This is a genomic window from Paenarthrobacter sp. Z7-10, from assembly GCF_026932795.1.
GTDB lineage: Bacteria > Actinomycetota > Actinomycetes > Actinomycetales > Micrococcaceae > Arthrobacter_M.
This window is the reverse complement of record NZ_JADPVH010000010.1, coordinates 1-81,049: the sequence shown is the minus strand read 5'-3', so window position 1 is coordinate 81,049 and position 81,049 is coordinate 1. Positions and strand designations below refer to the sequence as shown.

Here is an 81,049-nt window from a genome sequence, read left to right as displayed (position 1 = left end):
TAGACGGCAGCTGCGGGCGCCGCGTAGACAGCCGGTGCGGCAAACGCGGTGGGGACCGACGCGCCCGCCGCTCCGGAGATCCTGATGCTTTGTCCGGGATAAATGGTGGAGTTCATGCCCAATGAGTTCAGGGCAAAAAGGTCATTCAGGCTGACGCCATGGCTGGCGGCAATCGAGCCCAAAGTGTCACCGGATTGGATCGTGTAGCTGGAGCCGGCGGCTGGCCGGACCGAACCAGCGGCGGACGCCGGAGCGGGACCATTGGCCGTGGCCGAAGCCTGGGCGGGCGCTCCCACCCCCAGCATCAGCGCCGAGACCGCGGCCAGCGCAGCCACCGGACGGCCAATCCGGCCGGCGTTGGAGGCGACGACCGTGGAGATTTTGGTTAGCGGGCCGGTCTGAACCGGAGTGGCTCGGTGGCGCGGGGTATGAGAATTCCTGGACAAATGAGTACCTCTCCCAATGCCTGCGGGGTGAGCTGTCGGATTCGGATGGGAGCCACCCGGCCACGCAGTCTCCGGCCCAATTTGGCCCGGACGTTTGTGCGGCTTAACCCCTAGGGCTCTCGCGGAGCCCGATGTTGGTTCCCCCGTCTCTGCCGCACGGATGGTGCGAACGGAACCTTAGGACAGCGGCAGAGCTCGGCAATCCACCCAAGGGTGTCGTCAACTGTTGGAACGGCACAGTGCCCAAATTTACCTGTCGCTGCGGGGAATGTCACATTCCGATTACGGTACATATATGCCGCAGCCAAGGAGCTCCCTGACGCAGCGGAAGTCCGATCAGCCGACCTTCCAAGGGCCCCCGCACGCCTCCGATGCATCTGCAAATAATGCTCTCAGAGTGCATAAAAATGCGAACCCACGCTAAGGAAACCTTGGGATTCCCGGAATTATCGGTGACCTCGGCCACCTCAACCCGGTCGGCCTTTCCATCCGCCGACCTGAATCCGGCGCGCCGTCGAAGCCGTCGATTAGGCCAGATTCCTGCAGCGGTTCGGATTTCAGCGTCCAGGTTCCTGAAAACGGCAAAGCCGTTTCACCAGGTCTTATCCTGCAAATCCTGCCATTGGATCACTTCTACTGGTAGCTCTGCGTTTCAAGTTCAGAGGTATTTAGCGGGAGCCGGCCTGGTTGGGCCGAGATTACGGCCTCTCAGCTGTCCTTGGCTGGTCATGGCGAATGCGTTGCTGAAACGTCCCCTTTGCCGGGTGTTTCGTGATGCGTGTCCTGCCCAGTTGTGTGGTGTCCAGTCCGCTGGGTGGCGGCATTCGTCCTTCAAGAGGAGGATCGGTTCGGGGCGTTCCTTCGGCCAGAACGTCCAACACCCGCTCGGGTCGGTGGTGACGATCGCGATTTCCGAGGCCCTGGGTGGGAACAGGTTGCGTCGTTGTTTGTCGAAGGCCTCCTTGACCCGTTCGCTACCCCCTTCACGCCCGGGGCCCACCGTGGCTATGCCATCGAGTCCGTTTACAGGAGGCGGAGAAGGGGATTTGTGCTCAGGCCCAGTGCCAGCGAGAGGATGGCGAGTGCGACGGCGGTCCGCCCGCCCCAGGTACGGGCGGCCGCCGTCGTCGTGCCCGATGTGGAAGCAGGCGGAGCCTGGAAGAGACGGTGGATCCAGCGCAAATAGTAAAAGACACTGGCCACCGAATTGGCCAGCGCCAAGATGACCAGCCAGCCGAGCCCGGCGTCCAAGGCGGCGGTGAAGGCAGTCAGCTTGCCGACGAAGACCGCGGTGGGGGGCGTGCCGATCAGTCCCAGCAGGCTAATGATGAGGCTTAGCGAGAGCCAGCGGTGCCGCCGAAAGAGGCCCGTGTAGTCGTTCAGCGTGCGGTGATCGGGGAAGGCGCAGACGACGGCGAAGACGCCGAGATTCGTCACGGTATAGGCGAGAAGGTAAAAGAGCAGGCTGGGTCGTGCCAGGGTGGAGTGCCCCGCAGCGGCGACGATCATGAGCAGGTAGCCGACCTGGCTGATGGTGGAGTAGGCGAGCAGCCGCAGGACGCGGTCCTGGAAGAACGCGGCGAGGTTTCCCAGGGTCATAGTCGCCGCCGCCAGCAGCGCCAGGATCAGGGGCCATCCGGGCGGCAATCCGGCCAGAGAGCTGATCCGGAACAGTGCCACCAGAGCTCCGACCTTGGGGATGGTGGAGATGAACGCGGCGGCCGGGCCCGTTGTGCCGTCGATGGCGTCGGGGACCCAGAAGTGTGCGGGCACGGCGCCGGCCTTGAACAGCAGGCCTGCGGCTACGGACAGCAGGCCGACGGCGGCCACACCGGTAGGTGCGTACGGCAGGGTACGGGCGAGGTCCGCGTAACTGGTGCTGCCGCCGGCTCCGAGCAGCAGGGCGATCCCGAAGAGCAGCAGTACACCGAAGAGCGCGCCCATCAGGTAGTACTTGAGCATTCCCTCGGTGCCGCGGGAATCCTTGGCGTAGCCGGCCAGGGCGTAGAGGGGGATGCTGGCCAGCAAGTAGCCGGCCCCGAGCACCAGCAAATCGCTGGCACCGGCCAGCACCAACGTGCCGAGGGCCGCAAGCAGCAGCAGCACGTAAAACTCGGATTCCCGCTTATCCCCGGCGAACCGGTCACCGGCGAGGAGGATAACGACGGCGGTTCCTGCCAGCACCGCGATCCGGACCAGATTCAGGGAGACGTCGATGCTGAAGGTTCCGGCGGCAGTGAGTTCCGCTGGCCCGGTAAGCCGGGCCATGGAAAGGATCAGCGCGGCCACGACGGACGCCAGCGCACCCCATCCGGCCAGGTACTGGCGGCGCCGGGGGAGCCAGCTGCCCAGCAGCAGCACAGCGACGGCGGCCAGCGCCAGTACCAACTCGGGTGCCACCGCATCGAGGCTGATTTCCTCTCCGGAGGATACAGTGTTCACCGTGCGACCAAGTGGATCAGGGTTTGCGCTGCCGGTTCGATCAGGTCCAGCAGGAACCGGGGGAAGATGCCGATGAGCATGGCGAGTGCCAGGAGGGGTGCGACCGAAAGCACTTCACGCGTCTGCAGATCATGCAGCTTCGCTCCCTGAGGGCCTTTGGCGGGGCCGAGGAAAATCCGCTGCAGCATGTGCAGCAGGAGGGCCGCGGTGATCAGGATTCCGAGCAGGGCCAGCGCCGTGGGAATCGGGGCGGCGCTCAAGCTGCCGGTGAAAATTTGGAACTCGGCAATGAACCCGGAGAGTCCTGGCAAACCCAGCGAGCCGAAGACCGCAACTGCGGTCAGGCCGGCAAACCGGGGCGCCGGATCGGCCAGGCCTCCATAGGCAGACATCTCGTACGTCCCGCCCCGGTCGTAGAGCACGCCGGCCAACAGGAACAGCGCCCCGGTCAACAGGCCATGGCTGACCATCTGGGTCACGGCACCGGTTACCGCCAAGGTGGCGGCGGGGCCGCTGTTACCGCCTAGGATCCCCACCGCACCGAGCGCCAGGATGATGTAGCCCATGTGGTTAACCGAGGTATAGGCAACCATCCTTTTGAAATTGGTCTGCGCCATCGCCACCAGCGCACCGTAAAGCACGGAAATGACTCCGACGATCACAAAGACCATCGCGTACGTGCGCCAGGCGTCCGGCAGGATGGGCATGGCAATGCGGATGAACCCGTAGGTTCCCATCTTCAGCAGCACTCCGGCCAGGATCACCGAGCCCGGGGCCGGGGCATCGGTGTGGGCTGGCGGCAGCCAGGTATGAAAGGGAACTGTTGGTGTCTTTACCGCCAAACCGACGCTGATGGCCAGCAAGGCCAGGCCGCCAAGCAGCGGGTCATTTTTCAGCGGATCCACTCGGATCAGCTCGACGATGTCGAAGGTGTGCGGATCACTGGCGAGGTAGAGCACGAGAAATCCCAGCAGCAGGGCCAGCGAGCCGAGAAAGGTGTAGAGAAAGAACTGCAGCGCGGACCGGGCAGCGTTCCCGTGGCCCCAGACGGCGATGATGAAATACATGCCGACGATCGAGAGGTCAAAGAAGACGAAGAACAGGATCAGATCCAACGAGACGAACAGTCCCAACGAGACGCTCTGCAGGAACAGGAAAAGCGCGGCATGGGCGCGCGGGCGGTGCTCCTGACGCCCGGAGTAGATGGCGCACGCCAAAAATAGGACGGCCGTCATCGCTGCCAGCGGCAGGGACAACCCGTCGACACCGATATGGTAGCCCGAGCCGAGGCTGGGCATCCACGCGATGTTCTCCTCGTAGCCCAGTGCGCCTATGGCGCCGCGTCCCCCTGCGCCGTGGTCAATTGCTCCGGCGTTCAGTGCGTAGCCGATCCACAAAGCGATGATCAGGGCAAGGTCGACGGCGGCCGTCGCAATCCAAGTCCACGCAATGAGCAGGCGGCGCCGCTGGGGAACAAGGAGCAGCACGAGGCCCACGAGCACCGGCAGGAAAACCACAAGAGAAAGCACAGTCACCTCAGGACGATGAAAAGGGCGGCAAAGACAATGAGCACAACGATGGCTTGCGCGTAATACTGGTGAACCAGGCCCGTTTGCGGGCGCCGGGCGGAGCGTCCCATGGCCCGCACGGCCCCCGAGATTCGGCCCACGGAACCGGTAAGGCCGTCTTCGATTACGGCATTAATGTGGTGCGCGCTCCGCAGTGTCAGCGCCCCGGCAGCACCAACCCCGCGGGCCAACACCCGGTCATCGAAGCGTGCCAACGCCACGGCAAACGCCATGACCGGGCCGGTGATAACGACTGTCGCGGCGCGTTCCAAGCCCAGCCAGTTCTGCAGCAACCCTGGTCCCGTCAGCACGGCCCCGCCGTCGGTCGCATCCACACGATCAGCCTTGGATCCCGTGCGGTCCACGTCGCCCGTGGCGAGCCGACGGGCCTGCAACCACCACACCGCGGCCAACGCGGCGAGGGCCAAGACCCCCGAAAGCAGCAGCTCCCACGGCTCCGGCGAGGGGGATACCCGTTGGCCCAGCAGCTCCTCCCACCAGCCGCCGACAGAAGGCAGCGCCTCGACACCGAGCAGCACGGCGGCAGCAGCGAGCACCGGCAACGGCAGCAGCCCAGATACCGGCACGGAACGCCGTCGTCGTCCGTCCACGGTACCGGCAGCAGTCTGGCCGTCAATGGACGACTGATCCGGGTTGCCCCACACCACGGCCAGGGCCTTGGCCGCATAGGCTGCACTCACCACGGCGGCGGCAAGGCCGACGGCGTACAGCGGCCCAGACCGTTGCAGTGCGGCACCAAGAATCTGATCCTTGGCGGCCCAGATGGACAACAGCGGTATGCCACCCAAGGCCAAGGCTCCAATGGTGAAGGTAATACCCGGGACCCGGTACCGGCGGCCAACGCCACGCAGTTCCGCCAAGTCCCTGGTCCCCAGCGCCGCCAGCCAGGCGCCGGCCACCAGGAAGAGCAGGGATTTCACCGCGGCGTGGGCGACGAACTGGGCGGCGCCCCCCGATACGGATCCCACCCCTGCGGCGAGCACAATAAAGCCGACCTGCGAACAGGTGGAGGCAGCGAGCAGCTGTTTGAGATCGCGCTGCGCGAAGGCCACAGCGCCGAGCAGCAGCGCAGTCAGGGCTCCGACCCAGGCAACCACCTGCCCCAGCCATATCGTGGCTGCCAGCCCAGGTTCAATGCGAAGCAGCAGGTAACCTCCGGCGGCGACCATGGTGGCTGAATGCAGCAGGGCGGACACCGGCGAGGGGCCGACCATGGCATGCGAGAGCCAGAAACTGAACGGCAGCTGGGCAGATTTTCCCAACGCAGCCAGCGCCAGTCCGGCCAGAGCAACATCGCGCCACGGCCCCTGCATGCCCGCCAGTTCCGCCAGCCGCAGCCCGCCCGCACCCCCGGCAAGCGCAGCACCCGCGGCCAGGTACATGCCCAAATCCGCGCTCCGCGTGGTGATGAACGCCAACGTGGCCGAACGGACCTTGGAGGCGTCGGGCCACCAGTAACCGATCAGGGCATAGGAAATGGCACCCATCACCTCCCAGGACGCCAGCAGCACAAAGATGCCCGTCGACGTGACGGTGATCAGCATGGCGGCCACAAAAAGCAGCATCAGTCCAAAAAATCGAGCCCGGGCTTCGCCGGCCCCGATGTCGGCGCTGGCGAAAACCACGACGGCGAGGAAGACTGCGGCGACGGTGAGCACGGCCGCTGCGGCAAGCCCGTCCACGGCCAGGGCGGCAGGGATTCCTTCCAGGGCGCCAACCTCGACGGAGGGGCGCAGGACAGCAGTGGCGATAGCCAGTCCCAGCATGGCCGCGGCCGCGGCGATGGCCAAGGGTGCCGCGGCCTTGTCAGACCGGCGGCCGGAAACCAGCAGGCAGCCTCCGGCCAGGGCCGGAAGGGCGATCAGCAACCAGAGAACCATGGTCCTATTCCGCCTATCCGACCAAGTCCGACGCGGAATCGGCCATGTCCACATCGCGCGCACGGAAGATCGCCGTCGTAATGGCAAAGCCCATTGCCATTTCCACCGCCATGGCACTGATGGCCAGCAGGACCAGGACCTGCCCGTCGGGCCGGTCGGCGGAGAGGTAGAACCAGAACGCTGCCGCGGCCACAATGATGCCGTTAATGGCCAACTCCAATCCCATCAGGATCATCACAATGGACTGCTGGCTCAACAGCCCGTACAGCCCAGTGGCAAAAAGCGCCGAGGCAAGCAGCAGGAACAATTGCAAGGTCATCGGCCCAACCCTCCACGCACCGGGTCATCCGGGCTCCGGCGGCGCAGGTCATCGCCGAACCGCTCATACCTCCCGCGGTCCGTGGCCAGCACGACGACGGCGACCATGGTCGCGAACAAAACCATGCCAATGACGATCATCACCAGCATGTGCGGTCCCATCAGATCCATGCCCAGCGCCAGCGTTGGATCAGCGTCCGTCCCCATCGCCGTAGTCGCTGCCGCGGTCTTTGCTGCCGTCACGGCCGCGGGCCACGGGGTGAGCAGGACGCCGGCGGCCAGCATGACAAAGACGGCGACAGCGATCCCGATGGACGCCTTGTTGTTATGGACCATTTTCATCGGCATCAGACCGGCCGGATTCATCATGTACATCACCATGAACACCGCCATGATCAGCATTTCCATCACCATCATCAGGACTACCAGTATCCCCAGATAGGACAGACCGAGCAGCAGGATCGGCACCGCGGCGAACAGGAAGGAGGCCAGCAGGGCAAAGGTGGCCCGCGCCATCGAATCCACCCGAAACACGGTTATGCCAGCCACCACCGCACCGAGCGCGCAGATCCCGAAAATGACTCCTTCAAGCATTGACGTCCTCCTCCCATGCGTAAAAATTCAACCCGTTCAGATCCACCCGCTCACATCCAACCCAGCAGGACGAAGATTGAGACCGCCAACGCCTGCACGATGGTCAGGGGCAGCAGCACCAGCCAGCTGATCTCGGTAAAACGTTCCATCCTGACGCCGGGCAGGCGGTGGCCGGCCCCGACCAGCACCGCCAGCACCGCCAGTGTTTTCAGCAGCATCCAGACCCACCCCGGGAACAGCGGACCGGCGCCGCCGCCCAGGAACAGTGGCACCGACATCGCCGCGGCGGCTGCCAGCAGAAGGTAGCGGCCCGTACGCAGCAGCAGCCGGTCCACCCCGGACAGCTGCGCCGCCGCGCCGCCGGCAATGTCCGCGCCGAAGGCCTGCGCAAACGGTGGAGAAAAGGAAAACGCCAACCCGGAGAGTAGGAACACCACGAACGCGACAGGCATGTAGACGGCAAACCACAGGTGTCCCTGATGGTCGGCTATATCGGACACGCGCAAAGACCCGGCCCCCACTCCGGCTGTAATCAGGGCGAACATGTGCGGAAGTTCGTAAGCCAGCCCCTGCGCCAGGAACCGGTTGGCGCCGACCAGGCCCCAAACAGAATTCGAGCCCCATCCCACCATCCAAACTGCGGCCCAGGCCAGCACCTCCATCGCATTGAACCAAACCACACCAACGGATAAGTCGGTGATGGCATTGGTTCCGAGCGGGATTACCAGGATGGCCATCATGGCGGCCATCGGCAGCAGGACGACCCCAATCCTAGACAGCATAGTGTCCGCGCCAGGCGACGCCGTCCGCTGACGTACCAGCAGGCGGGCAGTTTCGCGCCCGGGGTAGCTCCAGGATGCCACCGCCGGCGTGCCTGACGACTTGGCGCGCAGCACGGCCGACCATGCCGCCGTCGCGTATCCGAGCGCACCCAGCAGGATCAGGCCCAGAAGCATCTTCCACAGCATCGGCTCAGTCATTTAGGTGCTCCGCCTTGTCGTGGACGTGCGGGGTTCCAGCCTGCGGTGGCCCAGCCTGCGGTGGCCCAGCCTGCGGTGGCCCAGCCTGTGGTGGCCCAGCCTGTGGTGGCCCAGCCTGTGGTGGCCCAGCCTGTGGTGGCCCAGCCTGTAGGGCTTCAGCTGGCCCGGTGGCGCCGGGGTGAGTTGCCGCGTGCAGGGCGTCAAGATCGGGATCCAAGGAGGCCACAATCAACCGCGCGACCGCCAACTCCTGGCCTGCCAGCAGCGAAGGCAGCATGGTCAGAGACGCCTGGGCAGAGATTGCCCGTTCATCCGCCAGTTGGCTACTGCGGTGCTGCGGGGGCAAGTCATTCCGACCAGAACGGCCGTTCGTAGACGGCTCCGGCACGGACGCCGGCTCCCGGCTGTCCAGCACCGCTGCAACGTCATCGGTCCAACGAAGCCAGCGGGCGGTCACATCGCCCTGCAGACGTGGCGGGGCCGCACCATCAAGCCGTCCCAACCCATTGGTTGACCAGCGCAGCACCGGAGAGCGACGCACCTGCCTGAGCCAGCGGGAGAACCGGGGATTCAGCGGAAAAACCTCGTCGAAGTCCAGCAATTCGTCACGGAGCCAACACCCCGTTCGGGCCGCCGCACTCCAGCCGGCCACCCACAGGAACCGCTGCAGCGAATCCGCCGCCGCGGCTGCCCGGACGCGACCGGTTTCGGCCGCACCGACGGACGCTTCGAGACCGTCCCAAAACGGAACGCCGGGTCCCGGACTCAACGCCGAGACCTCAGCGCTTTGCGCAACATCGCCTTGCACGAGCAGCCGGACGATCAATCCTGCGGGCCAGTGCGGTAAGGCGGGTCCCAGGACCAGATGCAGCTGATCAAGTTTCAGTCCGTCGCGGTCGGGTGCCCGGTCCGCCATTGGCAGCCCTCCCGGCAGATCCATGTCCATGCCGCTCATGTCCATGTTGCCGTGGTCGTCGCCGCCCATGTCCATGTTGCCGTCGTCGTCTCCGGCCCCATCTGTATTAAGGTCGTTGTCGTTAGCCGAGGGTGGTTGCGTGACAGCTCGGTCGGCGTCACTGCGGCGCAATGCAGCCAGGTCGGTGAGCGCAGCCCGGGAGGGGTCCAGACTGGTCCCGACCGCTTCCGGGGCGCACACCTCTGCCCGTGCACGGGGGGCGGGAAACTGCGACCACACTCTCTGGGCAGCGGAATCGAAATCTGCCCCTCCCTGCCCGCACAGCACCAGCAGATCAGCATCCGCCGGACTCAGCGCCTCAGGCCAGCCGCGCTTCCTGAGCTCCTTCTCCACGGCCAGCCGGACCGCCGTCGCACCCGGTGCGGTGATGACAAAGGCGTGCGGAATGGCTAGGACCAGCAGTCGTCGGGTCAACTCCATCGGAAGGCTCCTTCGCGCCAGGCGTAGATGACGGCCGCCACCAGAACCGCGAGGAAGGCGAACATTTCAACCACCGCGCCGGCACCTATCCGGCCGACCACCAGCACCCACGGGTACATGAACACCATTTCCATGTCGAACGCCAGGAAGATAATCGAGACGGTGTACCAGCGCACGTGATACCGCGAGACGGCGTGTTCAAGTACGGGCATCCCTGACAGGAACGGCTCCGTATTCAGGGGCTTACGGACCACCCGCACCAGTGCGGAAAGGCCGTAGACGCCTAAGGTGATGGCCAAGGCTACGACCAGCAGGATCAGGGCCACACCGAATTCCATCTGACTACCACCGTTCCTGTTTTCTCGTCACCTCGGCCTTACCCCTGCCAACTCCTGCTTAGACCAAAGTCACGTCGCTGGCTCCATGCCGTCGCTGGCGATGACGAGGTATCCCGCTTCAGCAACAGCCTCGCCGATTTCTTCGGGCGAAATCGTCAGGTGTGAGGTGACAATGGCGGTCGAGACACCACCCGCGTTCAGGTCGACGCTGACATCGTCCACGCCCTTGAGGGACTGGAGTTCCTCCATCACCGAGGACACGCAGTGCCCGCAGGTCATTCCCGAAATGCTGACGGTTGTTCTTATGGATTCCATGTTCCGGTTCCTTACTCGTTGGTCTGTGGCGCCCATGACAGTGGGGCTTTAGCGCAGCAGTCGGCCGATGGCGTCGCTGGCTTCCTTGACTTTCGCCTGGACGATCGCGGGGTCACCGGTCGCCTCAGACTCGTGCGCCGCCCCGACGACACAGTGGGCGATGTGGTCCTCGATCAGGCCGAGGCTGACTGCGTGCAGGGTCTTGTTGATCGCCGCCACCTGGGTCAGAATGTCAATGCTCATAATGCTTCCTTCCACTGAAGGGAATCTATACCCCTCGGGGGTATTGGGTCAAGGTGCCGTGACCTTGCCGACCAGGGCACAGGGCCGACAAACGACAACGAGACCGCTTCCTGGCGATTCCAACTCGGCGCCATCCACCGACTTCCTGAGTGTCCGCCAGTTAGTGATTAAACTTGGCCCATGCGGATTATGGATCCCGCCAGTATCACCGAGGCATTGGAGCTGGTTGAAGACCATTGGACTCCTCGTATAGTAGGGCGGGTCAACGATCAATACGTTAAGGTGGCCAAGCTCCTTGGCGAGCTGGTGTGGCACGCGCACGACGACGAGGACGAAATGTTCCTCGTTATCTACGGGCGCCTCAAAATCCAGCTCGAGGGGGCTCGAGAAGTGTCGCTGGATCCGGGCCAGTTCTTCGTCGTGCCAAAGGGGATGCACCACAATCCCTTGGCCGAGGAGGAGGTTGGCATCGTGCTGATCGAGACGGTGACCACGGCGCATACGGGGTCAGTACAGTCGGATAGAAGTGTCTCCATTGAACGGCAGCTCCCGGCAGGCTGATCGGCTTTTTGTTACACACAGCTGATTGCCGTTCGATTTACGGGCTGCCTCTCCGGGCCGATTCGTGACCTCCTCATTGGACAGCCCGCCATTCTGTTACTCGCCGGAGCGGTCTTCGTCCTCCGGGAAGCGCTGCCGAGAGCCAGTGGCATTGGGCAAGGGTGAATGATCCGTAGGTGAACAAGTCGTTGGCCTCGGGCGAATGGACCCACGAGGTCGTCTTGCGTGTCACAGGCGGGTGCTGGTGCACCAGAGGGACTGCAGGCTACCGTGGTGAGCATGGATTTCCAAGCTGCGGTTGAGGTTGCCGGCCGAGTCATCGATGCGGCGGGCGTTGCCGCCGTCGTGGCTGGTGCGGTGCTGGCAGCGATCCTGGCCATACCCAGACTTGTGCGTCGACAGGCCGGAGTGTACGGAAGGTTCCGCCGGTTCCTTGGCCGCTCAATTCTGCTCGGTCTGGAACTGCTGGTCGCGGCGGACATCATTCGCACCGTCGCCGTCAGTCCGAGCCTGCAGAGTGTGGCAGTACTGGCCCTGATCGTGCTCATCCGCACCTTCCTGAGCTGGTCACTCGAACTGGAAATCACCGGCAGGTGGCCGTGGCAGGGGAAGGAACAGCAGCCCAGCGCGTCGGCCGAGTCCCAAACGGAGTAAGCGTATATTGGCTGCCGGAATACAGCTGGGCGAGACGTTGGCCGGGCCTGTTCCTGTGCCGGCTCTCTCTCTCCGCTTAGGGCGCGATGGTCGTCTTTCCCCGGTTGGGGAGGGTTATCCTTTTGCGGCGCGTCAAAGCGCTGACACGCGAACATAGGGCTGGAAGGGACACTGTCACGTCCGAAAGCCGACGAGCTTGGGTGTTCCGTCGCCGTAATACAGCACAAGCAGGGGGAATTATCGACAGTTCCAGCAGGAGTCGCCGCGGTTGGGCGAAGTAATCGTAGGCCAGCCGGATCCGTTGGGTGAGGAAGTGCCGTGCGGTCGGCGGCAGTCGGCCGATTTAGACGTCCGGCATTCCGCGTGGGGTTCCGCCGGCAGTGGCGGTTCGCCTGAGTTCCAGATTTTCAAACAGCACGTGAACGTCTTCGCCCTTGGTGGTGAACCTGCCGTTGCAGGTAGTGGGACAGGTGCCGTATCCCCAGAAATCCATGACGTCCGTTGCCAGAAGCACGTCCACGCCAGGGCTGCTGCGGCGCCGAAGTAGACATCTTCCATAAGGGACGGTTCGGCTTCGACGAGTCCATCGGCCAAGCCGCGGCCGTCGATCTGCTCGTGCACGGCGTCGACTTCGACGTGTTCGTCGAAGGACCAGGTGACGCCGTCGTCGAACCCGTTGACAATCCCGACAGCCACTTCGACCGGTTCATGCTTCGCGCTCTTTTGCACGGGACGTCCAATGCAAAGGAGACGGACTAAGCCGAAGGAGTAGAGCTTGAGCGTTCGGCTTGTTCAGCGGACCGCCGATTCACGGAACGAACCGGGTGCCACTGGGAATTGTCGGAAGCAGCGTCTTGTTGTGGCCAATATGACGTTACTTCCTACACAGTCCGCACCCGATCTTTCCCTTGAACTGGTTGGAACGGGAACCACCGCTGACCTGGACCTCGGTACCGGAGACGGTGGCCGCTTCAGCATGATCGTCTTCTACCGGGGTCTGCACTGCCCGATCTGCCGCAAACAGTTGAGCGAGATCGACAGGCGGATTGAGGACCTCAAGAGCGCAGGGATCGGCCGGGTCGTGGCGGTCAGCATGGAAACCGGGGATCGCAGCAAAAGCGTCGTGGAGCAGTGGCACCTGGCCAACCTCCCCGTTGCCCATGGTCTGAGCGAAGAATCCGCCCGGTTCTGGGGCCTGAACCTGTCGCGGGCGATTAAGGATGGCGAGCCCGAACTGTTCAACGAACCTGGCATCTTCATCCTGGATGATGACGGGACACTGTTCTGGTCCAGCACGGCGACCATGCCCTTTGGCCGTCCGTCCTTGGACGACGTTCTGGCCGGGGTACGCTATGCCTATGACCACGCCTACCCGGCCCGCGGCGCGGCCTGAGGACGGCGACGCCTGAAACCGGTGTTGCCTAAGCACCGCGCCGTGAGGGCTTGCGCGGACAAATCGGAGGGCTAAGACCATGAATGCAACCGCAGCGCCAGTCGAGCGTAAACAACTACAAGTTGCCGGGACAGACATCTCCTATCTGCGCAGCGGCGATGACCAGGCGCCACCGCTGTTGTTGCTGCACGGGACGTTCTGGAGCCGCGTCTGGCTGCCGATCATGCCTGAGCTGGGCACCAACAGGCGGTGCTTCGCCTTGGATCTCCCTGGCTTCGGGCGAAGCGGCGGCGAACTGGACCTCGCCGGCGCTACTGTGCCGGCCTTGGCCACGACGGTTCTCGCCGCGGCAGATGCCCTCGGATTGGACAGCTTCGATCTCGCCGGGCATGATATCGGCGGTGGCATAGCTCAGCAGATCGCGGCAACCAGCGGGCGCGTGCGAAGGCTCGTCCTGATGAATTCGGTGATGTTCGATTCCTGGCCGGTTCCCGCGGTGGAGCGGTTCCGCGACCCGGAAATTCGGGCGGCCACCACGGTCCGGGAGTTTCTCGACGCCCGTGAGCTCTCGACCCGGGGAGCAGTCAAACGCACGCTGAATGAGGACGAACTCTCCCAATACTTGTCGCCATGGAGCTCCCCGACGCGGCAACGATCGTGGATGGCCATGGCGGCGGCAGCGGACGCCCGATTCACTATGGATCTTGTGCCGCTGCTGCAGCGGGAAAACATACCGACCCGCCTCGTTTGGGGCCGCGACGACGATTTCCAGAAGGTCAGTTTTGCGCGCCGTTACGTAAAGGAAATCCCGGGGTCTGACCTTGTCGAAGTGGATGGAAAACACATCCCCACCGAGGATTCACCGGCCACAGTCGCACGGGCGATCCTTGACCACCTGTGAACTGATCGGGACACCGCGGCGTGGCCGGGGACTCGGTTGGGCATTAATCACGACGATGCCCAGTTAGCTCAGATGTGGGAGAAACACGCATGCCTATGGCTCAGAATTCCCTGTTGGCGCCACGCGGCAGTTTGAATGCTGCCAGTAGTCGGGATGCAACCAACATGCTGCTCGGAGTTCTCTGGCAGAAACAATGGCAACCCGGAGCGTGGGGTGAGTTCCTCGAAGCTGCTGCACTTCGATCGTTCAGCCAAGCTCGTGCGCGCCCGGGCCCCTTCCTGCAAGTCACCGCGTTGCACCTGGCGATAGGGCTTGCCGCGGACAGGCGGCACGGCACCTGGGTCGCGCTGAGCTGGGCTCTCGCCGGGAGCCACCTCGGCTTGCTGGACGCGCAACAGAATCTTGGCTGGGCCGACACGGTGACCCTGATTCGGGCGAATCTCCCTGTTCTCGAAGACAGACTAGGGCGCTGGATTCCGGTTCTGGCGCTTGCCAGCGACTGGGCCGATGGCAGGATCGCTCGAAAACTCGGTGCCGTAACACTCTTCGGTCAGCACGCCGATTTTCTTGCGGATACCGCTTTTTGGACGTGGTTCATGTTTCAGCACGAAACGAGCCGCCGGGAAAAGTTGCTCACCTTCTTCGCCTGGGCGGTACCGCTTGGGTGCATCGCCGCACGGAGCTTCGCGACAGGCCGAATGGTTGACATACACCGGTCACGCTGGCTGCGCCCGTCCGCAGCGATAGAGGTGCTCATCGGTGCCAGCGCCGTTCGACGCCTGTTCTGCCGCAACGGCGCCGGCCGCAACACCTGACGCGGCGTGCAACGCGTATTGAACCGCTCGCCGGTCTGTCCACGCGGGAAAGGTCATGTTTGGTGTTTCCGGGTCGCGGTGGTCGTTCGGCCTGATGATGATAGCCTCCGAAGGCGTCCGAACCAGGAAATGTTCGTCCGCCTATCCCGGCCATCCCGGCCATCCCGGCCGTCCCGCCCATGTTGGCTATGCCGGCGGACGCTCGGCGATTGTGTGCCGGATCGCAGAACCAAGGAGCAGATTGCCCGTAGGGTGGGTCAGAGCTCAACACACGAAGGTCGGCCGTCAGGCGGAGACCCCGATGGCTCGAGGTGTGCAGGGAGGGACCGTGAAAGGCATTGACGCGGTGGGAGTTGACAGCGGAATCAGCAGGCACGGGATCCGAGCGCGAGCGCGCCCTGTCCGGGATGCCCTGTGACGGGTGGTAGTGGGCTAAGCGGGCGACAGCTGATCTTTCGTGTCGCGATTCTGCTGGTTGTGGTGGCTGCCGTAACCGTGATCGCTCTGGTGTTTCCGCTGCCTTCGGTCACGGAAATCCGTGGCCGCTTTGGCACCAGCGGCTGGTGGGGACCTGTGGCCTTCATATTGAGTTACGCCATCCTGACTTTGGCGCCGGTGCCGAAAAGTGTCTTATCAGTCGCAGCCGGGCTGGTATTTGGGTTGGCCGGCGGGCTGGCCATCGTCTTTTCGGCCGCGATCCTGGGAGCGGCTGCTGCCTTCTGGCTGGGCCGTTGGCTGGGCCGGGAGGCTGTGGAGAAGTTCACCGGGGCACGGGTCGAAAAAGTCGATCGACTGCTGCGGCGGCGCGGACTGGTGGCCGTGATTGGTGTCCGGCTCGTTCCAGTCCTGCCGTTCACGGCGATCAATTATGCCGCTGGGCTGACTTCCATCCGCTGGTGGCCATACTTCCTGGGCACCGCTATTGGGATCCTTCCCGGGACTGTGAGTTTCGTGACGCTGGGTGCGTTTGGCCTGCAGCCAGGCTGGGAGCTTGATGTGGCCCTAGGTACGCTCGGCGTGCTCACTCTGGCGGGGGTGGTTGTCGCTGTTCAACGACGCCGGACAGGGGAGTCCACCGATGTTTGACGCCCGGTTGCGGATCGCTGCCGAACCTGCGTTGGCCCGGGCGGCTCGCTGGCTCGACCGCCCCTTGATCACTCCTAATCGTCTGACCGGACTGAACTTGGTCCTTGGCCTCCTCAGCGCTGCCCTTGCGGCGGGGCAGTGGTGGCTGCCCGCTCTGGCGGGTTGGTTGATGTGCCGCCTCGCCGATGGCCTCGACGGCCCGCTGGCTCGACGCCGGAACCACGAGGCAGGCGTCCAAGATACCGGTCAGGGCGGATTCTGGGACATCTGTGCCGATTTCATCGTCTACGGCGCAACGGTTGTCGGTGTTGGTATAGGCGCGACGACCGCGTTTGATGCCCCGTGGCTGCCGTTCCTGCTGGTCCTTTTCTCCTATTACATCAACGGCACAGCATTTTTGGCTTTTTCATCCATCGCGGAGAAAACAGGACGCCAGCTCCGGGATGGCCGAACCCTTTCCTTCCTGGGCGGCCTCGCTGAAGGTGCCGAGACGGTGGCCGTGCATAGTCTTTGGCTGATCTTCCCGGGCGCTGCATGGGAAATCGCATCCGTCTGGGCGCTGCTGGTTATGGTCAGCGGCGCCCAGCGGATCATCGTGGGCTACCGGTCGCTGCGGTGAGGGGACCTCGTGTCCAGCCGACGGCGCCGGAACCAGACCAGCATGGTCATGGCCAGGCGGGCCACCGGCGAGGCGAGACGTCCCCTGACATCGGCCAGGGCCGCATTCCAGACGCCATCCGAGTAAGTGGGATAGGGGTGCGTTGTGGCGGCAAGGTCAGAGGTTGTCATTCCGTTCTGCACCGCAAGGGTCAGCTCCGCCAGGGATTCTCCCGCCCGTGGCCCAACGATTGTGCCGCCGAGTATCTTTCCGCGGCGGTCCACAATCAGCCGGGTAAATCCGACCGTGTTGTCTTCCGTCACGGCGCGATCGACGTGGATGTGGCTTATCATCCGGGAGCGATGCTTCGGTCCGTCATTGGCGGTGGTGAGTCCGACGGCGGCCAGCTCCGGAGACGTGAATGTCACCCTGGGCACCGTGGCGCTAACCTGGCGTCTGAGTCCGAGTACTGCGTTGGAGGCAGCCACGCTGGCATGAACACCGGCCAGATGGGTGAACTGAGGATTTGCGGTCACGTCTCCGGCAGCCCAGATGAGTGGGTTGGAGGTCCTCATCCGCTTATCCGTCACAACGTGACCGGCCCGGTTCACCGTGACTGCGACCCTTTGAAGACCAAGGCCTGCGGTTCGGGGTGTGCGTCCGGTAGCCAACAGGACTGCGTCCGCGTCAACGACTTTTCCGTCGCGCAGTCGGAGCCGGCACCCCGCGTCCGTGCCCACGGCGTCCGCGATCGTGGTGTTCTCCAGGATGGCCACGCCGTCGTATTTCAAACTTACCCGCACCAGGGCCGCAGCGTCCGGTTCTTCCTTGCCCAGGATCCGGGAGCGGGCGATCATGGTCACCACCGATCCAAGCTGGGCGAAGGCCTGGCCAAGTTCGCAGGCGATAGGACCGCCACCAATAATGGCCAGCCGGGCGGGAAGGGTGTCGAGCTCCCAGATCGTCTCCGAGGTGAAGGTAACCCCAGGGGCCAAGCCCGGGACGTGCAGGGCGGCCGGGGCTGCTCCGGTAGCGATCAGTGCCTGCCGGAAGTGGATGGTCCTCCCGTTGACTTCTGCGACACCGTGTGCACGGAATGTCAGGTTGCCTTTGATGACCCGCACACCGGCATCGTCGAGGGCCGCCGGAGAATCGACGGGTTCAATGGTGTTGATTGCGGCGGATATGCGCTTTTGGACGGCGTTGAATGCCGGTGGTTGCCCGGTGACGGCACGCATGGTCCTGGCGTGTTCGGCCACGGCGAGGAGGGTTTTGGAGGGCACGCAGCCTGTCCACAGGCAATCCCCGCCAGTGCGGGATCGTTCGACAAGGACAGTGCCCGCGCCGAAGCCGGCCGCGGTTTTGGCCCCCACGATCCCCGCGGTGCCCCCGCCCACGACCAGCAAATCAATGATCTTGTTCCCGGCTGCCATGATGGACTCCTCCTGCTCGACCGGCAATGCCAGATTTGAGGCCGGCGAAACTGAGCCTCCGAAACTATCCCGAAGGAGTCCGCCATCGGCGACAAATACACGCACTTTGCCCGGTTGTATGACCTGCTGTCCGGCGAATACCCTGTCTATCATGCCGGAAGGGTGCTCGGTATCACCGCTTTGGCGCCGCGCACGGGCCAGCAGGTGCTGGATGTTGGATGCGGAACCGGGCTGAATTTTTCCCTGCTGCAGCAGCGGGTCGGCACGTCGGGGACCATAGTCGGCATCGACCGCAGCGCCGACATGCTTAACATGGCGCGGCGGCGGGCCACAGCGCGCGGCTGGAACAACGTCATCCTGGTCCAAGCCGACATGGTACTTCTGGATCCCAGATCGATCGCTGCCCGCATTGAGGAGAGCGGGGGATCGGCAGCTTCGGATGCCGCTCTGGCAACGTACTCTCTGTCGCTGATGGGGGATTGGACGCGGGCCTGGGCGAATATGACGGCATTACTGGGACCAGGCGGCCGCCTGGGGGTGGTGGACTTGCAGGATCCGGTGGGAGGTGCCCGCTGGTTGATACCGTCGGCGCGGCTTGCGTGTGCACTCGGAGGATCCGACATCACTGCGGCCCCGTGGCGCGCAATAGAGCAACAATGTGTCAACGTTCTTCGCGGCTCTGCCCGGGGTGGTCACCTCCAGATCCGGACCGGAGACATGCCGGAGGCGCCGGTAATTTGAGCGCAAACGCTCATCCAGGTCTTGGCGAGCCATACCGTCGGAGGTCGGAAGAACTACCAAAGGGGGCTCTTATTGGGCATGATGGGACGCATGTTGTGTGGCGCTATTCTGGGTTTGGTGGCTGTGCCCGTCATCATGAGTTCGTCATGAGCGATTCCTACCGTGCCCGCGCCGGTGACCGCCAAGTCCGGAACGCTGCTTGGTCCTATCCCTGGCCCTCGCCGCTGGCCAGATGGATCAGATCTCACGTCGCCTTCGACAGCGGAAGCGGCACCCATCGATGACAGCATGCCCTAACCTCCCATGACCCCGGCAACCATGCTGCGTCGGGTCTTGGCTGCCGCAGCCCTAAAAAAACTTGACGAGCAGGAGAAATCATGACCATTGCAGCGTTCCTGCGACGCATCGAGCTGGCGACCCGGCCGATCCATCCGGAAAGCAGGACTGCGCTGGCTCGGCGGTGGGCGGAACTGCCGGATCACGTTAAAACGCCGGGCCAGCTTTTGGGGAAGGCAGCGGTGGGGTGTGAAGGTACGCACGGAGTGTTCCCCAAATGCAACCTGACCTGTTCGCCCTGCTATCACTCGGCCGACGCGAACAAGGTTAGGGTCGACGGCAGTCACACGGTCAGGGCGGTCAGGGATCAGATGGAGTATTTGCGCAGCGTCCGCGGGCCGCGGGCACACGCGCAGCTGATCGGCGGAGAGGTCAGCCTGCTCCCGGCGCAAGACCATGCCGCCGCGCTGCTCGCGATGCGTGCCAACGGACGTGAGCCGATGTCCATGACACACGGAGACTTCGACTATCAGTACCTGCTGGATGTCGCACTCGACGGGGACGGTAAGCCACGCTTTGGCAAAGTATCATTCGCCGCCCACTTTGATTCGCTGATGCGGGGGCGTCGGGGAGCAGTGCGCCCGCACAGCGAGGCCGAACTCAACCCGTTCCGTGCACGGTTCGCGGACATGTTCGTCGACCTCAAGCGCGATTATGGCATCAGCTCCTACATCGCCCACAACATGACCGTGACCCCGTCCAACGTCGATCAGGTTGAAGAGGTGACCCGGGCCGTACTGGAGATGCCATACGACATGCTGTCCTTTCAGCCGGCGGCCTACATCGGGGACGATCGCAGGTGGACCGAAGATTTTGGTGACGTCACCATCGACGCCGTCTGGTCCCGGATTGAGGCGGGCGCGGGACAGCGTCTCCCGTGGCAAGGCACCCAGTTTGGAGATGTGCGCTGCAACAGGACGTCGGTGGGACTGCGGGTCGGAGCGGCTTTCACCCCTCTGCTGGATCCGGAAGACCCCGCAGACCTTGCGGCCCGCGACCGGGTCCTTGAGCACTTCGGAGGAATGATTTTCGGGGGCGCACCTAAAACCGTTGTCACGGTCAAAATTGTGCGCGCCGTGCTGGGGCACCTGGAGGACGTCCCAGTTCTGATCCGGTTCGCCGCGCGCATGCTCAAACGTGCCGGCGGTCCGCGCCGTGTGGTGGCGGCGGCATACGGAAGACGGCTGGGCTTTAAAACGTTTGTGGTGCATAACTTCATGGTCGCTGCCGAGGTGCAACCGGCCTGGACACTCATGGAGCAGGGAGTGGTCAGCGATGACCCCAAGATCCGGGAGACCCATGAGCGCCTCGGCTCCTGCATGTACGCGATGAGCCATCCTGAGACCGGACGGTTGGTCCCGGCCTGCGTCCAGCATTCAGCCCTTGATCAAGCCGAAAACGCCGGACTGCGAAAAATGTTGCCCATCAGACCCGTCTCATCAGCGACGCTCACCTCACCGGCCAGCGTGTGAGGGCCGACAGGTCAGAGACAGCGGGCAGGGACAGCGGGCAGAGATGTGGCACGGTGGTCTTGTATCCTTCAATCGTGGCCGCGAAAAATTTCTCTCAGGTTGACGTCTTCAGTCAAATTCCCTTCCAAGGCAATCCGGTGGCGGTCGTCTTCGACGCCGATGACCTGCCAGATGATCAGCTGGCGGCCTTCGCCCGCTGGACTAACCTGTCGGAGACAACCTTCCTGCTGCCGCCAACGCAGCCGAAAGCCGATTACCGCCTGCGCATTTTTACGCCGGGCGGGGAACTTCCGTTCGCCGGGCATCCGACCTTGGGCAGCTGTCACGCTTGGCTCTCCTCGGGAAACGTGCCACAGGCGGCCAGTACCATCGTGCAGGAATGCGGTGCGGGGCTAGTCCGGATTCGCAACGATGCCGGCCGCCTCGCCTTCGCGGCGCCCCCGCTGCGGCGCACCGGCCCGCTGGAGCAGGAAACGCTGCAGCGCGCCGTCCGGAGTCTGGGCATCGCACCGGCTCAGGTTCTGGACCAACAGTGGGTGGATAACGGGCCCGGCTGGTTCGGGCTGCTGCTCGATTCGGCGGCCTCTGTGCTGGCCGTAAGGCCCGATTTTGCGGCCATGCGGGGAATGAAGATAGGGCTGATCGGTCCTCATCCGGCCGGGTCGACGGCGGACTACGAGGTGCGTGCCTTCGTTCCCGATCTGGGCGTAAATGAGGATCCGGTGACGGGAAGCCTAAACGCGGGTCTCGCCCAATGGCTGATTGGCGCAGGCGCCGCCCCGGACTCATATACGGTTCGTCAGGGCACAGTTCTGGGACGTGACGGGCGCGTTCACATCGACCGTGTCGGTGCGGACATCTGGATTGGAGGCAACACCACGACGTGCGTTGCCGGAACGGTGAGTTTCTGATGCCTGGCGGAAACGGCGCTCTTCCGCTGCCGGTTCAGCTGAGCCCGCTGAGTGAATAAAACAGATAGTCCGCGTCGCTGTGCGTTTGGGTGAATCCGGCGTGGGAATACATGTGCTGGGCAGGATTTTTTCGGTGCACACCAAGAGTCAGGGTCCCGAAGCCGCCGGAGTGCGCCTGGCTGATGAAGGACATCAGCAGGATGGTACCCAACCCCCGTCCGCGCCAGGTGGGCAGCACATGAATCGTCGCCAAAACGGCCTTGCCGCCGTCGTCCATCCACAGATAGTAGCCCAGCGGCAACCCGTCAATTTCAATAATCGCTGCACGATCGATGTTGGTGACCCACATTTCGAGGTTCCGGTCCAGGGCTCGCGTCCATGCCGGCTCGCTGGCGGGCTCAAACTCGCGCATATAGCTCAGCTCGCCGCGGTAGATCATGGGCAGATCGGTGATCACCGCAGCCCGCAGGCTGTAATCCGCGGTGATGCTGTGGTCTCCGCTATTGTTCATGGATATCCTTTATCCCTGCTGTGCGCTTCATCGGACCAGGGTGAGGCGGGTTGTGCCCATCGGCCGAAGGGAAGGCCTGTTCATTTCATCGTTTGAGTCAACTCTGCTTCGTTCGGTCCTCATCGGCAAGCTGCGGGCTGCCGGCTGCGTCTTTGCCGAGGATGAGGCGGAGCTGCTGCTTGCGGCCGCACAGAATCCGGCCGACCTTGCCGCCATGGCGGACCGGCGCGTAGCCGGCTTGCCCTTGGAGCATGTTCTGGGTTGGGCGGAGTTCTGCGGCCTGCGGATCACCGTGGACGCCGGGGTCTTCGTGCCCCGGCGCCGCACCGGCTTTTTGGTCCGGCAGGCCGCGGATCTCGCCCGACCCGGTGCGGTGATTGTCGATCTGTGCTGTGGGTCCGGCGCGGTGGGGGCCGCGCTGCAGGCCATCGTTCCGGGGGCACGCGTGTACGCCACCGATATCGATCCCGCTGCGGTCCGGTGTGCCGGAAGCAACCTCGCTGGCGGCGGCGGTCAGGTTTTCGCAGGGGACCTCTTTGAGCCGCTGCCCGCTGCGCTTCTTGGCCAGGTTGACGTCCTGGTCGCCAACGCGCCCTATGTACCAACGGACGCGATCGCCATGATGCCGCGAGAGGCACGTCTGCACGAGGCCCATGTGGCACTTGATGGTGGTGGGGATGGATGTGATGTCCAGCGGCGGGTCGCCGCCGGTGCTGGCCCGTGGCTGGCGCACGGAGGGACTGTGCTGCTGGAGACCAGTGCTGGCCAAGCGTCCACCAGCATGGAGATCTTTGCGCGGAACGGATTCGGTACCCGGCAGGTCAGTTCGGCTGCGTTCGATGCCACGGTCGTTATCGGAACCAAAGCCGGAAGCAAATAATGCCCAGGGGGCCGGCTCGTCCGTCAGACAAAATCCATTTCGACCCGCAGGAAGCGTTCAGCTTCGGCTATGGCTGCCGCGAAGGACTCCTCTTCGGTAGGTGACTGCCGCGGAGACTTGGGATGCCACTCGTGTGGAGCGGAATGCACCCGTTCAAACCCGTCTCCGGGAGGGGCGTAGAAGATGCCAAAACGCTGTACCGGCCACTCCGGGGAAGTCTCCGGAGCCACCAGCAGGGCCGCATCCAGCGCCGGGTTGAACCACTGAGCGATGGGCCTGCGGCGGTCCTCGGTAAAGAGTCCGGCGGCATAAAGGGCAGCAGATTCACGGCTGGTGTTGGCCGACAGGCGATCCCACCACAGCGGTAAAATACCAGCGTCCAAACGCAACCACGTTGCTGGAAGAGAATCTGATGCCTGCCATCCGAGCATAATTGAATTTTATCCCGCCGGCTTTGTTCCCGAACAGAGGCCGGTGCCTATCGGCTGGCACAAGGCCGAGCGATTACCTCCAGCCACGCTGACGTCCGGGTGTTGGAACGATCAGAGGGCGGGCACGGTCCTGGGCCTGACCACCAACCAGAGCGAGGCAATCAGCAATGCAATGCAGCAGGCCATAATGGCGCCCATGGGCGTGGCACTCTTAACACCAAATAAGCCCACCAGCGGGGAGAGTATTCCGGCGAACCCGAAGGTGGCTGCGCCCAGCAGTGAAGCGGCCGTTCCGGCCTGGGCACCGTGCCTGGCCAAACCGAGTACCTGGATGCACGGAAACACGAACCCGGTGGAGAGAATGTAAAACCACAGCGGGATTATGATCCCCCACAGGCCAAGATGAGCGCGGTCCAGGATCACAATCAGCACGGACATGAGCAGCTGCATGGCGCTGGCGCCGGCAATAACCCATTGGGGGCCGATACGGCGCAGCAGCCTGGCCGAAACCTGGACACCCGCCACAATGCCCAGGGAGTTGACGCCGAAGAGCAGTCCATATTGCTGCGGCGAAAAGCCGTAGACGTTCTGGAAAAGGAAAGGGGAGGCGGACAGGTAAGTGAACAGGCCTCCGAAGTTCAGACCCCCCACCAGCAGTGTGCCCAGGAATGTCCGGTCCGCGAAGACGGCCCGGTAGCGCTGGAAAATGGTTGAGCTCGAGCTTCGACGCCGCTCTGCGGGCAACGTTTCGACAATCAGGAACAGGGCGGCCAGCAGCACCACCAGCCCGTAGGCGGCAAGGAACCAGAAGATTCCGGGCCAGGCCATGATACCCAGCAGCTGCGATCCAATGACAGGAGCCAAGATTGGTGCCATGCCATTTACGAGTGCCAGTCGTGAAAACATGCGCACCAGCGGGTAGCCGCTGAAAAGGTCCCGCACCATGGCCATCGCCACGACGCCGCCCCCGGCGGCACCAATGCCTTGAAGCACGCGGAAGATTCCCAGCATGGCGATATCGGTGGACAGCGCCGCGCCCAAGGAAGCGAGAACGTGCACTGCTGTCGCCAGAATCAGGGGAGTGCGCCGGCCCATCTTGTCGCTGAACGGGCCCACCACCAATTGCCCGAGGGCAAAGCCGATGGTTGTGGCAGCGAGTGTGAGCTGCACGGCCGTGGCGCTGGCATGCAGATCTTTTTCCAGGATGGGAAAGGCTGGCAGATAGAGGTCCACCGTGAAGGGTCCCAGCGCCGTCAGCATGCCCAAAATGAGGATGTAGACCAGCTTCTGCCGGCGTGACAGCGCGTCCCCGGGATGGGTGGATGTACTCAAAAGATTTCCTCGGTTGACTAGTTCACTCACGGCTGAGCCCACCATGGTCAGTATGCTTGGCTTGTTGGCTGTTCGCCGGGCGTCGTTCGAGGATCTCGAACTTCTGTGGTGAAGATTCAATGGTATGGCCCGGACCAGCAAAGGAGTTAGTTTGAGACCCGAAGAGCGCGCGTCGGCCCCCAAGAGGGGCAAAGTTATAGGAGTCACGATCGCCGCTGCCCTAGGAGGGTTGCTCTTCGGCTTCGACACAGCGGTTATCAACGGCGCAAATGAAGCCATCCGGTCAGAATTTAATTTGGATCCCGCTGTGCTCGGTTTTGTCGTCGCTGTCACTCTGCTCGGTTGTGCGGCGGGCGCCTGGTTCGCCGGTCAACTGGCGGACGTGTGGGGCCGCAAAAAGGTAATGATCCTGGCCGCGGTGATGTTCGTGGCAAGTTCGATTGGTGCCGGTCTGGCCTTCGCCGCTTGGGACCTGATGATTTGGCGGTTCATCGGTGGGTTGGCCATCGGGGTGGCATCCGTGATCGCGCCGGCCTACATTGCCGAGGTGGCACCCGCCCGCTTTCGCGGGGCTCTGGGTTCGCTGCAGCAGCTGGCGATTACGACCGGGATTTTCCTGGCGCTGCTCTCCGACGCCTTTCTGGCCAAATCCGCGGGCAGTGCCATGGATCAGTTGTGGGCGGGACTTCCCGCCTGGCGCTGGATGCTGCTGGTGGGAGTGATCCCTGCGGCCGTGTACGGCATCCTATCGCTGGGCATTCCGGAGTCGCCGCAGTACCTGATCCGCAATGGCCGGCTGGATGCTGCCCGCGAAGTCATCAGGACGGTGGTTGGCTCTCCGGACCCGGACCCGGACGCGCGCGTCAAGGAAATCCAGGAAAGCTTTGAACGTGAGGACAAGTCGACCTTCCGCGAACTGCGTGGGCCGATGCTCGGGCTGCAGCCAATCCTGTGGGTCGGGATGGCGGTGGCCGCCCTGCAGCAGCTGGTGGGAATCAACGCCATCTTTTATTACTCCACCACGTTGTGGCAGTCCGTCGGTTTCAGCGAGGCCGACTCATTCATAACCTCGGTGATTACCGCGGTGATCAACGTGGCGCTGACGTTTGTGGCCATCTTCTTCGTCGATAAAGTAGGCCGTACCAAGCTGCTGCTCGCTGGTTCCGTGGGCATGTTCATTGGCCTGGTCGCGGCGGCCATCTCCTTTTCGCAGGCCACCGGCAGCGGCGATAATGTCCAGCTAGGCGCGCCGTGGGGAGCCATCGCCCTGGTCGGTGCGAACGTCTTCGTCATCGCCTTCGCAGCCACGTGGGGGCCGGTTATGTGGGTGGTGCTGGGAGAGATTTTCCCGAACCGCATCCGTTCCATGGCCCTGGGGCTGACCGCCATGGTGAACTGGATTTTCAACTTCATTGTGACACTGCTGTTTCCGATCCTCAACGCCAGAATCGGCCTTGGATATGTTTATGCCGGTTTCGCATTCTTTGCGCTGCTGTCATTTTGGTTTGTCAAAACGAAGATGCCCGAGGTCAGCGGCCGCGAGCTGGAGGACAGGGACAAGCTGGCCAGGGCGTGAGTGGATGGACAAAGACGTGTCCCAGCGGCTGGTAACGGTCGGCACAATGGTAATTTTGTCAGGTGAGTTCGCCGGAGACGGCGGCGTTTTCGAATGCGTGCAGCCGCACGCGCGTTGAGAGCCCAAGGAATGAAGGCGGTCCCGATGAGTAGTGCCCGACACGCTAAGGCAGGTCCCATGCAGAGTAGTTCCGCGGTGGGCAACTCGTCCCTTGTTGGGGCGGTGAAGCTGTTCTCCCGGTTGGCACCGAAGCAGCTCAATGATGAGATATCGCTCGCCAAGGCGGAGCTGAAGCGAAAGGGTATTGCCCTCGGCATCGCGGTGGCGATCCTGGTGGTGGCTTTGATCTTTCTCGCTTTTCTGCTGGTGGGTCTCATCGTCGCGGCGATCATGGGTCTGGCTACGATCATGCCGGCGTGGTTGGCGGCTCTGCTGATTTCCGCCGCTTTCCTGCTGATCGCTTTGGTGGCCGCGCTGATCGGGAAGATGAAGCTCAGCAAGGCCATGCCGCTAAAGCCTGAACACGCCATCCTGGGTTTGCGCCGCGATTTGGGAATGCTCAAGGAAGGCCGGGACTTCGATCCGGCCTCGCTTCGTGCCACGCAACTCAGCCGTGCCGAGGCCAAGGCGCGCAAGGCGCAAAAGTCCGAAAAGGCCAAGGCTGCACGGGAGGCAAAGGAGGCTCAGCAGGGCCCGGCTCCCACCGAGGAACAGCTGCAGGTTCGATTGGGCGACAGGCGCCAACACCTTTTGGCCCTCCGGATGGCTTTGGTGGAGCGACTGGCAGTCAGGCAGCAGGCAAAGGCCCTGCTGGACGCCGCAGGCAGGACCGGCCGGAAGATCACCGGAAGCGGCAACCCAGGCGCAGGACGGCTTGGCCAGCCCGCCGCGGAGATGATGACCGCGGCCAAGGAACGCTGGGCACCGCTGACAGTGTTGGCCATCTCGGCAGCGGCTCTGGTCATTCTGCTGCGCAAGCTCGCCGCCCGCTAGCGCAAAACGCCGCAGGGAATGCGTGCCCTTCCAACGGTTGATGGAACCGGAAGGATCCGAAGGTACGAACGAAGGGAAGGGCGTCCGTTGGTACTACGCACTGACCGTCGGACGTGCGCCGGCTTTTCTGCGGGCGGAACCGCGTGGTCTGGCTAGCGGTTGCCTGTGCCGTGGCCGGCGCGTTCTTCCTGGCCTTCGGTGCCCAGCGCCAAGGCAGCGCCGTTCAAGCCAATACTGGAGGCTTGGCGCTGGGCGGCAATGGTTTCCTCAGGCTGCTGCGCAATCCCCGCTGGGTGCTGGGGCTGCTTTTCCTTGGCGCCGGCATGGCATTGAATGTGGTCGCGTTGACCTTGGGGACACTGACCGTGATCCAGCCGATTGGCGCCATCGCGCTCGTCATTACCACTGTCGTTAATTCCAAGGACCAGGGAATACGGCTCAACCGCGGAACGGTCGTCGCAATCTCGACCTGCGTCAGTGGCAGCGGCCTGTTTGTCCTGCTCGCGGTCAATGTGGTGAAGGAAAACACGGCTGTCACGGTGCAGGAGGAGTTGACCATCGTGCTTCTGCTGGCCATCGTCGTCGCCGTGTTCGGCACTTGCCTGGTGCTCTGGAAGCATCGGCTCAAAGCCTTCTTTTACATCCTCGGCGCCGGTGTGCTCTTCGGCTTCGTGGCGGTGCTGACGCGGATCATTTCCAAGCAGCTCTTTGACCCGAATGGCCTGTTCCTGCTCAATCTGCAGTGGTATTCCATCCTGGCCATCGCGGTTGCAGGTGGGCTCGGATCATGGTTCGTGCAGAGCGCCTACGCCAGTGGACCGCCGGACCTCGTCATTGCGGGGCTGACCGTCATCGATCCGATGGTGGGGATCGCCATCGGCATCACCATCCTCGGTGAGCTGCGACCCGACGTGCCCGCCGTAATTGCGATTGCCATGGCTGGGGCGGCTTTGCTTGCTATCGTGGGAGTCGTGACGCTCTCCCGACACCATCCGGACGTCGTCGAACGCCGAAACGAGTCGAAGAAAGCCGCCCGAAAGGACGCCAGGAAAGCGGCCGGACGGTAGGTCCGGAAATCGGGCCAGGACCATCGCCGGAGTCCACAGCCCAGCGCGCGCGGCAAGGCGGGAGCCTGCTGCGGAAGAAGCCACCAGGAGTAACTTTCAGTGACATCGCCCCAGAGTCCCCTGACCATCCTGATCGCCGCGGATACCTACGCGCCGCAGGTCAATGGCGCAGCACAGTTCGGTTACCGCCTCGCCAAAGGCATGACGGCCCGCGGTCACGATGTGCACGTGCTGGCCCCCCGTGGTGATAACGGAAAAAGCTACACGGAGTTCCTTCCCGAGGGAACGGTGCATCGCCTGCATTCCCACTCCGTGCCGACACACGTCTATTTCCGCGTCTGCCTGCCGTGGGAGATCAAGAAGGAAATATCGTTGCTCTTCGACCGGGTCCAACCCGACGTGGTCCATGTGCAGAGCCATTACATGATCGGGGAGCATGTGGTGTACGAGGCGCAGAAGCGCGGCGTGCGAATCGTCGCCACGAACCATTTCATGCCCGAAAACCTGAACCCCTTCCTGCCCTTCCCGCAGTGGCTCAAGGACATCATTGGCAGAGTCTCCTGGCGCGACATGGGGAAGGTGATGGGACGGGCCGATGTGGTCACCACGCCCACGCCGTTGGCGGCCAAGGCGATGCGCGAGCACGCGTTTTTGGGCAATGTCCTGCCGCTGTCCAACGGGATTGAATCCTCTGATTACAGCCTCCGGCCCGGGGAAGCGGTGAAAGCGAACGAATTTTCGACTGTTCTCTTCGCTGGCCGGCTGGCCGAAGAAAAGCATGTGGACGTGCTGATCGACGCCGTAGCCAAAACGCCGGTCCGACTCAATGTGCACCTGGAAATCATTGGCGGCGGTGAGGTCAAGGCCGCGCTCAAGGCGCAGGTGGCCAGGCTCGGGCTGGACGGCCGGGTGAAGTTTTTTGGCCTTGCCAGTGACGAGGAACTGCGCAAGGCGTATATTCGGGCAGACGTTTTTTGCATGCCGGGCACGGCCGAACTCCAGTCGCTGGTGACCTTGGAGGCCATGAGCGCCTCGACCCCGGTGGTACTGGCCAACGCCATGGCCCTGCCCCACCTGGTTCAGGACGGCAGGAACGGGTACCTCTTCCGGCCAATGGACAGCACCGACCTGGCGGAAAAAATCACCGCCATCCTTGACCTGTCCGAGGCCGGCCGTCGGGCGATGGGTCAGGCGTCTTTCGCCATGGTCGGTAAGCACAGCTTGGAAGGAACGTTGGACACTTTTGAGGCGCTGTACCGTGGCGGCAGCTACGAGGATCACATGGTTGCTCCCAAAGACCATTAGGATGGCATGGTCACGTTCCCCGGGAATGGCGTGCGCATGGGGCTATAGCTCAGCTGGTTAGAGCGCGGGACTCATAATCCTAAGGTCCTCGGTTCAAGTCCGAGTAGCCCTACCGGGCAAAGGTCCTGCCGGACGGTCAAACCGTGCGGCAGGACCTTCGGCATTTGCCGCAACACTGAGTTGTCGGCACCGCATTTCAACGACAAGGCAAGGGTTTTCGTGACATCCTGGCTTGCAGCCATACCGGCCATGCTGGCAGCGTTGCTGATCATCGCCACTCCCGGCGCAGTGGTGGTCGGCGCACTCAGGCTCCGTCCGTGGTTGGCGGTGGGGCTTGCCCCTGCAATCTCCGTTTCCATTCTTGCGGTCAGTGCCATTGTCGGCCCGTTTCTGGGTTTGCGGTGGGGATGGGGAGTGGCAGCGCTGGGTACCGCCGTCGTCGTCGTCGTGATTCTGCTGCTTCAGCGCCTTGTTCCAGTCCTGCGCGTTCAACGCGTTGGGAGGCGTCGATACCCGCGGCGGTGGCGTTGGTGGTGGCGCCAATCAATGGGCACCGGGCTCGGTGTGCTGTTGGGATTCCTGATTACGTTTGCCGTTTTGGCCTCGGTGGCGGGGAATCCTGAGCAAATCACGCAGGGCTACGACACTGTATTCCACCTCAATGCCGTTCAGTACGCGCTGGAGCAGGGAAACGCTTCATCCTTTGGCATTTCCACGTTCCTTCTTCCGGACTCACGGACGGCGTTCTATCCGGCCGCATGGCATGCCATAGTGGCGCTCCTGGTCCAGTTGACCGGGGTGAGCATACCTGCGGCAACTAATGTTGTCTGGCTGATCTGTGCCGGCGTGCTCTGGCCGGCCGGATGCATTTTCTTCGTGCACGTCCTTACCGGTCGGGGGAGCGCGACGCTCATCGCCGCCGGCGGGTTGGCCGCAGTCTTTCCCGCATTCCCGTATCTGCTGCTGTATTACGGCAGCGCTTATCCAAATTCGCTGGCCAACGCCTTGGTGCCCGCAGGCCTGGGCCTGGTGGTCCTTCTGATCCGTCAATTCCGCACCGCCGTTGGATCCAAGAGCCTGACGCTGGTGCTGCTGGTGCTTTTCCTGCCCGGGGCGGCCTTGGCACAACCCAACAGCATTTTTTCCATCGCCTTGGTCCTGACCCCCGCGCTGATCGCCGTGGCCTATCGCTGGATCCAAGGTGGGTTTCACCTTTCCACGCGCCGGGGCCTGTTCCGACTGGGCTTGCTGTTTGGGTCGGCCGCAACGGCAGCGGCCATCCTCTTTTCCATCCGTCAGTTCCGCAGCCTGTTTCATTGGACGAGCCCGAAGTCCATGACGGTGCGGCAGGCGATCTGGAGCAATCTCACGCAGGCCCCCGATCCCATGCATGCACCCGCCTGGGCCCTGACCGTGCTGATGCTGCTGGGGCTGGTCATTGTGGTGCTCCGCTACCGGCAGCGATGGTTGATTGCCAGCCTGGCATTGACCGTGCTGGTCTACGCGCTGTCGGCCGGAACCAATAACAAGATCGCAAATTCGCTGCTGGCACCCTGGTGGGATAACCCCGAGCGGATTGCGGCACTGCTGCCGCTGCTGGTGGTTCCGCTGGCTGCGGTGGGACTGGGCTGGCTGTGCACCGGGCTGGTGCAACGCGCCCCCGGGATCGCTCACGTCTTCGCGCGGACCTTTGGCTCCGCCCGCCGCTATGCTGCGCCTGCGGTGGCCTCAGTGGCCGTCGTGGCGTTGGCCATTTTCAACCCCACGCTTGGCGAGATGAAGGCATCCCTGACGGGCGCGTACCGTGTGCCTTCCGAGCCGGAACCCCAGGCCCAGCTGGATTCGGACGAGTTGGCGCTGATCAGCGAGTTGGATCAGTACACCACGGAGGATGACGTGCTTGCCAACAATCCGTATAACGGCTCCGCCTTGGCAATGTCGCTGGCGCACCGGACAATGCTGTTCCCCTACAGTTCGATGAGTGCCTACGACGAGGACCTGGTCCTGCTGAGCCAGGGGCTCAATATGGTCGGGTTCGACCCGGCGGTGTGTGCTGCTGCGCGGCACAAGGGGGTTACCTATCTACTGGATTTCGGCACGGATTTTATTGCAGCGCAAGAGTCCGCCACTGTGACCTTTCCGGGAATTGACCTCGCTGCCAACTCCGGCGCGTTCTCGCTGGTGGCGCAGGTGGGTCACGCCAAGCTCTACAAGCTCTCGTCCTGTGCCGGTGCGCAGCCAACGGTGCGCACGTCCTCCGGAACCGGAGGTACGCCATAGCCTGGCCGTGTGGCCGAGCCAACAGCTGTGTCCTGGCCAGCGGGGATTTGGCCCCGCAGACCGGGGAAGTAAGCCAGAAGGACAGCTCATTGCCTGCAGGAGGCAAATACGATATGTTACTCACGAGTAACTAGTGGGCGCTGCTCGGGGAGCCGCCCGTGAACTGAATCCCGGAACGAGCAAAGGAACCATATGCCCAAGGCGGCAATCGACCTCAACAACCTGCCCTATGCCGACGGTGATTTCTACGGATTTGAGCAGTTGCTCTCAGGACCGGAGCGTGAGCGGCTGCGAGAGGTTCGCGACTGGCTGGCAAAAGAGGTCAGGCCCATCGCGGTGGATTACTGGAACCGCGCGGAATTCCCGATGGACCTCATTCCGAAACTTGCCGAGCTGGACATCATCTCGCCGGTGCGCCGTCAGGGTCACTCGAATCTTTTTGCCGGAATAATGCATGCCGAGTTCACCAGAGCGGACACCTCCATTGCGACCTTCATGGGCGTCCACGATGGGCTGTTCACGGGCTCCATAGAGCTTCTCGCCTCCGAGGAGCAGAAGGCGGCATGGCTGCCAGACATCTACGCGATGCGGAAAATCGGCGCCTTCGGCCTGACTGAACCGCTGGGAGGCTCCGATGTGGCCGGCGGCACCAGGACAACGGCGCGGCGCGAGGGTGGGAACTGGATCCTCAATGGTGCGAAACGTTGGATCGGCAATGCCACCTTCTCCGACTGGGTCCTGATTTATGCCCGCGATGTAGCCGACGACCAGGTCAAGGCATTTCTCGTTGACACGAAGACTGAGGGCTACAGCGCCAGCAAGATTGAGAACAAGATATCGCTGCGCACTGTGCAGAATGCGGACATCACGCTGACCAATGTGGTGGTTCCCGAAGAATTCAAACTTGCTGGCGCCAACAGCTTCCGTGACACCAATAAGGTCCTGAAAGTGACGCGGCTTGGAGTTGGTTGGCAGGCCGTTGGTCAACAGTTGGCCGCCTTCGACGTGGCCCGGCGCTACGCCGTGGAGCGCCATCAGTTCGGACGCCCGCTCGCGTCCTTCCAGCTGGTCCAGGAGCAGTTGGTTCAGATCTTGGGCAATGCAGTCTCGTCGATGGGCATGATGGTCCGACTCGCGCAGCTGGAGGACGCCGGAGTGGCCAAAGATGAACAGTCCGCTTTGGGGAAGGCGTTCAGCACCACCCGGATGCGTGAAAGCGTCGCCCTGGGCCGCAGTATTCTGGGCGGCAATGGAATTGTCACAGACTATGAGATGGCCAAGATTTTTTCGGACGCGGAGGCCATCTACTCCTACGAGGGGACCTACGAAATCAATACGCTCGTCACGGGTAGGGCCATTACGGGAGTCTCGGCCATCGTCTGAGTGGGCCCCGGCCAGATAACCGCCGTCCAGCCCGGCGGCTAAGGTGAAACCAGCGGCAGGAGGATTGATGGCCTCCGATCCAGGATGAATCGGAGCGGGTCGACGTAAAGACCCAAACGGCGGACGCCCCAATGCAGGCAGCTGGAGGGTGGACAGTGCCGGTTCAAAACCACGGTCCCCAATAGTTGGCCCGCTGTCACAGGCGTACCGACGGTCAGCGAGCTGGTAACAGGTTCGAAACTGCTTAGTATGCCGCCTGCCTGCGCTATTGTCAGCACGGGGCGGTCCACCACCCATCCGGCAAAAACTATGTGGCCGGCAGCAGGGGCACGAATGTGTGCTCCTGCCGCGGCCAGCAGGTCAACGCCCCGGTGACCGCTCATCCATGGTTGAGGCGGCGGCTCGAACCCGCGGATCAGGACAGGACGCGGGGACAGCGGCCACAGCCAGTCAGACCGTGATGTGGGAACTGGCTGCGCCGCCGTGGAGCCGGAACCGGCAGCCAGCATTGCCGGCACCGTCAGCACCGCAATAACGGCGTACCGCAGCATCATCGCACCGCGCCGAACTCCGCTCCTGACACCGCGCCGAACTCCTCTCCGAACTCCGCTCCTGACGCTGCTCCTGGCTTCGATCTGCGGCTGAGCCAACTGCCGCCGTCGTGCCGTTCGGTGAAGTGCCATGCCATGAGCCTGCCGTGGTCCGGCGATGAGCGGAAGCGAACGGACGCGCAATGTGGCCGGCGAAGGCGCGCCCTAGGGCTGTGCAGGAGGACTCAGCCGCCGATCCGGTATCGGATCGCGGGTCTCAAATGGACGCCGGGCGTCCGATCCGCGCAGTGCCGCAGCCCCGGTCACCGTTGTAGTAGCATAGGAAGAGCGGTCTGCCATGTGCAGACTGACTACGCGTGCCCAGCCCATGGCAGCCGAGTTATCGGATGACGGTGGATTGTGCCTCTTTCGGTCCGTTGGAAGTCTTCTTCTCAGACTCCGCGGGTGAGGGGCTCAAGGGGCACCAGGAGCATATCCCCGCTGAATCATCTGCCGGGGCCAAAGGCTAATAACCGTTGAATACAGAAGGAGCGCCGGCATGCCCGTCGTCACCATGCGCCAATTGCTTGACAATGGCGTCCATTTCGGACACCAGACCCGTCGTTGGAATCCGAAGATGAAGCGATTCATCTTCACGGAACGCAACGGCAACTACATCATCGACCTCCAGCAGTCGTTGTCCTACATTGACCGCGCCTACGAGTTCGTTAAGGCCACCGTTGCCCATGGCGGCACGGTCCTCTTCGTTGGAACCAAGAAGCAGGCTCAGGGCGCCATCGCCGAGCAGGCCACCCGCGTTGGCCAGCCTTATGTGAACCAGCGCTGGTTGGGTGGAATGCTCACGAACTTCCAGACGGTGTCCAAGCGTATCCAGCGGATGAAGGAACTCGAAGAAATCGACTTCGACGACGTTGCCTCCTCCGGTCACACGAAGAAGGAACTGCTGCTTCTGCGACGTGAACTGACGAAGCTCACCACCAACCTCGGCGGCATCCGCAACCTGACTAAGGCTCCGTCCGTGGTCTGGATTGTTGACACCCCGAAGGAACACCTCGCCATCGACGAGGCCAAGAAGCTGAACATTCCAGTCGTTGCCATCCTGGACACCAACTGCGATCCGGACCAGGTCGATTTCCCGATTCCGGGCAACGATGATGCGATTCGTTCTGTGAACCTGCTGACCCGGGTCATCGCCGACGCTGTTGCTGAAGGTTTGATCGCCCGCAACAATAAGGCAAGCGGAAACGAAGAAGCCCCGGCTGAGCCGCTGGCTGAGTGGGAGCGCGAACTGCTCGAGACTCCTGCCGAGAGTGCAACCGCTGAGGAAGCTCCGACCGCGCCTGCTGCTGAGGAAACTCCGGCTGCGCCTGCCGCTGACGAGGCTCCGGCCGCGCCTGCCCCTGAGGAAACTTCGGCTGCGCCCGCTGCTGATGAAACCGCAGCTGTCGAGGCGCCGGCCGCTGAGGGCGTCAACGAGAAGTAAGACCTTCCGTTCCCTGGCCTGCCCGGGAACATGGATGCCGGCAGGACGGTGGCGGATCCCGCTCCGTCCTGCCGGTCACTTCACCCACAACTTCACAATCTAAAACTGAGGGGTTCATATGGCGAACTACACCGCCGCTGATATTAAGGCTCTGCGCGAGCGCACTGGCGCTGGCATGATGGACGTCAAGAAGGCTCTCGACGAGGCCGACGGCGACGCCGAGAAGGCGCTGGAGTTCATCCGCATCAAGGGGCTGAAGGGCGCCACGAAGCGTGAAGGCCGTTCCACAGCCGAGGGCTTGGTCGCGGCGGCCGTCAAAGACGGCGCAGGCGTTCTGGTGGAGGTTAATTGCGAGACCGACTTCGTGGCCAAAGCTGCCCCGTTCATTGAATTCTCCAACAAAGTCCTGGCGGCCGCTGTTGAATCCAAGGCCAGCGACGTTGACGCCCTGTTGGCCCACACCGTGGACGGCAAGCCTCTTTCCGAGCTCGTGATCGAAGCAGGCGCCCTGTTGGGTGAAAAGGTGGCCGTCCGCCGCATCGCACGCGTCGAGGGAAAAACCGTCGATGCCTACCTGCACAAGACGTCCAAGGACCTCCCCGCGCAGGTCGGCGTGCTGTTCGCCGTCGACGGCGAGGGTGATTCTGCCTCCACCGCCGCTCACGACATCGCTGTTCACATTGCCGCGTTTGCTCCTACCTACCTCAGCCGGGACGACGTTCCCGCCGAGCTGGTCGAGAACGAACGACGGATCGCGGACGAGACCGCGCGCGCCGAGGGCAAGCCCGAAGCCGCGTTGACGAAAATCGTGGAAGGCCGGCTGACCGGGTTCTTCAAGGAGGGCGTGCTGGTTGACCAGGCGTTCGCCAAGGACGCCAAAAAGTCCGTGGCGCAGGTGCTGGACGAAGCCGGAGTCAAGGCGAGTGCGTTCGCCCGCTTCCGGGTAGGAGCCTAGCAACACCTGCCGCCGTGATGTCCGGCTGCGTCCGGACAGAACCGTGCGCGATGAATACCGCAGCAGGTAGTGTTTGAGGGGTGGTCACCGCGGTGACCACCCCTTTTTCTGTTCCTGCTGCTGGAGACCGGAAAGATCCCCATTTCCACAGACAGTATTTCCATTCGGTTCGACGGCCATTGCGCCAACGGGAAGGCCACATGAGCATCGACAATCTAATTTCCGGTGAAGTCCCGGACCGTGTCGCAACCGCGGCCCTGGCGCAGCCGAATCAGGAACCTCGCACGCCCCGCCGGCGTGTGCTGCTTAAACTCTCCGGCGAGGTCTTTGGCGGCGGCAACGTCGGCGTCGACCTGGACACCGTTCGGGACATCGCCGAGCAAATCGCCAGCACCAAGGGCACGGTGGAGGTGGCGATCGTCGTCGGAGGCGGCAACTTCTTTCGCGGCGCCGAACTGTCCCAAAGCGGGATGGACCGCTCCCGCGCGGACTACATGGGCATGCTCGGGACCGTGATGAACTGCCTCGCATTGCAGGACTTCCTCGAGCAGGCAGGCGTTGATACCCGCGTGCAGAGTGCGATCACGATGGGTCAGATCGCCGAGGCCTACATTCCGCGGCGTGCCATTCGCCACCTCGAAAAGGGCCGCGTGGTAATCTTTGGAGCCGGCGCCGGGCTGCCCTATTTCTCCACCGACACCGTTGCTGCCCAACGCGCGCTGGAAGTGCACGCAGACATCGTGCTGATGGCGAAAAACGGCGTCGACGGCGTTTACACCGCCGACCCAAAAAAGGACCCGAACGCGCACAAGCTGGACACGCTGACCTACGGCGACGCCATGCAGCGCGATATCCGGGTGATTGATCAAACCGCCTTCAGCCTGTGCAAGGACAACAACGTCACCATGCTGGTCTTCGGCATGGAGGGGGAGGGCAACGTTGCCCGGGCCATCCGGGGGGACAAGCTCGGAACCCTGGTCACGCCCTAGCGGTCGGTCCTGGTTCGGTGGGTGCCACGCTAGGATGAAGGAAAGGATATTCGCCGTGCGAACCGGGCGAATTGAGTACCGACGTGTTAGGGAGAGATCGTGATCGAAGATACCTTGCTCGAGGCCGAGGAAAAGATGGACAAGGCCGTCGAGGTGGCCAAAGAGGACTTCGCTTCGATCCGGACCGGCCGTGCCAATCCAGGCCTTTTCGCCAAGGTACTGGTGGAGTACTACGGTTCGCCCACGCCGCTGCAGCAGCTGGCTTCCTTTGCGGTGCCGGAGGCGCGGACGTTGCTGATCACCCCCTTTGACCGGACCTCGCTCAATGACATTGAGCGGGCACTGAGCAATTCCGACGTCGGCGCCAACCCCTCCAATGACGGCAATGTGATCCGTGTGGTGATGCCCGAGCTGACACAGGAACGCCGCCGTGAATACGTGAAGATCGTGCGCAGCAAGGGCGAGGACGCCAAGATCTCCATCCGCAATATCCGCCGTCGGGCCAAAGACGAGCTGGACAAGATCGTCAAAGACGGCGACGCCGGTGAGGATGAGGGTGCGCGCGCGGAAAAGGAACTCGATGCGCTGACCAAAGCGCACACCGACAACGTCGATGAACTGCTTAAGCGCAAAGAAACGGAACTCCTCGAGGTCTGATGAGCGATTCACAGCCACCACCGGCCGGTCCTGTGCCCACCGGACCTGACCGGCAGGAGGCTGCGGCTCCGGGTAGTGCGCCTCAACCCCCGATCGAAGAGCCAGCGGTCGTTGCGGAAAAGGTCTCAAAGGCCGGGCGTAACCTGCCGGCGGCCATCGTGGTGGGGCTGGCCATGTTGGTCATCGTGCTGGTGGGCCTGCTGATCTATCCCATCGCCTTCGTGCTCATCGTGACGGTTTTCGCCGTCATTGGCGTCGCAGAAGTCAGCCGGGCGCTGCTGCAGCGCGGCATCGGCGTTCCGCTGGCACCGGTGATGATCGGCACCATCGCCATGCCGGCATCGGCGTACTTCGCCGGCGGTGAAGGTCTGTTGTTTGCCCTGGTGGCCAGTTCCGCTGCCGTCCTGGTGTGGCGGTCCCTGGACTCCGCGGCAGGCGCCATCCAAAGCATCTTTGCGGGTCTCTTTGCACTGACTTGGATTCCATTTTTGATCAGCTTCGTCTTCCTGCAGCTGCGCGGGACGGAGGGGCCGACGACGGGAATCACCTGGGACTGGACGGACATCAATGTGGGGGCACTGCAGGTGGCCGTGATGCTGCTGCTGGTGGTATCCAACGACACGGCCGGCTATCTGGTGGGGGCGCTCTTCGGTAAGCATCCGATGGCGCCCAAGATCAGTCCCAAGAAGTCCTGGGAAGGATTCGGCGGATCGCTGGCCGGCGCCGTTCTTGTCGCCGTTCCGGCAACAGTATTCCTCCTCGACCAGCCCTGGTGGCTGGGTCTGGTCCTCGCCGTGGGAATGGTCGCCTCTTCCACAGCCGGAGACCTCGCGGAGTCCATGGTCAAGCGCGAGTTGGGGGTCAAGGACATGAGCAGCATCCTGCCGGGGCACGGGGGAGTCATGGACCGGCTGGACTCGATTCTCTTCGCCGCGCCGTCCGCCTTCATCATCTTTACCGTGTTTCAACCCTAGCCGCCACGACCGCGCGTACGATGTGTTCCGGATCCCAACAGCATCGACAATTTCCCATTCCGACCAGCAGCACCAGCAAGGAACGACACTGTGACCCTGGAAGATCAGCAGCGGCTGGGCACGCCTTTTGCCCGGGTAGCACGACAGGAACTTGGCTACAACGTCAAGCAGGTGGACCAGTTCCTGGCCCGTGCCCACGACTACTACAGCTCCGAAGACACGTCGGCGAAGGCCCTCACCAGCCACGGTGTTCGGTCCGTGACCTTTGATCCGGCCAAGGGCGGCTACGAGACGCAGACCGTCGATGCAGCCCTGGATCGATTGGAGGATGTGTTTGCCAAGCGGGAACGCGACCGCCTCGTTACCGAGTCCGGTGAGGAGGCGTGGTTGCTTCAGATTGGAAAGATCTCCTCGGCTCTGCGCGGCCGCTTGCATCGGAGCGACGGAAAACGTTTCCGACGGCCTAAGCGCAACGTCCGCAGCTACAGCGTGGTGGACGTGGACCGGTTGTGCGGGGATCTGCTGGCCTATCTGGAATCAGACAAGCCGCTTAGCGTGGACGTGGTCAGGCGGGCTGTATTTGCACCGGCGCAGGGCAGGCAAGGCTACGAAGAGAACCAGGTCGATGCCTTCATGGACCGCGCCGTGGAACTGATGGCCTCCATCGACTGAGAACCCCCGCCCGGTGGTGCTGCGCGGGACGGGAGCTCTCAGTGGTGGTGCTGCGCGGGACGGGAGCTCTCAGTGGTGGTGCTGCGCGGGACGGGAGCTCTCAGTGGTGGTGCTGCGCGGGACGGGAGCTCTCAGTGGTGGTGCTGCGCGGGACGGGAGCTCTCAGTGGTGGTGCTGCGCCGGGTCGTTCAGGACCGGGGTATGGCTTCCGTGGCTGCCGTGCGGAACTGCCGACTGACCTGCGGTGCTGGCTGCCAGGCCGGGAGTCGTGACTCCCGCGACCAGCACAGCGGAGATGAACATCACGGCCAGCAGCCGGCCGGCCGGAAGGGCGTCCGACGACGGTTCGGTGGCCTTCGCGACGGTCGTTTCGGCGGCTGGGCCCGGCTGCAGGAACCGAGCCGGCTGTCGACGCAGCCAACCCAGCGCAGCCAGCATGACCAACTCCAGGACGACGGCGCACGCCGCGGTCAGGTCGAAACTGCGGTTGGCCGCCGGGAGCTTCCACAGACCATAAAGCACTGCGGCCAGCTGGACTGCGGTGGCCGCCGGCAGCAACCGGACCATAACGGCCGGCCAGGCAGGTGTAGTGCCGCGCAGCGACTGAATTGTCCAGAGCAGCAGGAACAGGGCCCAGGCCCCCACAATCAATCCTGCGGCGAAGGCCAGCGCGGGGGATTGTCCGTGCCGGCCGGCCGTCACCAGGTTCGCGCTCAGGGCGAAGACCAGGATCGCGGCGCCGAAGCCGGAGATAAAAACAAAAAGACTGACCGAGTCGCTGCGCATTTTCCGGGCACGCAAGGCCCGGGCGCCGTGTGCCGCCGTCACCCTTGGCGCCCGACTTGCTTTTGCGGCAGAGCCCGGCACGGGGGAGGCTGTCCCCCGTGCCGGATTGCCAATGGCGGTTGCCATGATTAGACCGTCCGGCCAGCCGAAACTGAACCGCGGTGCGCGCTCTTGTCCTGCGAAATGCCAACTGCGAGCAGCAGGATCGCGCTGGCGAGGTGCAGGACGTTGTCCGCACCGTTCAGGGCGATGATGTTCAGCGAGCTGTTCAGCAGGAACAGCCCCAGGATGCCTACCAGCAGGTAGACGAAGCCAACGGTCTGGTTGACGGAGCGGGCCGCCGGGATGGACTTCAAGCCGGCGATCAGGAGTGCGGCGCCGATGGCCAGGTGGATCACGTTGTGCAGCGGGTTAACCTCAAAGACAATGAGGTCGTGGCCCTCGGTGGCGAAGAAGCCGATGCCGGAGGTCACGAAGAACCCCAGGACACCGACCAGGAGGTACACGACGCCGAATACGGTGGCGAGCAGCCTGTTGGGTGAGGTACGCATGATTCGAACCTTTCGTTGTTCACCGGATACCTCCGCTAAGGGACGGCCCGGGATGTCTAAAGCTCCCCAGCGGAGCTTTCAGCAGTAATTCGCCGCCTGCCCGGTGCTGGATGGGTGTACATCGAAGTTTTTCCCGGCGAACGTCCAGCTTCGGCCGTTTAACCCGCGGTGCGCGGCCCTTTAACCCGCGGTGCGCGGCCCTTTAACCCGCGGTGCGCGGCCCTTTAACCCGCGGTGCGCGGCCCTTTAACCCGCGGTGCGCGGCCCTTTAAGCAGCAGCGGTTCCAGCCGGAACGGGATCAGTTCGCCCATCGCCAAGGATGTGTCCGTGCGTTCCACGCCCTCACAGGCGAGAATTTTTCCGTTGATCCGAAACAGGTCCTCCGCATCGGTGGATACCACCCGCACCAGCAGATCGGCCTGCCCGGTCAGACCGTAGGCCTCCAGGACCTCCGGGATTTTGGCCAAGGAGTCGGCCAGCGCCGCGAGTTTTTGCTGCTGGACATGCACCGAGATGAAGGCCATTAGTGGATACCCCAGCACCGCAGGATTAATGCGGCGTTCGAAGGAGAGGAACACATTCCTTTTCTCCAGCGACGCCATCCGCGCCTGCACTGTATTGCGGGACAGTCCCAGCTTTTGCGCCAATGCCACGACGGTGCGCCGGGGATCTTGGGCCATGGCAAGCAGGAGCTTGGTGTCGGTGCCATCAAGGGGTTGCATAGTGCGCAAGACTAGCACGGTGGTTCGGGCCGAAATAGAGCATAATGCTCAGTTTGAAAAGGATCGGTTGTGCCTCCTGATCCTTGTGAGTATCGTCACAGTACATATGGGCAAGGGAGCCCACACCCAACCGGCGGCCACAAACCGCGGTTGGGTCAATGCCGGAGCAACAACAAGGTTCCGGTCCGATCGTCACAATGTGCTGGTCGGTCAAAGTGCTAAGGAGCGCGAGCAACTGTGTTGAGGAACGAAACGGGCCCGGCCGCAGGCTCCAGGAACGAACGCGGGCAGGATTTGGAAACGGTGCAGCTCATCAGTGCAGCCGGCGAGCGGCTCAGCCATCCGGAATTTGATCCGTGGGTGGCGGATGTCACCGAAGCGCAGCTGACGGGCCTCTACGAGGATATGGTGGTGATCCGCCGCATTGACACCGAGGCCACTCATCTCCAGCGCCAGGGCGAACTGGCCCTGTGGCCGCCGCTGCTGGGACAGGAAGCATCGCAGATCGGCTCCGGCCGTGCCCTGCGGGAGGATGACTTCGTTTTTTCCAGCTACCGCGAAAACGGCGTGGCGTACTGCCGCGGTGTCGATCTGACCGACATCATCCGGGTCTGGCGCGGCAACGCCTCCTCCGGCTGGGATCCGTTCGAAATCAACATGGCCACGCCGCAGGTGATCATCGGCGCCCAGACCCTGCATGCCACCGGCTACGCGATGGGCATCCAGAACGACGGCGCCGACTCGGCCGCGATCGCCTACTTCGGTGACGGTGCCACCAGCCAGGGCGACGTCAACGAAGCCATGGTCTTTGCGGCCAGCTTTCAGGCGCCGGTGATCTTTTTCTGCCAAAACAACCATTGGGCCATTTCCGAGCCGGTGGGACTTCAGTCGCACGTGCCGATCGCCAACCGCGCCCTCGGCTTCGGCATTCCCAGCCTGCGCGTGGACGGCAACGACGTGCTCGCGGTGTTGGCAGCGACCCGGATTGCCCTTGAGCGCGCACGCACCGGCGGGGGACCTACCTTCATTGAGGCCGTCACCTACCGGATGGGACCGCACACGACGGCGGATGACCCCAGCCGCTATCGGGACGCCAACGAGCTGGAGGACTGGGCCGCCAAGGACCCGATCGCCCGGGTGGCGGCCCTGCTGCAAAGCAAAGGGCTGCTCACGACGGAACTGCAGGACGCGGTGCAGGCCAAGGCCGACGCCGTCGCCAAGGAAATGCGTGCCGGCTGCATCAACCTTCCGGACCCGGCGCCCATGGACGTCTTCGCCAACGTTTACAGCACCCCCAACTCGTGGCTGGACCGCCAGCGCGAGAACTATTCCCGCTACCTGGCCGGCTTCAGCACGGCGTCCGAAGGAGGCAAATAATGTCGACCATGACATTCGGCCGTGCCATTAATGCCGGTCTGCGCAAGGCCATGGAGGAGGACCCCAAGGTTGTCCTGATGGGTGAGGATATCGGCAAGCTTGGCGGCGTTTTTCGCATCACCGACGGCCTGCAGAAGGATTTTGGCGGGCACCGCGTAATCGATACGCCGCTGGCCGAGTCCGCGATCCTGGGCACCGCCGTCGGGCTTGCCTACCGCGGCTACCGTCCGGTCTGCGAAATCCAGTTCGATGGATTCATCTACCCCGCCTTTGATCAGATCGTCTGCCAGGTGGCGAAACTGCACTACCGCACCCAGGGCAAGGTGCGGATGCCCATCACCATCCGGGTCCCCTTTGGCGGCGGCATCGGTTCCCCGGAACACCACTCGGAGTCACCGGAGGCCTACTTCACACACACCTCGGGGCTGCGGGTCATCAGTGTCTCCAATCCGCAGGACGCCTACACCATGATCCAGCAGGCCATCGCCTCCGATGACCCGGTGCTGTACTTCGAGCCCAAGCGCCGCTATCACACCAAGGGCGAGGTGGATGAAAGTCTCGACCTCAGTCTCGCCCCGTCGATGGAAACCGCACGCATCGTCACGCAGGGAACCGACGTCACGCTGGTGACCTATGGGCCGCTGGTCCCGACGGCCCGCGACGCCGCGGTCGCTGCCTCCGATGAGGGAATTTCGGTGGAGGTGATCGACCTGCGCTCGCTGGCGCCCATCGACTTCGCCCCGATCGAGGCTTCGGTGAGGAAGACCGGCCGGCTGGTGATCACCCACGAGGCGGCGCAGTCAGGCGGATTGGGTGCGGAGATCGCCGCCAGCCTGACCGAACGCTGCTTCAATTATCTGGAGTCCGCACCGGTGCGTGTCACCGGTTTTGATATTCCGTATCCGCCGTCCAAGCTGGAATCGCACCATCTGCCGGACTTGGACCGGATCCTTGATGGCGTGGACCGCGCCATGGGGCGCCCGAACTCGCTCAGCGGGCTGGAAGGCTGATGATGATCAAGGAATTTAAGCTGCCGGATCTCGGCGAGGGACTGACTGAGTCCGAAATCGTCGCCTGGAAGGTGGCGGTGGGGGACAAGGTCACTCTCAACCAGGTGATCGCCGAAGTCGAGACCGCCAAGGCCGTCGTCGAGCTGCCCTCGCCCTACGAGGGCATCATCGCCGAACTGCACGAGCAGCCCGGCACCGTGGTGGAGGTTGGCTCGCCGATCGTCTCCTTCGAGGTCGCCTCCGAGCATGAAACAGACGACGACGGCGGCACGACGGCGGCAGACGGCTCGCCGGATGCGGCAGCTGGCGCGACGAACGACGGCGATGCCAAGGCGGCGGATGAAACGGCCAAACGGATTCCCACCTTGGTCGGCTACGGCGCCGAAGTTGAAAAGGGCGGCCGGCCCGCAAGGCGGCGGCGAATTAGAAGTGCTGCGGCACCGGCCCTCGCACCCAACGGCACGGCCGCAAGCGCGACCGCCCCGTCCGTCGACCCCGCCGCGGCAGGCACCGTGGTGCGTCCTGAAGCCGCTGCCGGCGGGCTGGGGACGACCGCCGGGCAGCGGCCCCGGTCCACTCCGCCGGTGCGCAAGCTGGCACGGGACCTCGGCATCGATTTGGCTGCGGTTTCCGGCACCGGCCCGAACGGTCTCATCACCCGGGACGACGTCCAGGGCGCAACCCGGTCGACCGGTACCGCCGGAGACCAAAGTGCGGACGCCGCCGTCGGCCCGGACACCGTTGCTGTCTCCAATCTCGGACCCCGGAATGCGGACCGCGAAACGCGGACCGCCATCAAGGGCGTCCGCAAGCACACCGCGGCCGCAATGGTGGCCAGTGCCTTCACTGCGCCGCACGTCACAGAGTTCCTGACCGTCGATGTCACTCCGACCATGGAACTGCTGGCCAAGCTGAAGGCAAGCCGGGACTTTGCCGGGTACAAGCTCACGCCGCTGACACTCGTCGCTAAGGCGCTGTGCATCGCGGCCGGCCGTCAGCCGTCGGTGAATTCACGCTGGGACGAGGACAACAACGAGATTGTCACGATGAACTACGTGAATCTCGGCATTGCCGCGGCGACCCCCCGGGGCCTGCTGGTACCCAACATCAAGGATGCGCAGGCGATGAACCTGATGCAGCTTTCCACCGCACTGACCGCTCTGACGGACACTGCCCGGGCGGGTAAGACCGCGCCGGCTGACCTCAGTGGGGGCACCATCTCCATCACCAACATTGGCATCTTCGGCATCGATGCGGGAACGCCGATCCTCAACCCGGGGGAGGCTGCCATCCTCGCGCTCGGCTCCGTCCGACGGCAGCCGTGGGAGTTTGGCGGCGAAGTCGCACTGCGTCAGGTCATGACGCTGAGCCTGTCCTTCGACCACCGGCTGGTCGACGGAGAGCAGGGCTCACGGTTCCTGGCCGACATTGGTGCCATCCTGGCTGAACCCGGGATGGCGCTGACCATGATCTGACTCACTGCTTCGGATGCCTGGCAGTTGATTCGGCTCGAATTGTCGGCAGGAGAGTATACTCAACCAGGTTGGTCAGCAGCCGGCGCACCCCGGCTGGCCGCACCCCGTCAGGCAAGCAGGCCGGCCCGCGCCATCGCTTCAAGCACGGGCCGGGCCGCCCTTGCGTCGACATTGCGGCCCGGGCTGCGCGCGCTGTGCGGGGTGGAATTGATCAGGCCAAAGGTGGCCTGGACTTTCAGGCGCAGCGTGGCTCCGGTGCAGCCGGGCTGGAGGCGGCCCAGCACGGCGACCCATTGGTCGATGTAGTGGCGCTGCAGGGTGCGCACCGACTTCTGGTCGGCCTCGGCCAGGTTGCCCAGATCACGGTCCTGGACCCGGATCACGTCCGGATTGGAGAGCGCAAAGTCGACGTGGAAGCGAATCAGGCCGCGCAGCGCCGCGTCGTCGCCGACGGCCTGTGCCACCACGGCGCTTCCGCCCGTATTCAAGTCCTCACTGACACCGACCAGCAGGGCTGCGAGCACCGCCTGTTTGCCGCTGAAGTGCCGGTAAACAGCCGGTCCGCTGACGCCCGCGGCCGCCCCCAATTCTTCGATCGAGACGCGGTTGTAGCCGTGCTGGGCAAAAAGCCGCGCCGCGGCGTTGAGCATGGCCTGACGGCGGTTGGCCTTGGCCTGGCTGCGCAGGCTGGGCGGGATGGGCTCGGGCACATCGGCAGCGTCCGGAGAAGCAACAGCTGCCGGGGCCGGTCCTCGGATGCCAGATTTCTCCCGGCCGTCCGGGCTGACCGAATTCTGCGGGTTCTCTGCTGGGCCTGCCATTGCGCCCCTCCGCCGGTTGATGTTGCCTGTGGCCACGCCTGTGTTGGACACCACAGTTTAAGCAGACTAACCTAAATCTCAGTTAGTGAGTACTAACCAAGCTGCGGGTCAGCCTGGTTGGACACAGTTCCCAGGATGTTTTTAGGAAGTTGTCGATGGAGACGATCGAAACCCGCGTGGACACGGGCAGTGACGCGTACGCCGAAAACGAGACCGCGCAGCGTGCGCTGGCCCAAGACCTCCGCTCCCGCTTGGCGACGGCGGCGCTGGGTGGTCCGGAGCGCTCACGGGCGCGCCACGTAAGCCGCGGAAAGCTGCTGCCGCGGGAGCGGATTGATCAACTGCTCGACGACGGCAGCCCGTTCCTGGAGATCGCACCGCTGGCAGCGAACGGCATGTATCACGATGACAGTCCCGGCGCGGGAGTGATCACCGGCATTGGTCTGGTGCATGGCCGGCAGGTCCTGGTGATCTCCAATGACGCCACGGTCAAGGGTGGAACGTACTACCCGCTGACGGTGAAGAAGCACCTGCGGGCGCAGGAGATTGCGCTGGAGAACCGGCTGCCCTGCATCTACCTGGTGGATTCGGGCGGAGCCTTCCTGCCAAAACAGGATGAGGTTTTTCCGGACAAGGAACACTTCGGCCGGATTTTCTTCAATCAGGCCAAGATGTCTGCGGCCAAAATTCCGCAGATTGCCTCCGTGATGGGCTCCTGCACGGCCGGGGGCGCCTATGTTCCCGCGATGAGCGATGAAACCGTGATCGTGCGCAACCAGGGCACGATCTTCCTGGGCGGACCACCGCTGGTGAAGGCCGCGATCGGCGAAATTGTCACAGCCGAGGAACTCGGTGGTGGCGATGTGCATTCGCGGATTTCCGGGGTCACTGACCACCTGGCCGAAAATGACCAGCATGCACTGCAGATTGTCCGCGACATTGTGGCCACGTTCCCCGCTCCGGCGGCGCCGGCATGGGACATTGCCACCAGCATCGAGCCGGCGGCCAACCCCGGGGAACTTTACGGTGCCGTGCCCGCGGACCTGAACACGCCCTATGATGCCCGCGAAATCATCGCCCGGCTGGTGGACGGCAGCAGCTTCCACGAGTTCAAGAAAAACTACGGCACCACGCTGGTTACCGGATTCGCCCGGCTGCATGGGCATCCGGTGGGCATCATTGCCAACAACGGTGTGCTTTTCAGCGAATCGGCGCTCAAGGGCGCGCACTTCATTGAACTTTGTGACCAGCGCGGCGTGCCGCTGATCTTCCTGCAGAACCTCTCCGGTTTTATGGTCGGTAAGGACTACGAGCAGGGCGGCATCGCCAAGAACGGCGCCAAGATGGTCACCGCGGTGGCCACTGCGCGCGTGCCCAAACTGACCGTCGTCGTCGGCGGTTCCTTCGGCGCCGGCAACTACTCGATGTGCGGGCGCGCCTACTCGCCGCGCTTTTTGTGGATGTGGCCGGCCAGCCGGATCTCGGTGATGGGCGGTAACCAGGCCTCCTCGGTGCTGGCCACCGTCAAGCGCGAACAGATCGAGGGACGTGGCGGTGCCTGGTCCGCCGAGGAGGAAGCCGCCTTTAAGGCACCCATCAAGGCTCAGTACGAGGACCAGGGCAGCCCGTACTATTCCACCGCCCGGCTCTGGGATGACGGCGTAATAGACCCGCTGGACACCCGCACCATCCTGGGACTGGCGCTGGACGTCTGCGCCCAGGCACCGCTGCCCGAAACCTCCTTCGGCCTCTTCCGGATGTGATCTGATGACAACGTCAACTACCGAAACTCCCGCTCCGGCGGCCTTCTCCACCGTCCTGGTGGCCAACCGCGGCGAAATCGCCTGTCGGGTCATCTCCACGCTGCGGACCATGGGAATCCGGTCCGTGGCGGTCTACAGCGACGCTGACGCCGGTGCCCGGCACGTGGCAATGGCCGATGTCGCGGTCCGCATTGGACCGGCGGCCGCGGCGGCAAGCTACCTGAACACCGAGGCGATCCTTGCCGCGGTCAAGGCCACGGGGGCGCAGGCCGTCCACCCGGGTTACGGCTTCCTCTCCGAGAATGAGGGTTTCGCGCGGGCACTCGCCGGTGCGGGCGTGACATTCATTGGCCCCGGTGTGGATGCCCTGAACATGATGGGCGACAAGATCCGCTCCAAGAATCACGTACGCACCCACGATGTGCCGGTGGTGCCGGGGATCGCCGAACCGGGTCTGACCGATGCCCAGCTGCTGGCGGCGGCCGACGGCGTTGGCTACCCGCTGCTGATCAAGCCGTCGGCGGGCGGCGGCGGCAAAGGCATGCATGTGGTGGAGCGTGCCGAGGACCTGGCCGCAACGCTGGTTACGGCCCGCCGCGTTGCGGCCTCCGCCTTTGGCGACGACACCTTGTTCCTGGAGCGGCTGATCGCCACCCCGCGGCACATTGAGGTCCAGGTGCTGGCGGATAACCACGGCAACGTGATCCACCTGGGTGAGCGGGAATGCTCACTTCAGCGCCGGCACCAGAAGGTCATCGAGGAGGCTCCCTCGTCGCTGCTGGACGCGGCCACCCGCGCCCGGATCGGTGAAGCCGCCTGTAATGCCGCCCGCAGCGTGGGCTACAGCGGTGCGGGAACCGTGGAGTTCCTGGTCTCCGCCGCCGCGCCGGATGAGTTCTTCTTTATGGAAATGAACACCCGTCTGCAGGTGGAGCATCCTGTCACCGAGATGGTCACAGGTCTGGACCTGGTGCAGTGGCAGGTCCGCATCGCGGCCGGCGAAAAGCTCAGCATTGCCCAGCAGGACGTGCTGCTCACCGGCCATGCGGTGGAGGCGAGGGTATACGCGGAAAACCCGGAACGCGGCTTCCTGCCGACCTCCGGGACGGTACTGGCCTTGGCCGAGCCGTCCGGGGACGGCATCCGGGTGGACAGTTCGCTGACAGCCGGACTGCAGATCAGCTCCAACTACGATCCGATGCTTTCCAAGGTCATTGCCTGGGGGCCGGACCGGACCCAGGCGCTGGCGCGGCTGGATCGGGCGCTGGCGGAAACCACGGTGCTGGGGCTGGGCACCAACATCGAGTACCTGCGCCTGCTTGTCACCGACGAGGACGTCCGGGCCGGCCGGCTGGACACCACGATGATCGAGCGCAAGCTGCCGGCGCTGACTTTTCGGCGGCCGGATTCTGCCCTGCTGGCCGCCGCCGCCTTGCACGTCCATGCGCAGCAGCTCCAGGCGCCGGGCAGATCGGATCCAGCCGGGTCCAGCAGGCAAGACGGGCCGTGGCAGGCTGCGAATGGTTGGCGGTTGGGTCTTCCCCGGCCAGTGCGCTATGTCTTTGCGCTCAGTGCCGGCGAATCCGTCACGGTTCAGCTGTCCAACATTGAGCTCGATCCTGCCACTGCCGGCGGCCAGCTCAGCGCCGAGGTGGTCATCGTCGCTGAACCGGCTGAGCCCGGATCCGGGGACAGCCCCAACGACAGCGCCGGATCCAACCCCGGCGATGGCGCACAGCCGGACGCCCCGGAAGCGGTTCGGGCCAGCTTCCGCCCGCCGTCCGGGGAGACCGGCGCCCGGATCGAATACGACGGCGTCACCCGGACCATCCAGCTGGCCACCGGCGGAGCCTCGCTCTGGATTGGCGAGGAAGGTTTCAGCACCGAACTGCGGCTGCGCAGCCGGGCCGAACAGCTCGCCGCGGTTTTGGCCGGGCTGGCCCGGGAGGAAGGCACCGTGGACCCGGAGGTCCGCTCGCCGATGCCCGGCACTGTGGTGAGCGTCAGCGTGGCCAGTGGCGACGCCGTCGAACCCGGCCAGACCCTGCTGGCCGTGGAGGCCATGAAGATGGAACATCAACTGCTGGCCAACGTCGCCGGAACCGTGCACCTCAGTGTGCGCTCCGGCGATCTGGTCAAAGCGGATCAGGTGGTGGCCACTATCCATCCGGCGGTCCCCGATCCCGCTTCAGCGGCAGATACGCAAGCAATGACCGACGCGGCGGAACCGGCAGGCACCCCCGCAGCTAAGCACACAGAAGGAGAAACCGGCAATGCCTGATTTTGAACTGAGTGAGGACTACCAGAACCTCAGCGACACCGTCCGCGAATTCGCCGACCAGGTGGTGGCTCCGGTGTCCGCCAAGCACGATGAGGAGCACAGCTTCCCGTATGGAGTTGTCTCCCAGATGGCGGACATGGGCCTGTTTGGCCTGCCGTTCCCGGAGGAGTTCGGCGGCATGGGCGGGGATTACTTTGCCCTGGCCCTGGCACTGGAACAACTGGGCCGGGTGGATCAGTCGGTGGCGATCACGCTTGAGGCCGGTGTGTCGCTGGGCGCTATGCCGGTGTATCGGTTCGGCAACGAGGAGCAAAAGCGCGAATGGCTTCCGCTGCTGGCCTCCGGCAAGGCCTTGGGTGGATTCGGCTTGACCGAACCGGAAGCCGGGTCCGACGCCGGTGGAACCAAGACCCGGGCGCGGCTGGAAACTGTGGACGGCGAAAAGATGTGGATCATCGATGGGAACAAGGAGTTCATCACCAACTCCGGAACCGACATCACCAAGCTTGTAACCGTCACAGCCGTCACCGGAACCTCCGAACGGCCGGACGGATCGGTGAAGAAGGAAATCTCCACCATCCTGGTGCCCACCAATACTCCCGGATTCACGGCCGAAAAGGCCTACAACAAGGTGGGCTGGAACGCCTCGGACACCCACCCGCTCACGCTGAAGGATGTGCGTGTTCCCGAAGCGAACCTGCTGGGCCAGCAGGGCCGCGGCTTCGCCAATTTCCTCTCAATCCTGGACGAGGGCCGGATTGCCATCGCCGCCCTCGCCGTCGGTGCCGCCCAGGGCTGCGTGGATGAGTCGCTTAAGTACGCCCACGAGCGGTTTGCCTTTGGCCAGGCGATCGGAAAATATCAGGCCATCTCCTTCAAGATCGCCCGCATGCAGGCCCGCGCCCACACCGCGCGGCTGGCCTACTACGATGCGGCCGCCCGGATGCTGGCCGGCAAGCCGTTCAAGACCCAGGCGGCCATCGCTAAGATGGTCGGAGGCGAGGCCGCCATGGACAACGCCCGCGACGCCACCCAGATTTTCGGCGGGTATGGTTTCATCAACGAGTTCACGGTGTCCCGGCATTACCGCGATTCCAAGATCCTGGAGGTCGGTGAGGGAACCACGGAGGTTCAGCTCATGGTGATCGCCCGGGATCTGGGACTTTAGCAGCGCCCGCATTGATGCAGCCATGGCCGGTCAAGGCCGTGCGGAGACCTAGAAAGGTGCACGAATGATTGACAAAGTTGTTGCCTCCCCGGCCGAGGCGGTCCGGGACATAGCCGATGGAGCCTCCCTCGCCGTCGGCGGGTTCGGCTTGTGCGGGATACCCGTGGCGCTGATTGCCGCCCTCCACGACCAAGGCACCAAAGAGCTGGAGACCATCAGCAACAACTGCGGGGTGGACGACTGGGGCCTGGGCATCCTGCTGATGGATGGCCGGATCCGGCGCACCATCTCCTCCTATGTGGGCGAGAACAAGGAGTTTGCGCGCCAGTTCCTCTCCGGAGAGCTCGAGGTGGAACTGACGCCGCAGGGCACGCTGGCTGAAAAGCTGCGCGCCGGCGGGGCCGGAATTCCCGCGTTCTACACCACGGCGGGGGTGGGAACCCAGGTCAGCGAGGGCGGGCTTCCGCGCCGCTATGATGCGCAGGGTCATGTCGCGATTGCCTCCGAACCAAAGGAGGTGCGCAGCTTCGGCGATGAGGACTACGTCCTGGAGGAATCAGTGAACCCCGACTTTGCGCTGGTCCATGCCGCCAAAGGCGACAGGCACGGGAACCTCGTCTTCCACGCCACCGCCATGAACTTCAATCCGCTGTGCGCCATGGCCGGACGGATCACCATCGCCGAGGTCGAGGAACTGGTTGAACCGGGCGAGCTGGACCCCGAGCAAATCCATTTGCCGGGCATCTACGTCCAGCGCGTGGTGCACGTGCCCGCAGGGGCGCCGCACAGCGAAAAGCGGATTGAAAAACGCACCGTTTCCACCCCGGCACAGGAGGCCTGACGATGGCATTGACGCGCAACGAACTGGCGGCCCGGGTGGCTCAGGAGCTGCACAACGGCCAATACGTTAATCTGGGAATCGGCATGCCCACGCTGATCCCCAATTACATTCCCGCCGGAGTGGAGGTGGTGCTGCACTCGGAAAACGGCATCCTCGGCACCGGTCCCTATCCCGCAGACGATCAGGTCGATCCGGACCTGATCAATGCCGGCAAGGAAACAGTGACAGTGAACAAGGGCGCTGCCTTCTTCGATTCGGCGACCTCGTTCGGCATGGTCCGCGGCGGCCACGTCGACGTTGCGGTGCTCGGAGCCATGGAGGTTGCGGAAAACGGCGACCTGGCCAATTGGATGATTCCCGGCAAGATGGTCAAGGGCATGGGCGGGGCGATGGATCTCGTTTTCGGTGCCAAGCGGCTGATTGTAATGATGGACCACACGGACCGCAGCGGGAAACCGAAGATTCTGCCCAGCTGCACCCTGCCCCTGACGGGAAAGGGCTGCGTTGACCGGATCATCACGGACCTGGCGGTCATCGATGTCCGGCCCGCCGCAGAGGGCGGCGGCCTGGTGCTGCGGGAGGTTGCCCCCGGCGTAACGGTCGACGACGTCGTTGCCGCCACGGGTGCCACGCTGATCATTGAGCTGGACAAGGTGGAGCAGATAGAGACGAGCCTGTGAACACCGCAGCGGAACGCGACGGCAACGGCGCCGCAGGCAAAGTCATCGAGCAGCGCGGGCTGTATTTCGATGAGCTGGAAACGGACGCCACCTACGCGCACCGGCCCGGGCGGACCCTGACCGAAACGGACAACGTCCTGTTCACAACCATGACCATGAATAACCAGGCACTGCACCTGGATGCGGCTTGGAGCGCCGGCCAGCCCTTTGGGCAGCGCCTGATGAACTCCATGTTCACGCTCGCCACGCTGGTAGGCCAATCCGTTGCGCAGCTGACCCAAGGAACCATTGTGGCGCAGCTGGGGCTGACGGATGTGACCTTTCCGCACCCTCTCTACCACGGGGATACCTTATATACGGAAACTGTGGTGAGCGAAAAGCGGCTCTCCGCATCACGCCCGGGCCAGGGAATTGTCACCATGGCGCACACCGGCCGGAACCAGGACGGCGTGGTGGTGGCCACGGCCAGCCGGACCTGCCTGATGTGGACCAGGGCGGGTCATACCGGGAGCACGGGGCCAGCCGCATGACGTTTTCACTGGGGCCTGCATTGCTCTTCTGCCCGGCGGACCGCCCGGAACGCTATGCCAAGGCCGCGGACCGCGCCGACGCCGTCATCCTCGACCTTGAGGACGCCGTCGCGCCGGCTGGAAAAGCGGCTGCGCGCAGACACCTGGTCGATAATCCGCTGGACCCGGCGAACACCATCGTGCGCATCAATGCCCTTGGCAGTGCTGACAGTGACCTGGACCTGGCGGCACTGGCGCGCACCCCGTACCGCACGGTGATGGTCGCCAAGACCGAAAGTGCGGCCGCCCTGGCGGCTCTGGACGGCTACGACGTCGTCGCGCTGTGCGAAACCGCGGCCGGAATTCTCGCCGCACCGTCCATCGCGGCCACCCCCAACGTCGTCGCCCTGATGTGGGGAGCCGAGGATCTGGTGGCCTCCCTTGGCGGCAGCTCCAGCCGGCACGAGGACGGAAGTTACCGGGCCGTGGCCATGCACGCACGGTCCGCGGTGCTGCTGGCGGCAGGAGCGTCCGGCAAGACCGCCATCGACTCCGTCTACATCAACATTGCCGACTTGGCTGGGCTGGCCGCGGAGGTGCGTGACGCCGTCGCCTGCGGATTCGGGGCCACGGCGTGTATCCATCCCAGTCAGGCATCCACCATCCGTTCCGAATATGCGCCCACCGGGCAGCAAATCGCCGAGGCGCGCGAGCTGCTCGCGGCGGCACAAGCCTCCGGTGCGGGCGTCTTCGCCTTCGGCGGCCGCATGATCGATGGACCCATCCTGCGGCATGCCGAGCAGACCCTGCGGCGCGCCGACGGCTGAAGCCGGTCCGGCCAGGACGCCGGCGGCTGAAGCCGGCCAGGACGCCGACGCCGACGCCGGCGGCTGCAGCTCTAGCTGCCCCGGCTTCCAGAGCGGCGTCGCCGGAGCTGCCCCGCCGACAGTGCGTTCCTGCAGTGCCCGGCGAATCGGGTCTGCGAAGGTGGGCATGCGCGATACTTGTTATATGCAGACATCTGAGGCGGGACAACCCAGCGGAGTGCGTAGGATCATCCTGCTCGGATCCACCGGTTCCATCGGCAGCCAGGCGCTCGACGTCGTCGACGGTGCCGTGCTTCAGGACGGACGCCCGCGTTTTGAGGTCATCGCGCTCAGCGCGGGTGGCGGGAACCTGGACCTGCTGGCGCGGCAGGCCGTGCACACCGGCGCCGGCGCCGTGGGGATTGCCACCGGAGCGTCCGACGAACTTCACCGCAGGATCTCCGAGGCGGCCAGGGCTGCCGGCCGTGCAGAATATAGCCCGGAGATTTTCGCCGGTCCCGACGCCGCCACGCGCATCGCGGCCTGGTCCGACGCCCAAGGCGGTGCCGACGTCGTACTGAACGGGATCACCGGCTCCATTGGCCTGGCCCCAACCCTCGCTGCCCTCGCTTCCGGAGCCATCCTGGCACTGGCCAACAAGGAGTCCCTGATTGTCGGAGGAGCCCTGGTGAAGGCGGCGGCCGCACCCGGACAACTGGTTCCGGTTGACTCGGAGCACTCCGCGTTGGCGCAGTGCCTGCGGGCGGGAACTGAAGCGGAAGTGGACCGGCTTATTCTCACCGCCTCTGGAGGTCCGTTCCGCGGGTACGGCCGGGACCAACTGCAGGAGGTCACGCCCGCCGAAGCCTTGAAGCACCCCACCTGGGCCATGGGACCGATGGTCACCACGAATTCAGCCACCCTGGTGAACAAGGGATTGGAATTGATTGAGGCGCATCTGCTGTTCGACGTTCCGCTGGACCGGATCGACGTCGTGGTCCATCCGCAGTCGGTGGTGCATTCGATGGTGGCGTTCGTGGACGGCAGCACCATAGCCCAGTGCTCACCGCCGGACATGCGGCTGCCGATCGCGCTCGGCCTGGCCTGGCCGGACCGCGTGCCGCGGGCAGCGATGAGCTGTGACTTTTCGCAGGCCACGAGCTGGACGTTTGAGCCGTTGGATCCTGCCGCGTTTCCGGCTGTGGACCTGGCCCGGGACGCTGCCAAGCAGGGGAGCACCTATCCCGCGGTGTACAACGCGGCCAATGAAGAGGCAGTGCATGCCTTTCATGCCGGCCGGATCGGTTTCCTGGACATTGTGGACACCATCGAAGCGGTGCTCGGTGAGCATTCAGCCTTCTCCCAGCTTTCCATCGAGTCCGTATTGGATGCTGAGAAGTGGGCACGGGCCCGGACCACCGAGCGTTTAGCTCTCATCAGCCACTAGGCGGGGCCCAGCCGAAGGGCGGGCCGGAAAGATCATTGTGACAGTTCTGCTTTTCATTTTGGGTGTGCTTTTCGTCGCGGTAGGTGTTGCGGTCTCCATCGCGCTGCACGAAGTGGGCCATCTGGTGCCCGCGAAGCTTTTCAAAGTGCGCGTCACCAAGTACATGATTGGCTTCGGCCCGACCATCTGGTCCAGGAAAAAGGGCGAGACGGAGTATGGGTTCAAGGCCATTCCGGCCGGTGGATTCGTGTCGATGATCGGCATGTACCCGCCTAACAGCAGCGACGGGAGCGTTCGTCCCTCCAGCACCGGAATGTTCCAGACCCTGGCCACCGAGGCGCGCAGCATGGCGCATGAGGACGTTGGGCCCGGGGACGAGAACCGCGTCTTTTACCGGCTTCCGGTCTGGAAGAAGATCATCATCATGCTTGGCGGACCGTTCATGAACCTGGTGATAGGCGTCGTGCTCACGGGGGTGTTGCTGATGGGTTTTGGCACGCCACAGCCGACGACGACGGTGGCTCAGGTGAGTGCCTGCCAGGTCAAGTACGGCGAACCAGCGCCCGCGGATTTGAGCACCTGCACGAAGACTCCGGCCGCCGCGGCAGGTTTGAAGCCCGGGGATGTACTGGTTTCCTTTGCCGGGAAGCCGGTAGCCGACTGGGACGCGTTTACGGCCTGGGTCCGGGATTCGGCAGGAAAGCCAATCGCCCTCACGGTGGACCGGGACGGACGGCGGATCCAGACCACTATTACCCCGGTTCTTTCGGCGCGGCCAGTGCTGGACGCGGCAGGTGTACCGGTGCGGAACGCCAGTGGCAAACAGCAGACACAGGAAGTGGGCTTCATCGGTGTTGGTCCAACGTCGGCCATGGTGGGGCAGCCTGTCACGGCTGTGCTTCCCGCGGTGGGGGACAATATTGCCAAGATTTCCGGCGTGGTCCTGCATCTGCCGCAGCGGGTGGCCGGGGTGGCCCAGGCGGCCTTCAGCAGTGCACCCCGTGATCCGAATGGACCCATATCCGTGGTGGGCGTTGGACGTGTAGCCGGTGAAGTGGCTGCCATGCAGGACGTTCCCTTGAGCGCCCGTCTGGCTACCTTAATCGGGTTGCTGGGCGGAGTGAACCTGGCGTTGTGCATCTTCAACCTGATTCCGCTGCTGCCGCTGGACGGCGGACACGTCGCCGGAGCACTGTACGAGGCCGTCCGCCGCTCGCTGGCGAGGTTGTTTAAGCGGAAGGACCCGGGTCCTTTCGATATTGCGAAACTGCTGCCGCTCACCTACGTCGTTGCGTCCGGGCTGCTGCTGATGGGTGCGCTGTTGATCTACGCGGATATCGTGAAGCCCATCAATATCCTTGGTTGAGGTTGACTTAATTTTATAAGCCTAAATCGGTTGATGTTTTGTTATCAATCCATTAAGGTTGGATTCATGTTCGTCTTGACTATGGATCAGCGCGGAAGCCAACGCGCTTCCGATCTGGTTCCCACACTGTTGGCTGCATTATCGGACATCCCGGCACGACTGGGCTTTGAACGCTCCGTAGGCGACGAGGTACAGGGGCTGCTTGAAACCCCGGATGCCGTTGTCGAAGTGGTCATGCGGGCGCTGCGCAGCGGTGATTGGTACGTGGGCATTGGCATTGGTCCGGTTGTGCTGCCGCTCCCGGATAATCCGCGCGCTGCCGGCGGACCGGCATTCGTAGCCGCGCGCAGGGCCGTAGACCGTGCCAAAAAAACCGGGGACCGCGTCCCCCTGTCAGTGCAGGCAGCTAAGCCCGCGGCGGAGGCTGCCGAGGCTGCCGAGGCTGTGCTGTGCCTCATTGGCCGATTGGTACGTGCCCGAAGTACGGCCGAGTGGCGGGTCCTGGATCAGATGCAGCCCGGCGTACGCGGTCAGCAGCGGGCCGTCGCGCACCATTTAGGTATAACGCCGCAGGCTGTCAGCAAGGCGGTCCTCCGTTCAGGCTGGCAGGAAGAACAGGCCGGCCGGCACGCGGCGGCCGTACTGCTCGCTCTCGCGGCAACGACGGCTGGGTAGGGGCCGCAACGACGGCAGGGTAGCGACCGCAACGACGGCTGGATGACGGCCGCACCCATGGCCGCAGCGCCTGTCAGCCTGCGCTAACAACGTGGCTCCTGCAGCGTTTCGCTCCGTCGCAGACGTGTCGGTGCGCCGAGCTACGCTGTAGGAGTCCGAAAGCGAGGAGGCCTGAATGCAGGCATTGTGGATTGTGCTCGTCATAGTGGTTGCTGCCGTGGCCGGCTGGCCCGTCACGGCAGGGGTGTTGCGGCTGGCCCGTACCGCGGATGTGCACGGCGCCGCTGAAGCCGGACCGGAGGAGCATAGCGCGGATGACCATGGACCGGATGTGCGCGGTACCCAGGCCTCGTCGACGGTGTCCGAGGCAGCTTCGGAAACGGCGGCACAGGATCCTCCCGTGGAAGTCACCGATGCCGGAGTGCTGCGAGGTGGCATGGTCATCGGCATCCTGGAACGGCTCGCCGTCGTCGTCGCCATTCTTGCCGACCAGCCGGTGGCCATTGCGTACATCGTGGCGATCAAGGGTCTGGGTCGCTATCCGGAGCTGAAGCAGACCCCGGCGGCCAGCGAGCGGTTCATCATCGGCACGCTCAGCTCCATGCTCTGGGCCGCAGGAGTGGCCATCCCGGTGAGATGGCTGCTCCTTGGTTAGGGTTGGAAATAGCACCGGCCTGAGCCGGACGGATAGGGTGAGGGTATGAGCATTTATGCAGTGGAGTATGTATACGGTCCGGATGCGGCGGCGATCCGCGACGAGCACCGGCCAGCGCACCGCACGTGGCTGGCGTCGCTGGTTCAGGACGGCCACGTCCTTGCCTCCGGCCCCTTCGAGGACGGCACCGGTGCCCTCCTGATTTTCAAGGCGGACGACGACGAAGCACTGAATGGGCTGCTCAAACAGGATCCGTTCAACGCCGCCGGTGGCATCGCCGGCCTGAAATCCACTGCCTGGATCCCCGGCATCGGAGCGCTCAGCGCGCACGTAGGCTAGCGCCACGGCCTACACTGGAAGTGAGCCAACCGCGCCCGCACCGGGTAGGTTATGGGTCATGACGGACCGGCCCTTTCGAACTGAAATGGCCGGACAGAGCCACAAGGAGCATACTTTGACCTCGGTCAGCCTCGGAATGCCGGCAGCACCACCTCCAGTCCTTGCTCCGCGACGCAAGACGCGCCAGATCAAGGTTGGGTCCGTGGGGGTCGGCTCGGATTTTCCCGTCAGTGTCCAATCCATGACGACGACGCCGACAACGGACATCAACGCCACTCTGCAGCAGATCGCCGAGCTCACGGCGTCCGGCTGTGACATTGTCCGGGTCGCATGCCCTTCCGCTGACGACGCGGAGGCGCTGCCTATCATCGCCAGGAAGTCCCAGATTCCGGTGATCGCGGACATCCACTTCCAACCGAAGTATGTCTTTGCCGCGATCGACGCCGGCTGCGCTGCGGTGCGGGTCAATCCGGGAAACATCCGCAAATTTGATGATCAGATCAAAGAGATCGCGCAGGCGGCGAAGGATCATGGAACGTCCATTCGGATTGGTGTGAATGCCGGCTCGCTGGATCCGCGGTTAATGCAGAAGTACGGGAAGGCGACCCCCGAAGCGCTGGTCGAGTCGGCCGTCTGGGAAGCGTCGCTCTTCGAGGAACATGACTTTCACGACTTCAAGATCTCCGTTAAGCACAATGACCCCGTCGTGATGGTGCGGGCCTATGAACTGCTGGCCGAACGGGGTGACTGGCCGCTGCATCTGGGCGTCACCGAAGCCGGTCCCGCATTCCAGGGAACGATCAAGTCTGCCACTGCTTTCGGCGCATTGCTCTCGCAGGGGATCGGGGACACTATTCGGGTTTCCCTCTCCGCACCGCCGGTGGAAGAAATCAAAGTGGGAAACCAGATCCTGCAGTCGCTGAATCTGCGGCCGCGAAAGCTGGAAATTGTGTCCTGTCCGTCCTGTGGGCGGGCGCAGGTCGATGTCTACACTTTGGCCGAACAGGTTACCGCCGGGCTTGAGGGGATGGAAGTTCCGCTTCGCGTGGCCGTCATGGGCTGTGTGGTCAACGGACCCGGCGAGGCCCGGGAAGCGGACCTCGGTGTTGCCTCCGGTAACGGCAAGGGCCAGATCTTCGTCAAGGGCCAAGTGGTGAAAACTGTTCCCGAGGACCAGATAGTTGAGACCCTGATCGAAGAGGCTATGAGGATCGCGGAAGAGATGGGGGGAGCCGATGACGCGGACACGGTCAAGGGTAGCCCCGTGGTCAACGTCTCCTAAGAATCCGGCGGAGCGGGTCCAGGTTCTCGGTGCGGAGGACACAGCCGCTCTGCAGCACTTGGTGGAGCAGGATCCGGTGGCGAATGTTTTCATGGCCTCTCAGCTCGAAGCTTTGGGGACGGCAGTGCCCACCGCCTTGGGGTCCGACACACTAGGCTATTTCGACGACGACGGCATCTTGGCCGCAGCGTGCTGGGTTGGCGCCAACGTGGTTCCCGTGCAGGTCACGTCGGAGCAGGCCCCGGCCTTCGGACGCTGGCTCGCCGCTTCCCGGCGCAGGTTTGCCTCCGTTTTCGGTCCCGCCGAGGCCGTGCTAGGGATCTTTGCTGTGCTCGAGAGTTCCGGTGCAACTCCGGTTGAAGTCCGCGCCAATCAGCCGCTGCTGGAATTGCGTGGCGAACCGGCTGTGCCCCCGAACCCAGCCCTTGTCCCGAGCCGCCCCGAGGACTTCGCGGAGATCCTGCCGGCGGCGGCGGCCATGTTCGAGGAAGAAGTGGGCTACTCTCCGTATCTCGGTGGTGAGGAGCACTACCGCAGCCGCGTCGCGGCACTGATCAGGGACGGCCATTCCCTCAGTCATTTGGACGTCGAAGGCAAGGTCATCTTTAAGGCCGATCTGGGTGCCGTCTCCCGGGACGTGGCGCAGATCCAGGGCGTCTGGCTGGATCCGTCCTATCGCGGTCTGGGCCTCAGCGCGGGCTATATGGCCGCCGTCGTCTCTCTTGCCAGGCGGCACGCTCCGATAGCGAGCCTTTACGTCAACGACTACAACTCGGCCGCCCGCGCAAGCTATCAGCGGGTGGGATTCGACCAGGTGGGGACCTTCGCCACAGTCTTGTTCTGACGAGCACACGGGACAGCAGCTAGATCAATGGTCCGGTCAGATAATGCTGCAGGGTCGGCGCCACCAGCGCCACCACTTCATCGTGGCCAGCCGATGCAAGCGGTTCCAGTTTCAGGATGTAGCGGCTGACCATCAAACCGATGAGCTGGCTTACCAGCAGTGCCCCGCGCAGCCGGGTCGTCCCGGCGTCGCCCGGGAGGTCCGACACGGCCAGGATGACAATTCGGCGCGTCAGCACCTCCCGCAGCAAGGCGGCCTGAGATTTTGAGCTTATGGCGCTGCGGACCAAGGCAAGCAATGCAGGCTGCACCGGGGAATCCCACAGCTGCAGCAGAGTTCGCAAAATGGCCTCTCCGCGCTCGGCTGGAGCGGTGGAGACGACACTGGCAAGGACTCTGCGTGGATCCGCCGGCAATTCGATGCAGGCGGCGAAAAGTTCGTCCTTATCCCGAAAGTAGTGATGCACCATGGCCGCATCGACGCCTGCCTCGCGGGCAATCCGGCGCAGGCTGGTGGCGTCGTATCCCAGCTCCGAGAACAGCTCTCTGGCGCTGGAGAGAATCAGCTCGCGGCTGTTGTCAGGACCATTGCGGCGGCCACGCCGCGGCAGGTCCGGCTTCACGGGGTGCGGCGCCGCAGCGTCGGGGATGCCAGCGCCAACACCACCACGACGAAGCCTGCCATGACAACCACGTCGGAGAGTATGGCAGCGGTGGGACTGGCGCTGCGCGCTATTTCCTGCAGGGCGTCCACCGAGTAGCTCAACGGCAGGATATTGGACAGCGATTCCAGCACCGCGTTCATCTGGTCCCTGGCCACGAAGAGACCGCACAATAGGATCTGCGGAATGACCACCACGGGCATGAACTGAACTGCCTGGAACTCAGTGCGCGCAAAGGCCGAGCACAGCAGTCCCAGGGCCACGCCCAGCACGGAGTTGATCACGGCCACCAGCACAACCAGCGCTGGATTGCCATTGATGTTCAGGCCAAAAATCCAGTAGGCCACACCGGTGGCTACCAGCGATTGAAGGGCAGCCATGATGGAGAAGGCAAGAGCGTAGCCGAAGAGCAGGTCCGCTTTGTGAATGGGTGTGGTAAGCAGGCGTTCCAGCGTGCCGGAGGTTCGCTCCCGGAGCATGGTGATGGACGTTACCAGGAACATGACCACGAATGGGAAGATGGCGAGCATCATCAGACCCACCCGGTCGAAGGTACGCGGGGCTCCGGGGGGAAGCGTCTCGTTTTCGAACAGGTAATAGATGAAGGCCAACAGCACCGCCGGGACCACCAGGATAAGGGCGATGCTTCGTGGATCCCCGCGGAGCTGGCGCAGCACGCGGGTCGTCGTCGCGCCCAGCATCGCCGGATTCACGCCGCACCGTCCAGGACCGCCGCAGGGCCCGCCTGAATCAACCGCAGGAAGGCCAGTTCGAGGTCGTCCGTGGCACCGCGCCGGCGTAGCTCTTCGGGTGTCAGCTGAGCCAAAAGCCGCGACTCACGCAGCAGCAACAGAGTATCGCAGTGGCTCGCTTCCTCCATCACATGGCTGGAAATGATCAGCGTTGTGCCCTCGGCGGCCAAGGAAGCGAAACGGTCCCACAGGTCTGCGCGCAATACCGGGTCCAGACCAACTGTTGGCTCATCCAGTATGAGCAGTTTGGGCCTGCCAACCAAGGCACAGGCAAGCGATACCCGGCTGAATTGGCCGCCAGAGAGGTCGGCGGCTCGTCGCTTGGCCAGTTCGGAAAGCCCCACGATCTCCAGCGCCGTCCGAACTGCCTCCCTGCCCCGGCCGTGCATAGCTGCAAAGTAACGTACGTTATCCTCGACACTGAGGTCCTGGTAGACGCTCGGTGACTGGGTGACGTAACCGACCTCGTGCCGCAGTGCAGGGTCGCCGGCCCTTCGGCCCAGCACGGTGACCGACCCGGAAGTGATGATTTGGACCCCGACGATGGCCCGCATCAGGGTCGTCTTACCGCTTCCGGAGGGTCCCAGCAGGCCCGTGATTTGTCCGGTTGGAATGGCGAAGGTCAGCTCCTGAAGCACCGAGACCTTCCCGCGCCGCACGCTCAGTGCGCGGACGTCGACACCCACGTCCAGCTCCGGCGGGGGAGTCCCGGACCCAGGAACGGCGAGATGGGACATCGGCGCACCTCCTGTAAAAAAGTAATTCATCAACTGATGAATTCAAGATAGATCCGTAATCATCGCCTGTCCAGACCTTGGCGCCGAGGGAAAGTATGCTCCTGCAACACTTCGAAGACCTGAGGTGCGTGTAGCGGGTAAACACGCCACGGAAACCATGTTTTTCGCCGTCCAAAGTGGTGCACAGCGAATGTGGTTGGCCGGTGTGGTGGCGGGGGATGGTGGTTGGCCGGTGTGGTGGCACAGCAGGCGGCCGCTGCGCGCGTTCGCGGCCAGCTCCGGGTCAGCCTTGGGGCGGCCGGGCTGGCTGCTCCGTAATGCCAACAAAACGGGTGCCGATTCCCTCGTATTCGCGGCGGCTGCAGCCCGCGGCCGGTGACGGCAGCTCATCCGGATTGTGCTGTGCGCAGATCACGTAGTCGAATGCGGGCCACCATTTCTTTGGCCGTGCGGCTTCGGAGTAGTCGCAGATGTAGCACCGCAATTGGGTCCAGATTGGTCTCTTGCCGGTGCGGTTTGCCCGTGATTGGACCAGCCATGCCGGCGGATTGGCCTCGATGTCGGCAAGTTCGGTTTCGGTCAGCCGCAGGGGTATGCCATGTCGCTGAGCCATTTCAAGCGGAATATCAAGGGAAAGGGCTGCATCTCGTCTGCTGATCATCGTAGTTAACTCTAATCGACCCGCTCGTGCCTGCGCCCGGCCTGAGCGACCCACGCCAGGCCGCTCGTGCCTGCACCGCGCCTGAGCGACCCGCGCCAGGCCGCTCGTGCCTGCACCGCGCCTGAGCGACCCGCGCCAGGCCGCCCTCAGCTCCCTCCGTTTGGAGAGGCCGCGGCTCGGGGTGGCCGGCGGCCCCGGGGCCGGATCCGCCGCTCCCAGCAGCCCTCAGACGGTTAGAGTTATGCCATTAGTTCTCTGGCGCGGTGAAAGTAGGAGTCATGCTGGGTGATACAAAGGCTTTCAGCGGCTTTTCCGTCAATGACATAGCTGCAGCGCGGACGTTTTACGCTGAAACGCTGGGGTTGAACGTAACCGAGGAGAACGGCATGCTGCGGCTGCATCTGGCCGGTGGTGCGGACGTCCTGGTCTAGTCATCCCCGGGCCACGCTACGGCGTCCTACACCGTGCTGAATTTTCCGGTGCGCGATATCGGAACGGCCGTGGACGGTTTGGGCGAGCGGGGCGTGCAGTTCGAGCGTTACCCGCAAATGGTCGGCAAAATGGACGAAAAGGGAATTTTCCGCGGCGGCGGCCCTCTTATCGCCTGGTTCAAGGACCCGGCGGGCAACGTTCTGAGCGTGCTCCAAGACAGCTGACAGCTCCAGCTGGCCGCCCGGTATCGCCGCAGCTGGACCAGCAGGTGTGCGTTGGTGAAGCGGCTCGAACCCTAGCGCTTCTTGATATGGGCGACGGCGTCGGTCGTGGCGTCGGCGGCCCCGGTGGAGCGCTTTTCAGCGCGTTTTTCCTTGATCGTTTTTACCGGTTTTTTGTTCAGATGCCGGTGAGGTGATTTGTCAGGCATGGTGTGCTCCCTAAGGGTGTGGCCGGACGGGCCGCTGTCCATCGAGGCTCTTCAAGTCTCACTGTGAAAGCTACGCCGTTTTGGCAGCATTGCAAGTACTTTTCGCCTGCCCCAAGCCAGCACTGTCAGAAGGTCAGTTCGGAAAGAACCTGCGGCATCGCATCAAGCAGTTCGCGGGCCAGGAAGCCTCCCACCGCACCGGCCAGCACGTCGCCGCTGCCGGAGGTCCCCAGTCCCGGGTTCCCGGCTGCTACCGTCCACACGTCCCCCTCGGGGCTGGCAATGATGCCTTGTCCGGTTACCACCGCCCGGTATTTTTCCGCGATCGCCGGAACAGCCTGCGGCATGGGAACTCCTTCGGAATCCAGTAAGCGCGCGGCCTCGGCACGGTTCGGCGTCAGCACCAGTCGACCGGCCCACGGTTCGTAAACTTCACCGAGCCCGCGCAGCACACCGAGGGCATAGGCGTCCAGGACCAGCCGCGTTGCGGGTCCGGCCAGGGCGCCGACGCACCGCTGCAGTTCCGTAGTTTGCCGGGCGTCATCCAGACCGGGTCCGACGACGACGACGTCAGCCGCGGCCAGTTCCGGGCAAGCACAGCGGCGATCTGCCGGCCCTGGTCCGCTCCGGCCGGCAGTCCGACGACGGCGCTCTCGGGCACGGCGATGGCCGCCGCGACCGCCACGGTTTCGTCCAGCGCCAGCACGAGCCGCCCGGCGCCCGCCCGGAGCGCGGCCAGACCACTGAGGATAGCCGCACCCGGTGTTTTACTGGCTCCACCGATCACCAGGACGGTGCCCCGGACGTCCTTGCCCTGGGCCTCCTTGGACAATTGCCAACCACGCAGCAACGTGGGCGTGACCTCAGTGCGGGAGGGCATCTGTATCACCGGCATGCTGGGTCACGGGGGTTCCTGTCTCTTCCAAATGATCCACCTGGTTGAAGGATGCAAGCTGCCACAGGCCCCGGCCGGACGGGCGGACCAGCCGGGTGATGGAGCCATTGAGCACAGCTGTCGAGGCGGCGAGGGCAAGCAGGTTTTCCTCACTCAGGTCCTCGCAGACGTAGCGCAAGAGCAGAATCACCGCGTCGTGGCATACCAACGCCACCCGACCGCCGTCGTCCCGCCGGTCCAGATCTGCCAGCAGCGACCGGACGCGAAGGACGACATCGGCCCAGGATTCCCCACCCGGGGGCCGGTAGTAGAACTTTCCCAACCACTGCCTCCGCTGCGCCTCGGCCGGATAGCGGGCCTGGACTCCCACGGCGGTCAGCAGGTCGAGAATGCCCAGTTCGCGGTCGCGCAGCCGTTCATCCACCCGCAGCGCATTCGGCTGCCCGAACTTGGCTGCCTCTGCCGTCTGACGTGCCCGCAGGTAGGGGGAGGACCAGGCCGAGGTGGGGCGCTGCGTTTCGGCGAGGCCGGCCAACCATGGAGCGAGAGCCTGCGCCTGCCGCCGGCCGGTGGCACTGAGCGGGACGTCCGCGTCCCGGAGGTCAATGTCGATCGTCTCGGCGCCTGCAGCCTGCGCGGCGGATGCGGCGACGTTGCCCTCGCTTTCGCCGTGCCGAATCAGGATCAGCTCCACAGTTCCCATCCCTGACCTCCTGGATCATTCAGGTTCCGCCCCGGCTGGGCCAGTCGGCGAGCGGAGGGCCCTGATCTCCATCCTAAGCAGGCTTTCCTTTGTGCTGGAGCGGGAACTACAGTTGACCTACCGGTCGGTCGTCTCTCGGTCGGGCCGGCGAGGCGAGGAGGACGACGTGAGCACTGAGGCGAACAACAAGGATCCCGACGACGGCGAGGCACCCGGCGGCAGCGTTCCCGCGGGACAACGCGGTGTGGGCCTGGGTGCCGGTCCCGAACCGACGACCTTTGAGCCCGAGGAAGACCCGGAGGCACAGTCGGGTGACGGTGACGGTGACGGGCGCGGCGACGACGACGACACGGGAACCGGGGCGCAGACTATGGTGTAGCTATGTCGTTGGATGCACCCGGGCTGGCAGCGCATCAGCGCAGGGTATTGATGGTGACCATTTTGGCCTCCTTCGTCGCTATCCTGGACGGCAGTGTGGTCAATCTGGCGCTGCCAGCCATCCAACGGGACTTCGGCGGCGGGATCTTGTCCCAGCAGTGGGTGGTCGATGCCTATTTGCTCACCCTCGGTGCACTGATTCTCGTAGCAGGTTCTTTGTCGGACCTCTTTGGCCGGGTCCGCATCCTGCAATGGGGGCTGATCGGATTCGCTGCCATGTCCGTGCTCTGCGGCTTCGCGGTCAATAACGTCATGCTCATCCTGGGACGGGGCCTGCAAGGGGCAGCGGGAGCACTGCTCGTTCCAAGCTCCCTGGCCCTGATTATCAGCGAATTCTCCGGGCACGCACAGGCGAAGGCGATTGGCCGTTGGACGGCGTGGACCGGGGCCTCCACTATTGTGGCACCACTGGTGGGCGGAGCGGCCGTGGACCTGCTGTCGTGGCGCTTCGTATTCTTCGTCAACTTGATCCCGGTGCTGATCTCGATGCCGCTGCTGGCTGCCCTGCGTCATACCGATGCTCCGCGGGACCCGGGCGTACGCGTCGACATCCTGGGAACGGTGCTTGCCGTCGTCGGGCTGGGAGGATCCGTGTTCGCCCTGATTGAGCAGGGTTCCTTCGGCTGGCGCAGTCCGGTGGTGCTGATCCCGCTGCTGCTCGGACCCGCGGCGCTCGTGGCGTTTGTGGTCCATGAGCGCCGGTCTGCTTCGCCGATGATGCCGTTGGAGCTGTTCGGGGTGCGGAATTTCTCCGCCGGAAACGTGGCCACGCTGATGATTTACGGCGCATTGTCGTTGGGTTTTTTCGTGCTCACCATCTATCTCCAACAAGTCGCAGGCCTGCCGGCCACCCTGGCCGGGATCGCCCTGCTGCCGGCCACCATGGCGCTGCTGGCGTTGTCCTCCCGGTTTGGCGCGCTGGCGGGAAGGCGGGGTCCGCGGCTGTTCATGACGGTCGGGCCCGCCGTCGCCGGAGTGGGTTTTCTGCTGCTGTTGAGCGTAGGGCATCCAATCAATTACTGGTTAACGGTATTGCCCGGCATCCTGGTTTTCGGTTTGGGACTTTCCATCACTGTGGCGCCGCTGACCTCGGCGATCCTGGGCTCGGTGGCACCAGCGCGGGCGGGCATGGGATCAGCCATCAACAATGCGGTGGCACGCATCGCCGGGCTGGTGAGCATTGCGTTCGCGGGTGTTGTAGTGGGTGGCACGCTGGATACTGCGGGGCTGCACCGCGCCGCCATAGTGACGGCCGTGCTGCTCTTTGCCGGTGCCGCGATTTCCGCCATCGGGATCAGCAATACCACCCGCCCTGCGCAGTGATGGCCTGGTGCGGGGTGTCCCCATTGTGGCGCGGTCCCCATTGTGGCGCGGTCCCTATTCTGGCGCGGTCCCTATTCTGGCGCGCTCCCTAATCTGGTGCGCCGCGTAATCTGGTGCGCCGCGTAATCCGGTGCGGCCCTACTCCGACAGGGTGCAGCCCGGGTGGGTTCCCTCTGTACGTAGCCACAGCGAGGCCGTAACTTCGTCCGCGAGGTCGATCTCGCGGTCCCGTTCCGCTTGGCCTATCCGGACCACCAATGCCCCGCCGAACGGCCTGCGGCCGGCAACGCTAAGCCAGGAATCGAGGCCGATGCCCTCCCGGCTCAGGTAGCGCAGCAGTTCGGGATTATCGTCGCTGATCCGCACGAGCCGTCCCGCATGTCCGGCATCCAGCTCGTTCAGACGGTGCGCCGTCGGCACCAGGACGGCACCATCGGCGCCGGGTATCGGGTCTCCGTGGGGATCCCTGGTGGGATGGCCGAGCTTGGCCGACATCCGCTCAATGAAGGTGTCGGACACCGCGTGTTCCAGCAGCTCGGCCTCATCATGGACTTCGTCCCAGCTGTAGCCGAGTTCCTGTACCAAATAGGTTTCCAGCAGCCGGTGGCGCCGTACCATCGAAAGGGCCAGAGTCAGCCCGCCGGGCGTCAGCCGGATGGCGCCATAAGGTCGGTGGGTGACCAAGCCCTGATCCTTCAGCTTTCGGACCATTTCTGAAACGGAGGAGTTTGCAATCCCCAGCCGACTGGCCAGTTCCGAGGAGCTGATGGGTTTGTCCTGCCACTCGGTGAAGGCATAAATCACTTTCACGTAGTCCTCGATACTCGAGGAGGTGGCGGCAGGCTTCACAGCTTCCACAGTACCGGCCCTGCGATCGGGACAGGAATGTCGGGCAAGTCCGACCTGCCAGCTTGAGTCACGGAGCGTGCGTCCCGCCGAGCCTAAGCCGCGGACCGGGAGTCGCGCCGAGCCTAACTCCGTCCCGAAAAGGTCAAGGCCAGCAGCACGAGGTTCAGCGCGACCACGAGGCACACGCTGGCGACGGCGGCAATCCGCAGGAGTGGACCGTCCCGGTACTTACCCATCACCTCCCGGCTTCCGGTCAGACGCAGCAGCGGAATCAGGGCGAATGGGATGCCGAAACTCAGGACCACCTGGCTGATCACCAGCGCCCAGGTGGGGTCCACGCCGAAGGTCAGCAGGGCCAGCGCGGGAATCAGACTGACCACCCGCCGGGTGAGCAGCGGAAGCTTGATCTTCAGCAGCCCCGCCATGATGGTGGCTCCGGCATAACAGCCCACTGAGGTGGACGCCAGCCCTGAGGCGAGCAGTCCGATGGCAAAAATGACGCCGATCACGGGTCCGAGATTCGCCGCGATAGCCGCGTGTGCGCCTTCGATGCTGCCCGTGCCAGGTACTCCGCCGAGGGTGGACGCCGCCAGCAGCAGCATGCCGATGTTGACTATGCCTGCCAGCATCAGAGCCCCCACCACATCCCAGCGCGTTGCCTTGACCACCGAGTCCAGGGTCGCCGCCGACCGCCGTGCGTGCGGGTGCCGGTCCCGGGAGAGCGCGGAGTGCAGGTAGATGGCATGCGGCATTACCGTTGCCCCCAGCATGCTGGCGCTGAGGAGGATGCTTCCGGCGCCCTGGAACCGGGGCACGAGGCCTCCCAGCACTCCGGCAGGATCAGGTGGGCTGACCACTAATCCGGCCAGGAATCCCACCGTGATGATCAACAGCAGGGCCATGATCAGCGACTCAAAGGTGCGCTGGCTTCGCCGGTTTTGCACGGTCAGCATGAGGGTGGAAATAACTCCAACGATCAGGCCCGCCAGCGGCAGCGGCAGACCGAAAAGCAGATTCAGCGCGATGGCCCCGCCGACTACCTCGGCCAAATCGGTGGCAATGGCAACGACTTCCGCCTGCAGCCAGTAGGCGCGGCGATTACCGGTGCGCAACCTGGCGCCGAGAAGTTCCGGCAGGGATTTCCCCGTCACCACACCGAGTTTGGCGGATTGGTACTGAATCAGCATGGCCATGGCATTGGCGGCGACGAGCACCCACACCAACATGTAGCCGTATTTCGCGCCCGAGGTTAGATTCGCGGCGACGTTTCCCGGATCGACATAGGCGATGGCGGCAACAAAGGCCGGCCCCATCAGCAGCAGCAGATTCCTGGCCTTGCCGGCGGCCCTCGGCGGAACCGGCTTATGGGTCGTTACCTCCAGCACGGCCGCCCCTTCGCATTGCCCCGGTTATCTAGGTATGTCTAAGCCTGAAGTTTAGGTATACCTAAACCTTAGCGCGGAAAGCAGGTATGCGCCAAGATAACAGCTCAGACGTGCTTGTCCGCCCGCCATGTATGCGTGAGGTATGGCAGCTGCAGGACATCGTCGACGGCGTGTCCCAGATGCTCGTGCAGGTACCAACGCAGGTTGCCAAGGACCCGGTTGCGGTCCACCACCCCGGCGGCAAGGTAATAACTGCGCGATTGGGCCAGCTCCAGCAGATCAGCCGGAGTCAGCGGCTGCTCCCACTGTGTCACCTGCGCCGCTAGGGACGAAAATTCGGGGCCCACCAGCGGCCGGAAGCCGGGTCTGTGGACGTCGCCGGCGTGCATGATCCTCGACAGCCGATGGACCCATGGCACGCTGACATCCAACTGGTTCCAAATCAGACCCAAGGTTCCTCCCGGCCGGAGCACGCGCGAGATCTCCGCGCTGGCCTGCAGCGGGTCACACCAGTGCCAAGCCTGTGCAACCACGGCTGCGTCCATGTTGGCGTCCGGCAGGGCGATCTCCTCGGCCGCACCATGAATGGTCCGCACCCTCGGATGCCGCCGTGCGAGCTGGGCGAGCATGTCGCGGGAGGGATCAAGGGCCACGACATCCAGGCCGGCCCGCAGTAAAAGGTCCGTGTACTTTCCCGTTCCGGCACCCACGTCCAGCACCGCCTGGATGCTTCGGCCGCCGCCGGCGAGCAGCCACTGCAGCGACGACGAGGGATAGCCTGGCCGCACGCGATCGTAGTGCCCGCCGCCATCCTGGAAGCTTCCCGCCAGCTCCCGGCGGCGCCGTTCGTCGAGATTGGGCCCGTCCCGGGTCGCTGCCATGCCGCTCCTTGAAGTTCCGCCAAAACCTGCGGTTCTACAGTACCGTCCGGCGGCGATGCTCAGTCCTGGCTGCAGGGAGCAGCGCCTGCGGTCCCCGGCGTGTTGGGTGACCATTCGGGGTACTCGCGTTGGTCCACGGCCGGTACCCAGCGGCCGGAATCCACGATGTAGTCGCAGCCCAACCCGGACTCCAGCAGTGTCGCGACGCCCTCGATCAGACGCTGCGCGTCCTCCAGCCTGGAGCCGATGCCGAAGCTTGCGCGCAGCGACCCGGAGGGCAGGCCGAGCCGCCGCAGCAGCGGGTGGGCGCAGAATTTTCCGTCCCGCACGCCAACTCCGTGCTCGGCCGAGAGGTAGGCCGCCGCGAGGCCGGCGTCGTAGCCGGCCACGGAGAAATTCACCACACCGATGGATCCGCTGGACGGGAAGTCCTGTGCATCGGTAAAGAGCCGGTGCACCTTCACGCCGTGCAGCCGCTCCAGCCCGGCGACCAAGCAGCGGCGAAGCGCTTCCTCATGGGACCGCCATTGCGCGTGGTCCAGTCCGGCCAAAACTTCTGTGGCCCTCGCCAGCGTGGCGGCACCGAGCACATTCGGGGAGCCGGCCTCGTGCCTGGCCGGAGAGGAGGCCCAGCTGACCGTTTCCAGCCGTGCCTCCCTCACCGCCCCGCCGCCGGCCAAATGCGGCTCTCCCGCGTCGAGCCAATCAACACGCCCCACTAAAACGCCGGTCCCGAAGGGTGCATAGAGCTTGTGCCCCGAAAACGCGAGGTAATCAATGTCGTCGGCGGCGATGTTTATTCTGCGGTGCGGAGCAAGCTGGGCCGCATCCACCACGATCCGGGCGCCATACCGGTGCGCCAGCGCGGCAAGCTCTTTGACCGGCAGGATCTCGCCTGTGATATTGGAGGCGCCGGAGACTGCCAGCAGGGTGACGTTTCCGTGGCTGAGTTCCGCCTCCAACACCCGCAGCGTTTCGGCCAGCGAATCGCGGGCGACGACGCTGCGGTGCGGCAGGCGCTGCCAGGGGAGCAGGTTGGCGTGGTGTTCGATATCGAGGTAAACCACGTCGCCGGCGTGTCCGCTCAGGCAGCCGGCCAGCAGGTTCAGCGAATCGGTGGTGTTACGGGTAAAAATCACCGCGTCGTCGGGGCGGCCGCCAACGAAATTGCGCACGGTCGTTCGGGCATTTTCGTAGACTGAGGTGCTGACCTGCGAGGTGAAACCGGCACCGCGGTGAACGCTGGCGTAGTACGGCAGGATCTGGGTCAGGTAATCAGCAACAGTTTGAGCGGCGGGGGTGGAGGCGGCATAATCCAGGTTGGCATAACGGACGCTGCCGCCCTTCACCAAGGGAGCGTGCAGCTGCGCTCCGGCCACCTCCAGCAGTGGAAAGGCACCGGGGGTGCTGTCGGCGAATGCGCCGGCATCTGCCTGGTCCGGGCCTTGAGGACGGGTGGGCAGGGCAGTCGTTAAAGTACTCATTGGACCTCGCAAGGGAGGGACCCCGGTGTTGCCGGGTTCCGCGCTTGCCGGGACATTTGTGCCCCGGCCAGGTCGTCACCCGGGGCACCCCACCGCGAAGGAGGGTTGCCGGCCAGCAAACCGGGGCTTAGCACTGGCACTCGTGACCTATCCCCATACGCTAAGGCATTCCGGCGGCCAAGGCGAGTATGACGCTGCCGTATGACGGCCGTGCGGGCGTGGTGCGTCTCAGAGCAGGTCGTCGTGGTCCGGGTTGAGCGCGCGCAGGACCTCCGAATGCAGGATGCCGTTGGTGGCCAGCGCGTTACCACCGAAGGGCCCATCGGCTCCTTCCAGAGAGGTGAACCGGCCACCAGCCTCAAGCACGATCGGCACCAGGGCAGCCATGTCGTACAGGTTCAGCTCCGGCTCGCAGGCGATATCGACCGCCCCTTCGGCGACCAGGGCGTAGGACCAAAAGTCGCCATAGGCCCGGCTGCGCCACACCCGGTCCGTCAGGGAGACGAACTCGTCCAGGTTTCCACGCTCGCGCCAGCCGGTCAGCGATGAGTAGGACAGCGAGGCATCCGAAAGCCGTGAGACATTGGAGACTTTAAGCCTGGTGGCCGCCGCCAGCGACTTGCCCATGAAGGCGCCGGTACCTTTCGCGGCCCACCAGCGCTTGCCCAGCGCCGGTGCGCTGACCAGGCCGACGACGGGCTTGTCCTCGTCCACGAGGGCGATCAGCGTGGCCCAAACGGGGACCCCACGAATGAAGTTCTTAGTTCCGTCGATCGGATCGATGATCCAGCGGCGCGATCCGTGACCGGTGCTGCCGAACTCCTCGCCCAGGACCGAATCGCGCGGACGAACCCGCGAGAGCTGGCTGCGAATGGATTCCTCCGCTGCCTTGTCCGCGTCTGTTACCGGCGTCAGGTCCGGCTTGGTTTCCACCTGCAGGTCCAGCGCGCGAAAGCGGGCCATGGTATGCGAATCGACCGAATCGGCCAACACATGGGCCAGGCGGAGGTCGTCGTTGTAGCTCTGCGGCGGAAGATTCATACGTTCACGCTATCGTCCTTTGACCCGCCCAGCCCGCATCTGCCCCGAATGGGCGCCGGATGGGCAGCGGAAACGGTCACTGCGCCAGCTTGCTCTTAGGCATTCGTGCCCAGCTCCTTAGCCTCGGCCCGGCCCTCCGTTCGGCTTCCGGTGCGCAGCAACCGGCGCAGCGAAGCAAGCCTCGCAGGCCCGGCGTCTCCGGCGTGGCCCTGCGCCACCCAAGGGTCCAGTCCGCAGTTTACTGCGTCGTCGTCGTGCTTGCAGCCCCGTTCACAGGCGTCGGTACCCGGCTGCAGATCCGGGAACGCCAGCAGGATGCGGTCCGGTTCCACATGGGCCAGCCCAAAGGACCGGATGCCGGGAGTGTCGATAATCCAGCTGCCGGGCGAGCCGTTTTCCAGCCGCAGCGCCAGCGCCGATGACGATGTGTGCCGGCCACGCCCGGTGACGGCATTGACGCCGCCGGTGGCTCGTTTGGACCCCGTCAGGGCGTTGACCATGGTCGATTTTCCTACTCCGGAGTGACCCACCAGCACGCTGACCTTGCCGTTGAGGTGTTCCCACAAGGCGGCGACGGCGGTGCCCGCCAACAGCGCCGACTGGCCGTCATCGCTGCGCGCGTCGATGCCGGAGTCCGCGCTGGTGGCGGTTCGACTCACCACCACGGTGAGATCCAGGTGGGTGTAGTTGGCCAGGAGCTCTGCCGGATCTTTGACATCGGCCTTGGTAACCAGCAGCAGTGCGGCGATGCCGGCGTCGTAGGCGGCCACCAGCGCCCTGTCGATGAAGCCGGTCCGCGGCTCCGGATTGGCCGCGGCCACCACTATCACCAACTGATCGGCGTTCGCCACCACCACGCGCTCCACCGGATCGGTGTCATCGGCGCTGCGCCGCAGGACGGTTCGCCGTTCCTCGATCCGAACCAGCCGCGCCAACGAGTCGGGTTCGCCGGAGGTGTCCCCGACCAGGGCAACGAAGTCGCCGGCCACGACGGGATTACGGCGCAGCTCGCGGGCGCGGGCAGCAACCACCAGCCGTTCCTGTCCGGTGTCCTCGCCCACGATTGCGGTGTAGCGGCCGCGGTCCACGGTTATGATGCGTCCGGTAACGGCGTCCTCGTGGCTGGGCCGGTCCTTGGTGCGGGGCCGGCTTCCTTTTTTGTTGGGGCGGATTCGAACATCCGATTCCTCCCAATTGTGCGTGTTGCTTCCCATGGTCAGGAGCCGGCAGTCTGGGGCGCCAGCATGTCTGTCCAGAGCTGGACGAATTCCGGCATCGTTTTGCCGGTGGTCGCGATGTCCTCGACCTCCACGCCCGGCACGGCCAAGCCCAGGATCGCACCTGCCGTCGCCATCCGGTGATCGGCGTAACTGTGGAACAGCCCGCCGTGCAGGGGAGCGGGGGTGATGGCCAAACCATCCACAGTTTCCGTCACCGAGCCACCCAGACGATTGATCTCAGCCGCCAGTGCCGCGAGCCGGTCCGTTTCATGCCCCCGCAGGTGGCCAATCCCGCTGAGCACGGATGGTCCGGTGGCCAAGGCGCATAATGCGGCTACGGTGGGCGCAAGCTCGCTGGTATCGGCCAGCTCCACGCCCTTAATCTCCGGTCCCGCGGTCACGGTCAAGGTTCCTTCATTGAGGCTGACCTCAGCGCCAAATTCCGTGAAAATGCTGCGCCAGCGATCGCCGACCTGCAGCGTAGCCGCCGGCCAGTGCGGAATTCGAACGGTTCCGCCGGCGGCCAAGGCAGCGGCAAGAAAAGGGCCGGCGTTGGACAGGTCCGGTTCCACCTGGACATCGAAGGCCCGGATCGTTCCTGGCTGGACAACCCAATTGTTCGGAACGGAATCGTCGACGGCGACACCCACCTCCCGCAGGACGCTCACGGTCATCCGGATGTGATCCAGGCTGGGCACCGGCTTGCCAACGTGCTCCAGATGCAGCCCGTCCGTGAACCGTGCTCCGGCCAGCAGCAGGGCGGAAACGAACTGTGACGAGCCGGAAGCATCGATGACCAGGTGGCCGCCGCGGACGGCACCCTTGCCGTGGATCCGGAAGGGCAGACCCCCCGCATCGCCGTCGTCGAGCTGGACGCCGAGCGACCGGAGGCCGTGGATCACTGGTCCCATCGGGCGGGAACGTGCCTGCGGATCGCCGTCGAAGACCACGCTTCCGGAGGTCAGAGCAGCCACCGGCGGCACGAAACGCATAACCGTGCCGGCCAAACCACAATCGACGGATGCGCCGGCCGGCAGCATGGCCCCGGCGGCCAGCGGCGTGACCCGAAGATCCGGACCAAAGCCGCCGTCGCCGTCGTCGAGCACTTCAATGACGGCACCCAGCGCTCTCAGCGCGGCAATCATCAGGGCGGAATCGCGCGAGTGCAGCGGCGCGCGAAGCCGGGATGGCCCGTCGGCCAGCGCCGCCAGGATCAGATACCTGTTGGTGAGCGACTTGGAGCCGGGAACGGCAACCGTGGCATTCACAGGGGCGGAGGCCGACGGAGCGGCCCAAGGACGGAGGGGATTTTCTCCCACGGCGCCAGCATTCATCGAGTGCTAGGAACCTGTGACATCATTGGCGATCCGCCGCACGGCCTTGTCGGCATGCTTGAACTGCTTCTTGGTGCTCTTCTTGCCGGCCGCCGCGAGGTGCTCCGCGCGCCACGCAAGGCCGGGCTTGCCGGCGGTGTCGACAGCCACCAGCAGCACTCCGCCGGAGAGCGAAAGATTCTTCAGCAGCTGGTTACGGCGGTGTGAACGGTCTTCGGAGGTGCTGTCATTCGCCGAGCGGAATTCGACGACGGCGTTGAGCGCCGAGGTCAGGGTCAGCAGCAGGCCTGCGACGCGGGAAAACTTGCCCATCGCGAGCAGCAGTCCGGCACCCACCTGTGTGCCGCCCATGACCCGGGCGAGCATCTTCTCATCCGCTTGGAACGGCAGGGCCTGAGAGACCTTGGCCAGCACGGGGGAGAGCTGATTCACGGTCTGGTCGGAGTGGCGCAGCCGATCCACCCCCGCCAAAATGAAGGACGAGGCAAGCATGGGACGGGCGAGCGTTCGGACGATAGACATTGGGGCCTCCTGGCTGGTCCGCGGGTGGTTCTCTTAGTTTTACACTGACGGCGGCGGTTTGCGCGAATACCCTCCGGCCGGGCAGGACCGCCCGGCCGGAAGGTATCCGGATCCCTACAGGGCAGTTCCCATCAGGTGTTCCTCTTCTTCCGACTCGTTTTCAGCATCGCGCATGTACTCGCGGATCTTCTCCAGCGGAAGGTGCACCTTCACCGCGAGGTAGAAGATGGCGACGCTGACGACGGCGTTGACCAGGAAGGCCCAGCCAAACAGATCCGGGTGCGTCTTGGGGTCCATCAGCCAGCTCACCAGGGCCAGCAGGACGAACCACGGCAGCACCCAGATGGCGCCAACCTTGAAGTCCAGCGAGGGCTTCAGTTTCCGGTCTCCAACAAATTGGAAGACGATCAGCAGCAGATAGCCAATGAGGATGGTGATGAACAGCTTTTTGTTCGTGTCCCAGCCGCCCCAGTAGACGATCATATTGGCACAGTAGAACGCCAGGATCGGAATGGTATCCCCGAATGGCAGGTTGAATGGGCGGTGCAGTTCCGGCATGGTGCGCCGCAGAACCGAAAGTACCAGCGGACCGGAGCCAAAGGAGATCACCGTGGCGCTGGTAATAAAGCCCACCAGTTGCTGCCAGCTGGGGAACGGCAGCAGGAGCACGATACCGACCAGGAAAGTAACCACCAAGGACCAGTACGGGACACCCTGCTTATTGTTCTTGGCCAGCCAGCGGGGGGAGTTGCCGTTGCGGCCCATGGCGTACGAGACCCGGGAGGCGATGGTGGTGTAGACCAGACCGGTATCGGCCGGCGAGATGATCGCATCAGCGTATAGAAGGTAGGCAAGCCAAGTCAGCCCCGCGAGTGAAGACAGTGCAGCCAGAGGACCGAAATCGTCGTTGAAGACCAGATTGGCCCAGCTGCCGGAACTCCCCAGGATGCGGGCGGGAACACCAAGGGTAAACGCGAGCTGGAGCAGCGCGTAGATGACGGAGGTGATCAGGACGGAACCGATAATGGCCATCGGGATGTTCCGCTTGGGATTGGTCGTCTCACCCGCAAGTTCAATGCCTTGGCGGAAACCCAGATAGGAGAAGGTAATTCCGGCGGTGGAAATAGCCACAAACACACCGGCCGCCCCGCCGGGTGCGAAACCATGCGAGGTGAAGTTGTCCGTGGTGCCCATGCTGGTGGTGCCGAGGGCCGTGATCAGGAAGACCGCAATAACCAACAGGATGATGGCGAGTTTCCACCAGACCAGCACGTTGTTTACTTGGGCGAAAAGTTTTACGCCGAAATAGTTGATGACGACGAAGATGGCCATCAAAATGATGGCGACGACGATGCCGATCGGAGTGAGGGTATGCACCACCGTGCCGCCAACGTCATTCTTTTGAGTGAAGGGGGCAAACTTGGTGGCGTAGGTCAAGGCGCCCTCAACCTCGATCGCGGGAACGGCGGCCGAGGAGATCCAGGTGATGAACCCCAACGAGTAACTGCCAAAGGATCCCCACACCAGGTGCGGATAGCGGACCACTCCTCCGGAAATTGGGAACATGGGTCCCAATTCGGCATAGCACAGGCCGATCAGCATGATCATGAACCCTGCGATGAGCCAAGAGAAGATTGCGGCCGGTCCAGCAATCACGGAGGCGTTGAAGGCCCCGAACAACCACCCCGAACCGATAATTGAACCTATTGCGGCAAAGAGGATACCTATCGGACCCAGGTGCCGCTTCAGTTTAACTTCGGGGACGCTACCGTTCGGTTGCGCATTACTTGACATCATCGTCTCCTGCGTCGGCGGTGTTTTTCCCAGCTTTGTCCTGAAGCCACATTTTGGCAAGTTTGCTTTCCAACTGCTTTGTCTGCTTCCGGAATATCTGCTGCGAATGCCGGGTTGAAGAAGCTGGAAAACAAATTCGGAAGGACTCCATGGAAACCCTGCTTGCCACACGGCCTCCGGCCGTCGGCACCTGGCCGGTAACAGTAGACTGGTCCCTGATGAATACCACCGAACACGCCGACAGCTTGGCCACCGGAGATTCCGCCGGTCCGCAGACCGGGAAGGGCAACGGGACGTCAGCCCCGGATCCGGATCCGAAGTCATCACCCGAGGCGGTTGTTGACGTTTCGACCGAGTCAGCGGAGGAACGTCGCGTCCGTTTTGAACGGGATGCGATGCAGTACGTGGACCAGTTGTATTCGGCTGCAATGCGGATGGCCAGGAATCCCAGCGATGCCGAGGACCTGGTGCAGGAGGCCTATACAAAGGCCTTTTCGGCATTTCATCAGTACCGGCCCGGGACGAATCTGAAGGCCTGGCTCTATCGGATACTGACCAATACCTACATCAATCTCTACCGCAAACGCCAGCGGGAGCCTCTGCAGTCCAATTCAGACCAAGTGGAGGATTGGCAACTGGCGCGGTCAGAGTCGCACACCTCCAGCGGATTACGTTCGGCGGAGACGGAGGCCTTGGACCACCTCCCCGATTCGGATGTAAAGGACGCGCTGCAGTCCATTCCCGAGGAATTCCGGCTGGCCGTCTACTTCGCGGATGTAGAAGGCTACGCCTACAAGGAAATATCAGACGTCATGAACACCCCCATTGGCACCGTCATGTCGCGTCTGCACCGTGGCCGCAAAATGATGCGTGAGCTGCTTGCAGACTATGCCAAGGAACGTGGTTTTGGCGGTCCAGCGGCATCATCCAATGACCCGGCGGTGGAGACGGCAACACTGGCCGGAGCCGGCACAGGAAGCAAGAATCAGGAGAGCAAAAAATGAGCGACTGCCAGAGTCTGGGCGACTGCGAAGACTCGCGGATTTCGCGAATCTACGAATATTTGGATGGAGCTTTGTCCTGCGATGACCTCGCGGAGATCAAGGAGCATCTGGACACCTGTCCGGAGTGTGCCCAGGAGCACGACTTGGAATGCGTTATTCGTTCGGCCGTCAAGCGGACCTGCAAGGAAGCTGCTCCGGACAACCTGAAAGCGACCATATTGGAGCGCATTCACAACATCAAAGCGGCGGACGTTCCCGCCGGCTGATCGAGGTAAATTCGCTGGGGGTCTGGCCCGCGAGCCGGCGTTGGATCGAACCAGCTATGCGGTCAGCCTGCACTTTGGCCAGCTCGGCCTTCTCGCCCCGGAAGGAAGAGTTCACGGTCAATGCCCACAGCTCGCGCCAACGGTCAAAGTGTTGTTCACCCAAAGGGAACGAAGCGTTGAGGGCCACATGCACCTGCAGGGCATTGCGGTGGTACAGACCCGCGCGGAACAGGACCGTCTCCCAGAAGTCGGTAATGATGGGCAGATGTTGTTCCAGATCCATCCGTGCCACGTCCACGAAAATATGGCCCAGCAGCGGATCCGCAAACGCGCGGGCGTAAAAGGCCTGAACTAATACGGTTACATCAGCCCTGTCCTGCAGATCCCGCAGGTCGATGGCTTCGGTACGGTTCGCCTTGTCCAGGCAGGCGGCATCGCTCATGCCACGACTGCAGCTGTCAACGGAATATCAGCCAGCAGCAGCGCCAGGACCTTCACCGGTTTTGCCGCGCCGCGGTCGCAATGCAACACGTTTGGTTCCTCTCCCGGTAAGGCACCGACGCGATTGCGTGGGCCAATATACATCGCCACGGCCAGCGCCGCCTTGCTTTTGCTCGGCGACCAGGATGGCGATCAACAATCTCACTTTACAACCGAAGCCGACTACCCGCGTCGACATCTAGTTCGGGGCCCCGCGCGAGAACCAGGTGGGGAGCAGGTCGGCGACCGGCGTCGAGAACCAGGTGCGCGGCCCAGGCGGGGAGCAGGTCGGCGACCGGCGTCGAGAACCAGGTGGGCGGCCCAGGTGGGGAGCAGGTCGGCGACCGGTGTCGAGAACCAGGTGGGGAGCAGGTCGGCGATCGGCGTCGAGAACCAGGTCTGGCCACCCAGGTCGGGAGACGATGTCAGCCAGACCGGCTGCGATGCCTAACAGCGGAGCGCTAGGTTGGCGTCTGGGTTGAGGAGCTTTCGGTTGCTTCCCCGGGTGCGAAGGGCTCTGATGTGTGCAAAGCGCCGCAAGGCCTTTGAGTCTGACCCGATGCTGTTCGGGCCGGCGCCCGGTGTCAGACCTGCTGGCTGATGCTCCGTGAAGCGTGCGCTGGGTGGAGGCTGGGTGACAAGTTTGCCGGACGGTGATCCTGTCAAACCTGTGCTGGGTGGCGACCCACTCAGACCTGTGTTGGTCAGGGGTGTGCCGGGTGGGGGTGGTGTGGAGTGTTCCCGTTTTTGTGGACTCGGGATTATGCCGCGAGTTCGTGAATAGATTTATAGCCTAACTCAATTTCGGCTGGCGTCAAATAGCCGAGCGTTGAATGGCGGCGACGTGTGTTGTAATAGCCTTCAATCCAAAGAAACG

At 63.8% G+C, this 81,049-nt stretch carries 86 protein-coding genes, 1 tRNA gene, 2 pseudogenes and 2 riboswitches; of the genes and pseudogenes, 50 read left to right on the top strand and 39 right to left on the bottom strand.

The genetic code is table 11. From position 1 onward, the window contains the following. The 11 genes and pseudogenes from IV498_RS05020 to IV498_RS04970 form a co-directional block, all read right to left on the bottom strand. A partial coding sequence (locus IV498_RS05020; RefSeq protein ID WP_269045458.1) for a LysM peptidoglycan-binding domain-containing protein occupies positions 1 to 446 on the bottom strand: 446 nt, incomplete at its 3' end. Between the two features lie 3 nt (positions 447 to 449). Beyond that, positions 450 to 631, bottom strand: a riboswitch (cyclic di-AMP (ydaO/yuaA leader). A gap of 838 nt (positions 632 to 1,469) precedes the next feature. Beyond that, positions 1,470 to 2,888, bottom strand: a complete 1,419-nt coding sequence (locus IV498_RS05015; RefSeq protein WP_269045457.1) for an NADH-quinone oxidoreductase subunit N — start codon at positions 2,886 to 2,888, stop codon at positions 1,470 to 1,472. Then, complete coding sequence (locus IV498_RS05010; RefSeq protein WP_269045456.1) at positions 2,885 to 4,417, bottom strand: complex I subunit 4 family protein; 1,533 nt, start codon at positions 4,415 to 4,417, stop codon at positions 2,885 to 2,887. The genes IV498_RS05015 and IV498_RS05010 overlap by 4 nt, the downstream gene beginning before the upstream one ends. Before the next feature lie 2 nt (positions 4,418 to 4,419). Further along, positions 4,420 to 6,357 (bottom strand): proton-conducting transporter transmembrane domain-containing protein, encoded by a 1,938-nt coding sequence (locus IV498_RS05005; protein WP_269045455.1) that lies wholly within the window; start codon positions 6,355 to 6,357, stop codon positions 4,420 to 4,422. Between the two features lie 13 nt (positions 6,358 to 6,370). Continuing rightward, entirely contained in the window at positions 6,371 to 6,676 is a 306-nt protein-coding gene (locus tag IV498_RS05000; RefSeq protein ID WP_269045454.1) for an NADH-quinone oxidoreductase subunit NuoK, read from the bottom strand. After that, positions 6,673 to 7,269 carry an NADH-quinone oxidoreductase subunit J family protein gene (locus IV498_RS04995; protein ID WP_269045453.1) on the bottom strand — a complete coding sequence of 199 codons (597 nt, stop codon included), beginning with the start codon at positions 7,267 to 7,269 and terminating at the stop codon, positions 6,673 to 6,675. The genes IV498_RS05000 and IV498_RS04995 overlap by 4 nt, the downstream gene beginning before the upstream one ends. Positions 7,270 to 7,319: 50 nt before the next feature. After that, complete coding sequence (locus IV498_RS04990) at positions 7,320 to 8,249, bottom strand: complex I subunit 1 family protein (protein WP_269045452.1); 930 nt, start codon at positions 8,247 to 8,249, stop codon at positions 7,320 to 7,322. Then, positions 8,242 to 9,645 carry a hypothetical protein gene (locus IV498_RS04985; RefSeq protein WP_269045451.1) on the bottom strand — a complete coding sequence of 468 codons (1,404 nt, stop codon included), beginning with the start codon at positions 9,643 to 9,645 and terminating at the stop codon, positions 8,242 to 8,244. Before IV498_RS04985 ends, IV498_RS04990 begins: the two co-directional genes overlap by 8 nt. Further along, on the bottom strand, positions 9,636 to 9,983 hold the full coding sequence (locus tag IV498_RS04980; protein WP_269045450.1) for an NADH-quinone oxidoreductase subunit A: 348 nt from the start codon (positions 9,981 to 9,983) through the stop codon (positions 9,636 to 9,638). Before IV498_RS04980 ends, IV498_RS04985 begins: the two co-directional genes overlap by 10 nt. A gap of 69 nt (positions 9,984 to 10,052) precedes the next feature. Further along, complete coding sequence (locus tag IV498_RS04975) at positions 10,053 to 10,298, bottom strand: heavy-metal-associated domain-containing protein (protein WP_269045449.1); 246 nt, start codon at positions 10,296 to 10,298, stop codon at positions 10,053 to 10,055. A 48-nt stretch (positions 10,299 to 10,346) separates the two neighbouring features. Further along, positions 10,347 to 10,535 (bottom strand): annotated as a pseudogene (locus tag IV498_RS04970) (metal-sensitive transcriptional regulator); the annotation flags it as partial. A gap of 186 nt (positions 10,536 to 10,721) precedes the next feature. On the opposite strand from IV498_RS04970, the gene IV498_RS04965 reads away from it, so the two are divergent. Next, entirely contained in the window at positions 10,722 to 11,102 is a 381-nt protein-coding gene (locus IV498_RS04965) for a cupin domain-containing protein (RefSeq protein WP_269045448.1), read from the top strand. 279 nt (positions 11,103 to 11,381) lie between these two features. Beyond that, the gene (locus IV498_RS04960; RefSeq protein ID WP_269045468.1) at positions 11,382 to 11,756 is read left to right on the top strand and encodes a DUF1622 domain-containing protein; all 375 of its coding nucleotides are present in this window, start codon (positions 11,382 to 11,384) and stop codon (positions 11,754 to 11,756) included. 237 nt (positions 11,757 to 11,993) lie between these two features. Here the strand turns inward: IV498_RS04960 and IV498_RS19030 are convergent, their stop codons facing one another. Beyond that, positions 11,994 to 12,377, bottom strand: coding sequence for a hypothetical protein (locus tag IV498_RS19030; protein ID WP_442951286.1), 384 nt, complete (start codon positions 12,375 to 12,377; stop codon positions 11,994 to 11,996). On the opposite strand from IV498_RS19030, the gene IV498_RS19025 reads away from it, so the two are divergent. The 6 genes from IV498_RS19025 to IV498_RS04930 all read left to right on the top strand — a co-directional run bounded on the left by IV498_RS19025 (position 12,258) and on the right by IV498_RS04930 (position 16,570). Continuing rightward, positions 12,258 to 12,515 (top strand): hypothetical protein, encoded by a 258-nt coding sequence (locus IV498_RS19025; RefSeq protein ID WP_442951287.1) that lies wholly within the window; start codon positions 12,258 to 12,260, stop codon positions 12,513 to 12,515. The two genes, IV498_RS19030 and IV498_RS19025, sit on opposite strands and share 120 nt — an antisense overlap. Positions 12,516 to 12,624: 109 nt before the next feature. Further along, positions 12,625 to 13,149, top strand: a complete 525-nt coding sequence (locus tag IV498_RS04950; RefSeq protein ID WP_269045447.1) for a redoxin domain-containing protein — start codon at positions 12,625 to 12,627, stop codon at positions 13,147 to 13,149. A 79-nt stretch (positions 13,150 to 13,228) separates the two neighbouring features. Continuing rightward, the gene (locus tag IV498_RS04945; RefSeq protein ID WP_269045446.1) at positions 13,229 to 14,050 is read left to right on the top strand and encodes an alpha/beta fold hydrolase; all 822 of its coding nucleotides are present in this window, start codon (positions 13,229 to 13,231) and stop codon (positions 14,048 to 14,050) included. Positions 14,051 to 14,214: 164 nt separating this feature from the next. Then, the gene (locus IV498_RS04940; RefSeq protein WP_269045445.1) at positions 14,215 to 14,865 is read left to right on the top strand and encodes a CDP-alcohol phosphatidyltransferase family protein; all 651 of its coding nucleotides are present in this window, start codon (positions 14,215 to 14,217) and stop codon (positions 14,863 to 14,865) included. Positions 14,866 to 15,279: 414 nt separating this feature from the next. Next, the gene (locus IV498_RS04935) at positions 15,280 to 15,951 is read left to right on the top strand and encodes a TVP38/TMEM64 family protein (RefSeq protein ID WP_269045444.1); all 672 of its coding nucleotides are present in this window, start codon (positions 15,280 to 15,282) and stop codon (positions 15,949 to 15,951) included. Continuing rightward, positions 15,944 to 16,570, top strand: coding sequence for a CDP-alcohol phosphatidyltransferase family protein (locus IV498_RS04930; RefSeq protein ID WP_269045443.1), 627 nt, complete (start codon positions 15,944 to 15,946; stop codon positions 16,568 to 16,570). Before IV498_RS04935 ends, IV498_RS04930 begins: the two co-directional genes overlap by 8 nt. Here the strand turns inward: IV498_RS04930 and IV498_RS04925 are convergent. Next, a complete protein-coding gene (locus tag IV498_RS04925; protein ID WP_269045442.1) occupies positions 16,552 to 17,982 on the bottom strand; it encodes a dihydrolipoyl dehydrogenase family protein in 1,431 nt (476 codons plus the stop codon). The genes IV498_RS04930 and IV498_RS04925 overlap by 19 nt on opposite strands. 162 nt (positions 17,983 to 18,144) lie before the next feature. Between IV498_RS04925 and IV498_RS04920 the strand changes: the two genes are divergently transcribed. The 4 genes from IV498_RS04920 (at position 18,145) to IV498_RS04910 (ending at position 21,442) form a co-directional block, all read left to right on the top strand. Continuing rightward, positions 18,145 to 18,723 carry a class I SAM-dependent methyltransferase gene (locus tag IV498_RS04920; RefSeq protein WP_269045441.1) on the top strand — a complete coding sequence of 193 codons (579 nt, stop codon included), beginning with the start codon at positions 18,145 to 18,147 and terminating at the stop codon, positions 18,721 to 18,723. Next, positions 18,639 to 19,007: a DUF427 domain-containing protein gene (locus IV498_RS19020; protein ID WP_442951284.1), complete on the top strand. Its 369-nt coding sequence runs from the start codon at positions 18,639 to 18,641 to the stop codon at positions 19,005 to 19,007. The genes IV498_RS04920 and IV498_RS19020 overlap by 85 nt, the downstream gene beginning before the upstream one ends. 93 nt (positions 19,008 to 19,100) lie before the next feature. Next, the gene (locus tag IV498_RS04915) at positions 19,101 to 20,531 is read left to right on the top strand and encodes a hypothetical protein (protein WP_269045440.1); all 1,431 of its coding nucleotides are present in this window, start codon (positions 19,101 to 19,103) and stop codon (positions 20,529 to 20,531) included. Positions 20,532 to 20,605: 74 nt separating this feature from the next. Then, positions 20,606 to 21,442, top strand: a complete 837-nt coding sequence (locus IV498_RS04910) for a PhzF family phenazine biosynthesis protein (protein WP_269045439.1) — start codon at positions 20,606 to 20,608, stop codon at positions 21,440 to 21,442. 34 nt (positions 21,443 to 21,476) lie between these two features. On the opposite strand, the gene IV498_RS04905 is transcribed toward IV498_RS04910, so the two are convergent. After that, complete coding sequence (locus tag IV498_RS04905; RefSeq protein ID WP_269045438.1) at positions 21,477 to 21,953, bottom strand: GNAT family N-acetyltransferase; 477 nt, start codon at positions 21,951 to 21,953, stop codon at positions 21,477 to 21,479. A 52-nt stretch (positions 21,954 to 22,005) separates the two neighbouring features. Here IV498_RS04905 and IV498_RS04900 point away from each other — a divergent pair, with 52 nt between their 5' ends. Next, positions 22,006 to 22,833 (top strand): putative protein N(5)-glutamine methyltransferase, encoded by an 828-nt coding sequence (locus tag IV498_RS04900; RefSeq protein ID WP_442951283.1) that lies wholly within the window; start codon positions 22,006 to 22,008, stop codon positions 22,831 to 22,833. Positions 22,834 to 22,856: 23 nt separating this feature from the next. Here the strand turns inward: IV498_RS04900 and IV498_RS04895 are convergent, their stop codons facing one another. Together IV498_RS04895 and IV498_RS04890 are read right to left on the bottom strand one after the other, a co-directional pair. Beyond that, positions 22,857 to 23,264 (bottom strand): hypothetical protein, encoded by a 408-nt coding sequence (locus IV498_RS04895; RefSeq protein ID WP_269045437.1) that lies wholly within the window; start codon positions 23,262 to 23,264, stop codon positions 22,857 to 22,859. A gap of 111 nt (positions 23,265 to 23,375) precedes the next feature. Beyond that, entirely contained in the window at positions 23,376 to 24,641 is a 1,266-nt protein-coding gene (locus IV498_RS04890; RefSeq protein WP_442951282.1) for a multidrug effflux MFS transporter, read from the bottom strand. Positions 24,642 to 24,747: 106 nt separating this feature from the next. Between IV498_RS04890 and IV498_RS04885 the strand changes: the two genes are divergently transcribed. The 7 genes from IV498_RS04885 to IV498_RS04855 all read left to right on the top strand — a co-directional run bounded on the left by IV498_RS04885 (position 24,748) and on the right by IV498_RS04855 (position 33,200). After that, positions 24,748 to 26,172: a sugar porter family MFS transporter gene (locus IV498_RS04885; RefSeq protein WP_269045435.1), complete on the top strand. Its 1,425-nt coding sequence runs from the start codon at positions 24,748 to 24,750 to the stop codon at positions 26,170 to 26,172. Positions 26,173 to 26,349: 177 nt separating this feature from the next. Then, positions 26,350 to 27,165, top strand: a complete 816-nt coding sequence (locus IV498_RS04880; protein ID WP_269045434.1) for a phage holin family protein — start codon at positions 26,350 to 26,352, stop codon at positions 27,163 to 27,165. A 143-nt stretch (positions 27,166 to 27,308) separates the two neighbouring features. After that, positions 27,309 to 28,232 (top strand): DMT family transporter, encoded by a 924-nt coding sequence (locus IV498_RS04875; RefSeq protein WP_269045433.1) that lies wholly within the window; start codon positions 27,309 to 27,311, stop codon positions 28,230 to 28,232. A 99-nt stretch (positions 28,233 to 28,331) separates the two neighbouring features. Further along, positions 28,332 to 29,537 carry a glycosyltransferase gene (locus tag IV498_RS04870; protein WP_269045432.1) on the top strand — a complete coding sequence of 402 codons (1,206 nt, stop codon included), beginning with the start codon at positions 28,332 to 28,334 and terminating at the stop codon, positions 29,535 to 29,537. A gap of 38 nt (positions 29,538 to 29,575) precedes the next feature. After that, positions 29,576 to 29,649: transfer RNA gene (locus tag IV498_RS04865), tRNA-Ile, on the top strand. Between the two features lie 107 nt (positions 29,650 to 29,756). Next, positions 29,757 to 31,817, top strand: a complete 2,061-nt coding sequence (locus IV498_RS04860; protein ID WP_269045431.1) for a DUF6541 family protein — start codon at positions 29,757 to 29,759, stop codon at positions 31,815 to 31,817. 192 nt (positions 31,818 to 32,009) lie between these two features. Beyond that, positions 32,010 to 33,200 (top strand): acyl-CoA dehydrogenase family protein, encoded by a 1,191-nt coding sequence (locus tag IV498_RS04855; protein WP_269045430.1) that lies wholly within the window; start codon positions 32,010 to 32,012, stop codon positions 33,198 to 33,200. 38 nt (positions 33,201 to 33,238) lie between these two features. Here the strand turns inward: IV498_RS04855 and IV498_RS04850 are convergent, their stop codons facing one another. Beyond that, entirely contained in the window at positions 33,239 to 33,583 is a 345-nt protein-coding gene (locus tag IV498_RS04850) for a M23 family metallopeptidase (protein ID WP_330059161.1), read from the bottom strand. 706 nt (positions 33,584 to 34,289) lie between these two features. Between IV498_RS04850 and rpsB the strand changes: the two genes are divergently transcribed. The 6 genes from rpsB to IV498_RS04820 all read left to right on the top strand — a co-directional run bounded on the left by rpsB (position 34,290) and on the right by IV498_RS04820 (position 39,481). After that, positions 34,290 to 35,234: a 30S ribosomal protein S2 gene (gene rpsB / locus IV498_RS04845; protein ID WP_269045429.1), complete on the top strand. Its 945-nt coding sequence runs from the start codon at positions 34,290 to 34,292 to the stop codon at positions 35,232 to 35,234. 118 nt (positions 35,235 to 35,352) lie between these two features. Next, a complete protein-coding gene (tsf, locus tag IV498_RS04840) occupies positions 35,353 to 36,189 on the top strand; it encodes a translation elongation factor Ts (protein ID WP_269045428.1) in 837 nt (278 codons plus the stop codon). Between the two features lie 200 nt (positions 36,190 to 36,389). Continuing rightward, positions 36,390 to 37,178, top strand: coding sequence for a UMP kinase (gene pyrH / locus IV498_RS04835; protein ID WP_269045427.1), 789 nt, complete (start codon positions 36,390 to 36,392; stop codon positions 37,176 to 37,178). A gap of 99 nt (positions 37,179 to 37,277) precedes the next feature. Next, positions 37,278 to 37,835, top strand: coding sequence for a ribosome recycling factor (gene frr / locus IV498_RS04830; protein WP_269045426.1), 558 nt, complete (start codon positions 37,278 to 37,280; stop codon positions 37,833 to 37,835). Further along, complete coding sequence (locus tag IV498_RS04825) at positions 37,835 to 38,809, top strand: phosphatidate cytidylyltransferase (RefSeq protein ID WP_269045425.1); 975 nt, start codon at positions 37,835 to 37,837, stop codon at positions 38,807 to 38,809. The genes frr and IV498_RS04825 overlap by 1 nt, the downstream gene beginning before the upstream one ends. Positions 38,810 to 38,899: 90 nt before the next feature. Next, positions 38,900 to 39,481 (top strand): DivIVA domain-containing protein, encoded by a 582-nt coding sequence (locus IV498_RS04820; RefSeq protein ID WP_269045424.1) that lies wholly within the window; start codon positions 38,900 to 38,902, stop codon positions 39,479 to 39,481. 162 nt (positions 39,482 to 39,643) lie between these two features. On the opposite strand, the gene IV498_RS04815 is transcribed toward IV498_RS04820, so the two are convergent. The 3 genes from IV498_RS04815 to IV498_RS04805 all read right to left on the bottom strand — a co-directional run bounded on the left by IV498_RS04815 (position 39,644) and on the right by IV498_RS04805 (position 41,541). Next, entirely contained in the window at positions 39,644 to 40,393 is a 750-nt protein-coding gene (locus tag IV498_RS04815; protein WP_269045423.1) for a hypothetical protein, read from the bottom strand. A gap of 2 nt (positions 40,394 to 40,395) precedes the next feature. Beyond that, positions 40,396 to 40,818, bottom strand: coding sequence for a DUF4383 domain-containing protein (locus tag IV498_RS04810; protein ID WP_269045422.1), 423 nt, complete (start codon positions 40,816 to 40,818; stop codon positions 40,396 to 40,398). A 246-nt stretch (positions 40,819 to 41,064) separates the two neighbouring features. After that, positions 41,065 to 41,541, bottom strand: a complete 477-nt coding sequence (locus IV498_RS04805) for an Lrp/AsnC family transcriptional regulator (protein ID WP_269045421.1) — start codon at positions 41,539 to 41,541, stop codon at positions 41,065 to 41,067. 240 nt (positions 41,542 to 41,781) lie between these two features. Between IV498_RS04805 and pdhA the strand changes: the two genes are divergently transcribed. Genes pdhA through IV498_RS04790 form a run of 3 tightly spaced genes read left to right on the top strand, consistent with a single transcriptional unit; the run spans position 41,782 to position 45,403 of the window. Continuing rightward, a complete protein-coding gene (gene pdhA / locus IV498_RS04800; RefSeq protein WP_442951285.1) occupies positions 41,782 to 42,918 on the top strand; it encodes a pyruvate dehydrogenase (acetyl-transferring) E1 component subunit alpha in 1,137 nt (378 codons plus the stop codon). Next, positions 42,918 to 43,928: an alpha-ketoacid dehydrogenase subunit beta gene (locus IV498_RS04795; RefSeq protein WP_269045420.1), complete on the top strand. Its 1,011-nt coding sequence runs from the start codon at positions 42,918 to 42,920 to the stop codon at positions 43,926 to 43,928. The genes pdhA and IV498_RS04795 overlap by 1 nt, the downstream gene beginning before the upstream one ends. 2 nt (positions 43,929 to 43,930) lie before the next feature. Beyond that, complete coding sequence (locus IV498_RS04790; protein WP_269045464.1) at positions 43,931 to 45,403, top strand: dihydrolipoamide acetyltransferase family protein; 1,473 nt, start codon at positions 43,931 to 43,933, stop codon at positions 45,401 to 45,403. 107 nt (positions 45,404 to 45,510) lie between these two features. On the opposite strand, the gene IV498_RS04785 is transcribed toward IV498_RS04790, so the two are convergent. Next, positions 45,511 to 46,224 carry an SACE_7040 family transcriptional regulator gene (locus IV498_RS04785; protein WP_269045419.1) on the bottom strand — a complete coding sequence of 238 codons (714 nt, stop codon included), beginning with the start codon at positions 46,222 to 46,224 and terminating at the stop codon, positions 45,511 to 45,513. A 155-nt stretch (positions 46,225 to 46,379) separates the two neighbouring features. Here IV498_RS04785 and IV498_RS04780 point away from each other — a divergent pair, with 155 nt between their 5' ends. The 14 genes from IV498_RS04780 (at position 46,380) to IV498_RS04715 (ending at position 60,880) form a co-directional block, all read left to right on the top strand. Further along, positions 46,380 to 47,987, top strand: a complete 1,608-nt coding sequence (locus tag IV498_RS04780; protein WP_269045418.1) for a carboxyl transferase domain-containing protein — start codon at positions 46,380 to 46,382, stop codon at positions 47,985 to 47,987. A 4-nt stretch (positions 47,988 to 47,991) separates the two neighbouring features. Beyond that, positions 47,992 to 50,268, top strand: coding sequence for an ATP-binding protein (locus IV498_RS04775; protein WP_269045417.1), 2,277 nt, complete (start codon positions 47,992 to 47,994; stop codon positions 50,266 to 50,268). Continuing rightward, positions 50,261 to 51,436, top strand: a complete 1,176-nt coding sequence (locus IV498_RS04770) for an acyl-CoA dehydrogenase family protein (RefSeq protein ID WP_269045416.1) — start codon at positions 50,261 to 50,263, stop codon at positions 51,434 to 51,436. The genes IV498_RS04775 and IV498_RS04770 overlap by 8 nt, the downstream gene beginning before the upstream one ends. Positions 51,437 to 51,500: 64 nt before the next feature. Then, on the top strand, positions 51,501 to 52,277 hold the full coding sequence (locus IV498_RS04765; protein WP_269045415.1) for a CoA transferase subunit A: 777 nt from the start codon (positions 51,501 to 51,503) through the stop codon (positions 52,275 to 52,277). A gap of 2 nt (positions 52,278 to 52,279) precedes the next feature. Continuing rightward, positions 52,280 to 52,957 (top strand): CoA transferase subunit B, encoded by a 678-nt coding sequence (locus IV498_RS04760; RefSeq protein ID WP_269045414.1) that lies wholly within the window; start codon positions 52,280 to 52,282, stop codon positions 52,955 to 52,957. Further along, on the top strand, positions 52,954 to 53,487 hold the full coding sequence (locus IV498_RS04755) for a MaoC family dehydratase (protein ID WP_269045413.1): 534 nt from the start codon (positions 52,954 to 52,956) through the stop codon (positions 53,485 to 53,487). The genes IV498_RS04760 and IV498_RS04755 overlap by 4 nt, the downstream gene beginning before the upstream one ends. Next, positions 53,484 to 54,293: an HpcH/HpaI aldolase/citrate lyase family protein gene (locus IV498_RS04750; RefSeq protein ID WP_269045412.1), complete on the top strand. Its 810-nt coding sequence runs from the start codon at positions 53,484 to 53,486 to the stop codon at positions 54,291 to 54,293. The genes IV498_RS04755 and IV498_RS04750 overlap by 4 nt, the downstream gene beginning before the upstream one ends. 184 nt (positions 54,294 to 54,477) lie before the next feature. Beyond that, positions 54,478 to 55,719 carry a 1-deoxy-D-xylulose-5-phosphate reductoisomerase gene (gene dxr / locus IV498_RS04745; RefSeq protein ID WP_269045411.1) on the top strand — a complete coding sequence of 414 codons (1,242 nt, stop codon included), beginning with the start codon at positions 54,478 to 54,480 and terminating at the stop codon, positions 55,717 to 55,719. A 34-nt stretch (positions 55,720 to 55,753) separates the two neighbouring features. Then, a complete protein-coding gene (locus tag IV498_RS04740; protein ID WP_269045463.1) occupies positions 55,754 to 57,085 on the top strand; it encodes a M50 family metallopeptidase in 1,332 nt (443 codons plus the stop codon). A gap of 66 nt (positions 57,086 to 57,151) precedes the next feature. Further along, on the top strand, positions 57,152 to 57,760 hold the full coding sequence (locus tag IV498_RS04735; protein ID WP_269045410.1) for a hypothetical protein: 609 nt from the start codon (positions 57,152 to 57,154) through the stop codon (positions 57,758 to 57,760). A gap of 175 nt (positions 57,761 to 57,935) precedes the next feature. Next, the gene (locus tag IV498_RS04730; RefSeq protein ID WP_269045409.1) at positions 57,936 to 58,415 is read left to right on the top strand and encodes a hypothetical protein; all 480 of its coding nucleotides are present in this window, start codon (positions 57,936 to 57,938) and stop codon (positions 58,413 to 58,415) included. Positions 58,416 to 58,460: 45 nt separating this feature from the next. Then, positions 58,461 to 58,754 (top strand): YciI family protein, encoded by a 294-nt coding sequence (locus IV498_RS04725; protein WP_269045408.1) that lies wholly within the window; start codon positions 58,461 to 58,463, stop codon positions 58,752 to 58,754. Positions 58,755 to 58,869: 115 nt separating this feature from the next. Then, entirely contained in the window at positions 58,870 to 60,036 is a 1,167-nt protein-coding gene (ispG, locus tag IV498_RS04720; RefSeq protein ID WP_269045407.1) for a flavodoxin-dependent (E)-4-hydroxy-3-methylbut-2-enyl-diphosphate synthase, read from the top strand. Beyond that, positions 59,990 to 60,880, top strand: coding sequence for a GNAT family N-acetyltransferase (locus IV498_RS04715; protein WP_269045406.1), 891 nt, complete (start codon positions 59,990 to 59,992; stop codon positions 60,878 to 60,880). Before ispG ends, IV498_RS04715 begins: the two co-directional genes overlap by 47 nt. Positions 60,881 to 60,899: 19 nt before the next feature. Here the strand turns inward: IV498_RS04715 and IV498_RS04710 are convergent, their stop codons facing one another. The 4 genes from IV498_RS04710 to IV498_RS04695 form a co-directional block, all read right to left on the bottom strand. Continuing rightward, complete coding sequence (locus IV498_RS04710) at positions 60,900 to 61,502, bottom strand: TetR/AcrR family transcriptional regulator (RefSeq protein WP_269045405.1); 603 nt, start codon at positions 61,500 to 61,502, stop codon at positions 60,900 to 60,902. Continuing rightward, a complete protein-coding gene (locus tag IV498_RS04705) occupies positions 61,499 to 62,242 on the bottom strand; it encodes an ABC transporter permease (RefSeq protein WP_269045462.1) in 744 nt (247 codons plus the stop codon). Before IV498_RS04705 ends, IV498_RS04710 begins: the two co-directional genes overlap by 4 nt. An 8-nt stretch (positions 62,243 to 62,250) precedes the next feature. After that, positions 62,251 to 63,030 carry an ABC transporter ATP-binding protein gene (locus IV498_RS04700; RefSeq protein WP_269045404.1) on the bottom strand — a complete coding sequence of 260 codons (780 nt, stop codon included), beginning with the start codon at positions 63,028 to 63,030 and terminating at the stop codon, positions 62,251 to 62,253. Between the two features lie 283 nt (positions 63,031 to 63,313). Continuing rightward, entirely contained in the window at positions 63,314 to 63,691 is a 378-nt protein-coding gene (locus IV498_RS04695; RefSeq protein ID WP_269045403.1) for a hypothetical protein, read from the bottom strand. Between the two features lie 278 nt (positions 63,692 to 63,969). On the opposite strand from IV498_RS04695, the gene IV498_RS18830 reads away from it, so the two are divergent. Together IV498_RS18830 and IV498_RS18825 are read left to right on the top strand one after the other, a co-directional pair. Next, positions 63,970 to 64,122: a hypothetical protein gene (locus tag IV498_RS18830; RefSeq protein ID WP_330059159.1), complete on the top strand. Its 153-nt coding sequence runs from the start codon at positions 63,970 to 63,972 to the stop codon at positions 64,120 to 64,122. Positions 64,123 to 64,155: 33 nt separating this feature from the next. Continuing rightward, positions 64,156 to 64,347: a VOC family protein gene (locus tag IV498_RS18825; RefSeq protein ID WP_330059158.1), complete on the top strand. Its 192-nt coding sequence runs from the start codon at positions 64,156 to 64,158 to the stop codon at positions 64,345 to 64,347. A 71-nt stretch (positions 64,348 to 64,418) separates the two neighbouring features. Here IV498_RS18825 and IV498_RS04685 read toward each other — a convergent pair whose 3' ends face one another. The 4 genes and pseudogenes from IV498_RS04685 to IV498_RS04675 form a co-directional block, all read right to left on the bottom strand. Beyond that, positions 64,419 to 64,595, bottom strand: a complete 177-nt coding sequence (locus IV498_RS04685) for a hypothetical protein (protein ID WP_269045470.1) — start codon at positions 64,593 to 64,595, stop codon at positions 64,419 to 64,421. 83 nt (positions 64,596 to 64,678) lie between these two features. Continuing rightward, positions 64,679 to 65,101, bottom strand: a complete 423-nt coding sequence (locus tag IV498_RS18820; RefSeq protein ID WP_330059160.1) for an NAD(P)H-hydrate dehydratase — start codon at positions 65,099 to 65,101, stop codon at positions 64,679 to 64,681. Between the two features lie 134 nt (positions 65,102 to 65,235). Then, a pseudogene (locus tag IV498_RS18815) lies at positions 65,236 to 65,433 on the bottom strand (NAD(P)H-hydrate dehydratase); the annotation flags it as partial. Continuing rightward, positions 65,417 to 66,151: a histidine phosphatase family protein gene (locus IV498_RS04675; RefSeq protein WP_269045402.1), complete on the bottom strand. Its 735-nt coding sequence runs from the start codon at positions 66,149 to 66,151 to the stop codon at positions 65,417 to 65,419. The gene IV498_RS04675 and the pseudogene IV498_RS18815, both read right to left, overlap by 17 nt. A 166-nt stretch (positions 66,152 to 66,317) precedes the next feature. Here IV498_RS04675 and IV498_RS04670 point away from each other — a divergent pair, with 166 nt between their 5' ends. Together IV498_RS04670 and IV498_RS04665 are read left to right on the top strand one after the other, a co-directional pair. Next, positions 66,318 to 66,530 (top strand): hypothetical protein, encoded by a 213-nt coding sequence (locus tag IV498_RS04670; RefSeq protein WP_269045401.1) that lies wholly within the window; start codon positions 66,318 to 66,320, stop codon positions 66,528 to 66,530. Positions 66,531 to 66,532: 2 nt separating this feature from the next. Continuing rightward, a complete protein-coding gene (locus IV498_RS04665; protein ID WP_269045400.1) occupies positions 66,533 to 67,912 on the top strand; it encodes an MFS transporter in 1,380 nt (459 codons plus the stop codon). Between the two features lie 138 nt (positions 67,913 to 68,050). Here IV498_RS04665 and IV498_RS04660 read toward each other — a convergent pair whose 3' ends face one another. The 9 genes from IV498_RS04660 to IV498_RS04620 form a co-directional block, all read right to left on the bottom strand. Further along, positions 68,051 to 68,761, bottom strand: a complete 711-nt coding sequence (locus tag IV498_RS04660) for a metal-dependent transcriptional regulator (protein ID WP_269045461.1) — start codon at positions 68,759 to 68,761, stop codon at positions 68,051 to 68,053. A gap of 122 nt (positions 68,762 to 68,883) precedes the next feature. Beyond that, entirely contained in the window at positions 68,884 to 70,146 is a 1,263-nt protein-coding gene (locus IV498_RS04655) for an Nramp family divalent metal transporter (RefSeq protein WP_442951281.1), read from the bottom strand. A gap of 104 nt (positions 70,147 to 70,250) precedes the next feature. Next, positions 70,251 to 71,027 (bottom strand): class I SAM-dependent methyltransferase, encoded by a 777-nt coding sequence (locus tag IV498_RS04650; RefSeq protein ID WP_269045399.1) that lies wholly within the window; start codon positions 71,025 to 71,027, stop codon positions 70,251 to 70,253. Between the two features lie 59 nt (positions 71,028 to 71,086). After that, positions 71,087 to 72,511 (bottom strand): aminotransferase class V-fold PLP-dependent enzyme, encoded by a 1,425-nt coding sequence (locus IV498_RS04645; RefSeq protein WP_269045398.1) that lies wholly within the window; start codon positions 72,509 to 72,511, stop codon positions 71,087 to 71,089. Positions 72,512 to 72,546: 35 nt separating this feature from the next. Continuing rightward, a riboswitch (SAM riboswitch) is annotated at positions 72,547 to 72,659 on the bottom strand. 80 nt (positions 72,660 to 72,739) lie between these two features. Further along, entirely contained in the window at positions 72,740 to 73,552 is an 813-nt protein-coding gene (gene hisN / locus IV498_RS04640) for a histidinol-phosphatase (RefSeq protein WP_269045397.1), read from the bottom strand. A 95-nt stretch (positions 73,553 to 73,647) separates the two neighbouring features. Then, positions 73,648 to 74,766 carry a ribosome small subunit-dependent GTPase A gene (rsgA, locus tag IV498_RS04635; RefSeq protein ID WP_269045396.1) on the bottom strand — a complete coding sequence of 373 codons (1,119 nt, stop codon included), beginning with the start codon at positions 74,764 to 74,766 and terminating at the stop codon, positions 73,648 to 73,650. A 2-nt stretch (positions 74,767 to 74,768) separates the two neighbouring features. Then, positions 74,769 to 76,106 carry a 3-phosphoshikimate 1-carboxyvinyltransferase gene (gene aroA, locus IV498_RS04630; protein WP_442951280.1) on the bottom strand — a complete coding sequence of 446 codons (1,338 nt, stop codon included), beginning with the start codon at positions 76,104 to 76,106 and terminating at the stop codon, positions 74,769 to 74,771. 6 nt (positions 76,107 to 76,112) lie between these two features. Next, positions 76,113 to 76,628, bottom strand: a complete 516-nt coding sequence (locus tag IV498_RS04625) for a DoxX family protein (RefSeq protein WP_269045394.1) — start codon at positions 76,626 to 76,628, stop codon at positions 76,113 to 76,115. A 114-nt stretch (positions 76,629 to 76,742) separates the two neighbouring features. Next, on the bottom strand, positions 76,743 to 78,308 hold the full coding sequence (locus IV498_RS04620; protein WP_269045459.1) for an APC family permease: 1,566 nt from the start codon (positions 78,306 to 78,308) through the stop codon (positions 76,743 to 76,745). Here IV498_RS04620 and IV498_RS04615 point away from each other — a divergent pair. Genes IV498_RS04615 through rsrA form a run of 3 tightly spaced genes read left to right on the top strand, consistent with a single transcriptional unit; the run spans position 78,229 to position 79,692 of the window. After that, on the top strand, positions 78,229 to 78,540 hold the full coding sequence (locus tag IV498_RS04615; protein ID WP_269045469.1) for a hypothetical protein: 312 nt from the start codon (positions 78,229 to 78,231) through the stop codon (positions 78,538 to 78,540). The two genes, IV498_RS04620 and IV498_RS04615, sit on opposite strands and share 80 nt — an antisense overlap. Before the next feature lie 31 nt (positions 78,541 to 78,571). Continuing rightward, a complete protein-coding gene (locus IV498_RS04610) occupies positions 78,572 to 79,426 on the top strand; it encodes a sigma-70 family RNA polymerase sigma factor (RefSeq protein WP_269045393.1) in 855 nt (284 codons plus the stop codon). Then, positions 79,423 to 79,692 (top strand): mycothiol system anti-sigma-R factor, encoded by a 270-nt coding sequence (gene rsrA, locus IV498_RS04605; protein ID WP_269045392.1) that lies wholly within the window; start codon positions 79,423 to 79,425, stop codon positions 79,690 to 79,692. The genes IV498_RS04610 and rsrA overlap by 4 nt, the downstream gene beginning before the upstream one ends. Here rsrA and IV498_RS04600 read toward each other — a convergent pair. Further along, on the bottom strand, positions 79,664 to 80,134 hold the full coding sequence (locus IV498_RS04600) for a group III truncated hemoglobin (RefSeq protein WP_269045391.1): 471 nt from the start codon (positions 80,132 to 80,134) through the stop codon (positions 79,664 to 79,666). The two genes, rsrA and IV498_RS04600, sit on opposite strands and share 29 nt — an antisense overlap. Between the last annotated feature and the right edge of the window lie 915 nt (positions 80,135 to 81,049).

What these genes read in the sequence shown, in the direction of transcription:
- IV498_RS04665 (WP_269045400.1), top strand. Translation starts at nt 66,533, where the DNA reads ATGTCGTTGGATGCACCCGGGCTGGCAGCGCATCAGCGCAGGGTATTG.
- IV498_RS18830 (WP_330059159.1), top strand. Translation starts at nt 63,970, where the DNA reads ATGCTGGGTGATACAAAGGCTTTCAGCGGCTTTTCCGTCAATGACATA.
- IV498_RS04880 (WP_269045434.1), top strand. Translation starts at nt 26,350, where the DNA reads ATGCAGAGTAGTTCCGCGGTGGGCAACTCGTCCCTTGTTGGGGCGGTG.
- IV498_RS04855 (WP_269045430.1), top strand. Translation starts at nt 32,010, where the DNA reads ATGCCCAAGGCGGCAATCGACCTCAACAACCTGCCCTATGCCGACGGT.
- IV498_RS04795 (WP_269045420.1), top strand. Translation starts at nt 42,918, where the DNA reads ATGTCGACCATGACATTCGGCCGTGCCATTAATGCCGGTCTGCGCAAG.
- IV498_RS04725 (WP_269045408.1), top strand. Translation starts at nt 58,461, where the DNA reads ATGAGCATTTATGCAGTGGAGTATGTATACGGTCCGGATGCGGCGGCG.
- IV498_RS04735 (WP_269045410.1), top strand. Translation starts at nt 57,152, where the DNA reads ATGTTCGTCTTGACTATGGATCAGCGCGGAAGCCAACGCGCTTCCGAT.
- IV498_RS04760 (WP_269045414.1), top strand. Translation starts at nt 52,280, where the DNA reads ATGGCATTGACGCGCAACGAACTGGCGGCCCGGGTGGCTCAGGAGCTG.
- IV498_RS04770 (WP_269045416.1), top strand. Translation starts at nt 50,261, where the DNA reads ATGCCTGATTTTGAACTGAGTGAGGACTACCAGAACCTCAGCGACACC.
- IV498_RS04645 (WP_269045398.1), bottom strand. Translation starts at nt 72,511, where the DNA reads ATGAGTACTTTAACGACTGCCCTGCCCACCCGTCCTCAAGGCCCGGAC.
- IV498_RS04675 (WP_269045402.1), bottom strand. Translation starts at nt 66,151, where the DNA reads ATGGGAACTGTGGAGCTGATCCTGATTCGGCACGGCGAAAGCGAGGGC.
- IV498_RS04785 (WP_269045419.1), bottom strand. Translation starts at nt 46,224, where the DNA reads ATGGCAGGCCCAGCAGAGAACCCGCAGAATTCGGTCAGCCCGGACGGC.
- IV498_RS04825 (WP_269045425.1), top strand. Translation starts at nt 37,835, where the DNA reads ATGAGCGATTCACAGCCACCACCGGCCGGTCCTGTGCCCACCGGACCT.
- dxr (WP_269045411.1), top strand. Translation starts at nt 54,478, where the DNA reads ATGCAGACATCTGAGGCGGGACAACCCAGCGGAGTGCGTAGGATCATC.
- hisN (WP_269045397.1), bottom strand. Translation starts at nt 73,552, where the DNA reads ATGAATCTTCCGCCGCAGAGCTACAACGACGACCTCCGCCTGGCCCAT.
- rsrA (WP_269045392.1), top strand. Translation starts at nt 79,423, where the DNA reads ATGAGCGACTGCCAGAGTCTGGGCGACTGCGAAGACTCGCGGATTTCG.
- IV498_RS04695 (WP_269045403.1), bottom strand. Translation starts at nt 63,691, where the DNA reads ATGATCAGCAGACGAGATGCAGCCCTTTCCCTTGATATTCCGCTTGAA.
- IV498_RS04805 (WP_269045421.1), bottom strand. Translation starts at nt 41,541, where the DNA reads ATGCAACCCCTTGATGGCACCGACACCAAGCTCCTGCTTGCCATGGCC.
- IV498_RS04915 (WP_269045440.1), top strand. Translation starts at nt 19,101, where the DNA reads ATGACCATTGCAGCGTTCCTGCGACGCATCGAGCTGGCGACCCGGCCG.
- IV498_RS05000 (WP_269045454.1), bottom strand. Translation starts at nt 6,676, where the DNA reads ATGACCTTGCAATTGTTCCTGCTGCTTGCCTCGGCGCTTTTTGCCACT.
- IV498_RS04930 (WP_269045443.1), top strand. Translation starts at nt 15,944, where the DNA reads ATGTTTGACGCCCGGTTGCGGATCGCTGCCGAACCTGCGTTGGCCCGG.
- IV498_RS04775 (WP_269045417.1), top strand. Translation starts at nt 47,992, where the DNA reads ATGACAACGTCAACTACCGAAACTCCCGCTCCGGCGGCCTTCTCCACC.
- IV498_RS04950 (WP_269045447.1), top strand. Translation starts at nt 12,625, where the DNA reads ATGACGTTACTTCCTACACAGTCCGCACCCGATCTTTCCCTTGAACTG.
- IV498_RS04925 (WP_269045442.1), bottom strand. Translation starts at nt 17,982, where the DNA reads ATGGCAGCCGGGAACAAGATCATTGATTTGCTGGTCGTGGGCGGGGGC.
- IV498_RS04940 (WP_269045445.1), top strand. Translation starts at nt 14,215, where the DNA reads ATGCTGCTCGGAGTTCTCTGGCAGAAACAATGGCAACCCGGAGCGTGG.
- IV498_RS04700 (WP_269045404.1), bottom strand. Translation starts at nt 63,030, where the DNA reads ATGTCCCATCTCGCCGTTCCTGGGTCCGGGACTCCCCCGCCGGAGCTG.
- rsgA (WP_269045396.1), bottom strand. Translation starts at nt 74,766, where the DNA reads ATGGGAAGCAACACGCACAATTGGGAGGAATCGGATGTTCGAATCCGC.
- aroA (WP_442951280.1), bottom strand. Translation starts at nt 76,106, where the DNA reads ATGAATGCTGGCGCCGTGGGAGAAAATCCCCTCCGTCCTTGGGCCGCT.
- IV498_RS04905 (WP_269045438.1), bottom strand. Translation starts at nt 21,953, where the DNA reads ATGAACAATAGCGGAGACCACAGCATCACCGCGGATTACAGCCTGCGG.
- rpsB (WP_269045429.1), top strand. Translation starts at nt 34,290, where the DNA reads ATGCCCGTCGTCACCATGCGCCAATTGCTTGACAATGGCGTCCATTTC.
- IV498_RS04610 (WP_269045393.1), top strand. Translation starts at nt 78,572, where the DNA reads ATGGAAACCCTGCTTGCCACACGGCCTCCGGCCGTCGGCACCTGGCCG.
- IV498_RS04965 (WP_269045448.1), top strand. Translation starts at nt 10,722, where the DNA reads ATGCGGATTATGGATCCCGCCAGTATCACCGAGGCATTGGAGCTGGTT.
- IV498_RS04945 (WP_269045446.1), top strand. Translation starts at nt 13,229, where the DNA reads ATGAATGCAACCGCAGCGCCAGTCGAGCGTAAACAACTACAAGTTGCC.
- IV498_RS04975 (WP_269045449.1), bottom strand. Translation starts at nt 10,298, where the DNA reads ATGGAATCCATAAGAACAACCGTCAGCATTTCGGGAATGACCTGCGGG.
- IV498_RS04765 (WP_269045415.1), top strand. Translation starts at nt 51,501, where the DNA reads ATGATTGACAAAGTTGTTGCCTCCCCGGCCGAGGCGGTCCGGGACATA.
- pyrH (WP_269045427.1), top strand. Translation starts at nt 36,390, where the DNA reads ATGAGCATCGACAATCTAATTTCCGGTGAAGTCCCGGACCGTGTCGCA.
- IV498_RS04650 (WP_269045399.1), bottom strand. Translation starts at nt 71,027, where the DNA reads ATGGCAGCGACCCGGGACGGGCCCAATCTCGACGAACGGCGCCGCCGG.
- IV498_RS04715 (WP_269045406.1), top strand. Translation starts at nt 59,990, where the DNA reads ATGACGCGGACACGGTCAAGGGTAGCCCCGTGGTCAACGTCTCCTAAG.
- IV498_RS04960 (WP_269045468.1), top strand. Translation starts at nt 11,382, where the DNA reads ATGGATTTCCAAGCTGCGGTTGAGGTTGCCGGCCGAGTCATCGATGCG.
- IV498_RS04615 (WP_269045469.1), top strand. Translation starts at nt 78,229, where the DNA reads ATGATCATGAACCCTGCGATGAGCCAAGAGAAGATTGCGGCCGGTCCA.
- IV498_RS04750 (WP_269045412.1), top strand. Translation starts at nt 53,484, where the DNA reads ATGACGTTTTCACTGGGGCCTGCATTGCTCTTCTGCCCGGCGGACCGC.
- IV498_RS04890 (WP_442951282.1), bottom strand. Translation starts at nt 24,641, where the DNA reads ATGGTGGGCTCAGCCGTGAGTGAACTAGTCAACCGAGGAAATCTTTTG.
- IV498_RS04730 (WP_269045409.1), top strand. Translation starts at nt 57,936, where the DNA reads ATGCAGGCATTGTGGATTGTGCTCGTCATAGTGGTTGCTGCCGTGGCC.
- IV498_RS04600 (WP_269045391.1), bottom strand. Translation starts at nt 80,134, where the DNA reads ATGAGCGATGCCGCCTGCCTGGACAAGGCGAACCGTACCGAAGCCATC.
- IV498_RS04980 (WP_269045450.1), bottom strand. Translation starts at nt 9,983, where the DNA reads ATGGAATTCGGTGTGGCCCTGATCCTGCTGGTCGTAGCCTTGGCCATC.
- IV498_RS04780 (WP_269045418.1), top strand. Translation starts at nt 46,380, where the DNA reads ATGGAGACGATCGAAACCCGCGTGGACACGGGCAGTGACGCGTACGCC.
- IV498_RS04995 (WP_269045453.1), bottom strand. Translation starts at nt 7,269, where the DNA reads ATGCTTGAAGGAGTCATTTTCGGGATCTGCGCGCTCGGTGCGGTGGTG.
- IV498_RS04790 (WP_269045464.1), top strand. Translation starts at nt 43,931, where the DNA reads ATGATCAAGGAATTTAAGCTGCCGGATCTCGGCGAGGGACTGACTGAG.
- IV498_RS04810 (WP_269045422.1), bottom strand. Translation starts at nt 40,818, where the DNA reads ATGCGTACCTCACCCAACAGGCTGCTCGCCACCGTATTCGGCGTCGTG.
- IV498_RS04990 (WP_269045452.1), bottom strand. Translation starts at nt 8,249, where the DNA reads ATGACTGAGCCGATGCTGTGGAAGATGCTTCTGGGCCTGATCCTGCTG.
- IV498_RS04815 (WP_269045423.1), bottom strand. Translation starts at nt 40,393, where the DNA reads ATGGCAACCGCCATTGGCAATCCGGCACGGGGGACAGCCTCCCCCGTG.
- IV498_RS04895 (WP_269045437.1), bottom strand. Translation starts at nt 23,264, where the DNA reads ATGCTCGGATGGCAGGCATCAGATTCTCTTCCAGCAACGTGGTTGCGT.
- IV498_RS04850 (WP_330059161.1), bottom strand. Translation starts at nt 33,583, where the DNA reads ATGAGCGGTCACCGGGGCGTTGACCTGCTGGCCGCGGCAGGAGCACAC.
- IV498_RS04685 (WP_269045470.1), bottom strand. Translation starts at nt 64,595, where the DNA reads ATGGACAGCGGCCCGTCCGGCCACACCCTTAGGGAGCACACCATGCCT.
- IV498_RS05005 (WP_269045455.1), bottom strand. Translation starts at nt 6,357, where the DNA reads ATGGTTCTCTGGTTGCTGATCGCCCTTCCGGCCCTGGCCGGAGGCTGC.
- IV498_RS04705 (WP_269045462.1), bottom strand. Translation starts at nt 62,242, where the DNA reads ATGCTGGGCGCGACGACGACCCGCGTGCTGCGCCAGCTCCGCGGGGAT.
- IV498_RS04625 (WP_269045394.1), bottom strand. Translation starts at nt 76,628, where the DNA reads ATGTCTATCGTCCGAACGCTCGCCCGTCCCATGCTTGCCTCGTCCTTC.
- IV498_RS04985 (WP_269045451.1), bottom strand. Translation starts at nt 9,645, where the DNA reads ATGGAGTTGACCCGACGACTGCTGGTCCTAGCCATTCCGCACGCCTTT.
- tsf (WP_269045428.1), top strand. Translation starts at nt 35,353, where the DNA reads ATGGCGAACTACACCGCCGCTGATATTAAGGCTCTGCGCGAGCGCACT.
- IV498_RS19020 (WP_442951284.1), top strand. Translation starts at nt 18,639, where the DNA reads ATGTGTCAACGTTCTTCGCGGCTCTGCCCGGGGTGGTCACCTCCAGAT.